Genomic DNA, 115,343 nt, shown 5'->3' on the forward strand with positions numbered 1-115,343 from the left:
TAATATTAAATAAGCTTGTTGATAGAAAATAATAGTTATTTGAAATTTCGTCCTTTATGAAAAGGCTCATTTTGCCAGTGTTTTCGCTTGATATCAACAGGAGCAGGCGAGGTAGTTTCGTCGCTGCGCGATAGAGTGATGACAGGTACGTTTTCGTCATTAAGTGTCGTCATCTTACTTAAAAGCTTGTTCAGATTAAAGCAGCGTTTTACGATAACATGGATTACTTTACCTTCAATTTGTACCTTGCCTTCCACCATTAACAGGCGCGATTGCACAATTTCCTTACGAAAAGTGTCGAAGGCTTTTTCCCAAACTACCAGGTTAGAGAAACCGGTTTCGTCTTCAATAGTAATAAATACAATGCCCTTTGCTGTACCCGGGCGTTGGCGCACGGTGATGAGCCCGGCTAATTTTACCACATCGCCATCTTTTAAATTAGGGAGCTGGCCGTTAGGCGTCACACGCAACGCGTCCAACTCGGGGCGCACAAAACTAACCGGGTGCGCTTTTAATGACAGGCCGGTTGCGGCATAGTCTTGCACCACATGCTCGGCCTGCGACATAAACGGCAGACTGATCTGCCCCTCACTTGCGCTTTCCGAAGCCTGCCCTTTAAACAGCCCAATAGGTTTATCATTCAACGCCGGCACTTCCCACAGAGCCTCGCGCCGATCGAGATTCATAGACCGGAAAGCATCGGCATCGGTTAGTTTTTCGATGGCAGCTTGCGGCACACCTGCATTGCTAAGCTGATGGATATCGGTATAACCTGCTCCGCGCGCGGCAATCAACAATTCCATATCATCCTGATTCAAACCCTTTACCTGCCTGAAACCGAGGCGCAGGGTGCAATATTTGCCGTCTTTTTCCTCCAAAGTATTATCCCACACAGAATAATTAACATCTACCGGGCGCATTACAACGCCATGTTTTTCGGCATCGATGACAATTTGAGCGGGCTGATAAAAGCCCATCGGCTGGCTATTTAATAACGATGCAGCAAAAACATCAGGATAAAAACATTTGAGCCATGAAGAGATATAAACCAAATGCGCAAAACTGGCCGCATGGCTTTCGGGGAATCCGTAGCTACCAAAGCCTTCCAATTGTTTAAAGATACGTTGGGCATAGTCCAGTTCATAGCCACGGGCTACCATTTTACCCACTAATTTGTCTCTGAACTTTTTTACCTCGCCTATTTTGGCTTTAAAAGTTGCCATGCTGCGGCGCAGTTGGTCGGCCTCGGCGGCTGTAAATTCGGCTGCAACCATGGAAATCTCCATGGCCTGCTCCTGGAATAAAGGCACCCCCTTGGTTCTGCTTAAAACCGGCCTTAATTCTTCGTTAGGATATTCTTCAAGTTCAATGTTGTCGCGCCTGCGCAAATAAGGATGCACCATATCGCCCTGGATAGGGCCTGGGCGCACAATGGCCACTTCAATCACCAGGTCATAAAACTCACGCGGTTTTAGCCGCGGTAGCATAGACATCTGCGCGCGGCTTTCGATCTGAAAAACCCCCAGCGTATCAGCATCGCAGATCATATCATAAACCTCTGGAATATCCTGCGGGACGTTATCGAGTGTAAAAGTCTGGCCATAATGCAATTTAATGAGATCAAAGGCCTTGCGGATACAGGTGAGCATACCCAGCGCCAAAACATCTACTTTTAAAATGCCGAGGGCTTCCAAATCGTCCTTGTCCCATTCTAATTGGGTGCGGTTCTCCATACGGGCGTTCATCACCGGGCAAATGTCTGATAGCTTGCATTGGGTAATCACAAAGCCACCGCTATGCTGCCCCAATTGCCGTGGAAAGCCCATCATTTGCTCAGTAAGCTGCAGTACTTTATACAGATGCGGGTCATCAGGATTTAACCCCTGACCTAAAATCCGTTCACGATCAAAACCCTCCTCGGAAAAACTCCAAATGGTACCGCCCAGACGTTTGATGGTATCTTCAGATAATCCCATGGCTTTACCCACATCGCGGATAGCACCTTTGTGGCGTTCCTGCGTTACGGTAGCTACTATGGCGGCATGGTCTCGCCCATAAGTTTCATAGATCCATTGCATGATCTCTTCTCTGCGCTCGTGCTCAAAATCTACATCCACATCGGGCCATTCATCGCGCGCGTCTGACATAAAACGAGAAAAAAGCAGGTTTGATTTTTCCGGATTCACGGGCGTTATGCCCAAACAATAACAAACCGCACAATTAGCCGCCGAGCCACGTCCCTGGTGCAAAATGCCCAGTTCTGTAGCTTTATTAACGTATTCATAGATCCGCAGAAAATAGGGAGCTAGTTTACGTTTCTTGAAAAAAGCCAGCTCTTCATGAAGCTGCTTGCGCAGCTTATCAGAGATCCCGTGAGGAAAAAATTTTTCTATCCCGGCCCAGGTATGGCCAGCCAAATGTTCGTCAGCAGTGCGGCCGTCCGGGCTTTTCCATTCGGGTTCGAGGTATTTCAGGGTATCTAAAGAAAAAGTACAGGCTTCGGCAATGTCTATGGTTCGATCAATAGCCTCAGGATACTGAATGAATAAGCGCGCCAACTCATCAAGCGGTTTTAAATAACGTTCGGCATTGGCATGTAGCTTAAAGCCTGCTGTGGTAATGGTGCATTTTTCGCGTACGCAGGTTTGTATGTCCTGCAATTCGCGCCGCTTGGCCGAGTGGTAATGCACATCGTTAGTAGCCACCATCGGCACACCTAATTTAGAGAGGCGGTAAAAACGTTTATCGTCACTACCTAAATAAGAGCGGGTGGCGCTTACGTATAATTGATTGCCAAACTGAGCCTGATACTCGCGCAAACAATCCTTAAAATTATCATCAAAATCAAAACGGGCATTCAATTGATTGGGCGCTATCGCGATAAATATAATGCCCTCTTTATGGTCATAAACATCCTGCTTATAAAGTTCGCATTTACCTTTCTCTGTACGTAGATTTCCTTTAGTAAGCAAGGCGCACATGCGCCCCCAGGCTTCTATATTGATGGGATAGGCCAGCAGCCCGGTGCCATCCATCAACTCCAACCGGCAACCAGGAATGATGTTGAATGCTTTTAGTTTTTTAATGGTGGCCTTGTCGGTTTCCTCGGCTATCATTTTTTTTAAGCCGATATGCGCGCGGACCACACCAGCCACACTATTTTGATCTGTAATGGCAATTTTGGTATAACCCAATTCAAAGGCACGCTCCACCAGTTCATGTGGGTGCGAGCCGCCCAGCATAAAGGTAAAATTGGTGGTAACCTGTAATTCTGCGTATCTCATAAGCTAGGCAAAAAATCCGTGAATGTACCATTGTGGCTTTTCTTCTGCCGAGTGATGCCCCGAGCGGAAAAGCCAGTACCGCTGTCCTTTTTCATCCTCTACCACATAATAATCTCGGTGCGGCCCATCAGCCAGCCACCATTCGGGTTCAATGCGCTCGGCATCGTCGGCACGTTTAACGGTGTGGCGCTCGCCTTTGTAAATGAACCACATGGGCGGGTTGTCGGGTGTTAAAAACGCAGCCTCAATGCGCTGGGGGCTAGGTAACAACAACGATGGCCTTGGCCTGTCCATACGCCAGGTGGTGGTGGGTTTGTCTTTTAATGAGGTAGCCAGTTTAATAGAATGCTCGGGCCAGTAACGCTCTTGCGGCAGGTAGCGGCGAATGTTGCCTGCGCCGATCTTATTAGCCAATCTATCCAGTAAATCGGCCAGGCTGTTGTCTTCCAATCCGCAGCTGTCGGCGCTCCATAGGATTTCCTGCTCGGGGTCGGTATCTTCAACCTTTGGCGCATCAAGTGTAAACAGTTCAATGCCGAGTTTAGGTTCGATAGTCGGGATCTTCAACTCAAATAGCTTGAATAAATGCTCGATATGATTTGAGGGGCGATTAGTGCCGATGCCGGTTTGCAGGATCTCGCCATCAACCCGGTAACATTTTAAAATAGCGGTGCGCATACCTTTGCCTTCACCCTCCAGTCGTTTACACATTGCTTCCAGTAAAATTTTTATGGCAATCTCAATCCCCGTAGCGGTGCGGATGGGTTCTAAACAGGGTAGCCGCTCTGAGTAAGGTTCGATGGGTTGCAGCAGTTGCAAAGGCTCATCCTCATTACCCAAAGCCTGATCCAATCGCGTTAAAAACTCCTGCCCGAAACGTCGGCGCAAAACAGATCGCCCCAAACCAATAAAACTTTTGATTTGATAAAAGCCCAATTTTTGCAGCCGCTCTAAAATCATTGCATCTAAACGCAAGGCGGCAGGCGGGAGGGAGAGCAAAGCATTAACCTGCCCGCCCGGCTCAATAATGGGTTTAACTTTGGCAAACCGGGCCACGCCCCAGGCGGTGCCGACGGTATCAGCCATGGCCCCGCGCACGTCATAGCCCTTACCTCGTAAACGCGTGACGATCTCTTTCAGATAGCCCCGCTCGCCATCCCATAAATGTGTACAGCCGGTAACATCCAGCAATAAGCCATCAGGCATATCAATAGCAACCATAGGCGTATAACGAATGCACCACTCGCCCAGGGCTTTCAACAATTTATAATCCTGGCCGGGGATATCGTCAATAACCTCCAGTTCGGGGATGATGGCTTTGGCATCGGCGGCAGCCATGCCTACGGTAATGCCCTGCTGCCCGGCCAGCAGGTTAGCGCCCGTAATGGTATTGCGCCCGCGCACAGGCGTTACCAAAATAAAAGGTACTTCTTTCAGTTCCGGCCGGCGCAGGGTGAGCCAGTCGGTGGTTAAGTGACGAAACCATAAGGAGATAAAGCGCCTTTGCATACCAATTTTGATTTAAAAACTTTCCCAGCCCTCTTTTCCGCTTGCGGAAGAGAGGGCCGACCAGCGAAGCGTAGTCGGGGTGAGTCTTATGCAGACAGGTTAACAAGCCGCCGGGGACTCACCCGGTCGTCGCTACGCTCGACCACCCTCTCTTCGCCTTTGGCGGAAAGAGGGTCAAAAAAGCTTGTCATCTCTACGAGGAACGAGGAGTGATCTGTACACGCGTAATTCTCAGCATGTGTATAGATCTCTCACTACGTTCGAGATGACAAACGTTTTAAAGGAGGTGACGCCCTTTTATTTCAATGATTAGCCAGCCATCCGCTCCGGCTGCATAATCAATTGCTCTTCTCCCTGCTCCACAATCGGTACAAACTTACCTTCAACCCACTCCAACTGCCAGCTGCCGGGGTTACCATTGCGCACCCGCAACAAATCAACCTGCCAGCGGGGGAAACTTACTCCGGGCAAACCTGGCTCAGGCTTACTGGGCAGCGGACTAACCTGCCACCGTGCCACACAGGTGGTACTGCCCAACTTTTTGGGATCATTTCGCAATAAAAAACCAGTCACCTTGCTATCCTCAACGGCCAGCTGCAATCGCCTTGATTGCGCAAAGCTGATCTCGCGCACCTCGGCAACTACGGCTGCCAAGCCTTCGCACTTTAGTGCCTCTTCCATGGCCCAGAGCACGTCGCGGTCGCGCTGCACATCAATAAAAATGATGCGGTCTGGCGTAACGCTAAACGCCTTCAGCGCAGGTGGAAACAGCCTGCGCGAGGTACTGATCCAGATACAGGCGCCGCCTTGCTGCATCAGGGTAGATAGTACGCCACTGATCAAGCCGTCTGTTGCTGCGGTTTGCTCGGGCGTAGGGCAGATCATTTCATGTATGGAACCGGTGGGGAACACGCCATTAGGAAAAGCATCTTCCAGCGGGCCAAGGCCAATACCCTTAACCTGCCCGGCCGGGGGCGGGGTAAAACCCTGCCACAGCAAAATATCTTTTTGCAGTTGGTTGATGATGTCCTTTTTACTGGTTTCCATATTAAAACGATACATTTAATATCGAATAATGAATTTTGAACATCGAATACCGAATTTTACTTCATTATTCGACATTGGTCATTTGGTGTTCGATATTAAAATCACTCAACTCTCTTTAACTTAAGACTTCCTTCCGTACCGCACCTACGGAGCGGATGTTTATTGTTCATGTTTTCTACCGACGTTTAACCCCTACCGGGTTTTAATCATTCTTTATAAGTTGTCTATCATTACCAGACAACGTTAACTCCAAAAACTTCCAGCCCTCTTTCCCGCTTGCGGAAGAGCGGGCCGACGAGCGAAGCGTAGTCGGGGTGAGGCCTATGTAGACAGGTTAACAAACCGCCGGGGACTCACCCGGTCCTCGCTACGCTTGACCACCCTCTCTTCGCCTGCGGCGGAAAGAGGGTCTTTTCCTTTGCCGGTAACTAAAATTTCATTCCTCATTTTAATTAGCTTCCGGACAGGGAAATGCCGCGACAAACAAACTCATATACGCCTGCAGGTGAACAATCATGTGCCGGGCAATGGCATTGCCAACCTCGTTGATCTCTTCCCGGCAAAGCGGGCTTTGGTAATAAGGGTCCCAATTATCCGGTCGGGTATCAAAATAGCGCAGGTATTCTTCCTCATTTAAATGGGTATTGTTATCATACCATTTGCCTTGCTCTAAGCGCAGGGTGAGGGTAACAAACTCCCGGCCATCATGAAACTCGACGATAAACTGGGGCATATAAGGTATGTCCCACTGCTCGGCGGGTACCTCATCAACCTGCAGCCTTACCATGCCGTGGTTTAATTTTACATCTATATAAAACTCTTCCATAAAAATCTATTTACAAACATAATACTAAAAATATTAGTATTTTAATAATGTTTGTAAAAAAATTTAACAAGGGAATAATGATTGAATGCAGGGCGGGAGACGCAAAATGTTGCGTCTCTACAAACGGGACATAAATGTAGAGACGCAATATTTTGCGTCTCCGGACAGTATCTTAACCTAATCATAACCCCAAATTACTTGTCGATTTATAGGCAATAATTAATCTTGTTAACCGAAAAATAATTAGTTTAGATGTTAATGGATAGCAGAAGAGATTTCATCAAAAAAGCCGCCCTTTTAACCGGGACGGCCAGCCTTGCAGGCGCATTGCCCTCATCAATAGCCAAAGCCATGAGCATTAATGCGCCGGAGGGCAGTACCTACCTGGATGCCGAGCACGTAGTAATATTGATGCAGGAGAACCGCTCGTTCGATCATGTGTTTGGTACTTTGCGCGGAGTGCGTGGTTATAACGACCCGCGGGCCATACAACTGGCTGATAAGAACCCGGTATGGCTGCAAACCAATGCCGCCGGCGAAACTTATGCGCCTTTCCATTTAGATATTAAAAATACCAAAGCCACCTGGATGCACTCGCTGCCGCATTCGTGGTCTAACCAGGTGAATGCCCGTAATGATGGCCGCCATGATAAATGGCTGGACGAAAAGCATTCGGGCGATAAAGTTTACCGTAAAATGCCACTTACATTGGGCTATCATAACCGTAATGATGTGCCTTTTTACTATGCCCTGGCTGATGCCTTTACGGTGTGCGATCAGCATTTCTGCTCGTCGCTTACCGGGACCAACCCAAACCGGCTTTACTTTTGGAGCGGCACCATCCGCGATCATAAAGATGAAAGCTCACGGGCTTTGGTTTGGAACGAGGATATGGATTATGGTACGCTGAACTGGCCAACTTTTCCTGAGCGATTAGAAGACGCAGGTATCGACTGGCGATGCTATCAAAATGAAATGAGTATTGATACGGGTTTTGAAGGTGAGGAGGACCCATGGCTATCCAACTACCAGGATAACCCTTTGGAGTTTTTCGGGCAATATAATATCCAACTGCATCCAAGGCATGTGGCGCAAATGAACAAGCGCTTATCGGCTTTAAATACAGAAATAGCCAGCTTACAAAAGCAGGCAGAAACCGATACTGGTATTACCCTAAAAAAGAAACTGGAACAACGCCAAAAAGAGCATAAGCAAGTAAAAGCCGAGCTGGATATCATCAACAGCCGTAAGTTTGACGATTTGACTACCCGCGAGCAAAGCATCCACAAAAAAGCATTTACTGTTAACTATGCCGACCCTGAATTTGGTAAGCTTACCGAGCTAAATTATGATGATAACGGTACCCAACGCACTATGCAGGCGCCAAAAGGCGATGTGCTCCACCAGTTTAGAGCGGATGTGAAGAATGGTAAACTGCCTACAGTTTCATGGTTAACAGCGCCTGAGAACTTCTCGGATCATCCATCGGCGCCATGGTATGGGGCCTGGTATGTGTCGGAGGTGTTGGATATCCTGACCCAAAATCCGGAGGTATGGAAAAAGACCATCTTTATTTTAACGTATGATGAAAACGACGGTTACTTTGACCATGTGCCGCCGTTTACTGCACCACACTCGCATAAACCGGGTACGGGTAAGGTGTCGGCAGGGATAGATACCCGGCCCGATTACGTGACTTTAGAGCAGGAGCAGGCTCGCGAAGGTTTCCCGACTAAATATGACCGTGAATGTTCTATAGGTTTAGGTTTCCGTGTGCCAATGGTGATCGCCTCACCGTGGAGCAAAGGGGGATGGGTAAACTCAGAAGTTTGCGATCATACGTCGACCTTGCAGTTCTTGGAAAAATTCCTGTCGCACAAAACAGGCAAAAAAGTTTTCGAGCCCAATATATCAGACTGGCGACGCACGGTTTGCGGCGATTTGACATCGGCTTTTAGACCTTACGAAACCAAGCAATCGGCACTGCCTGAGTTTTTGGCCCGTAACAATTTTTTGGAAGGAATACACAAAGCCAAATTCAAAGATCTGCCGGCTAACTTTAAAATGCTGACCGCACAGGATGTTGAGCAGGTGAAACTGAACCCGCATACTTCGAATTTATTGCCACAGCAGGAACAAGGCATCAAACATTCAAACGCGTTGCCATATCAGCTTTATGCCGACGGTAAATTGAATGCCGATAAAACTGCTTTTGAACTTAACCTGAATATCGCTACCGAAGTTTGGGGTAGCCAAACCATAGGCACGCCATTTATTGTTTACGCACCTGATAATTATAAATCATTAAAAACCGACGGCTTTGAACCACTTCGCAATTGGAGTTATGCTGTAAAGCCCGGCGATACGTTGGCCGATGCCTGGCCGGTAAATGAGTTTGAAAACAACAATTACCACTTGCGTTTATACGGCCCGAATGGATTTTATCGCGAATTTAAAGGCAACCATGCCGACCCCGAGATTGAAACCCGTTTAGAGTATCAGCGTAATCGCCTCAATAAAAAAGTACTGACCGGCAATGTAACGCTATATGTAAAGAATTTAAGCCAGGGTCAGCACGTGGTTACTTTGACTGACAATGCCTATAAAACCGGCGCTCAGAAAAAAATTGTGCTGGCCAAATCGCAGGCTGCTTTTGCTGTTGACCTGATCAAAAGCATGGGCTGGTATGATTTTACGTTGAAGGTAAGTGGTGCAAATAGTTTCGAGAAGCGATTTGCAGGTAGGGTGGAGACGGGTAAGGCCGGATTTACTGATCCGTTTATGGGGAGGGTGGTGTAGTTATTTCTGAACCATTATGCGGTTATTGCTCAACGTGATAGCTGTGCAATCTTTAAAGTTAGTGAATTGATTGCCGGCGATAGGCGTATACAATATATTGTTGGTAAAGCTGATGTTAGCCGTGCTTTTAGCAGCCAGCGCCTGGTTGCCGTTTAGGGTAAATTTATTGCCGTTGATAGTGATGTTTTGATGAACAGGGCCATCGTTTCGGGTGTTTTCCGGATGGATGCCAATAGCAGGCTCACCACATTTATAAAAGTTATTGTTAATAATGGTAAGGCTCTTCACCATGCCCGACTCATACCAGCCTTCGGCATCATCCTCTACCAACACCCCGGCCGAACCAGTGCGCAGGAAGTTGTTATGCTCAATTACTACCGCCCGGCGTGTGGTAACTAAAATGCCGCGGGTAGGTATGCCGGTAATCGTCGTGTTTTGAATATGTACTTGTGGTGTCCAGGTGGTATTCTCAATCGCGTCATCATTGAGCAGCGCATCAGATACCGGATTTTTCAGGGTGATCAGCACATCTTTATCATTGAGCATTTGAGAGGATACAATCACGTTGTTTGCAAACGATAACAAACTGCTGCCATGGACCAGCTCAATGCTATCGCCAGGCACGTAGGGGTTAAAACCATAAGTCTGCCCATGCATAAAACGTACTTTAAGTTGATTTGACGATACCTTTTCCATAATACGGAGGTGAACACCGTGTACATTCACTGCATCATCATTTGCTCCTGACAGATAGCTATTGCGAATATTGATTAAGCCACGGCAGCTTGAAAAATGCAGGATATCTGCCCAGGCGGCGCAAGTGCGGCCGGTTGCTGTATCAGGCTTAACTACCACCGAATCTATATCTATATTTTGGCAAAACTGGCTCACCACCCCCATGCCGTGCATAAAATAAATGCGGATATTTTTTAAGCTGACGTTTTTACTGCGCTGCATGAAAATGCCGGTGCAGTCGCGGGTTACATCGCGTGTTTGGTAAATAAAGCCTTGTTTAAACCCGGGGTTTGCAGGGAAATAGACCCGGATTTTATTTGGCCCGGTTTCAGCAAAACGGGCTTTGTCTAACGATAAATCTTTGCGGCTGACATAGCTGGTTGCCGGATCATATTCTTGCCAGTACCAACTGGCCTGGTATTGCCAGCCATCGCCCTCAAAATTTAGCAGGCTATCTTTAATGCTGTATTTGGTTTTGATGTTGACGGCCAGATCGGCGTAGTTTTGCTGAAGGCTGGTTACTTTAAATTCGGAGACAGTCGGGGTATTATAGTCATAACTAATCCCTGTAATCGCAACATCCTCGCTATGATCCACGCAGGTTTCAATCATTTTGGCATGCAACATCAATTTGGCGCCTTTAGCCCGGAGTTGTACATGATGCGCGTTTACAATGTATAAAGCAATAGCCTTTAAGCCGTCGGGCACATCGTTGGTATTGGATATAGCCAGTTTGGTTTTATAAGCCCCGGTATCATAAAAATCATATTGCCCTGGTGCGAAAATTACCTGAATGGGTTGTTTGGCTGTGCCGGTGCCAGTTAACACCAACGAATTATGAAAGCTGCCGGGCGATAAAATGATCAACCTGTCGCCTGCGCTAAAATTTATTTTATTTGCCGGCGCAAATGAGCGCCACGGTGCTGTTTTCTGTATGCCTTTGTTATGGTCGTTGCCTTTTATGGGGTCGATGTAATAGTTGATCTCGCCCTGCGATTTTATTCGTTGACCCTGCCCGTAAGACAGCCTGCTGATAAGCAGCACTAACAGGCAACAAAATAATTTCATCAGGCAAGCGACTTTAGACATAACCAAATCAAGTAAATTTTTATAATCCCCCATTGATGCCTATTGGCCAAACATTAAATTATATTGGCATGAAATAGCAGGGTTTATTTCAAATTGCTTTTGGCCCAGTTTAAATTACCCAAAGCAAATTTGTGGTGTGGGTTGATCTTTAAAGCTTTTTGAGCGGCATTGGCACCCAATTGCCATTGCTTCATTTGATTGTAGGCAGCGCTCATGTTACTATAAGCATCGGCATTTTGCGGGTCGAGTTTTAATATTTCAAGGCAGGCAGCAATACATTGATTGTAATAGTGCCCGTTGTAATACGATACGCTCTGGTCCAGATATTGATGAATCTCAAGTTCGCGCGTATGCTGATTTGTGGGGATAGCTGTTGCGGATTGGGGTTTTGCATTTAAGAAACTTAACGCGGTAGCATCATCAGGTATAATAGCCAGCGTTTGGCGGGCGGCTTCGTGCAGCTTATCCGTCATGCCTAAATCATTGTAAGCATCCATCAAAGTATATAAAGCCACGGTAGCATAAGGATTAATTTGCAGAGCCTTTTGAGCCATGGTTATAGCCTTAGTATTATTTTTTATTTGCTGCAGATAGCGGCCGTAAAAAGCATATTCCTCGTAGGTGTTTGGGCTAAGCGATATGGCCCTTTGGAAATTTGTCTCGGCTTCCTGATGATTGCCCATAGCTCCCTTTAAGATCCCAATGTTGATATAGAGTAAATGATATGTAGGTAGTAGCGGTACAGCACTTTCAAAATATCTATCGGCAACGTCATAGTTTCCCTTGGTCATTTGGGTTAAACCATAGTTCATTAGCCCACGGCCGTTGAGCGGGCTTTTTTGGGTAACGTCCAGCCAAAGTGTTTCTTCATTGCGCCATACCTGGTTGCGTTTGGTTATGCCGTAAGCATTCAAACCTAAAACCAATATAATGGCTATTAATACCAGGTTGCGTAGTACCGGACTTGACGCAATTTTAGTTTCGCTCTTTTTAATGAGCAAAGCAATGTAGGTGGTCGCGCTAAGCGCCAGACCTATAAATGGGAAAAACATACGATGATCGTTCGTTACCTCGGCCAGCGGCATTAAGGTGGTGGGTAGCAGAGCAGCGGCAAACCAGATCAATCCGAATGCTATGGGTTTAGTTTCTTTTTTGGCTGACGTTTTAAATATGGTAACTATCAGCGCAATGATGAATAAGATACCGATGATGATCCGCTCGTCAAATACATTTGGTATGATAGTCCAATCGGTATCGGCACTTAAATTAAGCGGCAGGAAGAAAGTGATAAAATAGTGCACCCAGATCCAGGATTGGGTGATTACATAGTCGGAAAAGGAATGGGTAATAAAAAGCGAGGATGAGCTTACTTTGGAGATGATGTAATACTGAATAGCACCAACTACGATCAATAGTGGTAATATTTTAACTATCGCCCTACCAATTTTATGAAGGCTTGTTGGTTTAAATAGATCGGCCAGCGAAAGCTCGTCTTCAAAAATCAAAGTATAGAAAAACACTAAGATCACCAGCACCAACACCGTTTCCTTGGCAAATGCGCCGATAGCCGCCGGGATGAGGTAAAGAAAGGTGTTTCGCTTTCGCGGATAGGCAATATAGATCAAAAATGAGGCGACGATAAAAAAGGTCGATAGTACGTCAGATCGGGAGATGATATAATTAATGGTCTCGGCATTGGCGGTGTTAAGCATATACCAGGCCGTTGCGCCCAGGGCTACATAGGAAGACCATTGCGCTTTAAATGCATTCTTCAATAAATTGCGGAACATGAAAAACAGCATAGCGCCCATCAACACAAACTCAATAAAAGTTGAGGTTTGAAAGTAGCTGGGATACAAGCCGCCGGCAAACCAGCAATCAATAGCCAGCGACGTGGTTACTAATGGCCTGATACTCCAGTGAGCCGGATCGGCACTGAACATGCGTGGATCGGTAAAAAACTGCGGGATATTTTTCAGGCTGCGGATATGCACATTGTCAACCACGGTATGCGTATCATCAAAATGGAACCCGTTATTAAAATGATTGGCATAAACCCCAACCAAAACCAGTAACAAGGCTACGGCAAGAACGGTGATATTTTTATCGGATTTTGACATCGGCCAACTATAGATCTCTTTTACGTATTTGCGATAATTGCTCGGCTATGGCGGCAAAAAACAGGATAATTACCCCAAGCACAATAGCCAGCATTGATCCTACAGATACGCCGCGCCCGGCCAGTAAAATGGGAATACCCCAAACTATACCGCAAATGATACAAAGTAAAGCAACCGGCAAAAAAATACGAATAGGGTTAAACAACACTACCATGTTAAAGACCTCGTACACGGTATGAAAAGCCGTTTTTACGGTAACATTACTTTTGCCCATTTTACGTGGTTCGATATGGATGGGTATTTCAGTAACACGGTGGCGCTTATTGATAAAGGTTAAACAAATTACATCGCTAAAAGCCATGCTGTCGGGGCATATTTTGCAATAGCGTTTGGCTAGATCAGTACGGTACATTTTCATACCCGAGTTGATATCATAAACGGGTAGGGGCATCAGCATTTTAATAATAGAGCGGATAATGCGTTTACCAAAAGAGCGTGCAGTGGTATCGGCTTTTAAACCTTTGCGGCTGCCAACTACCATGTCGGCATCGTCAACAATCAGTTTTTGATATAGGTCGTGGATGTTTTCGGCAACATGTTGCCCGTCGCAATCTATCGTAACCAGGTAATCGGTTTGGCAAGCTTCAATGCCCGATTTGATAGCGCCGCCATAACCCCGGTTAAGTTTGTGGTGGATCACCGTACAGCAGGGATGGTTGATAAAGTCATTTAACAGCGCTTTACTATTATCTGTACTACCGTCATTTACCACAATAAGGTTAAACCCGTTCTGTTCACAAAAAGCAATTACACCGGGTATAACCAGCGGGATATTAGCTGCTTCGTTATAGGCAGGAATGATAACGGTTAGTACTTGCTCTGTCATAGTGCTATAATGACAATAATACTAAAAATTGCCAAGCTGTATCTTAAAAATTAACTATGGGATAATATCAGGCACCCTGCGATGGGGGGGTAATAGCCTTTTGCGACGACACAGCGCCTGTTGCTTTCAGTTTACGCCTGTATAATTTATTTCCGCAGATTACAAACAGCGTATCTAACTTTTCGCCGCCGAACCATAGCGTATTGATTGCACCATCGGGCAGTGATAATATGGCTCTTACCCGGCCGTTTTGATCGCAAACCTGCACACCGATCTCCGTGGCGACATACAGGTTGCCGTTGGTGTCAAAGGCTATGCTGTGCACATCGGTGGTGTCGTTATTACCGGGGTTATGCAGCCAGTATAAGGTTTGTTTATCTGTCAGCTTTCCATCCGGTTGAATGGTGTAATCATACAACCAATGCGAGTGCCTGACGCTAACCACCAACTGCTTTTTATCGGGCGAAACAGCTAAGGCATAGCCCAGGTTTTCATCATGGTCTGCGATAATCTTTTTACCCTTTGTTTTATAATTAAGTATTCCGGCCTGCAAAATATACTGGCTGCCATCTGGAAGCGTGGCGCTGTTAAAAGCCTGTGTGCTGGCTGCCGGCTTTTCGGCTACCGATTGCCAATTTTCATTATAGTCGATAATAGATTTCAACATATCATTGGCCGACCAAGGGCGTTGTACAGGCTGCGGCCAGCCTTTCCATAGCCAGCGCATCGCGTCAGCAAAAATAGCTGTGCCCTGGCTGCCTTCCTGCCCGCCTTCCTGCCACATATTGGTCACTTCATAGCCCGCAAAGTTCAAGGCAGCTTCCATATCGATGTTCGATTTGAACCAATTGCCAAATAAAGGATTCCAGCTGTCATTATTGTTATCCTGCAAATAAACCCGGATAGGCTTTGGTTCGGTTTTTCTTATCAACACCGGGTATTGGTCGCCGCCGCGCATACCAATATAAGTACCGATAGCGCTAAACACCCGGCTAAACAGATCGGGGCGTTCCCACGCAGCGGTAAACGCGCAGATAGCCCCGCTGCTGGCACCGGCAATAGCATGGTCGTTGGCATTTGGCGACAGGTTAATTGCCCTGCCGTCAGCTGCTTTTTGTTTAATTACATCCGGCAAAATTTCGGTTTCGATAAACTTTGCCAAGCGGCCATTCATGTTGTCAAATTCGTTCGTTCTGTTTAAGCGTACTACGGTGCCGTCATTCTGTGTAACCGTGCCCGCCTCAATAAACACGCCGATGGTTACCGGCATTTCTTTTTTGGCGATAAGGTAATCAAACACCGCAGGTGCATTAAATATTATGCCATCCATGCAAACGTACAGGCAGGCCGGTTTTTCGGGCCGGTACGCTTTGGGGATATAGATCCAATAGGAGCGGGTGGTGCCCGGATAAATCTTTGAGTTTTTAAATTTAAACTGTAAGATTTCGCCCTTAGGCACATCGGGCCATGTTTGAGAGGCAGGTTCAACCGGGTAATTTTTGTTGGCGATATCCTGTGCAAAAAGACATGTTTGAGCAGCCATTGCCAATGCAACAATCAGTAATAGAAATTTACGCATGTCAGAGTGTTAAATCAGGCTTATATTGATACTAACATACGCCATATATTCCAAAAACAAAAGATGTTGCCGACGAGGGGCAAAACAATTTAAGCCAGGTGGTAGTTATCTAACCGTTCTACTTTAAGCTTACACCAATTTGGCTACTAAAAAAACATCCATTACCAGGTTATTATTGATACTGGGACTTACCTTACTTCTGGGTGTCGAAGGTTATTTTGGCTACAAACTGCATGTGCTTTCTGCCCGGCAGGAAGAAATCAAAACCGACTATTCTAATGTCAATAATATTACGCTCGGGCTATTTTCGGTAGAGCAGTGGCGCGACAAGGTAGCGGGCATTGTTAACCACCAGGTGCGCCATTTTACGCTTAGCCCCAAACAGAAGCGATCATTGCAAACCGAGGTTGAGCAAGTTATTTATGCGCTCATCAATAAAGCCGAAGCTATAGTAAATAAGCCACAAAAGTCTATCGGTGGTAAACTGAAAAAGCTGGTGGTAAAAACCTTTGTCAAAACCGACAAGATCAAGGCACAGGTACCTGAGTTTGCGAAATCAATACTGGCTAAAGTTGACAATCCTGAGAATAAAGCTCAGCTAGGCAATATGGCTATGAGCAAATTTAATCAAGCGCAACATAGTGGTTCAATTGATAGTACCCTGGATGCCAACCACAAGTTAACTGCGACTTTATATCACAAATATCACGTCGACTCGCCGGATAGCCTTAATCGCAAACTTTCTTCAGTGTTAGAAAGCATGCGCATAGAAACTTATAAATATTGTTTCGGTATGCTGGCTTGTATACTGGTGGTTTTGGCTGTATGGTGGCTGGTAAGAACGCGGGTAGAATTACATGCTACGCTTTTTGTAATGTCGCTGTTTTTTGCGTTCATACTTTTAGCGGTAGGTTTAACCGCTTCAATGATCGAGGTTGATGCCCGCATCCGCTCGCTTGATTTTGTGGTTTTGGGACAGCACGTTTACTTTGAAAACCAGGTGTTGTTTTACCAAAGCAAAAGCATCCTGGATGTGGTTAAGGTGCTGGTTAAGCAACCTGGTATTGATTCAATACTGGTGGGTGCATTGATCCTTTGTTTCAGTATTCTTTTCCCATTAATGAAGCTAAGCTCGACCGGTATCCATTTACTAAGTAAACGAAAACTAGCCGAGAATAGGGTGATCAAATATTTTGCCTTTCAATCTGGCAAATGGAGCATGGCCGATGTGATTGTTATTGCCATATTGATGACCTATATCGGTTTGAACGGTTTGCTGGAGAGCCAATTATCCGCCCTTAATATTCAAAGCGACCAGTTAACTATTCTTACTACCAATAACACAGCCTTACAGCCGGGTTATATTATCTTCATCAGTTTTGTTTTGTATGGACTGATTTTATCTACTATCCTGAAGTTTATTACACCTTATGACGCACATTAATGAGTACTCATCAGCAAAATAAACCACGTAGAAATTTCAAATTCTTCAACGCCATACTATTAGCGGGATTAGCGCTGCTGCTTTGTGGTGAGGCTTATTTTGGTTACAGCGTTTATACGCATTCTATCGATAGGCAGCTGATCAAAAAAGATTTTAGCATGTCGAACAATGTCACATTTGGCCTTTTTTCTATCGATCAATGGCGCGACCGCATTTCGGCAGTGATTAATGGCCAGGTACAAGGCTATCAAATGACTGATAAACAAAAGCATGAGCTCTTAATCGCCGTTGAAAAAGAGTTGCATGGCTTAGTATCTAAAACCGTTGGGGACATTAATAAACCACAAAAGTCAATAGGTGGTAAGCTTAAAAAACTGGCCTTTAACACCATAGTAGATTCTGGCTCGATCCAGGCACAGGTGCGGCCATTCGCCAAAACCATCATCGCTAAAATAAGCAGCCCCGAGAACCAGGACAGATTAAAAAATATAGCCGCCAGCAAAATCAACCAATTAGAAAAGCAAACTTACGATAGTACAAGCGTTGCTAATTATAAAGTAACGCAATACCTGTACCGTAAATACCATGTTTCTAACCCGGTTCAATTTAATAATGTAATTGATAGTCAGTTATCGTTGCTCAAACTGTTAACCTATAAATATGTATTTGCTATGTTGGGCTGCGTAATATTTGCGGTGATTTTATGGTGGCTAATGAGAAAGCAGGTAGAGTTGCAGACGCCGCTATTCATTTTTTCGTTGTTATTTGCTTTTGTAATGCTATTGGTTGGCATTGCTACACCTGTGATTGAAGTAGATGCGAGTATCAAAACGTTTCATTTTATGCTTTTGGGTAAGCAAGTGGAGTTTGCAGACCAGGAGTTATTTTTTCAAAGCAAAAGTATCTTAGGTATTGTTAATACACTGATTGGGCAGCCTAAACCGGATGCAATAGTAGTAGGCTCCTTAATACTTTTGTTTGTTGTGGTTTTGCCTGTTGTAAGGTTGTTTGCCAAAGGTGTCCATATACTAAGCAACCAAAGGTTGGCAAAAAACAAAGCCCTACGCTATCTGGCTTTTGAATCAGGTAAATGGGATATGGCCGACGTAATGATTGTGGGTATGCTCATGACTTATATTGGCTTGAATACTATTGTCAAAAGTCAGCTCTCTGACCTGAACATTCATACCGCTTCTTTAACGGCAGAGACGGCCAATGGAACGTCGTTGCAGCCAGGCTACATTATTTTCGCCGCTTATGTTCTCTTTGCCGCATTGCTATCTTATATTTTTAAGCGCATCACGGCTCCTAAAACTAACTAACATTTTATAACATCATCTTACTGAAAACTGAAATATTGCCGAGTTAGATTGGTTGCCCTGCGAGTCTTTGGTAACGATCATCCAGTAATAGGTGTTGCCTGCCGTTACGGGCACATCATTTAAATAGGGCGTTTTTACATCACTTTTAAATAGTGGCGGGGTGGCGCTGGTTCCCAAATAAACATCGTATCCAACAATATCATTATCCACGTCGCTACCTTTCCAGCTCAAAGTAGTTACCCCTGTAGATACCGTGTTACCGTATAATGGGCCTATCACATCTGCCGGAAAAGGCACATGCGATTCAACGCCGGCGCCGGCATTATAAAATTTCCACACGTCGCTTTTTGATGACACCAAAGACTTTGATGATCTTGAAACGATATACCAGGAGTAAGGTGTGTTTCTGAGCAAATTAACCGTTAGTTGATTAGAGTCGGAATTTTTGCTACTCTCTGTATTGGTAAGTAAATTTTTGACATGCACCTCATAAAATTCAGTATGCTGCGTTGCCGCCCATTTAAATGTAATGGAACTTTCAGCGTCTGATATAATGGTACCTGTAGTGCATATTGAATTTTGATCCGGAAACGACAAAACTGTGATGCCGGGATTAGGAGCGGTGCCATTGTCTTTTTTACAGCCGCATACAACCATCAACGGTAATAAAAGCACCAACAAATGTTTTGTGTTTATAATGCGCCCGGTCATTTTTTTATAATTTTTAATACGGTATCAGTATTGTCGGCAGACAGTTTTAATATATAATCGCCGCTTTGTAATGAGGTCAGATCTAAAGGTATAATGCCAGATTTGTTTGAAAACTGCGTAGTGTACATCACTCTTCCAAAAGATGTATAAACGGTAATTATTCCTGTTTGTATTTTATAAGTGCCAATATCAAGATTTACAATATCCTGAACAGGGTTAGGGTAAGCTATTACCATCTGTGTATTATTGATGATTTTTTGCACTACACCCTGGCATAATCTATCAGTGCTAACAGTTAACTTATTATTGCCTTTTGCTAGTGGTAATGTGATCTCGCTTTTATCGGTGGTATAATTTTGTCCATTTAAATTAATGTTATAGGTTGATGCCCCGTTTAAACCTATAGTAACCTGGTTGTCGGTTTTAATGACATTCGTATAAACAGACAGGTCTTTTGGTTCTGTTATAGTCGCCGTAAAACATTGTTGAAATGTTGGTTGGCCGGCAACTGTTATACAAATGTTGTAGGTGCCCGGGCCTAGGTCTGTTATCTGAGTCGAGGTGTCAAATGGATAGGGTTTATTTAAGCCCCCGCCGGTAATTGTTCCGGTATAATTGAGCTTTTGAGCGGCCTCTATTTTTATAATACCATTGGCAGATCCCTTGCAGGTTACACTGTTTACGGTTAAGCTAAAATTGGTTGGCGGTAAATCAAATACTTCGGTTACTGTAATAGGTGCAGATTGTTGATAGACGCCACTAAAAGTCGTCATCACATAATAGCTGCCACCTTTGGTTGCCTTATAACTAGCTGTGGTGGCACTGTCAATTAATATACCATCTTTATACCATTTGTAAATATAATCAGCGTTATCAGGGCTTGCATGCAGTACTACACTTTTGCCCGATAAAATTGTGGTGGGCGAAGCTGCACTGACGGTAGGTATCGGCACAAATGTAAAGCCCGCATAGGTGGCCGACCCTGTTGCCGTTGTAACGGTTATATCTCCCGAGGAGCCGGTGCCAACCACAACTTGTATGTTCGACGAAGATGTTACTGTGTACGATGCAGCGGGTGTATTGCCAAAACTTACAGATTTAACGTTCACAAAATTTGTTCCGGTAATGTTGATGGTTGATCCGGCAATGCCGGCCAGATTATCAACAGATATCACTGTTGGCAAAGCGCTTATAGAGTTTAACCTCACTAACACGGGGTCGGAAATAGATTTATAGCCTTGATAAATGCATTTTGCAGTATAATGCCCTGTGTCTGTGGCCATATATGAGGTATCTGTAGCACCGGGTATATCTATCCCGTTTTTAGCCCATTGGTATGTGTAAGGAATTATATGCCAATTGGTTACTTGCAGTAAGGTATTTTCGCCCGGATTTACGTTAATAGTACCTGAAGGACGAATGTCAAGTTTAGGCACCGCAGTAAATATACCGGCAGGATTGCTATTTCCTTCTAATGTTTCTACAGTTACAGGTTGCGGGCCATTAGTTGCCATATTGTTAAGTACAAGCGTTATTGAAGTTGCGGTGACTTGTTTAAAGTTACTTGTACCGGTATTACCAAAAACTATCGTCTTAACATCACTGAAATTTGAGCCTGTAATGATAACAGTTGTACCTTCAGTACCTATTGCTGGTGTAACAGACGTGACCACCGGCAATGGATTTTCGGTATATTGAAATACACCACCACCTGTTGCTGAAGTGGCTGTTTGTACCGCTACGTTGCCTGTTTCTCCTTTACCAACGATAGCAACGATAGTGTTGTCTGATAATACCGAGAAACTCTGCGCCGATATTTGGCCAAAGTATACCGCAGTTGTGCCGGTAAAATGCGAGCCGGTAATAGTAACTACTGTGCCTATCCCTCCTGATTTTGGTGTGAAGGAGGTAATCGATAACGCCGTGCCACCATTGTTTTGATAAGTAAAACCGGCAAGTGTACCGGAGCCATTTGCGTTTGTTACCACAACGCTGCCATTTGCAGCATTACCAACAATTGCTGTAATCTCGGTGTCTGAAATTATAGTGAATGAGCTTGCCGCAATGCCACCAATTTTAACACCGGTAACATTCGTGAAGTTTGCCCCGTTAATGGTAATAGTTTGGCCTGCACTTGCAGTTAAAGGCAAAAAAGACGTGATATTTGGTGGTTCTGTATAAACAAAACCACTGCTGGTATTGGTCCCACCAGGTGTGGTGACAGACACCAATCCACTGGCACCGGAGGCAACTATCGCGGTAATGCTGGTGGCAGAATTTACAATAAACGACTTAGCGGGGGTACCGCCGAATGTTACAGCTGTAGCATTGGTAAAATTAGTACCTGTAATGCTTATACTTGTACCTGCACCACCGCTTTTAGGTGTAAATGCGCTAATTACGGGGGTTTGAATATAGGTAAACCCCGTTAACGTGGCTGTCCCGCTAGGTGTTATCACCGATATACTTCCGTTACTTGTATTGTTGGCCACTTGTGCGTTTATAACAGTTGCCGAGACAACTGTAAACGACTTAGCTGCCGCCCCGCCGATGGTTACTGCAGTGGTTCCTGTGAAATTACCGCCATTAATAACAATGGTTTGACCGGTACCGGCAGCAGGTGGAGTAAATGACGTGATTACCACATTCGAATTGCCTGTACTTATATATGTAAAACCAGACAAACTTGCGTTGCCACCAGCGCTGTTTACTGTTACCATACCGCTTGCGTTGTTACCTATTACTGCTGTTATTTGGGTTGATGAATTAATAACAAATGAAGCAACCGAACTACCACCGATTTTTACATCAGTTACGCCATTGAAATTCAATCCTTTGATAGCTATGGTTTGGCCCATTGCAGCCGTTGTTGGCGAAAATGAAGAAATAGATGGCTCAGATAAAAACGTGAAACCAGCCAGTGAAGCTGTACCCCCTGAAGTAGTTACTGATACATTACCACTAACAGCATAGTTTAAGGTTGCTGTGATTTGAGTTGCAGAGTCCACCACAAACGACGAAGCTGCGTAACCCCCAAAACGTACTTCTGTAGCAGTTGAAAGGTTAGAACCCTTAATTACTACTTTCTGTAGCCTGGCGGCAGATGTAGGTGAAAATGACTTAATAACGGGAGGTGAGTCAAGTGTAACAAAACTTAGAATACTACCTGTATTTGCACCCGCCGAATTGACGCCGTTTATACGATAATAATAGGTAGTATTAGGCGTCAAACCAGTTAACTTGGCGCTAAATGTTTTGGTTGCTGAGGCTGCTGTAACCACGTTTGAGGTCCCCGACAGCGTGGCGTTGATTGAGGCTGACAAATCAGGTTTGATACCATAATCCATGCTTACCGTACAATCGCTCCCGTTACTGTTTACTGTACCAGATATTGTAGCACTTGTTGTTGTAATATTATTCGGATACTCGTAGGTATACAGATCTGCTAACTTTTGCCAAGTATATTCCCAGAATATACCGCCTCGTACGTTGCCCACCACAGCATAGCTTGCGTCAGATGTCATACCGACGGCATAGCCCTGCCAGTCTTCGCCTACAGCATTAAATGCGGCAGTATTTTTCTTTATATCACTCCATGTATTTCCGTTACGCTTTAATATCCACGTTGCGCCGGTTTCACTTGCGCCGTCTCGGGGAGCGCCTATTAATACTGTCGAGCCGTCAGCACTTATTGCTAAAGCAGAGTTATCACCCGCTCCCTTGTCCCCAACCTCATTATGAAGCGCTATGCCGCTGCCTTGCTGTGTCCATATGCCGTTGGTTCGCATGAACACCCAAAATTTGGGTTGATTAGGGTAATAATTGTCGATATCAGACCCGACTATCAAAATATTGCCGTCAGCATTTATAGCTGCCGAATTGCCAAAAAAGGTTTGATTATCAGGATTTGTGCCGCTTAAATACCCACCCTGTTGAACCCAGGTTGTGCCGTTACGTGCATAAATAACGGCGGCAGCCGTTCCATCAGGATAACGGAGGCCGTCACCTGTACCCGATTGCACTAAAGTGTTTCCATCAGCGCTTAATGCAACCGCATCATTTTGCCCGGGAGCACCGTTAAGTTTTGCTTGTAGAACCCACGTTTGGCCGTTCTTTACAAAAATTGAAGTTGTCTTTTTTCCACCTACAGCCACTGTGTTTGCATCGGCGCTTAATAAGGTGAATCTTATAGGTTCTCCTATAGTCAGTTTATCTCCTTTTTTTGCCCATATGCCATTATTGCGGGTGTAAACCCAACTTGCATCATTGCCCGCATTTTGTCCGGCAAAAGTTAATAGAGTATTACCATCAGCACTTATAGCTCCGCTGTTAAAGTTAATATAGCCAGCTTCCGGCGCAGTAAGTTTACCACCTTGTTGTACCCATTCATTGCCATTACGAACAAATATCCATACCCCGCCAGTGTAGTTAGGGTCACTTGATCCTGCTATAGCCAGTGTATTTCCATCCGCACTTAAGTTTAAACTGCTTCCTATGGCCGAATAGCCCGCTTCCGTAGGTAAAATTATTCCAGTACCTTTTTGCGTTGCCGGTTCAGGTGTAGTCGTAATGGTGAACGTATTACTTGCATTTGCAACGCCATTTGATGTGGTAACTGATAAATTGCCGGTTATAGCTCCAGGCATCACCATGCCAATAACCTTATTGCCTGCATGAGATATCACGATGCCATTTACACCACCTATTTTTAGCGAAGTGATATTGTCTAAATTACTTCCGTTTATAGTTATAATAGCGCCTATGGCACCTGATGTAGGCGAGAAAGAAGATATAACTTGCCCGTAAACGTAGCTGGAAATAAATAAAAAGAAGCAAAAAGTAAGTAAATTTTTCACCATAAGCTAACCAATGTGCAATCAAAAAAAGTTTAGGTAACAACCCTGATCCGTATCAATAAACGGTGCCGGGGCTACTGAGATGCTCGCAAAGCTAATAAATTGCAATCAACTCAATATTAATTATTTGTAATTTATAAATTAGAATGTTTAACACAAAAGTCATAAACAAAAAAAGAGCCTCTTGAAAAAGAGGCTCTTACTTTAAACGTACTACGAACTCTGGTATTCTGTCCGCTTCTGTGATCCCGCTGGGATTCGAACCCAGGACCCCAACATTAAAAGTGTTATGCTCTACCAGCTGAGCTACGGAATCATTTCCAATTCCGTTTAAAGTGGTGCAAATATAGGGTTATCTGGGTATCTGTGCAAGGCTTATTTTAATTTATTTTCATCTTTTTTTAAGCGCTTCATTTACAGTAATCTATAGTTTTAATAGCCCAATTTTCCCACTATCGCCCGCTAAAATAACCAAGTTTCCGTGTTTTGCTTTGCGACAGACGTTATAGCTTTGATCATCAAGTTTTGTCCAGTTGTTACCGCCATCAACGCTGATATTGGTGCCCGATGTACCCGTGGAAAGAAAAGTATCGGCTTTGATATATTCCACACATGATTGATAACCAGTCGGAAAGCCTTTTGCCAAATGCCAGGTCAATCCTTTATCAATAGAATAACATGCCGTTGAGTCTCTTTTTTTTTTGTTTTGGTAATCGCCACCAACAACCACCCATGTTTTTTTGCCAGAAGCTACAGAAAAAGCCCCCTGACTACTTTGACCATGCAATAGGGGTAACAATTGTTTTACCCAGCCCGTTTCGTTTCTAATAAGAAATTCGGCATCACTGCCGCCGGTAACTATTGTCAATAAGTCTTTGCTAATGATGCAAGTGCCACTTGCCGCGAACGCCGCCTGGCTTTTTATTGCTGGAGGGCCTGCAATAGTCTTCCAATTACCGCCGCCGTCATTGGTTTCTATCAGTATAAATTTATCATTTATTGGGTCGCCCAGGATGAATCCATGTTTAGGTGTATCAAAATCCATAGCATCAAGGAAGTAAGCAGAATCATCTTTGCGATAGTTTACTTTCCAAGTGTGACCGCCATCCGTAGTTTTTAAAGTTAAAGCCGGAGTTCCAGAGCTCATAACAACAGCTTCTTTGTCAGAAAACGCTTCGATATCTCTGAAATCAGACTTTTCGAAACCTTTTATTTGCTGCCAGTCCCATGATCGGCCACCATCAATCGAAAGGGCTACATGGCCTTTGCTGCTGCTTATCCAAGCCACTTTATCATCAACTACTGATAAGCCACGGATACTAACCACTTGATTTTGCTTTATCAATTCAATATGTTGTGCAATCACGCTAAACGGAAATAATAATAATATTAAGTTTGTGTAGATAATTGCTTTCAGGTATTTCATGTTTTTTCTCATTGAAAAGTAGTTCGCCTACTAAGGTATCTGTATGATATTTTTTTTGCAACAGACTTACACTTTAATACGTAAATTAAATAGAGAAAATTTATATTTGCACCCTGCTTACAGGCCCGGATGGCGAAATTGGTAAACGTTGCGGTCTCAGAAGCCGTTGAGAATTGTCTCTTGAGAGTTCGAGTCTCTCTTCGGGCACATCCAAAATAAAAAAGCCTTGAGTCTGCTGAGTTGAAAGATATTCAATTCAGCAAACTTAAGGCTTTTCATTTCATTAGCCCGGGTGGCGAAATTGGTAGACGCACCATCTTGAGGGGGTGGCATTCGTAAGGATGTACGAGTTCGAATCTCGTTCCGGGCACATTAATCAAATAAGCTTTTTCTTTACTATTATATAGTAAATAACCGTCACGAGGATAAGCAGAACTACACTCCAGATAATCACGGATTTTATACTGCTGATACTTGAACTTGAATCACGATGATCAATTAAGTGATTGTAAGTGGAGTCCTGTGCTGATTCTGATTTTTTACCAACGCGAGATTGCGATTTTTCAGACTGTGCTATGTTATTTTGAGTTGTTGTTTGTTTGTGATACCGGGCATTAACGATCTTACTTTTTGGAGTTGCTTTAAAGAAGATATTGAGACCTGGTTTATCTCGAGTAAAATCGATACTTAGATCATTATTTTCGTAATGCTTCACTAAATCATCTGAATCTAACACGCCAGTTAGTGTATTGCCTGATTAAAATCGATAAATCGGTTGATTCCTTGTCTATTGGTAATCGCGTTGATTTTACTTATACTATCCCCAAAAATCCGAAAGGCGATGCATTGAAAAAGCAATTAACAATTATCAAAACCTTAAATAAAGGCGATGTGGTTACTGTTTCTGGAGCTTTGACACATTTTGACGACAATGGCAAAATTAATTTTGCATCTTTTTACGATTCATATGGTCCATGGAATATTGACCTTTTACTAAGTGATATTAAAAAGAGCACAACCGATAGTTACAAATTTTTACATAAAATAGACTACTAATTTTCAACCCAACTTCACCAACTCAACCTTAGTGGGTTGCCCTTTGCGCCAACTGTCAATTTTATTGATGTAATAATAGGCGCTGTCTTGCTCCAGGTAAATAGGTATGAGCAAATCAATTTCCAGGATATCGCGCGGGGTTAATAAAAAGTAGCGTACCACCTTTTTGGTTTGCTTTAATACTTTCTCCAGCTCGGGGTAGTACTTTGTTCTTGATCCCTGCAGTTTGGAGGTTTGCCCGGCTGCGGGCATGTCGCCAAAACAAAGATTATACTGGCCATCGGGTTTGTAAAAATAAGGCGTACTAATAATATCATTTACCACCCTGATGGAGCTGCCATCGGTAAATGTTACTGTTTTTTGCAGGCTGTTGATATTGAGTTTCTGATCAACCAAAATACGCGGCGATACCCCGATACTGAAATCAGTACTGTCACTATCAGTATCTATCATTTTGATCTGGGCAATAGTGCCGCCGATGTAGGACCGGTTAAGTGTTGGCGCAAACTGGCTTTCAAATAAATCTACAGTAGCTTGTAAAGTGGTATCGTTAACTTTAATTACGTCATCGGCAAAAGCTACAGGTGTTATCGCATCATCAGATTTATATTTTAAATTATTGGCCTGCGCATAATTACCTAACTGAAAGCTGATGGTTTTTCCCTGGTCCAAACACCTGGCCGACCAATTTTTTGCCGCCGGTATATTGTCTACAATATCTTTCAATGTGTTGAATGATATGGTTTTAGCGGCATTATTTGTCTGGCACATTATGCCAAACCGCTGAAACACGTCTTTCAACAGGTCTTTTTGCGAAATGTCCGGAAAAATCCGTTCGCATTGTACCGGCTGGGTATACTTAACTATGTTGTTTTGCGACAGTACGTTAAAAGTACACCCCGCCGGGATAGAGAAATAAGAAGGGTTATCGCCTTTCCAGGTGTAATTAACCTCAATGCTTTGCCCAATGGCCAACTCCAACTCGCACGAAATGGTTTGCTTAGGGATGCTTAAATGGCCTGTTATACTGCCGCCGCTGGTTCCCGGGTCGCGCACCCAGGTACCCATGTCCCAGTTAAAGTCTAATGATGTTGCTTCAACATCCGGCTCGCCGGGTGTATGTACGGTTATGGCCACGTGCAAATAGGTGGGATGGCTGCCGGTAATTTTCCCGCTTAAATAGGCGCTGGGGAAATTAACATTTACCTGGTAGTCGCCGCGTTGTGCGGCGGTAAAAAGCCCGTCGACCAATTGGTTTGAAGGATCTGATATCGGGCTAAACACCAGCCGGCCTGCGGGGTCGCGGTCATTAGGGTGGTTAAGTATAATTGCGCTGCCATTTGTAGCCGAGCAGCTAAAAACTGCCGGCTGATTCTGGTAGTCAGTGCCATGCTCCCAATCGCCGTTACTAAACTGCGCTATCAATAAAGGATAGAGCGGATCAGCCAATAACGAACCGGTGGCTTTATACCCCGTGCTCTTCACCAAAATATCCACTGCCGATTTAATAAAAAAACCAGGGCGCAAAGTAGTTACATTGATAGTTTGATTAACGTCCTCGGTAAAGTTGCCATAATCTACCACCGGATAGATCCAGCCGTCAGTTTTAGTTTGGGAAGTGGCTACGTTGTCGAGTGTCCAGGCATGGTCGTAGTTTTTCCAAAGTGGGCTGTACCAAATGCTGGTGCTATCGCCCATTTCATAAAGCTGCCCGTCAAGAGCATCAAAAAAGTCGACATTGCCCGATAGAACGGTGATGTTGGCGGCATCCTGGTCTATGCTGTTCATTTCGGCAATTGCATAGGGGATGATCTCCAATCCGTCTTGCACTAATTTAGCTTGATATTGAGTGTAGGGCAAGTTGTTACAAAACGCAACGTCGTCCGGAAAACCAAGGATGCGGCGGTTGGTTTGGGTAAGTGGTAGTTTAAACTGGTTAGAAGTATTACCCTGCTGGTTTTTAACCTCGGCCAGGTCATTTATCTGGAAGGTGAGGGCAATAGGGCTATCGTCGCTCAGATCAACCAATTCATCATTTATATAAAGCTGAAGATCATTCATTTTGATATACTATTGTGTTTGTATGTTGATGCTTGGCATGTTAAACGTTACGCTGAAAGGTGCCTGGCCATTAATGGTTTCGTATTCGCTAAAAGTGGCAGTGTTAAGCACTACGGTTTGCCATTTAACCGGGTTTTTGTTAACCAGCATTTGCACCTTGGGCGAGTATTTGATGGATTGTAAGCCTTTTATATCGGTTACCGAAAGATCTTCGGCCATTACTTTCATTTTTTGACCTGCAGTTTTACTAATCACCTCTTCAATACCTTGCTGGTTCTCCCAATCGCTCACAAAGTTTTTGATGATGGTGGCGTTTTGCACATCTAACGACACTTCCTGATTATAAACAAAGCGGTAATAGTTCCAAGACCCCGAAAGCCCTATCCAACGCAGATAAACAGATTGTTCGTCCACCGCGTCATCAATGCGGATGGTTTGCGTTTGGGTGATGGCTAAAGTATCAGTGCCGTTAGTATATTTTATAACGACGTTAAAGTACCTGGCATCCGCCGGGAAATCGTAGTCGATAAGCAGTCTGTTCAATCCCAATTGCTGAAGCAGGGTGGTGCCGGTGGGGTTTTGCCGGGATATTAATAGTTTGCTACCATCCTGGTTAAGCAGCCAGGAGCCATCCTCGTTCAATAAATTATGATTCTGCAGGCCACCGGGCAAAGGGTTTCTGTTGATGTCGAGCATCGTCAACTCGCAAAATATATTTAAACCGACGATCTCGTCGCTATAAATAAAACCGATATCAAACTGATAACCAATGGAATAGGCCGGTTCGGCAAAATCAGTAACCCACTTAGCTGGTGGTTGTCCATTGGCAAACGGTACATAAGCCGCCAGATTGCCGCCGTAGCGCTCGCCTAATTGTTTGGCGGCGTAAACTATGTAATAAGGCTCGGCAATAGTTACCCAATTAGAGGTATGCACGCCGTTTACGTCGTTAGCTGTAACGGACGTAGCCGGGTCTATATCCCATTGCTCGGCATAGGCAATCTGGTAACTGGCGCTTAGGTTGGTGTCTCTGAAATTGGCTTGCGTATAATCGCTGTCGTCTTGTATGGTCAATAGCGATTGCAGGAAGTTGGACAAATCAGCTTTGATTAGTCCGGTGTTATCCGGCCTGTTAATTGATTGAATGGTTTGGGTAGTGCCCGTTTTTACATCCTGATAAGTGATTTGCGTAACCAGCCGGTAATAGGGCTTCAATTTATTTGAGTTGGCAAAGCCCGTTGATGCAGACACCGTAAAAGGCGCGTTGATGGTAAAGGCGTTTTGTGCCAACGGATTACAATTAAAAACGCCTTGGTATGGGCCTGCGTTAACATAAATCTGGTCGCCGTTTACCAGGCTAGTCAGATTGGCGTTTACGGTTACTATGGGTAAGCTCGAAGAGGAGTCTTGAACAACACTTACCACTTCACAATCTTTACGTTGGTAGGTAAATACGACAGGATTGAAGGCGGCACTCCAGCGGCTGATGTTGCCGTTGATAGTTACTGATGGGTCTTTGATCAACAATCTATCTAATATAGGCATGTTAACCGGCATAGTCTCCACGCAGCCAAAAGTATTGGCATCCATCACTGTAACGGTTTTTGCGCCACCTGTTAAGCCGATAAATATATTAGACGATTGAAAGTTGGTACCATCTATACTGTATTGAAGCGGCAAATAACTTGATGAAGAACTAACGGATATCTGCCCATCGGCAGCGCCGGGTGCAGATTCTGGTTTATCAACGCTGATGCTGTTAATTACCAGGTCGCAGTTGTTAACCGGCGGTGAGGTAGTTATTAAAGTAAGCACCGTTGCCAAACCGAAAGTTTTGGTGTAATAGACGGTATAGTTGCCACCGCCTGCATCGCTGGCTTTTTCAATGATACCGTCAAATAATAAAACACTCTGACCCATAGCAACTGTAGTTGCACGGGTTACCGTTCCGTTGTCGTCTACGCTATATTTTACGAGCGAACCATTGCCGTTGGCCGGTTGGCCGTCGCTGTCAATTATATCTGCATAAACTTTGGCTGTAGCTATCTTGTCGGTGCCACTCAAGGTGTAGACTTTGTCTACAATTACGATATTACAATTTAATCCCATACGGTGATTGAGTTAAAGATTTTAATAAGGATTGATTATTGAAAACTGTCGAAATACATAGTAGCCAACGTAATGGTTAAGCTAACGCCGGTGGTATTTACATCAAACTTGTTGTATACCGGTACGCATTTGGCTTTGTCGCCGGCTTTAATTTTAAAGTAGCGGCCATCGCCCTGGCGGTAGGTTGCCGCCTTAGCTATAAACTGGTTAGCCATGAATAAAGCCTGGCTTATGTAGGTTTCGTTATCGCTGGTATATTGATCAAACTCTGTTTTAAACAGAAAATCGAGTGTAATGGCAAAGGTATTATCTACCGATCCGTTGATTTGTGGCGACAAGTTAATGGCTTGTGGGGGATATAAAAACACACAGGGAAACGTGGCATCGTCTGCCAGGGTATTTAGTTCGTTAGCTGTGCCATAAAGAAATGCAGGGCTATTGGTTAAGCTTTGCACCACGGCTTCTATTTGATTGCGTATAGGCATTGGTTTGATGATTAATGATTAATAAATTTTAGCGTTGGGCCTGCAACAGTTCTGCATATTTGTGTTGATATGCTGCTTCGATTTTATTGAGTAGTAGTTTGGTGAGCACCCGTTCATAGGGCATATTTAATATTTCGCCCCATTTGGTGATGTCGCCGCCGGCTAATGAATTGACGGTGTTGATGTATTTAAATTTCTCGAAGGCCTGTACGCCGGCTTTCTTTTCCAAAATTGTCGTAGCCGATGCGAGTAGCCTGCTTTCGGTTTCGATAAGTTTGGATAGCTCATAAAAAAATGTTTAGCTATGGGCAGTGCCTCCGTTACCCTAAGTGTTTTAATGATTTCGGTAAAGGCTTCGGCCTGGTAATCATTATAAATATTGGCGGTAGCGCGGCAATAAAAATATTGCGCTAATACCTGGCAACAAGCTTTTAATGATGGATTGAAGTTTTCCTGCCAATTTTCCTCGCCGTGTTTTTTAATGTGATTACTAATCTCCTCGGCAATAATATCGCGCGATGCCATAAAAGCGCCGGCAGGCTCCATAGATAGGTTCCTGATCACTTTAACCTTTACCTGTTTATCTTCGATATTGAAGTTTATTGTTTCGGGTATAGCATCGCTGTTATAGAGGTATTTGATCTCGTTAGATAAGGTCAATACAGCCTCGCCAAACACATCAAACTCACTAAAATGAACTACGTTTTTAAGCTTATCAATGGTAATGCCTGATAATATGCTAATGGCATCCAAGTCACTCAGATCTTCTTTTTCCTGCAACTGCATCATTTGGCTCATGGTAAGCTCGTCAAGCCGCGAAGGGATCTTGACGTTTAGTTTGCCTGTTAAGGTTTTTACTGTTCTTTCTATCATATCTTAAATAAATCATTAAGGTTTGGAGCATAAGTTTGCTTGTAAGGCAGTTTAGATTTGGTAGCCGATGTTGGCGTTATTTTTAGCTTATTGAGGGCAACGTAGCGCAACGGATCTATCAAATGATTCATGGTATCTACCGGCTGATTCAGGGGTTTGCCGGCCCTGTCTACCCGCCATTTGTAGCGCTCCAGCTCTTTACGCAGGTTTACGCTACGGCGGGTTACATTTAGCTTATAGCGCCTTAAAATGTCTATAGAATTATTCACGCTATCCTTACCTTTTTTTGCTGGCGACACATACCAGCCCATTCGTTTTAGCTCCTCAATGGTTTTTGGCTCGGCATCGTCAGCGATAATTTCATTAGTTTTTTTGACGCCTGTTGCAGCTAATTTTTTAGAAAGATCTGTATTGGTTAAACCGGTTTCATAAAATAACTCGTCAATCCATAGCTCACCATTTTGTAAATACACTTCCAGGCAGCCAGACTCATCATTACTGTAACCAAAATCTAAACCCACGCCAATTAATTTGGCATCTTCAGGAATTTTATCAACCACAAACCAATTGGTAAACACCAGGCCGGTAATCCTGCCGGTAAGTCCCCGCGCATAAACTTTCCATCTTTCCGTATCGGTTTCTTTAATACCTTCAATTTTATCAACCGTTGGCTGGTCTATAAAAGGGTTATGCCGGTAGTCGGAGATAATTAATTCTACGCCGGGCCTGCCAATTAAATGTTCATGAACCCAAAATTCATGATTGGGGTTATAATCAATAAATACCCTCGTCCGCGTACGCAGTGCCAGTTCGGTATAAATATTCCAGTCAATACCATTAGCCTCATTAATGAAAAGATAATCGCGCTTGCCAGACTTGGCGTCCTGCGCGTCGGCGTAACTTTTAAATTCAATAATAGATCCATTGTGAAACTCAAATACGCGGTCGGTTTTGTTAAAATTTTTGATCAGGCTTTTTAGCTGATCAGATAAGCTGCAGAGGTTCAAAGCATCGCGCAAAGCGCCGGCCTTAAGGTTAGGAATATCCTGCCCAACAACGGTTATCACCTGCCTGTCTTTTTCGGCTGCCAGGCAAAACAGCACTTGCTCTATGGCATAAGTCTTGCCGGCGCTGCTGCCGCCCTGGTTAATTACTACCTGCGCCTGCGAGGCATAGTTACACCTGAACAATACCGAGGCTTCGTAATCATTTGCATTTATCATATTGGTTGTTTATTCGGTGCTTTTAAAGCGTCACTTCTTTTTCGCTGGCGGCCGGTTGCGGGCCGGTTTCAATTAATTTTACTTTTAATGAGGTGGGCTTTTTGGCTGATTTTGACAGTTTTGGCTTTTCGGTCCAGCCCATGCATTTTAAAGCGTACATGGCCCCGGTAGGGGCAGGGTAATGTAACCTGCTTTCGTAATAAGCCATCACCTTAAAACAAGCCCGCTTAATGGTCCAGGCGTATCTGCCACTTTGTAAGTAATTGTCAAACTGATCTTTACTATAAAAGCCAAGGTACAATGCAAGGCCGGTAACCGTAATAGGTTCGGCTGTTTTATCTGTATCGTTTTTTGAACATTCAAAATACTCGTCAATCAGTCTGTTTAATGATGCATGATTGTAAAATGCAAACTTAATTCTGCCCATAAGTTTATTCAGTTTTTTTGGAGTTCGCTGTGCCGCTGTTCATTTTGCGTTAAAAGGCCTTTGTGGAGCAACTGGCACGGTTTTAAAAGTTAAATTGTGTTAAATGATTGGTAGCACAACCGTTTGCGTTTTATATTCGTATAATAGTTATCTAAGCTTGCATAGGCCTATATGAAACTTTTAAAATTTACCTTAATCGCTTTGCTTTTTTCGGCTGTGATAGCATCCTGCCAGAAAGATGCGCAGTCTACCGACGGCTCTTTGACAAAGACCGGTATCAAGGCTGATACCAGCGATAATTCGGGTAATTTTTTTGCAAGTAAAGGGACCCTCACCATCGAGGTTGACGACTCAACTTATACTTTTGATGCTGCTAAAGATTCAATTGCCTTTATTAATGTTAATATCGATAGTAATAAATACTATGGTTTAACGGCTATTAACAAAGCGCATACGGTAAGCTTTGGTATTAGCTCGCTCGGATTTGCCAGCCCTGATTTAAAAAATACCATTGCAGGCGGCCAGCTTTTGGTTACTGCCGATGGTAAGAATACCAGGCAATACGCGCTTTCTACCGAGGCCGGTAACAATCCCTCGAATGCTATTTACCTGGAACAATATATGCAAGACAGTGTGCTTACCAAAGGTACGTTCACTACATTAATGTCTAAAAAGGGTACGCAGGCTGCACAGGTGGTCACCGGCAGTTTTAATCTTCAACGCAAATAGGTTTTTAGTCTTTCGTCCTTTAATCACCGGACCATACAAAGATAAGTAATAATTATGATATATATGCTATTTGGCATAGTATTTTACCGGATTTTTTCTTCGGCTACCTCGTTTTCTACTAATTGTGTTAATATAGTTTTCACTACGGCTTCGCGCGCCCATTGTTGTTCGGTTAATGAGGCGTCTTCCTGGTACCATCTAATCGGCTCATTTATCTCAATACGGGTTTTGTAAATAAAGTTTTTCTTTGGATGCATTTTGGTGCCTTCGTAACTATTTAGTCCCTCGGCTCTGATTACCGTGGCGAATTGTTTGGTTTTAAGATCTACCTGTAAGCATTCTTCGAGCGAGTTTTTAAAATCGTGCTTGTCTTCCAGCCATAGGGTCAGGGTTTCGCCGTTCAACTCATGGTCGGCTACCGAAATGCGGCTATAGTCATAATCAACAGAAATGATCATCCACCATAGTTTGTCTTTTAGTTTTTGTGCAATCTTTATCATTTTTTTTCAATAAGAGGTTAGGCCGTCATTTGCTGACAGCAGAATTTATTTGTTGGTTTTTATTAATCCCGGTTTAGACAGCCGGGTAGGGTGGTACCCATCCGGGCAGGTATTTTTGTATAGCGGTAATTTCTTTGCTGTACTTATTGCAAACCGTGTAATAAGCTTTAAAGCGGATGCTTAGCTGGTTGTTGTCGGTAGTGTTGCCTTGGGTTGGGCGTGACTTATTATCTTTTAATTTGGTGTAGGCTATGTGCATCGGTCGGTTTATTAGGCAATTAATTTTATAGGTGTCGGCAATTATTTTCTGTGTCTGACTATGGATAAGGGCGTTCCCTGTATTTTAAAACGAGTTTCCGTATTTCTGTATTCATTTTTCTGTATATTCTTTAATATTATTTGGATTGTATATTATAATGTGTTAGTTTAGTGGCTGATTAACGATACAAATATAAAGAAAAATCTTTATTTAAAATCAAGAAAAAATAAAAATTAGTTTTCAACAGCCCATGGAATCGCCAGAAAAAACCAGCAAAATAAAGACTGTACGCCCTGAAACACTGGAGTTTATCATTTTATATAATCAACTTAAAGGGAAGGCTTTTAGCGGTAATGGACAATTAGCCGAGGCCTTGGGTTTCAACTCGGCCAGTTCTATTACAGAGATCATCAAGAGCCGTCAAAACATTGATCCTGAAAAATTCAGGATTTTTAAAGAGAAATATAAAGATTTTATTGAAGGAGTTGCTTACGCGCCTGCTGCGCAGGTTTCAAAGGTGGCTGAAGGTATACCTATGTACGAGATTACTGCAACAGCGTCGGGCGTTGAAGTGTATAATGATATTAATGATACACAGCCGGTTGGCCGTATGAATTTCCCAGGCATTGAGGACTGCGATTTCGCTTTGCCGGTTTGGGGGCATTCTATGTATCCATATTTAGAGAATGGTTGCTGGGTGGCGCTAAAGGTTATCCACGATAAAAAAATCTTACCTGGCGAGGTGTATTATATAGAGTGGGGAGATTACCGCATGTACAAGCGCTTACTATTAAGTGATAAAGAAGATGAGGTGATTGCACACTCTGATAATACTACGGAGATGGTGGGCGCCCAACTGAAATATGCGCCGTTCCCTATTAAGATAGCAGATATTAAAAAATTGTGCCTGGTTAAGGATATCCATAAAAAGCATAATCACTAATGGAAACAACGGTTTATACTTACAGCAGAAAGAACAGCATAGTTACTATTGTGATGATGCTGATATTGGGCGGGCTTTTCATATCTAACGTTTATCGGGCATACTATACTAATGACCGGTTTAACTTAGTGTTGTTTGCCGCACTGGTAATGGTGCTGGCTGCGCTATTGGTATTATTAGTATTTAAGAGATTGATTCCGGCATTTAAGAATGAACCTATACTGGAACTAAATCAAACAGAGTTAATAGATTATCTTAAAAACATCACCATCGGCTGGCAGGATATAGAAAGCATCCGCGTCAGGCGTACGCGCAGCACATCGCTATTGGTCATCCGGCTTAAGTGGGAATCTGACCACGGGCGTGATATTGTTATTTCATTGCGATGGGTGGCAGGTGGCGATGGCGAAATTTGTAGCAAGGTCATGGCGTATTTTGATCAATTTGGCCCGGGAGCCGAAAATAATGGGGAATAGTTTATAGCTACGGATTGTAAACGCAACTTGTTTATACAACCAGGCGAAAATATTTTAACTATAAATGTTTTATTTATATTTTTAACCTAATTTAAACTGGTTAAACTCATGGACGTAAACATTTACATAGCTTTGGGCGCGGTAGTTATCGTTGCCATTATCGTACTTAATCATCAAAAACAAAAAAACAAGATGAAAACCATGCTGGGCGAGGCTGGGGGTACGCAGCTTATTTTTCTGACAAAGGCAGTCGAGAAAAAAAACAAAGCTTTAGCAGACATCTTGTACGATGGTGGTATAAAACCTTCAGCTGCCAATACCGGCACCACACACAAAGACATGCTGATCAAGCAACTTGAAAAGCTGGAAAAAGAGTTTGCCGCCAAAAAAATATCCCTCAGAACTTACGACGAGCAATTATTTGATTTGTTAGAGAAAGCTAACAAATTAGTTGTGGTGGCTTAAAGAACCAGAAAGTTCGCTATTTTTAATTAAGCACTTGCTTATATTCCTTGTTTGCTTATAATTGCATTGTATGGCAGACGATGGTATAGTTAAACGCATTAAGATAATTGTTAAAGATTACGGCGGCCAATTGGCCCTTGCCGGCGCTATTGGTGTAGACCAGGGCTTTATCAGCAAAGTCATCAACAAAAAGCAGGAGGTAAGCTATTATCTGATTAGTAAGCTTTGTTTTCAATTAAAATACTCGCCAGAGTGGTTGATACTGGGAACCGGCGATAAGAAGATCAATAAAGCCGAATCGCCCAAGCTAATTACCGAGATTCAAATGATGCGTACTGAGCTGGATATTTTACATGCCCGTATGCGTGCCTTCGAGATGGAGATGAAAGAAATAAAGGAGAGAGCCGGCCAGCACCAAAAGGCGGGTTAGTTAATTCTGCCGGTTAATTAAAATAGCTTCTAAAGCATCGCCTGTATTTTTGCAGCGATTCATGGTGTTTTCTAATGACGACAGGATCTCGCGGTACTTGATCAGGTTTATCGCATCGGTTTCGTTGGCAAACAACTCCGCCACTGCATGATAATATATTTGATCAGATTGCCGCTCCAAAGCCTTAATGCGTTTGCAAGCCTCATCGGTAGCAGTTCTGCTATTAGATACACTTAATAAATTCACCACTTTCTGAATTTCTACGCCGGCTTGCTGTATCAACAATGCTATTTCTTTTATCGCTACAACAAACTCATTTATATTATATAGGTACATTCTGTTGCTTGCTTCATTAATGGTGTCGGCAACATCATCTATACATGACGCCAGCGTATGTATATCGCCACGATTTATTGGAGTAAACACAACCTGATCAAGCGCCAGGTAAATTTTATGGGTTAAATCGTCGCCGTTATGCTCTAAAGTGTCAATTTTTTTAAAGATAATCTCTCTATCTTCAAAATTACCGGTGTTTACCACTGTTACCAGTAATTCTGCCATATCTACCACATTTTTAGCGGCCTCATCAAATAAATTATAAAATAACGTTCTGTTTGATAGATAGTTACGAAACAACCTGCGCATTAGTATTAGTATTTTAAGAAAATCTAAATTAACAGCGGAATGTTAAACCAATATTAAATGAATATGATGATATGTTAAGTATTTGTTATGGATGAATTAAAAATGTATTTTATATAAATACCTAATAATCAAATACTTAATATGTAATATTAATTAAAAATATACTCCCTGAACCTAATTCAACTATGAAATAATGTTTAAATAACATTATCAAATGTTAATCATTGCTTAACATCTAGGTAATGCTGCGTCCGCACTTTTGGATCAAAATTTATTTAACCCTCGTTTCAATTATGAAAAAAATGTTTACAAAAGTTTTTAGTGCAGTGTTAGTGTCAGCCACCGTGTTGGCTGTAACAGCTAAGGCTCAGCAAACAGTGCTTGCATCGGCAACCACATTAAACACAAAATCTGAAGTAAAAGCAGATTCAACAGTTACTACTACCACTACTACTGCAAAACCTGCAGCTAAAGCAGATCCTGCTGCATGGGTGCCTGTAAGAAGATTATGGGGTTATGCATTCGGCGATCTTTATTTTAACCAACACCAAGATGCTGGAAACAGAGGTGCAGAAACTATGTACAATGGCGTTCCGGCAAACAGAAATGCTTTTCAATTCCGTCGTATTTATTTAGGATACGATTATGACATCAACGAAAAATTCACCGCAACCGTATTATTGGCATCAGAGCCAAATGCAAACACAGGTGTTAACGGTACTACTTCTATCCAGAACGGAGACAACCTTGTTGACGGTAAAATGGGTTTCTTTATCAAAAACTTCAACTTACGTTACAAAAACATCTGGACCGGTACTGATATCGTAGTAGGTGAAATGTCGACCCCTGGTTTCGCTTTAAATGATGGAGGCAATGCTCCAAATTCATTGTCGGAAGCAACATGGGGTAATCGTTTTATCGAAAAAACCATTACTGACTTCCACAAAAATAACTCGTACGATGTAGGTGCTTCATTACAAGGTACATTTGACCCTAATACTAAAAACTACGGTTACGTATTAATGGTTGGTAACAACAGTACAGCTAGCTTATTATCGGCAGCTAATGCTAACACTGGTTTCTATAAAATATTTTATGGTGATCTATGGGCTAAATTCTTAGACAAACACCTATATGTAGATATCTATGGTGACTACGCTCCAACTGCTCCGGGTACTATAACTATTGGTCAGCAAAACCATAGCATGCAAAAAATATTTGCTGCTTATGTTGATCCAAAATTCTCTGTTGGTGTAGAAGCATACATGCAACAATTTAAAAATGGTGTAAACAACACAACTACTAAAGCTGTTGAAGATTCAAGAGCAACTGGTTTATCTGTATGGGTAAAAGGTGCTATCATCAAAGACAAAATGAGCTTCTTCGCTCGTCGTGATGGTTACAATCCAGACACTAAATATGTTGACGCTGACGCTTACACAGTTAATACTAACTACGGAAGCTACAACCCAACTGTTAAAGAAACTTTCTACACAGGTGGTTTAGATTTTACACCGGCTCCAAAAATTCACTTCTCTCCAAACGTTTGGTTTATCCAGTATAAAGATCAAAGACCAGTTGGTACTACAGGTTACGTAGGTGATGGCCATAACTTAGTGTACAGAGCTACTTTCTATTACACTTTTGGTAAATAATTAAGTAAACCCTGATTAATAATATAAATTAAAAAACGTTATGAATTTTTCAAAAAGTTTAAAGTTAGCAGTTGTAGCATTTGCAGCATCTTGCTTATCATTAGCAGCTTCGGCTCAAGACAACACTCTTTTAGGCGCTGGTAGTACTTTCGTATATCCACTGTTCTCAAAAATGTTTTCTCAGTATACAGCTTCTAAAGTTAACTACCAATCAATTGGTTCTGGTGGTGGTATATTGCAGTTAACTAACAAAACTGTAGATTTTGGTGATTCTGATGCGCCGTTAAATGACGATCAAACCAAAAAAATGAGCGCTGCTGTTCTGCACATCCCAATGACTTCTGGTGCTGTTGTAGTTACTTATAACATCCCAGGTGTTACTGCTGCTTTAAACTTAAGCGGTAAAATCGTTGGCGACATTTACTTAGGTAAAATTACTAACTGGAATAGCGCTGAAATCAAAGCTACTAACAAAGGGGTTAACTTGCCAGATCTTCCTATAGCAGTTGTTCACCGTTCAGACGGTAGCGGTACTTCATTTATCTTTACCGATTTCTTAACTAAAGTAAACCCTGAGTGGGCTACTAAAGTAGGTAAAGCAAGTGCTGTTAACTGGCCAGCTGGTTTAGGTGGTAAAGGCAGCGAAGGTGTTGCCGGTTTGGTTAAACAAACTCCGGGCGCTATAGGTTATGTTGAGTTAGCTTACGCTTTCGAAAACAAAATGCCTTATGCTAACATCCAAAACAAAAGCGGTAAATTTATCAAACCAACAATCGAAGCTACTACTTTAGCCAGCAATGTAACTATCCCTGCTGACTCAAAAGTTTCAATTACTAATACTGATAATGCTGCAGGTTACCCAATTGCCAGCTTTACCTGGGCTTTGATTTACAAAGAACAAAACTATAACGGTCGTTCAAAAGCAAGAGCTACAGAGCTTGTTAAATTATTATGGTGGAACATTCACCAAGGCCAGGCTTTTTGCGCTGCTTTGAACTATGCACCTCTTTCAAAATCAGCTGTTAAAGTTGCTGAATCAATTTTGAAGTCAGCTACTTTCGACGGTAAATCTATCTTATAAGCAAACGCTTAAACGATAATAGCTAAAGCAGAAAACTAAAAGCGAGGGCAGCACAAATTAAAGTGCGCTTTTGCTTTTAGCTTTCTGCTTTTGGTACAATACACAACAAAACCTCAAAAATTTGTGGAAAATAAAAGATTACAATTATCCGATAGCCAGTTAAAGTGGGAAACCATTTTTAAGAAGCTGTTGATAGTTATGAGCATAATCCTGGTGCTTATAATATTAGGCGTGTTAACCACCCTGATCATAGAGTCCATGCCATCAATCAAGGCGTTAGGGATAGGTTATTTATGGGGAAAGGTATGGGACCCGGTTCAGAATATTTATGGTGCTTATCCCTTTTTGATAGGTACTTTATTGACTTCGTTTATCGCGCTCATCATCTCCATACCATTTTCATACGCGATAGCAATTTACCTGGGTGAGTATAATCCTAAAGGCTGGTTGTCAGATCTGTTGAAAAACACGGTCGAACTGATAGCTGCCGTACCGTCAATCATCTACGGTTTCTGGGGACTGTTTGTATTGGTACCCCTGGTGCGCGAATTTGAAGGTAAAATACATGTGCTGCCTTATGGTATTGGTATTTTTACAGCTTCGATAATTTTGGCTGTAATGATCATTCCATATGGTGCATCATTAGGTATAACTTTAATTAGAATGGTACCTTCTCCTTTAAAAGAAGGCGCTTACGCTTTAGGTGCAACCCGCTTTGAGGTTATCCGTAATGTGATTATGCCTTATACCCGTTCTGGTTTGTTTGCAGGTATTTTATTGTCATTAGGCCGCGCATTGGGCGAGACTATGGCGGTAACCATGCTTATAGGTAATACCAGCGCGGTGCCAACCAGCATTTTTGCACCGGGCAACACTATGGCCAGCGTTATTGCTAACGAGTTTACCGAAGCCGATCATACAGAATATCTTTCGGCGCTTATTGAGCTTGGTTTAGTGCTTTTCCTGGTAACGGTTGTAATAAACCTTATTGGCAGAAGAATAATTACCCGATTTACTAATAACTAATCTTATGGAAGCAAAAATCGGATTCAGAAATACCAAGAGCATTATTTTTAAGGGCATTGTAGTGTTTTTTGCCTTTTTAATAACCCTACCTTTAATTATCATTTTGCTTTATATAATTAAGCAGGGCGCGAGTCAGGTTAACTGGCATTTTTTAACTAACGTACCTGCGCCGGTAGGCGAGACCGGTGGTGGTATATTAAATGCCCTTTGGGGTAGTTTTTTAATGGTTTTAATGGCATCGGTTGTTGCTATACCTGTAGGTATGCTGGCCGGTATTTATTTAAGCGAAAATCCACGCACCAAATTGGCTAAATACAGCGGTTTATGTGTGGATATTTTGCAGGGTGTGCCATCAATTGTAGTAGGTATTGTAGTTTACTTTTGGATTGTTAAGCCATTAGGAACTTTCTCTGCCATGTCTGGTAGTATAGCTTTAGCCATGATGATGTTGCCAATAGTTATCCGCTCTACAGAGCAGACTTTACTATTACTGCCAGAGTCGCTTAAAGAGGCCGCTTTATCATTAGGGGTGCCTTATCACCGTGTTATTATTAAGGTAGTTATACCTTGTGGTTTTGCGGGTATTTTGTCTGGTATTACATTGTCAATAGCCCGTGTAATAGGCGAGACTGCACCATTGCTGTTTACCGCGTTTGGTAACCCTTATTTATCATCGGCAGTAACTAAACCAATGGAAAGCTTACCACACCTTATATTTACTTATGCCACAAGCCCGTACGACGAATGGCATAACCTGGCGTGGGGCGCATCATTTATACTTCTAATGTTTGTTTTAATATTAAATATAGTCACAAAAGTGCTAACAAGAAAATGGAAAATACAATTGTAAAGGCCGAAAATTATAACGCTTACTTTGGCGATAATCACGTTGTTAAAGATGTAAATATCAGCATTAACAAAAACGAGGTTATAGCGGTAATGGGTCCGTCAGGCTGTGGTAAAACTACATTTTTGCGTGGCATTAACCGCATGCATGAATTGATACCTAATGCAACTGCAAAAGGTAAAATATTGCTTGAAGGCGAAAACGTATACGATATGAATGCCATATATGTACGTGCTAAAATTGGTATGGTGTTTCAACGCCCTAACCCGTTCCCAAATTTGAGTATTTATGAAAACGTTGTTGCAGGTTATTTACTTAACGGCATCAAGGTTTCAAAAGCCGATAAAGATGTTATTGTTGAGCGCTCATTAACCAGCGCCGCTTTATGGAAAGAAGTTAAAGACTCATTGCATAAAAAAGGTACTTTCTTATCTGGCGGCCAGCAGCAGCGTTTGTGTATTGCACGCGCAATTGCTATGCAACCCGAGTTGATTTTGTTTGATGAGCCAACCTCCGCGCTCGATCCGATATCGACTTCAAGTGTTGAGGCGTTGTTTCACGAGTTGAAAGAAAATTATACTTTGATTATTGTTACGCATAACATGCAGCAAGCTGCGCGTGTGAGCGACAGAACAGCGTTCTTTTATATGGGAGAACTGGTGGAGTTTGACGATACCAAACAAATGTTTACCAACCCGGCAGATCAGCGCACGCAAAACTATATAACCGGCAGATTTAGCTAAACCAGAGGACTTAGACTTTAACAAGAAAAATATGACACCATTAGAAAATGAAATAACCGCGCTAAAAAAAGAGCTGGTTAGCATGTGGATATTAGTTCAATCACAGCTGAATAAATCAAGAGAGGCTATGATTCAATTTGATAAGGACCTTGCCCGCGAAGTCTTGATCAAAGAAAAAAGAGTAAACTCTTACGAACTTAAAATAGACCGCGATTGCGAAAATATATTTGCATTGCATTGCCCGGTAGCGGTTGATCTGCGTTTTTTGCTGGCTACCCTAAAGATCAATACTAATTTGGAGCGTATCGGTGATATTGCTGCAGGTATTGCGCTATACGTGGTTGAGTCGACAGTGAATTTTGACACTGACGCTATGGAAAGAACTTCATTGATCCGTATGTATGACGAGGCTATCAATATATTGATGGATACCCGCACTGCGTTTGAAAAAGAAGATACCATACTTGCCCGCAGTATATTTAAGCGCGATGATGTACTTGACGATATCAATATGGCAGCGCCTGCTACTGTCGGCGAATTGATTAAAGCCGACATAAAATCGTTGCCAGAGGCATTATACATCCTGTCGGTGATCCGTAAATTGGAAAGAGTAGGCGACCAGGCTAAGAACATAGCCGAAGAGATCATCTTTTACGTAGAGGCTAAAATACTAAAGCACTTCGAGAGCAGCCAGGCCGAAGATTAATGATTGATAAATAGTAATTGTGATTTGAACGAGGTGGATAGCGATATCCGCCTTTTTTTATGATAATAGGTGGAGAAAATGAATTATCTGTTATTCCTGCTGACATAGGGCTGTCACTAGCCGGTGGTTTCTTTGTATCAACAAACACTAAAACCACAACATTATGTCAATCATCAAAAAGTTGTTAAAGGAAATTGAGCAGGAAGCTCAAACCACCCGCAAGTTCTTAAACATTATACCGGCCGATAAATTCGACTGGCAGCCGCATCCCAAAAGCATGACTATAGGGCAGCTAACTAATCATATTGCCGAACTACCGGCATGGGTAAGCCTGGCTATCACTACCGATGGACTGGACTTTCAAGCTAACCCATACGAGTCAACCCATGCAGCTAATGTTGCCGATTTGCTGGAGATCTTCGAGAATGCCTATGCCGACGGTCGCGCTCATTTAGAAGGCGTTAAAGAAGAGGACCTGGATAAACCCTGGATACTCCGCAGCGGCGACATGATTTTGGGCAATATGAATAAATACGAGACTGTGCGTATCTCTATCGCTCAAACCATTCACCATCGTGCGCAGTTGGGCGTGTACCTGCGTCTGTTGAATGTACCTATCCCAGGCAGCTATGGCCCGAGTGCCGACGAATTGGAAGCCATGCAAGCTTATGCCTAACCTGTTTTGTTTCACGCGGATGTATAACACATGAAACAAGTGAAACAATATTTTAAGTCAAAATATTGATAATGAATTAATTGTAAAATATGAGTGAAACAAAATGAAACAACAAAAAAGACCTATAAGTATTTTTTTGTTTCATCGCCTAGGCCATCTCCACCAAAACAGGGATAGCAAATACCACTGAAACAAGAAAGGCTCAAACAAACGTTTGAGCCTTTCTATACAATATAAAGCAACTAATTACTGATAACTTACAGTTAAAGTAATTGGTACGCTCAAAGCTTTCGATATAATGCAATTTGCTTTAGCACCTTCGGCTATTTCTTTGAATTGATCTTCAGATACACCGTCAATAGCAGAACCTTTTAACTCCAGGTGGATACCTACGATAACCAGCGCCTGCATATCCAGGTCAAGAATGGCATCGGTAGTTAAATCGCCTGGCGTAAAGCCTGCTTGCGTTAAAGCCGCGCCAACTGCCATGGTAAAACAACCTGCATGAGCAGCTGCGATTAGCTCCTCCGGGTTAGTGCCAACACCATCCGCAAAGCGGGTTTTGAATGAATATTGGGTGTTATTTAATGTGGTGCTTTGGGTTGAAATTTCGCCTTTACCTTCTTGTAAGGTGCCATTCCAGTGAGCATGTGCGGTACGTTTCATAGTTTAATTTTTTTATTGTTGTGTATATAAATATATAAGTTTTTAATTTCAAACAGATCAAGCAAAGATTAACAAATCCTTAAAACATAAATCTTAAAAGCTGTTTCCCACTAATGACTAATGACTAATGACTAATGACTAATGACTAATGACTAATGACCTACTTAGTCCACTTAGCCCGTTCATATTGTACCGGCCATTTAACACTATCGTCTCCCAATTCATGTGCCGCGCGGAGCGGAAAATTCGGATCGCGCAAAAACTCACGGGCAATGATCACCAGATCGGCTTCACCATTTTTGATAATGTCATCGGCTTGTTTTGCATCGGTAATTAAACCTACTGCGCCGGTTAATATTCCGGTTTTGCGCAAGGCATCGGCAAACTCAACCTGGTACCCCGGTTTCAATGGGATATGCGCCAAAACGTTACCGCCCGATGAACAATCAACCAGGTCAACACCTTTATCCTTCAATATTTTTGCTAACGCGATGGAATCATCAGCAGTCCAGCCCCCCTCGGTCCAGTCGGTTGACGAAATGCGCACAAACAACGGTTTTGACGCCGGCCAGGCTTCCTGTATGCTTTCAATAATCTCTAATAATAAGCGGATACGATTCTCGAATGAGCCGCCATATTCATCGGTACGTTTATTACTCAATGGCGAGTAAAACTCATGCACCAAATAACCATGTGCACCATGAATTTCTATCACATCAAAACCAGCCTCTAGGGTACGCTTTGCAGCAGCCTTAAAATCGGCTTTAATTTTTTCTATGCCTGCTCTGTCCAGCTCCAGGGGAGCCTCTTCTTTGTCGCTAAAAGCAATGGCACTTGGCCCTACAGCTTTCCAACCATTAGGCTGATCTGAAGGAATTTGAGCATTGCCTTTCCATGGCACTTCATGGCTGGCTTTGCGGCCGGCATGCGCCAATTGGGTGCCTGCAAATGCGCCTTGCTCATGTATAAAATCAGTGATTTCTTTTAGTTTGTCAATGTGCTCGTCTTTATAAACACCCAAATCGCCATAACTGATCCGGCCCTCGGGCGATACTGCAATTGCTTCGGTGATGATCAATGCTGCTCCGCCTACGGCGCGACTACCCAAATGTACCAGGTGCCAGTTATTGGCAAAACCATCCTCGCTGCTATATTCGCACATAGGCGATACCACAATGCGGTTTTTTAATTCGATGTCCTTTATTTTTAAAGGAGAAAAAAGGTGTGACATAGATCAATGTTTTTGCCAAATATGGATGTTAACAACGGCACTCATCTCATGGTTTTGTAAGAATGTGCCGATGTGTTATTTAAATGATAAACTATTCCACTTTCTCCTCACGCTTCACCAGCAAAATGTCGTCGCCCTCTAAAGGCAGGTAGCCATACTCATAGCAAAAATGGTAGGTCTTGCCGTTCTGCGTATCGTATTTATTGGTAAGGTATTTAAAATCGAAACCCTTAGCCGTCATTTTTGCTTTGGTGGTTTTGGTTTTGCCTGTTGGATTTAACTCTTCCAAAATACGGCGGTTGCGCTTCAGAATATTATTGATGTTGCGCACCATATTATAGCTGTTGCTGTTGAGCTTGTTGTTATAATTGTTGCGGCACAGATCGTTACAAAACTTTTTGTCGGCGCGCCCATGTAGGGTAGTGCCGCAGTCCAGGCATACTTTTTCGGTTTCCATAAAGCTAAGATAATGAATATAATATCCGTCTGCAAGCGTTTGCAAACGGATATTGTCGTTTATAAGTAATTAATATCCGACTAATGTTTTCGTTACCCTGCACCTTTGTATCATCAAACAGAAACGAAGTATAAACGATAAACTTAAAATCATGAACTCATTAAAAAACAGCGTACGCTTAGTAGGTAACCTGGGTATGGACCCTGAAGTAAAAGTATTTGACACCAATAAAAAGCTGACCAAGCTGTCATTAGCTACCAGCGAAAGCTACAAGAACGAAAAAGGCGAGCGCATAACAGACACCCAATGGCATAATCTGGTGATTTGGGGCGCCCAGGCACAAATAGCCGGCGATTTGCTTAAAAAGGGCGATGAGATAGCAATCGAGGGCCGGCTAAATAATCGCAGCTATATTGATAAAGATGGCAATAAAAAATACACCTCAGAAATTGTCGTGAATGAATTTTTGAAAACCAGCAGCCGCAATTAAAAACCCAAGTGGCATTAATGAATGGGGATGAGCATATTTCGATAACGTCATCGTGAGCGTAGCGTGACGATCTCTTGCCGACGTGTTAAAAGCGGCTTATCCGGAGATCGTTACGCTCGTACCTCGCTCACGATGACGGATTTGGGAGATAATAGTTTTGAACTTGTCTGCTATTCGTCTATTCAAATGCCCGGCTTATCTCGCTGTTGCTCACTATGACAAAACATTTTTAATTATCAATCACTCAAAATATCCTATCCTAAACCTTTATTACCAATAACCTAACCTTATCACATTTCCTAAACCTTATCACTATATTTGTTATGTACTTAGAAGCAAAAGAAACCGCCCGGCTATATCAGTTGTTATCAGACAAATTGGGTAACGACACCACCGAGGCCATGTTCAAATACATCGATAACAAAACCGAACGAGCTGTGGAGTCAACTATTCAAACATTAGCTACAAAAGGAGATATAGCATCTTTGAAAACCGATTTGCTTATTATTAAAAATGAGCTGGGTACTGCAAAACACGAACATGCCAAAGACATAAGTGAATCCAAAGCAGAAATGATTAAATGGATGTTTATTTTCTGGGTGGGTCAGGTAGGTGCCACTTTAGCGATAATAGCCCTGTTTATGAAAAAGTAGTATGATTAACGGATTAGATAAAATTGCTACTAAAGATTGCTTGATTGATCTGAAAAAAGATATCAATAACGCAAAAGTAGCTATGATTAGATGGATGCTTTTTTCGCAATTAGCCAGATTGTAGCTACCTGGTTAATCTTCTTTATTCTGTTTAACAAATAGAAATTAAAACCTAAAAGAAAACCCGTTTACATTGTAAACGGGTTTTCTTTTTATAGGTGGAGTTATATCTGATCTTTTATCCAGTTCGAAAAATCAGCAATTGATGTAAACAAATACTCCGGTTCAAGCTTTTTTAATTCGCTTTCATCAGCCGTACTTGCCCAGGCTGCTGCTGCTATGGGTACGCCTATTTCTTTGCAATATTTAACATCGCTTGGTGCATCGCCAACATACAAACTTTCAGCTTTAGAGGTGCCTAATTTCTCGAGCACCGTGCGGATGCCGTTAACTTTATTTGGTCCTTCGGGCGAGCCGGTTTCTAATGTTTCAAAGTATGATTCCAGGCCGAATTGCTTTAAAGAAATACGGGTGCTGTGTTTACCTTTGCCGGTTACCATAGCCAGCAAAACGCCTTTGTTTTTTAAAAGGTCCAGTAACTCCCTCACGCCGGCAAATGCAGCTGGGCAGGTATGGTGCAATGCTTCATAGTATTTTAAATAAGCGGTCACGCCTGCGTCTTCATGACCTGGAATAAGTTTGCGGATAGTACCTTCTTCTGATGGCCCGAAGGTGGCGATGATTTCTTCTTCGCTAATGCTTTTGCCCAGCAAAGGTTCAACACTTTGTTTAAAAGCGGCTATGCAAAGCGGCAGCGTATCGGCAATGGTGCCGTCCAGATCGAATATTACGGCTTTTATTTTTTGGGTAGATGTCATCTTATTTTAACTCAGGTGGTCTTACTAGTTGTCATTGCGAGCGAAGCGTGGCAATCGCGAATATTGCATCCTTGCGATTGCCACGCTACGCTCGCAATGACAACATTATAAGTTTTTTACGGCGTTACCGTAGCCACCGGCAAGATCTTGCCGTTAAAAAACTTATGCCCGGTTAAAGCAAAGTCGGCTATGTATTTACCCATTTCGAAAGCCATCACCGGCGACTGATAGCCCGGGAATGCTTTCTCCAGCATCTCTGTTTGCGCCGAACCCAGGGCAAGGCAATTTACCCTGATATCTTTCTCCGCGAATTCTTGCGCCAGGCACTCTGTAAGCGTGTGTAAAGCGGCTTTGCTGGCCGAGTAAGCTGATAGCCCCGGAAACTTGACGCTGCCCTGGTAGCCACCCATGCTGCCGATATTAAGGATGTGCGAACCCGCGGGCATGAACTGGTGCAGGCTTTGTATCATACGTACATGACCAATGAAATTGCTTTGCAGCATTTCTACAAAGTCGCTTTCGCCAAGCTCGGTAAATGGTTTGTTGATGAGTACACCGGCATTATTGATCAGGATATCCACTTTGCTATCAAAATGGCTGTTGATAAATTGTTCCAGACCGTCATAATCGTCATGCACAATATCAAAAGCGATAGGGTATAGAACACCTTCAGGGTTAAGTCCGAGTGCGATCTCTGCCAACCGGGTTAATTTATCTTGCGAGCGCGCCAGGGCAATAACCTGATGTTTTCCGGCGGATATCAGTTCGATAACCGCTTCAAATCCTACGCCGCTGCTGGCACCCGTGATAACGATATTCATACACTATTAATCTTTCTGATCTTCGTTGATACCGTGCAGGCCTTCTTCTAAACGCTTAGGTCGCAATACGTAGTAAACGCCAAGCAGGGCTACAAGAATCGAGATCAGGTAAAATCCAAAACTAAGGTAAACGGCCATATCCTCAGGCAAAGAAAATCCTTGCGCTACTCTAAGTAATAACGCATCCCTGATACCGCCGCCGCCTAAACTAAACGGTATAACGGCAGCGAGCGATGAGAATAGGAAAGACAGCAGATACGGAGCAAATTTTCCGCTAAAATTCTGTGCCATTAACAGGCAAACAATACACAACAATTGCATAGTTTGTACGCAAATAGCTTTAGCATGGCCCTGGAAAAACTTATGGGTATATTCTTTGAAAAATTTACGGGCAACAATATAATAGATAACCGACCCGATAGAAACAATAGTTAAAGGGTAAGCCAAATGATAAGGAAAATTTGGGATCAGAATAATCAGCCCAACTACTATAGCGCCAATGGCCCAAAAACCGCTTAGCCTGTCAAATAATATCGCCCAAAAAACCTTTTTAGTAGGCAGGTTATAGCGTTTGTGCAGCAGGTAAATTTTGTAGCCATCGCCACCAATACCTCCGGGTAACAATACATTGTAGCATAGGCCCAAAAAGTACAAACGCAGGTTAAAGCGCCAGTCTAACTTTAAACCTATCGACTTAAAGAAGCTCAGTAATCGCCATGAAGAGAATATCATAGAGCCTACATAGCATAAAATAGCGGCTGCCAGCCAGGCGCGGTTAGCGTGAGTTAGCCTGAATTTAATTTTAGCAAACGGTACCTTGCTAAATACATAATACAGCAGCCCGCCGGTTACTGCTATGATCAATATTATTTTAACAACGCTCCAGAGCTTGCCCTTCCAGGTTTTATGCTCGGTGCCTTCGTCTACAACTTCTTCAATTTCTGTCATTGCGTGCAAAGGTAGCTTTTTTAGAGATTAATGGTTAGTGATTGGTGATTAGAGGTTGGTTAATTAGTGATTAGGTAACAGTTGCTAAACTTAAAACTAATATACACCCGCTATGATTGTAAAAGATTAAAAATAACTAATATCTAATCATCGATCACTAATCAATGGTTTCAATTATTAGATACCGGTGACTAATAATTTTGAAATAAAAACCTCTAATCACCAATCACTAATCTCTAATTACTATTTTTGCCCCAAAATTAACAGGATGAGCAAAGTACAGGTAGGCATAGTGCAAATGAGCTGCACTGCCAACAAGCACGAGAATTTACAGAAAGCCATTGCAAGAGTAAAAGATGCTGCCGCCAAAGGCGCGCAGATAGTTTGCTTGCAGGAGCTTTTTACATCGCTTTATTTTTGCGATGTTGAAGATCATGATAATTTTTTACTGGCCGAGGCTATCCCTGGTCCATCAACTGATGAATTATCAAAGGTTGCTGCCGGGCTGGGTGTGGTGATCATTGCGTCGTTGTTTGAGAAACGCGCGCAGGGCCTTTACCACAATACTACCGCGGTTATTGATGCCGATGGTGCTTACCTTGGCAAGTATCGCAAAATGCATATTCCGGATGATCCGGGTTTTTACGAGAAATTCTATTTTACCCCGGGCGACCTGGGTTATAAGGTATTCCAAACCAAATTTGCTAAAATCGGCGTACTCATCTGCTGGGATCAATGGTATCCTGAAGCAGCACGTATCACCGCTTTAATGGGTGCAGAGATATTATTTTACCCAACAGCTATTGGCTGGGCAACTACCCAAGACGAGGCTACCAACGTAGAGCAGTACAACGCCTGGCAAACCATTCAGCGCTCGCATGCTGTGGCTAATGGCGTGCATGTGGTAAGCGTTAATCGGGTAGGCGAGGAAGCCGGTGTTAAATTCTGGGGCGGCTCGTTCTTTGCTAATCCATTTGGGACTGTAATTCACCAAACTACGCACGATCAGGAAGAAGTGATAGTACAAGAACTGGATCTGAATAAAACGGATTACTACCGTACCCACTGGCCGTTTTTGCGCGACAGGAGAATTGATTCTTATCAACCGATTACGAAACGCCTTTTAGACGACGAATAGAAATCTTGTCATTGCGAGCGGAGCGCGGCAATCGCGAACTTTGCAGCGTGCGATTGCTTCGTACCTCGCAATGACAAATGCAACATATCAACCATGAATTATCCAAAACAAAAAGGCTTATACTTCCCGGCAGAATGGCATCCGCACAAAGCTACCTGGTTAAGCTGGCCGCATAAAGAAGAATCATGGCCGGGCAAGATCATGACCGTTTATCCGCAATATTGCGAGTTTATCAAAGCCTTAACCGCCGGCGAACTGGTGCGCATTATTGTGAAGGATGAACCGATGGCCGCTTTTGCTAAAGAGCAATTAATGTCGGTTGGTGCTGATCTGCACAAAATTGAATTCTTTGAGTTTGGTACCAATGACGCCTGGTGCCGAGATCATGGTCCGGCGTTTTTGATTAATGGGGCGACTAAAGAAAAAGCTATCGTAGATTGGGGCTACAACGCCTGGGGCGGCAAATATCCGCCGTTTGATCTGGATGATGTGATCCCGACTAAAATAGGCCAGCATTATGGATTGGATGTTTATCATCCGGGTATTGTGATGGAGGGCGGCTCGGTTGATTTTAACGGTAAAGGCACTATCTTAACTACGACGGCATGCTTGTTAAATCCAAATCGTAACCCGCAATTAAATCAGCAGCAAATAGAAGAATACTTGTACAATTACTACGGTGCCGAGCAAATTTTATGGTTGGGCGATGGCATAGTTGGCGATGATACCGATGGCCACATCGACGACATTACCCGTTTTGTGAATGAAGATACCGTGGTAACCGTAGTCGAAGAAAATAAAAACGACGACAACTATCACTTACTACAAGAAAACCTGCAAAGCCTGAAAACTATGCGTCTGTTAAACGGCAAACAACTTGACATCGTCGAACTGCCAATGCCCGATGCAGTGATTTATGACGATCAGCGCTTGCCGGCATCATACGCTAATTTTTACATCGGCAATGCCGCGGTGGTGGTACCAACTTACCGTTGCGATAAAGACGATAAAGCGCTGCAAATATTGCAAGACTGTTTCCCTGATCGTAAGGTTATCGGTATAGATTCGACAGATATTATCTGGGGATTAGGTAGTTTCCATTGCCTGAGCCAGCAGGAGCCGGAAGTCTAGCTCTTTTTAACTACAAACCAGGGGATATGCAATAAGCCTGGTTTAAGATCTATTTTAACACTGTCGCCAATTTGGGTGCTGTAATACATTTTACTGCCCACATCGACTTGTTTATTTTCATGGCATGGCCCCCAAGTGCTTAGGTACAGGTAATAAGCAGTGCTTTTACCATGACTTATATGGTGGCCCAATACTGAAGCTTTATAGATTTGATCGGGCGAATTATCGAATCCGCAATTGATTTGCCCCACAGCGCCAAAAGCATAAAATAGCGACAAACACAACATCAAAATTCCCTGGCTTACTATACCGTTGCTTAGTGATTCATTAACTCCAACTTTAAACAACAACCCGCCAACAACCACGCCTATACCAATAAAGGGCAACCAAAAGCTGTCATAATTATAAAAATGATAAGCAGCTAATGATTTGGCAAATAATGCTACTGTGGGTGCTATAAATCCAAATATTACGTAAGGATATACGCTGTTTTTACCGTTGGATAAAAATTTGATCAATCCGTTGCTGGTAATGATGATCGGGATGGCCAACAAAGGGCAGATCAAAGCTAAAATGGTAAATATGGGCTGACGCAAAGCTATGGTAGCTATAGCCACGGCAATACCTGCAACGGTATAGGTTATTGCTATTTTTTTAGCGTTATCTAACTTTGACTGACGCTCCTCCGGCGTAAAACCCAGGTTAGGGTCTTGTAACAGATTTTTCTTTTCGTCTTCCAACTCATTGGCATCCAGGTCGGAGAAAGTTCCTGTCAGGTAGTTGGTTAATTCGTTATTGTTATTCAGGTCATTATAATTTCTGATAACAATATTCGGTGTGCCGGGCGTATTCGATACAATCACTAATACCTTCCTGTCAATTTTTACTCCCTTCACATCGTCAACAGCAATATCCAGCGTTTTAAAAACAGTAGTAAAGGTTATAGTGCCGTTTTCAATAGTTACTTTTCTACGGATGGCATTGATAATGACGAACAGTCCCATAGCTGCCATAAACAAGGGCACAAAGTAAATAACCGCTCCGCCGTTATTGGGCTTGTTAAATAGAAAGATGCCGAAGCTGATCATGGCTGCGCCCAATATAAAGTTTACTATTTTTAGAAAGGTTGATACTGTAAATTCGCGTTGCATGGTGGTTTAATTGTGATGATACAAGGTAAGTAATTAGGTGGTTTATTTTGCTATTTGACTATGTTGTCACTGCTTTGTTTCATTAAGATTAGAGATTTTTAATCACCGGCAAATCCAGGCCTGCTTTTCTACCGAGAAAATTACCGCATTCACCGAGTTCTTGTCCATCAGTCGCCAATTTTAGTTTTGGCTGCCTATATTAGTGCCTTACTTTTGAGGTAATAATTTAAAACTAAGAAAATGAACAACGATATAAATAATACAAACCCACCCGTGCGGAATAACGGAAAGGCGGTGGCCGGCATTGTTTTGCTGGTAGTGGGTGCATGCCTGCTTTTTAAACAATTTGATATATTTTCTCCGCCGCACTGGTTAATAAGTTTCCCGATGGCGATGATAGTGGTTGGCTTATATATAGGCGCCAGAACTAACTTTAAGAATATAGCCTGGATCATTGTAACCATAGTGGGCTTCGCAAGTTTATTAGACGATATTTTTCCGCATGTTAATGTGAGCGATTTCTTCTGGCCTGCCGCTATGATAGGTTTTGGCGTATACCTCATATTACGTAAACGTAATAGCAACGATTGGGATAAAAAAGACTGGAAAGCAAAATGGGAGCGAAGTAAATATAACTTTGGTACTCATAACCCAACCGAACCCGTGGTTGATTATACTGTAAAACCCGAAACCGATGACGCCCAGACGCCTCCTCCAAATACCGGCAGTGCTACCGGTTCAAGCAGCAACACATTTACCGGCGACGAGCACCTGGACGCTGTATCAGTTTTTGGTAGTGTTAAAAAGACTATATTTTCTAAGAACTTTCAAGGCGGCGAAATCGTAAACGTGATGGGTGGCACCGAACTGGACTTTACCCAGGCTAACATCAATGGCCGTGTTTATGTAGACATTACTCAGATATTTGGTGGTACCAAAATTATTGTACCATCGCACTGGATGGTGGTATCAGACATGGCAGCCGTGTTTGCCGGGGTAGATGATAAACGGATTAAAACCAACGCCCCGCCGGATAGCAGTAAAGTACTGGTACTAAAAGGCGTGTCGATATTTGCCGGAGTAGACATCCGTAGTTATTAATCGCATTCAACCTTAAAACTTATAATAAGCACGTTTTGGCTGTAGTACAATCACTTATTTTTCAGAAACTGCGTTTAGCATTTGTGGCTTGCGGACTTGCCTGGGCAGGCCTGCAAGCCTACATTATTCACAGTTTCGGGTTTGAGTGGTATACCGCTTTAACAGATAGCCTGGTAAGCTCTGTATTGCTTACCGCAGCGTGTTGGCTCATTAATAATAACCTGCGCTATTATCAGCCGGGGAAGGGGAGCTATATCAATATTTTGATCTGGATAGTTACCCTGGCCGCCGCCGGTACTGCAGGTGCCCGTTATATTTTGCCGTTTATTAACCACGGCCCTATATATGCCAACTTTATGTCGCAATCTACGGTAATACGTTTTTTTACCAATTTTTTGGCGATAGGGTGGATGGCCATGATCAGCATGATCTGGTATTCGCAAATTGATCAGAAAGAGAATGAGCGCCGCAAAGCCGAAGCTGAGCAACTGGCCCGCGACGCGGAACTATACAACTTGCGCCAGCAATTACAACCGCATTTTTTATTCAATAGCTTAAACTCTATTAACGCACTCATTGGCTTTAAACCTGATGAGGCCCGTAAAATGATCCACCAGCTATCAGACTTTTTGCGGGGCACCTTAAAAAAAGACGACCAGCTACAAGTAACTTTAAACGAAGAGCTGCAACATCTCGCTTTATACCTTGAGATTGAAAAAGTACGCTTCGGTCATCGCCTTAAAACAGAAATAAGCTGCGATGCGCAATGCGGCGAGAGCATCATGCCAGCCATGCTGCTACAGCCTTTGGTTGAAAACGCTATAAAATTTGGATTGTATGATACTACCGAAGAAGTGGTGGTAAGCATTCGCGGCGAAGTAGAGGGTAGTTACCTGGAACTGACCGTGCAAAATCCATATGACCCAAAAACCTCACGTCCCCGCCAGGGAACCGGTTTTGGTTTGAGTGGTGTGCAACGCCGTCTATATTTGCTGTATGCGCGTAATGATTTGATGGAAACTCACGCAAATGATAATATATTTACAACCATAATAAAAATACCACAGTAAATGATACGTGCTATATTGATTGACGACGAGCCTTTGGCCCGCATGGTTGTGAGAGAATATTTGTTAGCCTACCCGCAGATAGAGGTTTTGCAGGAATGCGGCGATGGTTTTGAAGGCCTTAAAGCTATACAACAACATCAGCCCGATTTGATATTTTTGGACGTGCAAATGCCTAAAATAAATGGCTTTGAAATGCTGGAATTGGTTGACGAGCAGCCTGCCGTAATATTTACCACCGCGTTTGACGAATACGCCATAAAAGCCTTCGAAGCTCACGCGACAGATTACCTGCTAAAACCATTCAGCATGGAACGTTTTGCCAAGGCTGTAGATAAGTTTTTAGCACAAGCTCCAAGTACTGGTAACACCGTTGCTAAAAAAGAAGAATTACTGGAGACGGCCTCACACTCGCCGGCGCAACATGAGCGTATTGTTGTAAAAACCGGTACTAAGGTTAAGATCATCCCCGTGGCTGATGTGCAATACCTGCAAGCCGATGATGACTATGTAAGCATCATTACACCTGAAGGTTCATTCCTGAAAAATAAAACCATGAGTTTTTTCGAGCAAACGCTGGATGCCCGCCAATTTGTGCGTGTACACCGTAGCTATATAGTAAGTGTGCAGGAGATAACGCGTATTGACCCTTATGAGAAAGACAGCCATCTGGCTATTCTAAAATCGGGCGCTAAAATACCGGTGAGTAAAACCGGTTACGTGAAGTTAAAGCAGGTACTGGGAATATAATATCGTTGATCATTTTACAACCTAACCGACACGTCATCGCGAGCGTAGCGTGGCGATCTCTATCAAAGCAATATTATTTGTGATGTCTAAAGAGTGGTTGCATTACGTATTATTAAGCGTTTAGAGATCGTTACGCTCGTACCTCGCTCACGATGACGCAGCGGGATATTAATATTAAACCAGGCTCATTTCTTCTAATTACAATTTCAGCTAATCAGCTTTGTTGCCCAGAGGAAGCATAAAACATAATTCAGTACCTGTACCCAACACGCTCCTGGCCCATATTTTACCGCCCTGGTTTTGAATCAGATCTTTACAAAATAACAAACCCATGCCGGTGCCTACTTCATTTTCTGTGCCTGCAGAACTGTTTACCTGACTTTTAAATAAGGTATTCAGATATTCGGCACTCATGCCTACACCATGATCTTTCAGGCAGAAAGCTATCCCCTCGTTTTCTATCCAGGATGATATTTCAATTGTGCCATCGCGGTTTGAGAATTTAATGGCATTGGTTAAAAAGTTATGAATAACAATACGCACCGAGTTAGGGTCGGCCAGTGCAATAGCATCCTGCGGAATATCTTGCTGTATAGTGAGATTTTTTTGCTGGATTTTATCTTCCAGGTGTTGTATTTCGCGACTGGTCAAGTCGGCCAATGAAAAGTTGACAGCTTTATTGTTGGTCCCATCAACCTGGCTGTTTATCCAGAACAACAGCGTATCCAAAAAGTCAGACGTGTTTTCCAACCTGTTGAACACTTTAGGCGTCATCTCTATAAATTCTTCGCCGCTGATGCTCGCATCGGTCATCAGCGTAAATAAACCGCGCAATGTGCTAATAGGAGCCCGCAGATCATGCGCCAACACGCCAATCAACCTGTCTTTTAATATATTAAGCTCATTTAGCTTTGCGGCCTGCGAATTTAGGTCTTCCTGCTGCTGGGTAATTTCTTGGTTCTTGCCTGCAAGCAATTTATTAATGCGTTGTTGCTTGATCTTGGCGTTATAGTAAATCAGAACAATAATAATCAGCACCAAAATGATTATCGCTGATATAAGGTTCTCATTGCTTTGGTTGGCAATACGCGCTTTGTAAACTTCCTCTTTTTTATGCTGTCGATCCATCAACTCGTTTTGCTTTTTGGCAAATTCAAGCTCCAGGTTGTAAAATATGGCTTTATGAATGCTTTCGCTGTGTTTCAGATCGCTTCGCAAACCAGAAAACGCAACATGCTCTTTATAGGCTTCTTCAAAGCGCTTTAAACCGGCCAGCGCCATGCTGAGTTGCTGTGAGGCGTCAGTTTTTAAGATGAGGTTATTTAATTTAATGCCGGTATCTTCCGCCTTCACCGCATAATTATAAGCTAACTGATATTTTTTATCCCAGTTATACACAACCGCAAGGCCTTGATAGGCATATGCCCTTACATAACTTGAGTTGCTTTGCTTCCCTAATTTCAAAGATTCCTGCAAATAGTATATAGCGCTATCAGGACGTTTGATATAGTACTTATAAAGGCCCATATCGTAATAGACTAATGCAAGGCCTTCTTTATCCTTCATATGGCGGAATATGCCGTGCGCCCGGTCGAGATAAGGCTTAGCACGCTTGTAATCTTTTTGCGTGATGTACAGATCACCAATATCCTGGCAAGCGGTACTAATACCCTGCTGATCTTCTTTTTTCTCCCAGATAACCAGTGCGCGGTTATAGTAGCTAAGTGCTTTCTGGTACATTTCCAGCTCCTGCATGATCACGCCAATATTGCTGTATTTGTTGGCAGCGGCATCCTGATCGTTATGTTTAATGTTGATGAGCAGGGCCTTGAAATAATAGTCAAGCGCTTTGGAGAAATCGCCTTTATTGTCGTAAGTGATACCCAATAGGTTGTATACTTCGCCTTCGTCAGCTTCGTCGGGTGTAATTACACACCAGGCCAGTGCTTTTTGGTAATAGGCAATAGCAATATCATAATTACCCATAAAATCTTCTACACGGCCCAAACCGTTATAGCTATCGCTAATGCCTTTTTTGTTGTTTTGTTGCTGGTAGATCTTTAATGCAGCATTATAATTTTTAATAGACTCCGGGTAGTTGCCGTTAAAAGTATTAACCGAGGCTATTTGCAAAGTGCCGTTAGCTATACCATTGGGATAGTTGATTTTTTTAGAAAGATTGATTTCCAGTTTGCCGTAATATAAGGTGCTGTCCGGGTGCGATCCATAATAGCTGGCGGCAAGCTTGTTTATCTGTTTGATAGTGAACGTATCAGGCTTGCTGCCGGTTTTTTGGAGCGATGACATGACCAATTTCTTCAAACTGTCAGTGCCATGATCTTGTGGTTTGGCTGATAGATTTAGGCCGTATAAATTAAAAAAAATAAATAGAAAGAAATAAGGGCGCAAGCTTATATTATTAATAGTTAATAACAGACATAAATGTATAACTTATTATTTACTTCTATAAGCTATAAGAAAAGAAAAGCCCGATTAATTGCTTAACCAGGCTTTGTACGTATTAGTTAAAAAGGTGTTACTCTTTTTTAATAAATTTTACTTGATGTGCTTTTTAAATTGCTAAACGTGCTCCAATTCACGAGCAAGTGTTAAATCGTATGTAGTTTGCAAACCTATCCAGTACTCAGCACTTATATCTAATATTTTCTCTAACCTCACCGCCAGGCGGGCGTTTATGTGGCGCTTGCCTCTAAATAATTCACTTAAATTACCGGGTAATAAACCAAGACCTTTTGCCAGTTCTGTTTTTTTTAATCCCCGCTCTTCAACTTCTTCCAATAAAAATTCACCCGGGTGAAAAGCTACTGGTGTTCTTAATGATACTCCGTTTTTATCAACTATGTTCCCCATAACCTTGATGTAAGCTATTTATCTCCATAATGCCCTATTGCAGAAACTACGGTAACTGTTATGGTATTATTTTCTATTAGATAAACTAACCTATCTTTTTTATTGATGCGTCTTGACCAATAGCCGGCTAATTCAAATTTTAATCTTTCGGGTTTACCTGTGCCGGTTTCGGGATGTGTGTATAATTCGTCAATAATCTGCTCTACTTTTTTAATAGAAGCTTTATCGCCTGATTTCTGTATTGCTGATAAATCTTTCTGAGCATTTGGAGCGATAACTACTTTATATTCTCCCATATAGATTTGGAAGGATCAAGGGTAATAAAATTGCCATCGTCGACCTGCTTTTTACTGGCTTTTATCTTTTTTACAAAATCAGGGTTGTAAGGACTTTTAGTAGTTTCAAACTCAACCTTCAATGCTTTTGCAAAAGCCTTCAATGCCGAAAGTTGTTCATTGTTTTTAGGATGCATTATCACGGTTTCCATATAACAAATTTAAACAAAAACTCCCGAACTTTTAGTTCAGGAGTTTTATCTGTTATTTCAACAAATTTTTCCAACTTACCAAATCGCCAATGATCTTGTCGAGATCGTCGGCAGCAACGCGTTCTTGTTTCATGCTATCGCGATGACGGATGGTAACGGTATTATCTTCCAGCGTCTGATGGTCTACAGTAATACAGAACGGCGTACCAATAGCATCCTGACGACGATAGCGTTTACCTATAGCGTCTTTCTCTTCATATTGCAGGTTAAAATCAAGTTTCAACTTATCCATGATCTCGCGTGCTTTTTCGGGCAGACCGTCTTTTTTAATCAGCGGGAAAATAGCAGCCTTAACCGGAGCCAGGCAAGGGTGCAGGCGCAACACGGTACGGCTGTCTTGTTTCTCTTCGGTGCTCAAATCTTCTTCCTCGTAAGCGTTGATCATCGTCAGCAGAAACATACGGTCCAGACCGATTGATGTCTCTATAACATAAGGGATATAGTTACCGTAAGGTTTCTCCGTCGCTGGGTCAACCTCCGGATCAAAATATTGCATTTTTTTACCCGAGAACTGCTGATGCTGGCTCAAGTCAAAATCGGTACGGCTATGGATACCTTCAACCTCCTTAAAGCCAAACGGAAATTCAAACTCAATATCATAAGCAGCGTCGGCATAATGGGCCAGCTTGGTATGTTCATGGTAACGATATTTAGCGGCATCGGTACCTAAAGCCAGGTGCCATTTTAAGCGCGCTGCTTTCCATTTTTCAAACCATTCTTTTTGCGTGCCGGGGCGTACAAAATATTGCATTTCCATTTGCTCAAACTCGCGCATACGGATAATGAATTGGCGGGCAATAACCTCATTGCGGAAAGCCTTACCAATTTGCGCAATACCAAACGGAATTTTCATCCTGCCTGATTTTTGCACGTTCAGGTAGTTTACAAAAATACCCTGCGCGGTTTCGGGGCGAAGGTATACTACATCAGCATCGTCAGCTACAGCGCCCATTTGTGTGCTAAACATCAGGTTAAACTGGCGTACTTCGGTCCAGTTAGCGGTGCCGCTTAGCGGGCATTTAATATTATGTTCAATGATTAATTCGCGCAGGCGTGGCAGGTTCTCGGCTTTAAGAGCATTGTCCATTTCCACTTGCAACTCCTCTGCCTCATTGGTTTTACCTTCTTCGTCGTATTTGGCTATTTTATCTTCCAACAACTGATCTGCACGATAACGTTTTTTTGAATCTTTATTGTCAATCATCGGGTCGCTAAAGCCGTCAACGTGGCCGCTTGCTTTCCAGATCTTAGGGTGCATAAAAATAGCCGAATCAATACCAACAATGTTGTCATGCAATTGCACCATTGATTTCCACCAATAAGTTTTAAGGTTGTTTTTTAACTCGGCGCCAAATTGGCCGTAGTCGTAAACAGCGCTAAGGCCATCATAGATCTCGCTTGACGGGAACACAAAGCCATACTCTTTGGCGTGGGCTATAACATTTTTAAACAATTCGTCGGTATTTTTGCTCATAATAGCGGCAAATATATAATTTTTGATTTTGGATAGGGAATAATTGTAGCAGTGTGGTTTTTACTTTCTTAACTCTCTTAAAGCATCGCCTGCAATCCACTTTGCCGCTTTATTATTTTGCAACAAAATCCGTTCAGCGCATTGTATAGCCAAAGGCTTGAGCGCGTCATTTCTTTTACCGATTTGGCGCAATGCCCAGTTCACCGCTTTCTTTACAAAGTTTCGGTCATCCCAGGCTTCGCGCTCTATAATAGGGAAGAAGCTAATAAAAACATCGTCTGCTGCTTTCTTGCCATGCACCGCATATTCGGCCATTAAAACAAAGCCGGCGCGTTTGATAAATTCTTCTTTATGCGCACTAAACTCTATCGCCTTGTCAACCACATAAGATGTACGATCAAACAAGTTACCGCAAACCTGGTCGCATACATCCCAGGTGGCAAAATCTTTGGTCCAGCTATCAATTTGCTGAGGCGTAACCAGTGCCGGATCATCAATCATCGAAGCCAGGATGCGCGCCTCATGGATATCGGTATCCCATAAAGCCTGCGCCAGCTCGTGGTCCTTTTTGATCAATTTGGCGATCTTTCTTACCTCCGGAATTTTCACACCCAGCGCCTTTTCATTACTTACACCAAAACGCAACATACCGGCGTGATGTTTGGCATCGGCTTTATCTTTGAGCAGGGTTATAACTTCTTGTACCTTCATGTTGATATGTAGTGTGATAGAAAATTACCAAAATAAATGAACTTTACGTTAATAATCATGTTTACTGAAAAGAATCACACCATTTATTATGATCAAAACTTTATTTACTTTTTTGCCGATACTCGTGGCAACAACAACCTATGCACAGTCTGCAGCCGATACGGGTAAACATTCTCCGGTACGTACCTTAACTTATCAGCAATACGAGGGTTTGCTAAAAGGCGAGGCCGACGAAGATATGGCCCGCGTTGCCGAAATGAATCATTACCCGCTGCCCGAAAAGGTGCTGAAATACAAATATGAAATTGATTTGAGCCCCATCCAGGTTAAGAAGCTAACCGAAGCTAAAGATTATCTGCATCGTCGCAGGTTACAGATTGGTGGCTCAATTATTGACACAGAACATCAGTTGGATAGCATGTTCAGGTATAACCATGTGCAAGACGGTAACTTGATTTTTTACGCCAACCGTTACGGTTTATACCAGGGAGAGTTAAAAAATGCTTTTCTACAAGCTTGTTTATCAACCCGGAAGCTACTGTCAGACCAGCAAATGGCCAAGTTTGAGAGCCTGCAAAAACGTAATTGATGGATATGCCGTTTGATTTATTTAATTTAGCGGCCTCAATATTAAGATATGAAGATTACTTTCGATTTTGAAAAACCCCTTGCCGACCTGATGAGCCAGATAGAAAAGGTGAAGCAGGTTGAGGACAAAAATAAGTTAGACATGTCTGCAACGGTGGCCGAGTTGGAAAGCAAATTGGAAAGCACCAAAAAAGAGATATACGGTAACCTTACCGGCTGGCAAAAAGTTCAAATTTCACGTCACCCGGAAAGACCATATACTTTACAATATTTAGAGTTGATGTGCGACGATTTTATCGAGCTGCACGGCGACCGTACTGTTGGTGACGATAAAGCTATTATTGGCGGGTTTGGAACCTTAAATGGCGAAACCGTAATGTTTATTGGTCATCAAAAAGGCCGTAACACTAAAGATCGTCAGTACCGTAACTTCGGTATGGCTAATCCAGAGGGTTACCGTAAAGCTTTAAGACTGATGAGGCTGGCCGAAAAATTTGGCAAACCTGTGGTTACTTTAATTGACACCCCGGGAGCTTTCCCAGGTTTAGAAGCCGAAGAGCGTGGGCAAGGCGAAGCTATCGCCCGCAATCTTTTAGAAATGGCTGTTTTAAAAGTACCTATAATTTGTGTGGTGATAGGCGAGGGCGCGTCGGGCGGTGCTTTGGGCATTGGTATTGGCGATAAAGTAATGATGCTGGATAACTCCTGGTATTCGGTTATATCGCCAGAGAATTGCTCGACCATCCTGTTTAAAACCTGGGAGCAAAAAGAGCGTGCGGCAGAGATGCTGAAGCTTACATCGACCGAGATGTATAAAAACAAGCTGATTGACGGCGTAATTAAAGAACCGCTTGGCGGCGCACATCAAGACCCGGTAGCTATGGCGTCTATCTTAAAAAAACAATTATTAAAAGATCTGAAAGTGCTAAAAGAGCGCGATGTTAACGAGTTGGTAACAGAGCGTATAGATAAATTCTGCTCAATGGGCGTAGTGCTTGAGAGCGAATAATCGACCTTGATTTTTAGGATTTAAGGATAACCCTGATACCAAATAAAAAAGGCTGCTATTTTTTATAGCAGCCTTTTTTATTTGGTATCACCACCAGCCTATTGCCGCATGGTTACGCCAAACTCTTTAACGTAATTGTCCAGTTTCGCTTTGTATTGACTGCTTAGTGCTGTGCGGCCATTAGCTTTGGTTAAGCCTACCAGGCCATTGGTTAACGATATGCCAAATTGCACCTCGTTTTGCGCCATTGGTTGATTATCTTTAAGCAAGCTGTAGTTATAATCAAGCGAGTTTGATAGGTAATCTTCAATTTGAACTACCATTTTATCAGCAAGTACGGTTTGCCCTAAACTGTAAGCCAACTGGGCCATGTAATATTTACGCACCGCAGTTTCCTGTACAGGGATAATATCCGGCATTACATCATTGTATTTATTCAAAATGTTTTTAGCCAGATCAGGGTGGCCTTCTTTTTGCAGGTTGCCTGCCAAATCCAAACAAATGCGGCCAATCATCGGGAAGAACTGGGTTAACGATTCATGATCTAAATAACTTGCGGTTTTAAAATTACCCCATTTAAACTTGTTCATGATGTTGTTGTACATTAACAAGCTGTTGGTTGCTTGAGATGAGCCGCTTTGCTCGCTTTCTGCTGCTATAGCAGTGTCGGGTTTTAATGGCAACAAGCGGTAGGCAAAGCCTTCGTTATACATATACTTGGTCATACCCAACATATTGCTAGGCGGCGATGTTATAGTAAAGTAGATAGGACGCTTCCAGTTATTGTGCGCAATAACATCCATCATGGCCAGGTTATCCTTGGTGATCATATCATTCGGATAAGTAAATTCCATATCCGTAGTAATCTGACTTTTTTGAGCTGCAGGCAGCGTGCCGGTGCTAATCACAACGTCAGGGTTTACCGTCAATTTAAAGTTTTTTGTTGGCAGATAATTGATTGAACTACCGTCTTGCATTGTAGCCAGCGCATCTTTATTGTCCGAAGTGATAAATTCAAATACATCTTTCAACTCTAATGGTCCCGGTATTTTGGCATCATTATAAGGGATCATGTCGCGCGTGCCCAGCTTGTATTTACTGTCGTCCATGGTGAGTGGTAATGGTGCCGACTCATTCATTTTTTGCTTCATTTGTTTGATGTACCAGTCTGTACCCAACAAGCTAAGATTCACAATACGCACATCCGGACGCACATTTTCTACCTCTTGTATGTACCAGAGCGGGTAAGTGTCATTGTCGCCATAAGTAAATAAAATGGCGTCTTTGGCGCATGAGTTTAAATAGTTATAGGCCATATCATGCGGTGTCATTTTAGTCGAGCGATCATGATCATCCCATTCCTGGTTAGCCATTAAGATTGGCCCAACACTTAAACAAACTACGGTTGACAGGATGGCCGCATTAACCGCTTTCTCTTTTTTAGAAAGCAGATCAGCAACGCAAAGCACCGCCAAGCCTATCCAAATGGCAAAGGCATAGAAGGAGCCAGCGTAGGCATAATCACGTTCGCGCGGTTGCAGTGGGTCCTGATTAAGGTAGAGCAGGATAGCGATACCGGTGAAGAAAAATAACACGGCAACCACACCGGCATCTTTCTGGTTCTTTTTAAAATGGAAGTAAAAGCCCAGCAAGCCTAATATCAGCGGTAAAAAATACAGGCGGTTATAGGTTTTGCTTTTAGTTACCGAGTAGGGTAGTGTTTTCTTAAAGTTCCAGCCGCTTATCCAGTCGCCGTCAACACCTTTAAGCTGGCCGTCCATTTCGTTGGCGCGGCCCACAAAGTTCCACAAAAAATAACGGGTATACATCTGATTAACCTGCCACGACAAAAAGAACGAAATATCATCGCCAAACGTAGGGCTGTCGTTTGGTCCTAAATGTTGCCAGTCGCGATAAAACTGTGCATGCCCCGGTTTGTCGCTAAACATACGCGGGAAAATGGTATTGCGGTCGTAAATAACGGTTTGCTTTTTACCAGTGATCTCATATTTAGTATCGCCTTTGCGGTACATGTTGGCGCCGTCGGTTTGGTCAATCGGTTTTGAATCAAAGAATTGCCCGTACAACAATGGCGTATCGCCATACTGGTCGCGGTTAAGATAACCGTTTAACGAAAACGCGTCCTGCGGATTGCTATTATTTAAATTAGTGCCGGCTTTAGCGCGGATGACAATCATCACGAAAGAGCTGTAGCCAAATAAAATAAAGGCGGTACAGACCAAAAAGCTGTTTAGCGCAAAGCGCTTTTCGCGGATCTTGACAACGTATTCTAATAAAGCGACGATAGCTGCACCGGCTATAAATCCCGCTATGCCGCCGCTGATAGTCAGTGTCAATACAAAGCAAATTGCCGCCGCTATGATGATGCTTTTTGCAGGTTTAATAGTATAAATAATACCCAATACGATGGTGCCGAACAGCAACAGGAAGAAGGCGATAGCGCCACTACCAAAACCCAAACCGAAGGTATTTACAAATAATAAGTCTGAAAATGCAGCGCCTTTTACAGTGTATTGAATAATACCCCATAACACAGCTGCCAATACCACTACACCTGTTAAAAATGCTTTAATGGTACCCCAGGCGCTAACTTTGTTTGATTTACGGAAGTATATAACCAATGCAATAGCCGGAATAACCAGCAAGTTTAGCAGGTGGATACCTATAGAAAGCCCCATTACATAGGCAATGAAAATTATCCAGCGGTCGGCATGGGGTTCGTCGGCATGGGCATCCCATTTTAATATCGCCCAAAAAACAATGGCGGTACACAAAGATGATTGCGCGTAAACTTCCGACTCGACAGCCGAGAACCAAAACGTATCAGACCAGGCATACGCTAACGCCCCCACTAAACCCGAGCCAATGATAAGGATGATGTTGGTTAGATGCAGATCTTCTTCTTTTTTAACTAAAATCTTTTTGGCTAGGGCGGTGATGGTCCAGAACAGCAGCATGATGGTGGCGCCGCTGGCCAATGCCGATGCAACGTTGGTCCAGTAAGCTACTTTGGTAACGTTACCAAATGATAGGAGCGAGAACACTTTACCTATCATGGTAAATAATGGGGCACCTGGTTGGTGGGCCACCTGCAGGCGGTAGATACAAGCAATGAATTCGCCGCAATCCCAGAAACTTGCAGATTGCTCGAGCGTTAAAATGTAGGTTAGCGACGCGATAATAAATGCCAGCCAGCCAAATAAATTATTGATTTTATTGTATTTCATATCAGAAGATATAAACGGTTTGGTTTAAAACAAGGTCCGAAAATAGCAAAACTAAGCGCAATGTTGTATTGCAGGCGCCATGATTTAGCATATTTTAACATTCCACCCCCTCTGTATCTCCCCCAAAGGGGGAGACTTTTTGCCAGTTTGTTATTAAAAAAGTGAAATTTTCTGCCTGATTTTCAAGTCCTCCCCCTCGGGGAGGGTTTGGTGGGGTATTTTTTTGAAATTTTGGTTTTGAAGTTGGAATTTTCGTCTTATATTTGCATTCCTTTTCGGGACGTATGTTTCGAAGGAGCGGATTGCCTGATAGTATAATGGTAGTACGACGGTTTTTGGTACCGTTTGTCTAGGTTCGAATCCTGGTCGGGCAACATAAAAATTTCGGATTTGGGATTTTCGATTTCGGATTTATTCCGGAGGAAATTCAAATCCGAATTTTTTTATAAACATACTGATCTGGATTTTGAGGCCGGCGTTAATTCCGAAACCGAAAATCCGAAATCCGATATCAAACGATGCCATTACAGTTTAACACGGTTAAGTTATTTGCAGGGTCCGGTTCACCAGAACTGGCGCAAAAAATTGCTGATGCTTATGGTCAGCCGTTAGGCGAGTCTGGTTTATCGCGTTTTAGTGACGGTGAGTTTCAACCGCATTTCAACGAGTCTGTACGTGGTTGCGATGTTTTCCTGATCCAGTCTACCCATCAGCCTACCGATAATTTAATGGAGTTATTAATGCTGACAGATGCCGCCCGCCGTGCTTCTGCTCACCACGTTAACGCTGTTATACCATATTTTGGGTTGGCCAGGCAGGATAGAAAAGACCGTCCTCGTGTTGCTATTGGCGCTAAGCTGGTTGCTAATTTATTGGTTGCGGCTGGTATTGACCGCATCATGACCATGGATTTGCATGCAGCGCAGATACAAGGATTTTTTGATATCCCGGTAGATCACCTGGATGGGTCGATCATCTTTGTACCTTATATTAAAAGCCTGGGTTTAAAAAGCCTGACCATTGCTTCGCCAGATATGGGCGGATCATACAGGGCCCGTGGTTTTGCCAAGTTCTTTAATGCCGAGGTGGTTATTTGCGATAAACGCCGTAAACGTGCTAATGAGATTGAATCAATGACGCTGATAGGTGACGTAACCGGTCAGGACATTGTATTGATAGATGATATTTGCGACACTGCCCGTACACTGGCTAAAGCAGCCGAGTTAATTATGGAGCGTGGCGCACGTAGTGTAAGAGCGGTTTGTACGCACCCGGTATTGTCTGGCGATGCTTACGAAACGATTGAAAACTCTGCCCTGGCCGAGTTGATTGTTACCGATACTATACCGTTGAAACGCCAGAGCCCTAAAATAACCGTATTGTCAACAGGCGAGTTGTTTGCAAAGGCTATCATCAACGTAAACGAGCATGGCTCAATAAGCCAGCTGTTTAAGGTGGAGTAGGGCTGAGAATTCCATAGACGATGGTCGATAGTCCATGGTCTGATTTAAGTTGGTCCATAGGCGATAGTCCATGGTCCATAGTTTTTTGAAATAATTGAATTACATCCGTGGTCATAAACCATAGATATATAAAATAAATCCATGGACTATCGACCATGGACTAATTAACAATAAAAACAAATAAATAATTAAAAATGAAATCAATTGCTATTAGCGGTTCTCTAAGAGAGAACGTAGGGAAAAGAGACGCGAAAGAGCTGCGTTACCAGGCTTTGGTACCGGCAGTGCTTTACGGTGGTGCTACACAGACCCACTTTTCAGTGTCCGCAGCTGATTTGAAACCCGTAGTTTATACTCCGGTTGTTCATTTCATCGACCTTGACATTGCTGGTGTTAAATCACAAGCTATTATTAAAGATCTACAGTTCCATCCATTAACTGAGCAGATCATTCACGTAGATTTCTTGTTGTTAGACGAGAAAAAACCTATCACTATCCAGATCCCTGTACGTTTAACAGGTACTTCTCCGGGTGTTAAAGTAGGTGGTAAACTGGTACAAAAGTTACGTAAACTGAGCATCAAAGCTTTACCTAAAGATCATTTAGATTTTATCGACGTAAGCATCGAAGCTTTAGAAGTAGGTAAATCTGTAAAGGTTAACGAAATAAGCGTTCCTAAATTGACTATCCTGAACAGCAAAGAAGATACTATTGTATCTGTAACCACGTCACGTGCGTTACGTCAGGCTGAACAAGAAGCCGGTAAAAAATAAGACCCTTACCCCCTAAAAGGGGAATAAGAGGAGAAATTAAAAGCGATAGGTTTATACCTGTCGCTTTTTTGTTTTTTAATATATTCGCAACTTAACATTCCCCCTTTAGGGGGTTAAGGGGCTATGCCATATTTTAGTAAGTATTTTAAAAAAGCGGCACCAGCCAAAAAGCCGGCAGTGGCTCCGGTTAATACAGTTGATAACAATATGAAGTATCTGATAGTAGGTTTAGGTAACATTGGCCCGGAATATGCCGACACGCGGCATAACATTGGTTTTATGATTTTGGATGAGCTGGCCAAGCAAGAAGGGGCGAAGTTTAATAACATGCGCCTGGCTTACTACACCGAAGTATCACACAAAAGCCGTACGCTGCACCTGATCAAACCTACCACTTACATGAACCTGAGTGGTAAAGCGCTGAACCATTGGATGAAAGAGCTGAAAATCCCTGTAGAAAATGTTTTGGTATTGGTAGATGACATAGCCCTGCCTTTAGGTACGCTGCGTTTAAAACCCAAAGGCAGCGCGGCCGGCCATAATGGGCTAAAACATATCGAAGCTACCTTAGGTAATAATGAATACGCCCGTTTGCGTTTTGGTGTTGGCGATAACTACCCAAAAGGCCGCCAGGTAGATTATGTATTAAGCGGTTTTGATGCCGACGAACAACCCGAATTGCCTGCCCTGATAGACAGATCAATAGAAATGATAAAAAGCTTTGCGACGATAGGGACGGAATTAACGATGACGAAGTTTAATAAATAACCACATGAAAGTTTACGGCATTACCAATTGCAATACAGTTAAAAAAGCGCTCGACTGGTTTAAAGAAAACCAGGTGGCCTACGAGTTTCAGGATTTTAAAAAATTAGGTGTAAGTACTGAAAAATTACAGGAGTGGGATAGCAAAGCCGGCTACGAAAAGTTCATGAACAAGCAGGGCCTTACCTGGAAACAATTAGATCCGGCTGTTAAGGATGCTGTGAAAACTAAAGAAGATGCGCTGCAACTATTACAGCAAAAAACCAGCATGATCAAGCGCCCGGTTATTGAAGACGGCGGTTTTCTGTTCTTTGGGTTTGATGAGAACGCTTACAAAGAACATTTTAAGAAATAAATGATCACTGTAGAGGCGCAATATTTTGCGTCTCTTTTAATTAACAGGAGACATACGTATTTTAGCTCCACGTCCTTGCCAATTGAAATTCTAAACGAGTTTCTTCCGCAACCATTTCCTAACCGGCTCATCATACCATTTCAATGCAGCGTAGGCCAAAACTACCGCGCCTGTTAAAATCAGTAACGCATATGGCCACGCCTGTACAATTGTAATGCCCTTATGGTTGCTGACCCAGGCAACGTAAAAATAAACCAGTGGATAATGCACCATGTAAAGTGGATAGGAGATAGCACCCAGGAATTTGCATATCCTGTTTTCTGTCTGCGTTTTTATCACACCGCTGGCACCTACGTATACAATAAGCGGGAAAACGATGATGATGCATACAGATTCATAGATTCCGTTCATCCAAAGATGCCCGGCGCCGCCAATGCGTGGCATATATAGTATGATAATTATTAAAAGGCTGCACCATAAAAAGGCATTTTTAATTTGACCAGGTTTTACTACGCGTGACAGTAACAAACCGGCAAAGAAGGGATATATGGTGCGGGTTAGCCCAATGCGCACCTGTTCTACATTCAGTGTCCAGCCGCCACTAACATCGCCGTTTGTAATAGCCAGTTGTGCAAGCGCGATGGCAGCAATGCTTACCAGGATTATTAACGCCGTTTTAGAAAATTTCCTGATCCATACAGCATAAAGAATGTTGGCAATGTATTCAAAAAATAATGACCACCCCACGCTATTGAGCGGGTGCATCTCTTCCCAGCCCCGTATATCAAGCGATAAGGGTACAGGCAGGATAGTATAACCAATCAGCATCACCAGCAGCATCTTCCAGGCGGGGACGGTATGAATAAGCGGCCATAGCGTAGAATCCGTAAAATAGAATCCAAGAGCGCCCAGCGTCATCCCCAAAACCACCATAGGCTGTAGACGTTCGATCCGGCGCTTGAAGAAACTGCCCACCGTCATTTTATTCCATCTGTCGTCATAAGCATAGCCGACCACGAAACCTGATAATAAAAAGAAAAAGTCGACAGCCAGGTAGCCGTGGTTAACCAATTTATCTAAATTTCCGGTGGCTAATGGCTCGCACAAGTGGAAGGTTACAACAATGATGGCAGCCACACCACGAAGGCCATCTAATATGGGGTAGTGTGGCTTGGTGGCCAACTGATTATTATTCATTAATAAAATGGGATATACAAACTATGCATTGAAACTGTCGCAAATTATAAAAAAAATGGTTCGTGCCGGGACATGACATTGATGATATAGCCCTTTTTTATTTAAAATTGCTGATCCAAAACAAACCTAAAAGTCAGGAAAAGTGATCCAACTATTAAAGTAGTTTAATTATAACGAATTAATTTTCAATGTATTAAATTTTCATGGCGATCCAACTGATCCAAACTGATCCACTTTCTCAGGTGGATCACCTGCGACGCTAATTGCTGTAATGATTTTCTTACATAATTTGCCCGGCTATTTTTATATTTTTACCATTCAAACTAAATATTAGCTGATGAAATTAAACATTACTGCCGGTTTAGCGCTGGCTTTCTGCGCCGCTTTGAGCACCGCTAATGCTCAAACTACACCCGCTACGGGCAAGGGCCAACAAATAAGCGTTGGTCGCGCGGTGGAGGTTACAGATCCAAACGCTCCGCCAACCAAGTACGATTATCACGACACTTTCAAGCCTTTCTTTTACACCAAAAACGGTAGCGAGTTTCGTGCGGCAGATGGACAGCCGGGCCCGAAATACTGGCAAAACCGCGCCGACTACCAATTGAACGCAACTTTGCATGAAGATGCCAACGAAATTGTTGGTACCGAGGTATTAACCTACACCAATAACAGCCCGCAAAAATTAGGCTTTATCTGGATGCAGCTTGATCAGAACTTGTTCAAGCAAGACTCGCGCGGTATTGCGCAGGTGCCGCTTGATGCAAATGGCAATCCAAAAAGCCGTAACTGGGGCCAGGGCCAGGTATTTGATGCCGGCTTCAAGATCAAATCAATCAAAGTTATAAGCGCCATTAAAGGCGCTAAAGGAACCAACGAGATAGACGTTAAATACCTCATTAATGATACCCGTATGCAGGTATTCTTGCCTAAGCAGCTTGCTGCAGACGGTGGCCAACTGAAATTGAAAATAGAATACTCATTTGTATCGCCCGATTATGGGTCTGACCGTATGGGTATCATCAATACAGATCAATCTAAAAACGGTAAGATCTTCCAGGTGGCGCAATGGTACCCACGTATGTGTGTGTACGATGAGGTGCAAGGCTGGAATACTTTGCCTTATACCGGCGAAAGTGAGTTCTACTTAGAATACGGCGATTTTGATATCAACATTACCGCACCGGCTAAAGACATTGTGGTATGCTCTGGCGAACTATTAAACCCTGCCGAAGTATATACGCCTCAACAACAAAAACGTTGGGCAGAGGCGGCGCAAAGCGATAAGCCGGTCATGATTCGTACCGCCGATGAGGTAACCAGTACCTCGTCACGCCCTGCGGGAAAACAAGAGCTAACCTGGCACTTTAAGATCAATAGCGCGCGCGACGCTTCATGGGGAGCGTCATCAGCATTTATAGTTGATGCGGCTAAAATTAACTTGCCAAGCGGTAAAAAATGTCTGGCTATATCTGCTTATCCGGTAGAAAGCAGCGCCGCATACGGCAAGGGCCAGTGGAGCCGTGGCACCGAGTTTATCAAAGCTTCTATCGAGTACAATTCAAAGAAATGGTTTGAGTTCCCTTATCCTAATGCAACCGGTGTTGCCGGTAAAGCCGGTGGTATGGAGTACCCGGGCCTGGTATTTTGTAGCTTAAACGGTGGCTGGGGTGTAACCGACCACGAGTTTGGCCATACCTGGTTCCCGATGATTGTTGGCTCGAACGAGCGCTTATATGGTTGGATGGACGAAGGTTTTAATACTTTTATCAATACCTTATCTACCCAAAACTCATTAGGTGGCGAGTTCTACAAACCGGCTACTGCCGAAGGACTGCTACGTAACTGGAAATCATGGACCCGTCCGGGATTGGAGCCAATCCTGAGCAATCCGGATAACCTGAAGGAGATAAACAATGGTACACTATTGTACAGCAAACCAAGCGCAGGCCTGGTGATGCTGCGCGAGCAGATTTTGGGCCCCGAGCGTTTTGACTTCGCGTTTAAAACTTACATTAACCGCTGGGCATTTAAACACCCTACACCCGATGACTTTTTCCGCACCATGGAAAATGCTGCCGGCGAGAGCCTGCAATGGTTTTGGAGAGGCTGGTTCGAAAACAACTGGCGCCTGGATGTTGCCGTACGCGATGTGAAATACATTAACAGCGACGCTAAACAAGGCGCTATTATCACTATAGATAATCTAGAGAAAATGGCTATGCCAGTTGTATTAGAGATCAAAACTGTTAGCGGCAAGACCGAGCGTGTAAACTTTACAGGCGAGATCTGGGAACGTAACGTAAGCTGGTCATTCAGATATCCGTCAAACGAAGAAATTGAATCTGTGACTTACAACCCCGACTCAACTCTACCAGACTATAATCCATCCAACAACGTTTGGAAGAAACAATAAACACCAACCCGGCCCACAAGGCCGGGTTTTTTGTTTGCTACTAATTTGTCAAATAAGTAATAAAGTCAACTATTGGTATTATAATTGATTTACTTTATGCTGATAACACATAAACCTATGAAACGCTATTTGATATTTGCCGGTCTGTTGCTTGCTGCGTGTGCCGCCAACGCGCAAGACTATTTAAAAGGTACTGTTAACGAAGTCGGTACTAATCAAAGATTGAGCAATGTCTTTATCAAAGATGTCAACAATAAAAAAATAACACTGGTTGACAAAGACGGTAAGTTTGAGATCCAGTCGACTTTAGGGCACACATTAATTTTTGATTCGCCCGGTTATGTGTCTGACACGCTATTTATTGTAGATAACAGGCCGTTAAAAGTAGAAATGCGCCCATTGGGTATAATTTTGAAAGATGTAACCATCACTTCAACAAGGTCGCCAACTTTTAATCCACGCGAGGAATATCCCGAGGTTTACACTAAGAGTAAGGTCGCAATATTTTCGCCAAGTACCTGGTTCTCCAGAGAGGGAAAGAATGCCCGCCGACTTAAGAAATTCTTCACCACCGAGGAGCGGGAGCGGTATATAGATCAGGTTTATACCAGAACCTATGTGTCTAGCCTGGTGCCATTAAAAGGCGCCGATCTGCAAGTTTTTATGGCGATGTACCGGCCAAGCTATGAATACGTGAGAAGTAATACCGGCCCATCATTAGCAGTTTATATTAATGACTCTTATCAGAAATATAAAGCATTGCCGCCAGATCAAAGAAAAATGCCGAGTTTGACGAGTAATTAAAGGTAGTTGTCATTGCGAGCGTAGCGCGGCAATCGCAAGGAGAAAAGCCCTAGTGCGTGCGATTGCCACGCTACGCTCGCAATGACAAAAAGATTTATTAAACCAAATACTCAAACAAAGTCTGTTCCTTATTCAATTCAATAACCTCGAAACGAAGTTCTGCTAATCGCGACAGCAAGCCCTTATAATCTTCTTTATTAGTTAATTCAATGCCTACCAAAGCCGGACCTTGTTCTTTTTCGGTCTTCTTAATAAACTCGAAGCGGGTAATATCGTCATGCGGCCCCAAAACATTATTCACGAATAACTTCAAAGCCCCCGGGCGTTGCGGGAAACGGATAATGAAATAGTGTTTTAATCCTTCATATAATAAAGATTTCTCTTTGATTTCCTGCATACGGGCAATGTCGTTATTGCCACCGCTAATTACACACACCACTTTTTTGCCTTTGATCTCCTCCCGGCATTCGTCCAAAACCGCTACAGACAAAGCACCCGCAGGCTCTACAACTATCGCTTCTTCATTGTAAAGTTTTAAGATCGTGGTACATACTTTACCCTCAGCTACCAACTTTACATTATCAAGTGTGTTAACACAAAGGTTGTAAGTTAAACTGCCTACGCGTTTTACAGATGCACCGTCAACAAAACGGTCGATCTCTTGCAAAGTAACTGGTCCGCCATGTTTGAAGGCTTCCAGCATGGATGGTGCACCAAGCGGCTCAACGCCAATTAATTTTATCTGCGGATTCTTCTGTTTGAGATAAGTGCCGGCACCCGCTGATAAGCCGCCACCACCAATCGGCATGATCACGATATCGGTATCAGGCAAATCCTGCAAGATCTCGACACCTACCGTACCTTGTCCTTCAATAATACTGTAATTATCAAAAGGGGGGATAAAAGTCATGTGGTGTTTTTCGGTATAAGCCAGGGCCTCTTTCAAGCAATCGTCAAAAGTATCGCCCACTAAAATCAATTCGACGCTGCCATTACCAAACATCTCTGTTTGTTGCACTTTTTGTTTTGGCGTGATTTCAGGCATAAAGATTACGCCTTTGGTTCCCAATTTATCGCAGGAATAAGCGACACCCTGCGCATGATTACCCGCACTGGCGCAAACCACACCGCGACTCAATTCATCTGCAGACAGTTGGCTGATCATGTTATAAGCGCCCCGCAATTTGTACGAGCGCACAACTTGCAGGTCCTCGCGCTTTAAATAGATCTCGCAATCATATTTTTCAGACAACCGCGGGTTATAAATCAGTGGCGTATGTTTTACAACATTGGCTAATCGAGCGGCGGCGGCTTCAAAATCTAATTCAGTATTCATGGGCGTGGGTATTAAAAAGTAAAACCGTTATTTATTGTAAATAACGGTTTTACGTTGGGTGCAAAGTTAAAACAAATATGATGCAGTTAGAGCGCAATCTAACCCATTTTGTCATTGCGAGGAGGGACGACGAAGCAATCGCGAACTTTGCTTTTCTCCTTGCGATTGCCACGCTTCGCTCGCAATGACAGTAGTGTTAGGATAATTTAAATATTCGCCGCCAACCAATCGCCAATTTCGCTGGTTTTGTAGGCTTTGTTTTTACCGGCTAAATCCTCAGATACAATACCTTCGGCCAATGATTTATTAACCACGGTACGAATAGCTTCGGCTTCTTCTTTCAAACCAAAAGCATCCTCAAACATCATAGCTGCCGATAAAACAGTTGCTAACGGATTAGCAATATCTTTACCTGCTGCCTGCGGGTAAGAACCGTGTATAGGCTCAAATAAAGACGTATGAACGCCGATTGACGAAGAAGGCATTAATCCCATCGAACCGGAAATAACTGATGCCTCATCGGTTAATATGTCGCCAAATAAGTTTTCGGTAATCAATACGTCATAGCTGCTTGGCCATTGTACCAGACGCATAGCAACCGCGTCAACAAACTCATAGCTTACCGTAACTTCAGGATAGTCTTTTTCCATGCCTTGCACGGTTTGTCTCCAAAGGCGTGAGGTTTCCAATACATTGGCTTTGTCTACGCAGCATAATTTTTTGCTGCGTTGCATAGCCATTTCGAAACCCAGTTTAGCTAAACGCACCACTTCGTCTTTAGTATAAGTACAGGTATCAAAAGCGGTATTCCCATCTTCTGAACGGCCGCGTTCGCCAAAATAGATACCACCGGTCAATTCGCGCAAAATGATCAGATCTGTACCTTCAATTCGCTCTCTTTTTAAAGGCGAATTGTCAATTAATGATGGGAAAGTAAACGTAGGGCGTACGTTAGCATACAAGCCTAGTGCCTTACGCATTTTTAGTAAACCTTGTTCAGGACGTACTTTAGCAGTTGGGTCATTATCAAAACGGGGGTGACCGATAGCGCCAAAAAGCACCGCGTCAGCAGCCATACAAACTTCGTGGGTCGAGTCGGGATAAGGCTCGCCAACAGCGTCAATAGCTGCAGCGCCGGTTAATGCCGCAGTCCAGGCAATTTCATGGTTAAATTTCTTTGCAATAGCATTTGATACTTTAACGGCCTGGTCAATTACTTCCGGACCGATTCCGTCTCCTGCCAAAAGGGCGATATTTAGTTTCATTTTATGTTTTATTGTGTGATTATAAATTGTATCCATTTTACCACCTCGTCATCGTGAGCGTAGCGTGACGATCTCTGAACTTTTCAGGTTGGAATGTCCTGTGTAGAGATTGCCACGCTCGTTCCTCGCTCGCAATGATGCGTTTGGGGGCGATTTAAATAATATTCAGCATCTTCTGCGTAGCCTTAATTGCGCAAACCGTTTGGTCTGAATCCAAACCGCGGGTTAAAAATTTCTTTTCGGGCGTTTCCCAGGTGATGATGGTTTCGCAAAGCGCATCAGAGCTGCTGCCCGGCGCAATGCGCACAGCGTAGTCGATCAGTTTTGGTAAGGTCCGTTTTTTCTTGTTGTAGACTTTGGTCAGCGCGTTCATAAAAGCATCAAACTGGCCATCGCCTTGTGCATTCTCTTCGAACTTTTCGCCGTCGATACTCATAGAAATAGTAGCCGATGGGCGCAGGCCCATGGCATTCATCAACACGTACGAGTCGACAATTACCTTTTGGTCGTACGAGTTACTGTCCAGTACGTCAGATATGATATAAGGAAGATCCTCTTTAGTTACCGTTTCTTTCTTGTCGCCTAACTCAATAACGCGTTGGGTAACTCTTTTCAGATCGGCATCATTGAGTTTAAGGCCCAGTTCCTGCAGGTTCTTTTCGATATTGGCTTTGCCCGACGTTTTACCCAGCGCATATTCGCGCTTGCGGCCAAAACGCTCAGGCAGCAGGTCATTAAAATAAAGGTTATTCTTATTGTCGCCGTCGGCATGGATACCGGCAGTTTGGGTAAACACATTATCACCAACAATAGGTTTGTTGCTCGGTATGCGTACGCCAGAAAAGGTCTCGACCAACTTACTTACTTTGTAAATCGATGATTCTTTTAGTCTGATTTGAACTTCGGGCGCAAAGTCGTTAATGACAGCAACCGCACTGGCTAAGGCGGCATTTCCTGCCCGCTCGCCCATTCCATTGATGGTTAAATGCAAGCCACTTACGCCTGCTTTTACTGCTTCCAGTACGTTGGCAGTGCCCAGGTCATAATCATTATGCGCGTGGAAATCAAAGTGCGTATTTGGATATTTTGCCAGCAATTCTGTTAAAAATGTAGCGGTTTCCGTCGGAGTTAATACGCCTAATGTATCAGGCAATAAAATCCTTTTTACCGGTTGTTGGGTGATGAAATCAAGATACTGATAAACATACTCCGGCGAGTTACGCATGCCATTGCTCCAATCCTCTAAATAAACATTGGTAGCGATACCATTTTCGGCAGCCAGTTTGATAACGTGCTTAATCTCATCGAAGTGTTGTTCGGGTGTTTTTTTAAGCTGATGGGTGAGGTGATTCAACGAGCCTTTGGTAAGCAGGTTCTGCACTTTCACACCGGCATTAACCATCCAATCGATAGAAACGCCATTATCCACGAAAGACAGTACTTCAATACGCTCGGTATATTGATGCTCATCAGCCCATTTCATAATGGATTTTACCGCCTGAAATTCACCCTCAGAAACACGTGCCGAAGCGATCTCCACACGATCTACCTGAAGCTCTTCAAGCAGTAACTGCGTAATGGTCAATTTTTCAGATATGGAAAACGACACTCCCGACGTTTGTTCGCCATCGCGAAGGGTGGTATCCATGATCTCTATTTTCCTGCGTTCCATTTGGTTGGGTTCGGCTAGTAATAATACTGGCGATAAAAATCGTCAGCCATAAAAAAGCCGTCATTGCGAGGAACGAAGCAATCTCTGCGCGCCCGGCGGATAACTTGTATTGCCGCCCAGCATGTGTAGAGATTGCTTCGTTCCTCGCAATGACGAAGTGGGTTAAAACGGAAGCTGCTCTGCAAATTCCTTGATCTCGCCTTTTATACTTTGCAGATAATCAATATCGTCAAAGCCGTTAAGCATATTATTCTTTTTGTAGGAGTTGATTTCGAATTTCTCGCTTTCGCCTGTTGACAGCAAAGTGATAGTCTGCTGAGGCAGGTTCACTTCAATTTCTGTCTTAGGGTCTGCAAAAATTGCGGCGAAGATCTTCTCTGAAAACTCAGGGCTAACCTGTACCGGCAATACACCAATATTTAAACAGTTACCTCTAAAAATATCAGCAAAGAAACTAGACACCACGCAACGAAAACCATAATCGTATACAGACCAGGCAGCGTGCTCGCGCGATGAGCCTGAACCAAAGTTTTTACCGCCAACCAGTATTTTACCGGTATAAGTAGGGTCGTTCAATACAAAGTCTTTCTTTGGGGTATTATCCGGATTGTAACGCCAATCGCGGAATAAGTTGTCACCAAAACCAACACGTTCTGTCGCTTTTAAAAAGCGGGCAGGTATTAATTGGTCGGTATCCACATTCTCAATAGGTAGTGGCACCGCGGTGCTTGTTAGTATGTTAAATTTATCGTAAGCCATAATGTTTTAAGTCGATGGTCAATGGCCCATAGTCGATAGATAGTTTTTGCTATGGACTATCGACTATGGTCTATGGACTGATTATACTAATTCTTCAATTAAAGTTCTCGGATCTGTTACTACACCGGTAACTGCTGCTGCTGCTGCAACCAGCGGACTAGCCAGCATGGTGCGTGAGCCTGGTCCCTGACGGCCTTCAAAGTTTCTGTTTGAGGTACTTACCGCGTATTTGCCGGTAGGTACTTTATCATCGTTCATTGCTAAACAAGCCGAGCAACCCGGTTGGCGCAATTCAAAGCCGGCTTCGTGCAGAATATCCAGCAAGCCTTCTTCTTTAATTTGTGCTTCCACAATGTGCGATCCGGGTACTAACCAGGCCGTAACATTATCAGCCTTGTGTTTGCCTTTAATTAGTGAGGTAAAAGCTCTGAAATCTTCTATCCGGCCATTGGTACAGCTGCCTACAAATACAAAGTCGACAGGTTTGCCTATCATACTTTGGCCTTCGCTAAAGCCCATGTAGCCTAATGATTTCTCGTAAGTTGCCGCACCGCCTTCAACCTGGTCAGCGTCGGGGATGTTGTGCGATATACCCATACCCATACCCGGGTTGGTTCCGTAAGTGATCATCGGCTCGATCGACGCGCCATCGAAACTTAATTCTTTATCAAAGGTTGCGCCTTCGTCAGTTTTTAAAGTTTTATAATAAGCTAAGGCTTTGTCCCAGGCCTCGCCTTTTGGTGTAAACTCGCGGCCTTTCACGTAGTTAATGGTAGTCTCGTCAGGAGCGATCATGCCGCCACGTGCACCCATTTCAATGCTCAGGTTACAAACGGTCATCCGGCCTTCCATGGTCATCTTCTCAAAAACATCGCCGGCATACTCTACAAAATAACCTGTAGCGCCAGAGGTAGTTAACTGAGAGATGATGAATAAAGCCACATCTTTTGGCGTAACACCTTTACCTAATTTGCCATTAACGTTAATGCGCATTTTTTTAGGCTTTGGCTGCATAATACATTGGGTAGCCAGTACCATCTCAACTTCAGACGTACCTATACCAAAAGCAATAGCGCCAAATGCACCGTGTGTTGAGGTGTGCGAATCGCCGCAAACAATGGTAGCGCCCGGTTGGGTAATGCCATACTCAGGGCCTACAACGTGTACGATACCATTTTTCTGGTGACCTAAGCCCCAGTGGCTAATGCCGTATTCGGCCGAGTTGGCCTCCAACATTTGTAATTGGTTGGCCGAAAGCGGATCTGCAACCGGCTGATCCTGATGAATGGTTGGTGTATTATGATCGGCAGTAGCAAATGTACGGTTAGGGTACAAAACAGTTGTGCCGCGGCTCTTTAAGCCTAAAAAGGCTACAGGGCTGGTAACTTCGTGAATAAGATGACGATCGATAAAAAGCACATCGGGTCCGCCTTCAATCTTACGTACTACGTGTGCATCCCACACCTTATCAAATAATGTATTGCTCATTTTTATGGTAATTTATTACAGATCGGTTTACAAAAGTATAGTTTAAGCGGTCTTTTTATCGCCTACTAATGTTAACAGATCCTCATCATTTATATCTAATTTACTATCAGCCAAAGTCAGGAAGCGGTGGTAAGCATCTGCCAGCTCATCTTTGTTCAGGTTAATACCTAAGCGCTCCAGGTGGAACTTCAGCGCATGGCGACCGCTGCGTGCAGTCAACACAATACTTGCGCTTGGGAAACCAACGTCTTCTGGTCTGATAATTTCGTAGTTTTCTCTGTTTTTCAGGAAACCATCCTGGTGGATGCCTGAGCTGTGTGCAAAAGCGTTGCTGCCAACAATTGCCTTGTTGGGCTGTACCGGCATACGCATCTGCGAGCTTACCATACGGCTTAGCTCATAAAAATTCTTAGCATTAATTTCGGTATGCAAACCCAAAACCTGGTGTGTTTTCAATACCATCACAACTTCTTCAATAGAAGTATTGCCGGCACGTTCACCAATACCATTAATAGTACCCTCAATTTGGCGGGCACCGTTTTGCAAGCCTGCGATAGCGTTAGCCGTAGCTAAACCTAAATCGTTGTGGCAATGCACAGATATAATGGCCTTATCTATATTCTTAACGTTTTCTTTTAAGAACTTAATTTTCGATCCGTATTGGTCGGGCAGGCAGTAGCCATTAGTATCGGGGATGTTTACCACAGTAGCGCCGGCTGCAATTACAGCTTCGATCATCTGGGCCAGGTACACCACGTCGGCGCGGCCTGCATCCTCTGCATAAAATTCAATATCCTCAACAAATTTCTTGGCATATTTTACAGCATCAACAGCACGCACCAAAATCTCTTCGCGGGTACTGTTAAATTTGTTCTTAATATGCATATCAGACGAGCCAATACCAGTGTGTATACGTGGGTGTTTGGCATATTTGAGCGATTCGACAGCAGCATCTATATCGCCTTTGTTGGCACGGGTTAGTGCGCAAACGGTAGGATTTTTTACAGCCTTTGATATTTCTACCACACTCTGGAAATCGCCGGGGCTTGAAATAGGGAAGCCCGCTTCGATTATGTCAACACCTAATGCCTCCAGTTCGCGGGCAATCTCAATTTTTTCGGGGGTAGTTAACTGGCAGCCCGGTACCTGTTCGCCATCGCGAAGCGTGGTATCGAAAACGTAGACTCGGTTGGGATCGTGTAACATGTTTTGATTTTTTAATTATTCAAATATTAAAATATGTCATTGCGAGCGGCAGCGCGGCAATCGCAAGGATGTTACTCGCGATTGCTTCGTCGTACCTCCTCGCAATGACAATTAGCTTTTGGCTTTCGCCTTTCAGCTTTTATCTCTAATTATGCTTCTACAGCCTGGTTTTCCGGACGTAAGCTACGTACGGTTTTACCTGCTTGCCATAATTCGCTGTCGCGTAACTCTGCTAATTCAGCATCCAATTTTACGCGGTAATCTTCTTTACTGTTTGAATCGATAGAACGTTGTGACTCAACGCCGGTAGCAACGCTTTTGTATAGATCTTCAAATACCGGTTTAGTAGCATCACGGAATTTTTTCCACCAGTCTAATGCACCGCGTTGTGCAGTGGTTGAGCAGTTAGCATACATCCAGTCCATACCATTTTCTGCAACTAAAGGCATTAATGATTGCGTTAGCTCTTCAACAGTTTCGTTGAACGACTCAGATGGAGAGTGACCGTTGCTGCGTAACACTTCGTATTGTGCAGCAAAAATACCCTGGATACAACCCATCAGCGTTCCACGCTCGCCGGTTAAATCGCTATAAACTTCTTTACGGAAATCTGTTTCGAACAGGTAACCGCTACCTACAGCAATACCTAAAGCGATAACGCGATCAAATGCTTTGCCTGTAGCGTCCTGGAAGATAGCGTAGCTTGAGTTTAAGCCGCGACCTTGCAAGAACATACGACGCAATGAAGTACCTGAACCTTTAGGAGCAACCAAAAATACGTCAACATCAGCAGGAGGAATGATGCCGGTTTGCTCGTTGAAAGTGATACCAAAACCGTGAGAGAAATATAATGCTTTGCCCGGAGTTAAGTGTTTTTTAACAGTTGGCCATAAAGCAATCTGTGCAGCATCGCTTAATAAATAACAAATTACAGTGCCTCTTTCTAAAGCTTCTTCGATCTCAAAAAGAGTTTCGCCCGGTACAAAACCATCGCTGATAGCTTTATCCCAGGTTTTTGAATTTTTACGCTGACCAACAATTACGTTGATACCGTTGTCTTTTTGATTAAGCGCCTGGCCCGGGCCTTGCACGCCATAACCGATAACAGCTACTACTTCGTTTTTTAAAATGTCTTGTGCCTTTGATAAAGGGAACTCCTCGCGGGTTACTACATTTTCTTCAGTAGTGCCGAAAATTAATTTTGCCATGATTTTGTTTTTTTATTGATTTTGATTTCACCGATGCTTTTTGATTCACCGATTGTTTTATGTGGTTACTAATTTAATACTTTCTTTTTTGTCATTGCGAGGAGGAACGACGAAGCAATCGCGAAATTTTCTCCGTGCGATTGCCGCGCTTCGCTCGCAATGACAGATTTACTACATGGTAAACACCTTGCTGCCTCTGTTTAAATATTCGTTTTCTACAACCTCTTCGCCCGGTTCCAGTCTTTCAAATTCGCGTAGTTTGGCGTTAAACCCTTCGCTGTCTTTGATGATTGCTATACGTGCGCTGCGAACAAATTCTATGAGTCCGTAAGGCTGTAAAATGCTGATCAGGTTGTCAGTTTCTTCGCGATGGCCTGTTGTTTCAAAGATGGTATAATCCTTACGAATCACCACAGCACGTGCGCCATTTTCGCGCAGCAAACGTTCAACACTTACTTTCTCGGCAATAACGTCTGTCGATACTTTGTACAGCGCCAGCTCCTGCCAAACCACGTCCTCATTGGTATGGTAGTATACTTTCAAAACTTCCACCTGTTTTTCAATCTGACGGGTAAGTTTACGTACCACTTCTTCAGATTCTGTAATAACGATGTTGAAACGGTGAATACTCTCAATCTCGGAAGGAGAGGTGTTTAAACTATCTATATTTATTTTACGACGGGTGAATATGATCGCTATCCTGTTCAGTAAACCAACCTGGTTTTCGGTATAGATAGTGATGTTATATTCCTGTCTGTCGTTTATATCTTGATTGCTCATTGTCTTAATTAATTAGTCATTGGTCATTTCGCTTCGCTGTCATTAGGTCATTAACCTTTCAGCTTTGAGCTTTTACCTTATTTAAGTCTGATCTCACTAACGCTGCAGCCCTGAGGCACCATCGGGAACACGTTGTTCTCTTTGGTAACCATCACTTCTAACAGGAATGAACCCTTAGTATCTAACATTAATTTTAAAGCACCTTGCAAGTCTTCGCGGTCGCTGATCACTTTGCCGGGAATGCGATAAGCCGCAGCCAGCGCAACAAAGTCGGGACTTTGAATGTCTACAAATGAATATCTGCGATCATTAAACAGTTCCTGCCATTGGCGCACCATACCTAGGAAACGATTGTTCAGGATGATGATCTTTACATCAACACCGCTTTGCATAATAGTGCCTAACTCCTGGCAGGTCATCTGGAAACCGCCATCGCCTATAATGGCTACTACGGTGCGATCCTGAGCACCATATTTAGCGCCGATAGCTGCCGGCAGGGCAAAACCCATAGTGCCTAAACCACCGCTGGTAACGTTACTGCGCGTGTTATTAAACTGCGCATAACGGCAAGCCACCATCTGGTGCTGCCCAACGTCAGTAACAATCACAGCTTCGCCTTTGGTTAGCTCGTTTAATTGTTTGATCACTTCACCCATGGTCATTTCGCCACTGGTTGGGTTTAGTTCTTTTTCTATAACGGCTTCAACCTCTTTGCGGGTATAATCATTAAATAAATTCACCCACTCGGTATGTTGCTTTTCCTCAATCAGGGCAGTTAGCATTGGCAAAGTTTCCTTGCAATCGCCCCAAACAGGTACCGTAGTTTTAACGTTTTTGTCAATCTCGGCAGGGTCAATATCCAGATGGATAACTTTTGCTTGCTTAGCGTATTTGTCTAAGCGACCGGTCACCCGGTCATCAAAACGCATACCTATGGCAATCAGTACGTCACATTCGTTAGTTAATACGTTTGGTCCGTAGTTGCCGTGCATGCCCAGCATACCCACGTTCAATGGGTGATCTGTAGGAATTGCGCCGACACCCAAAATGGTCCACGCTGCCGGAATACCGCTCTTTTCAACAAAAGCTTTAAACTCTTGCTCGGCGCTACCTAATAAAATGCCCTGGCCAAATAAGATAAAAGGTTTTTTAGCCTGATTGATCAATGCGGCCGCCTGCTCGATATATTGCGTACGAACAATTGGTTTTGGCCGATAGCTGCGGATATGCTCGCATTTGGTATAACCTTTATAATCGAATAACTGGATCTGTGCGTTTTTGGTAATATCAATTAAAACCGGACCTGGACGACCGCTTTTAGCAATGTAGAATGCTTTAGCAATAACTTCAGGGATTTCGTTAGCATCAGTTACCTGGTAGTTCCATTTGGTAACCGGGGTAGTAATATTGATTACATCGGTTTCCTGGAAAGCATCGGTACCTAACAGGTGCGCAAACACCTGGCCGGTGATGCAAACCAAAGGTGTGCTGTCTATCTGCGCATCGGCCAAACCTGTTACCAGGTTAGTAGCACCGGGGCCGCTGGTAGCAAATACAACACCTACTTTACCTGAGGTGCGTGCATAACCCTGGCCGGCATGTGTGCCGCCTTGCTCATGCCTAACCAACACATGGTTAAGCTTATCATTATAATCGTATAAAGCATCATAAATAGGCATAATGGCACCACCCGGATAACCAAAGATGGTATCAACGCCCTCTGCAATTAATGCTTCTAATAAAGCCACCGAGCCAGAAACGTTCTTGGTTTCTATCGGAGCAGCTTGTGCTAGTATTTCTTGTTGTGCAACTTCCATACCTTATATTTTGTTATACGTGGTACGTTATACGTAATACGTTTTTGTTGTGTTGGACGTAGTACGTTTTACGTTATACGTTTTGTTTTTATTATTATTAATTGGCCTACGTACAACGTTTAACGTCCCACGTACAACCTTTTACATCTCGTCTGTTACGCAACCTTCGGCAGCGTTTGATACAGTTTTTGCATATTTATATAATAAGCCTTTGGTTACTTTTAACGCGGGTTGTTGCCATGCGGCTTTACGCGCGGCCAGTTCTTCGGCAGATATTTTTAGGTTGATGCTGTTTGTAGTGGCATCAATTTCAATAATATCTTCATCCTTAACCAAGCCTATTGCGCCCCCGTCAAAAGCTTCAGGGGTGATATGGCCCACCACAAAACCATGGGTACCGCCACTAAAACGCCCGTCGGTTATCAGTGCGACCGATGCGCCTAAACCTGCGCCAAAAATAGCTGATGTTGGCTTAAGCATTTCGGGCATACCCGGCGCGCCTTTAGGACCCACGTTACGGATAACTACCACATCACCGGCTCTGACTCGGCCGCTTTGAATGCCCTCAATTAACTCAAATTCACCATCAAACGTACGGGCAGGGCCTGTAAAACGCTCGCCTTCTTTACCGCTAATTTTAGCTACACTGCCACCTTCGGCAATGTTTCCGTAAAGTATCTGTAGGTGACCGGTGGCCTTAACTGGTTTTTCAACCGGCCAGATGACGCTCTGTTTTTCGAAATCCAGTTCAGGAACATCCGCCAGATTCTCGGCCAGTGTCTTACCGGTAACGGTCATACAGTCGCCATGCAGCCAGCCTTGCTGATACAGGTATTTCATTACCGCAGGTATACCACCAACATTGTGCAAGTCGGTCATCATGTATTTACCACTTGGCTTCATATCTGCCAATACCGGTATCCTATCACTGATTGTTTGGAAATCGTCTTGGGTTAGTTTAACATCAACGCTTTTTGCCATAGCTATCATGTGCAATACTGCGTTGGTACTACCACCTAATACCATAATTACCACCATTGCATTTTCAAATGCTTTGCGGGTCATGATATCACTTGGTTTAATATCTTTCTCTAATAATATCTTGATGGCTTTACCTGCAGCTAAACACTCAGCACGTTTTTCGTCGCTCAATGCCGGGTTTGACGATGAGTAAGGTAGGCTCATGCCCAATGCCTCAATAGCTGCAGCCATGGTATTGGCTGTATAAACACCACCGCAGGCACCTGCGCTGGGGCACGCATTTTTTATAACACCTAGAAAATCTTCGGGGCTTATCGTGCCGGCAATCTTTTTACCTAGAGCCTCAAATGCCGATACGATGTTCAGGTCTTCACCTTTCCAATGACCCGGATGAATGGTACCACCGTACACCATAATAGAAGGGCGATTTAAGCGTCCCATGGCCATGATAGATCCCGGCATGTTTTTATCGCAGCCTGGCAGGGTAATTAAACCATCATAATATTGTGCGGCGGTAACTGCCTCAATTGAATCTGCAATAACATCGCGACTGATCAATGAGTAACGCATACCCGGGGTACCGTTGCCCATACCATCACTAACACCAATAGTGTGAAAAATAAGTCCGACCAGATCCTCGTTCCAAATACCTTCTTTAACCAATTTAGCCAGGTCATTTAGGTGCATGTTGCAAGTGTTGCCGTCATAGCCCATGCTTGCTACACCAACCTGTGCTTTTTTCATGTCGTCGTCTGTCAAACCAATGCCGTAAAGCATGGCCTGTGCGGCGGGTTGGGTAGGGTCCTGCGTAAAAGTTTTGCTGTACTTGTTTAACTCTACGCCGGTGGTGCTGTTAGATGAACTCATTTTTTAGTCTGTTTTTATATTGTAGGACCTTAGGTTTCCTATCTGGTGTTTTTTGTTACCCTTAAGATAAGTAAGACCTTAAGAACTGGCAATAGTGTATACTTAATTTTTCAATTAAGTATTATATTCTTAAATATACAACTAATTAGTGTATTATATTTTGTTTTAATTATAAATATTAATATTTAATTTGTATCATACTATACCAAAGTTCAAAACGGTATTCGGTATGGTTTTTATGCATGCATAGTAAATGGCCATTTTTCTGCCTGAAATGCCTGCCGGGAATAAAAAAGTGATGAAATAATGTCCATAAAAAAAGGACGATCGCGTCGTCCTTTTCATGTTATTACAAATTCAATTCGCGGACATAAAAATCCTTGATGTCGACGGTAGTATGCTTTGGTCCGCGGGCCAGTTGAAAGCCTATGTTGCCATCCAGGAATGCGCCTTCGTAATCAGAGTCGATTGTTTTAACGCCGTTTAACCAGGCCTCAATGTGATGGCCGCGTGCTTTGATATAGTAATGGTTATATTCATTAGCCTTTACCAGCCTTGATGCGGCACGGCCGGGGTAACGTTGCAGCATACCCGCACGGCCCTCTTCTGAAAGTGAACCCCAATAACCCTTGCCCATATCTATGCGGTATCCGGCAGCTTTATCAAAATTATCCGGATGCACGCGCAGGAAAACGCCTGAATTGGCATCATCATCGCCACTGATCTTTACCAGGATGTTGGCTTCGAAATCGCTATAGATCCGCTTACTGTAGCTATAATGGTTTTGTGAGGGATCATTACAATCTCCATGCAACGTGCCGTTAGCTATTTTCCAATATTCAGGTTGCAGGTTCAGCTTTTGGGCGTCAAGCATGTTGGTCCAGCCCTGGCCAATGGGTTTGTCGTCAATTAGTTTGCCATCAGCAGGGAGGGTGACGTTTTGGGCAGTGGTGTCGCGTTGGGCAAACGCAGTGTTTGCCCTAAAGGTAATAGCTACGAAGGCGCAAGCCAAAACAATGGCCGACCGCTTGCAAATAAGGTGCATGAAATGGTAATAATTGGTTACCACTAATTTAGAAAAATATCGGCATTGACAAAAAAATGTTTAAAGGTTAGTAAGCTGATTAGCGCTGTTATTAAGGTAATGGTGATCCACGCGGGAATGTGGATCAGTTTGGATCAATTGGATCACCATAAAATTGCAACTATCTGTAAATTAATAAATTAAATGAAAACTGGTTTAATAGTTGGATCACTTTTTATGACTTTTAAGTCTTTTTTGGATCACCTAAATTAATGTTAGAAAATGATTAGATATTTTTTTCATTCTAAAATCAGGAAAGTAAGAGTCATTAAATAACGATATCTTTAACTAATGAAAAAGTATCTCTACTGGTTTGCGGGTTTAATGGTTAGCGTAATATTATTACTTGCTATTACTAACCCGTCAATGCGGGATTTTAAAAGATTTGTAAAATCCAAGGGTTTTTTGCACACAGTTAAAATTGAAAGAAAAGGATATGTATTTTTTTCTATTTATGAGGCTTACACCGGCGATGGTTTTGATGAATGGGGTAGTAAATACGTAGGTGTTTTTGACATGTTCATAGAATATTCAACCTGGACTGCATAAACAAAAAAGGCCCGGATTTATCCGGGCCTTTAAAAGATATCTTAAAAGAGATTAGTGTTGCTCAATGCCTTCAGCAAGAACGGTAACTACGTTATTCAGCGCCTCAACAACACCACCTTTAATGTAGAAAACTTCTTCTTTACCGCCGCCGCGTACGGTTAACTTACCGTCTTGCAGGGTTGAGATAATAGGAGCGTGGTGGTTCAAGATCTCGAAAGAACCCAATGTGCCCGGAAGACTCACTGAAGTAGCTTCGCCTTCGTATATTTTTTTATCGGGAGTAAGGATTTCTAATGTCATGTTTTTGTGAGAGTTAAGAGTCAAGAACCAAGATACAAGATTTTACTGTCTTGATTCTTGACTCTTGTCTCTTGATTCTAATTAAGAATTTGCTTCTTCTAATAATTTTTTACCTTTTTCAATAGCATCTTCAATGCTGCCTACCAGGTTAAATGCTGCTTCAGGATATTGATCTACTTCGCCATCCATGATCATGTTAAAGCCTTTAATGGTTTCTTTAATATCAACCAATACACCTTTTAAGCCGGTAAACTGCTCTGCTACGTGGAAAGGCTGAGATAAGAAACGTTGTACACGGCGTGCACGTGACACCACCAATTTATCTTCTTCAGATAATTCATCCATACCTAAGATGGCGATGATATCCTGTAACTCTTTGTAACGTTGTAAAGTTTCTTTAACGCGTTGAGCAGTGTTATAATGCTCGTCGCCCAAAATAGACGGGCTTAAGATACGTGAAGTCGAATCCAATGGATCCACCGCAGGGTAGATACCTAACTCAGCAATTTTACGGGATAATACCGTAGTAGCATCTAAGTGAGCGAAGGTTGTGGCCGGCGCAGGGTCGGTCAAGTCATCCGCAGGTACATATACCGCTTGTACTGATGTAATAGAACCACGTTTGGTTGAAGTAATACGCTCCTGCATGGTACCCATCTCTGTTGCCAGAGTTGGCTGGTAACCTACCGCTGAAGGCATACGACCTAATAACGCTGATACTTCAGATCCGGCTTGTGTAAAACGGAAGATGTTATCAACGAAGAATAATATATCACGGCCCTTGCCTTCTGCATCACCATCGCGGAAATACTCAGCAACAGTTAAACCAGAAAGCGCCACACGTGCACGTGCACCAGGAGGCTCATTCATTTGTCCGAATACGAAGGTTGCTTTTGAGTCTTTTAAAGCCTCCGGGTCGATCTTAGAAAGATCCCAGCCACCTTGTTCCATTGAATGCATAAATGCATCGCCATATTTAATAATGCCTGATTCCAACATCTCACGTAAAAGGTCATTACCTTCACGTGTACGCTCACCCACACCGGCAAATACCGATAAACCATCATATGCTTTCGCGATATTGTTGATCAGTTCCTGGATCAATACAGTTTTACCTACACCGGCACCACCAAACAATCCAATTTTACCACCCTTTACATAAGGCTCTAATAAGTCAATCACTTTAATACCGGTAAATAATACCTCAGCCTCTGTTGCCAGATCCTCAAAACGCGGAGGAGCAGCGTGGATAGGCCTGCCATTGGTTTTATCTAAGTTAGCAATACCGTCAATAGCATCACCTACTACGTTAAACACACGGCCTTTTACGTTGTCGCCTACAGGCATTTTAATTGCCGACTCTAAATCAAGAACTGGCATGCCACGTAATAAACCATCTGTCGAATCCATCGCAACCGCACGTACGCGGTCCTCGCCTAAGTGCTGCTGCACCTCTAAAATAACCTTTTGGCCATTTTCTTTGGTGATCTCAAGCGCACTGTAAATTTTAGGAAGATGTGCATTCTCTGCAAAGCTAACGTCTACTACCGGACCGATGATCCGTGATATTTTTCCAATGTTTGGCATATATAACCGGGTAATTTTTTAAATATACGTTGTTAAAATAGTTTGAAACCTTTTCGCGCTATTTCAGGGCGCAAAGTTAAGATTTATAATAGAATATTAAAATACTTAAAGCAAGATTTTTTTGCCCTTATCATTATTAAAACCGGCGTATACTATGAGTTATCCAGGATTATTTTTGAAAAAGCCGACGATTGTTTATAAGTAATTAATATATAGCTGTTTAAGAATATAACGTTACGCATCAAAACGCAACACTATTTTGCCGGTATGCTCACTGCTTTCCATCAGTGCATGGGCGTCGGTAGCCTGGTGTGCTGCGAACACCGCGTTAACCACCGGTTTGATATTCCCGGAAGCTATTAATGGCCAGATATTTTTTTCGAGCGATGCGGCAACAGCGGCCTTAAACTCCACGCTTCTTGATCTGAGCATGGAGCCGGTTATGTTGATCCGTTTGCGCATCACAATGGATAGATCAATCTGTACATCTTTGCCTTGCATGGTATTGATCAAAACCAACCTGCCTTCTTCGGCCAAAACTTTCAGATTGCGCGGCGTATAGTCTCCACCAACCATATCTAATATTACATCGACGCCTTTTTTGTCGGTGATACGATTCAGTTCAGTAACAAAGTCCTGAGTTCGATAATTGATCGCTTCATCGGCCCCTAGTGATTTACAAAACGCACATTTCTCATCGCTGCCTGCTGTCACATAAACTTTGCTGTCTAGCGCCTTTGCCATTTGGATAGCGGTAGCGCCGATACCACTTGAACCGCCATGAATAAGTAAGCTTTCGCCCGGCTGTAACTTACCACGATCAAACACATTACTCCAAACGGTGAAAAAGGTTTCGGGTAAAGATGCCGCTTCAATCAAACTCAAGTCATCAGGTATCGGCAGACACTGACCTTCGGGCACATTGCAATATTCTGCATAGCCACCCCCAATAACCAGCGCACAAACTTTATCGCCAACTTTCCATCGCTTAACATTGTCACCGACCTCAGTAACGGTTCCGGCTATTTCCAAACCGGGGATGTCCTGCGGCGCATTGGGCGGTGGCGGATAGTTGCCTTTACGCTGGGCCACATCGGGCCGGTTCACGCCTGCGGCTGCTACTTTTACCAATACCTCATCAGGGCTATAAGCAGGGATGGGTCTTTCGATAATCTGCAAAACTTCGGGTGCACCGGGTTTGGTGATGACGATGGCTTTCATGCTGTTATAACTAGCCGGTATTTAGATTGTTTGATTGTTTATTGTATAGCTAACGCTTCTTCCAGTTGTTTAATCAATACCTCGCGATTCATCGGATAACCGGCTTTTGAAAGCTCGTAAGTGCCGTCTTTTTTTATAATGAAATAAGTTGGATAACTATTGCTTTTAACTTTAGCCATAATGTCGTCGGTTAACTTTTCTGCAGCTAAAATATGCGTGCCCTCCATATGAAAGTAGGCTATCAGTTTTTTCCAGTTTTCTTCGTTGCCTAAGTCGTCGTTTGCCACATAAAAATAGTTGAGTCCCTTGTCCTTAAAGTGCTCCTTAATAGCCGCCGAGTTTTTCTCGATCTCTTGACGGCAGGGGCCGCACCAGGTACCCCACATATCAACTAAAACAGTTTTGCCTTTAGCTAGCGCCAATATTTCATCCAGATTCTGAATTTTTGTTCCATTGTTGGGCGTAAAAATCATTTTGTCGGTTAACGGTAATGAATCCTTTTTAATAATGTTGGCAACAAATGGCTCATATTGACTAATGAATTTGCTCTGTGGATATTGCTCTTTAAATCGATGAAATATTGCCGGTATATTTTTAGGGTCGCTTTCGTCTTTAGCTTGATTAAGTAAAACGGCATACAAAAATTCGGCTGTTTGACCAGTAAAATAAGCTTTAATTATTTTTTCTTTAAGCAAATTTTGCCTGTCATCTTCAAATAATTTCTTGCCATTTTTGGCATCTGTATCATACCATTTCCTGTAAAATTTGTCGGGGTTGTTTTCAAATTTATCCCATAAGCTTTCTTTAATTCTTAATAAAGCAATACGCATAAGTAACTGGTAATTGCCGGCTATCAGTACATCGTCATTGTTCAAGCTTTTAATTGCAAATTCTTCCCGCTCATCAGGGTCGTTAGTTTTAATAGCAGGCTTGCTAATTTTGCCTGTTAACTTATTTGCCTGGATACCGGCAGTAATAAATAAACTGTCTTGCAGCGCCTGCCACAAGGGTTTTGTATGCTTGTAGGCTTTCTGTATACTGTATTTGTTATTCTCCTTAAAGCTATAGTAGTTTAAAGCTGCAAAGTATATCGCCTCGTATTGCTGCTTTTTAATAAAATCGGCCGATGGCTTGTATTTGGCAATGTAGGCTTGAAGTTGTTTTTTATTAACAGCAGCCGTTTGGTTTACCAACTCTATGATACGATTAGGCACCGTATCTCCATAAATTTTTTCGTCATCAATATCGCCAATGCTTTCCAGAAACTGATTATTTGCACTGCCTTTGCCCGTTACTGTAACAATGTCCCTGGGTTTTTGTAAGTCGGCTTTTAAGGTGACATTATCGCCGGGCGAAATATACAGGTTATAGCTTTTATATTTCGATCTGTCATTGTCCGTATTATAGTAGAGTGTAAATGCAAGCGGTTGCTTTAATGTAAATTCGATAGTTGCATTTCTTACCTGGGTTTTCTCATCTATCAAATAGTTTTTATCAAAATATTGCGGAACGGGTAAGGTCTGGGTAACATAAATGTAGTTTTTACTGGTACCATTGTACGTAACAATATTAACTTTTGCATTTTGTCCGCTGCTACTGCTAATGGCGGCCAACAGCAAAGCAAAAGCGGGAATGAGTTTCTTTATCATTAGATTAAGGTTTAAATCGAATTAAATATAGCGAAAATGTTAATTATTACAGGCCGGTTGCAGTTGATGTGCTTAAATATTATTTCTTTGTACTAATTAAAAAACATTCCACCATGTCATTAACAATAGGCCAACCGGCACCACAGTTTACTCTATATTCATCAGCATTAAAAGAAGTTTCATTGGCCGATTTCAAAGGTCGAAAAGTAGTTATCCATTTCTTCCCCATGGCTTTTACCGGTACCTGTACCACGCAATTGTGTACCATGCGCGATAGTTTTGGTTATTATGAAGGCTTGAACGCTACTATACTGGGTATTTCTGTCGACTCGCCTTTTACGCTGGCTAAGTTTAAAGAAGAGAATAATTACCAGTTTGATCTGCTTTCTGATTTTAACAAAGAGGTATCCACAGCTTATGGTGCTATTTACGCCGAATTTGTATTCGGATTAAAGGGGGTATCTAAACGCGCGGCCTTTGTTATCGACGAAAACCAGCAAATTATTTATGCCGAGGTATTGGAATCTGCAGGCGATTTGCCTGATTTTGCGGCCATTGCGGAGATAGTAAAGTAAATTTGAAAATATTTTAAGGACTTTTAAAAAGAAATCCTATTTTTGCAGTCCATTAAAAAACGCATTTGTAGCTCAATTGGATAGAGCATCTCACTACGGATGAGAAGGTTTGGGGTTCGAATCCCTACAAGTGCACCAGTAAGTTAAGCCTTTCAGTATACAAACCGGAAGGCTTTTAATTTTAAAACGCACATGCTTAACTTAGTGTTATTTGGCCCGCCCGGAGCTGGGAAAGGTACTCAATCACAAAAACTTATCGAACATTACGGCTTGATCCACTTGTCGACCGGTGATTTGCTTCGCGGCGAAATTAGCCAGGGGACAGAACTTGGTCTTGAAGCAAAAAAACTGATGGATGAGGGATTATTGGTGCCCGATGCCGTTGTTATAGGTATGATCAGCAATAAACTGGATGCCAATAAAAATGCTAAAGGCTTTATTTTCGATGGCTTTCCGCGTACGGTAGCACAAGCTTCTGCGCTGGATGATTTACTGAAGAGCAAAAAATCTGCTATATCAGGCATGATAGCTTTAGAGGTAAATGATGACGAGTTAGAGCACCGGTTATTATTGAGAGGTAAAGATTCTGGCCGCTCTGATGACGCTAACCCGGAAGTTATCCGTAAAAGAATTAAAGAATACAATGAAAAAACTGCACCGGTTGCAGGTTTCTATAAAGATCAAAACAAGTTTAAAAGCATTAACGGCATAGGTACTATCGATGAGATCTCGGCCGGCATTGACGCTGTTGTAACTTCATATTAATAGTCCGCAAGTCGGAAAGTCAGAAAGTCCGTACGTTTGTTATCGTTCAAGATATATTACTTACGGACTTTCCGACTTTCGGACTAAAAACCCAAAGAAAAATGTCAGGTTCAAATTTTGTTGATTATGTGAAGATATGCTGCCGCTCTGGTAAGGGAGGGGCTGGTTCGGCACATTTGCACCGCGATAAACATACCTCGATGGGTGGGCCAGATGGTGGCGATGGCGGTCGTGGCGGCCATGTCATTGTTCAGGGTAATGCCCAATTGTGGACCTTACTTCACTTAAAATTCCGTAAACACGTTATAGCCGGCGATGGCGATTCTGGCGGTAGTTCATTAAGCTCGGGCAAAACCGGCCGTGATGAAATACTGGAAGTTCCGCTGGGTACAATAGCCCGCGATGCAGAAACAGGCGAGATTCTGTTCGAGATTAATACTGATGGCGAAACCCGCATTTTAACCAACGGCGGCCGCGGTGGCTTAGGTAACGCTAACTTTAAAAGCGCAACCCGCCAAACGCCGCGCTTTGCCCAACCAGGCGAGGAAGGCGAAGAGGTTTGGAATATATTAGAGTTAAAGATCCTGGCCGATGTTGGTTTGGTAGGTTTCCCTAACGCGGGTAAATCAACCTTGCTTTCGGTGGTATCTGCAGCTAAGCCTGAGATTGCTGACTATGCCTTTACTACCTTGGTGCCTAACCTGGGTATAGTGGCCTACAGAAATAATAAATCTTTTGTGATGGCTGATATCCCGGGAATTATCGAAGGAGCATCAAAAGGGAAGGGACTGGGTATCCGTTTTCTGAAACATATAGAGCGTAACGCAGTATTGTTATTTATGGTGCCTGCCGATACGGCCCGCACTATTCAGCAGGAGTATGATATCCTTTTAAAAGAGCTCAACGAATACAATCCTGAACTAATGCACAAGCCGCGTGTTTTGGCTGTGACCAAGTCTGATATGCTGGATGATGAGTTAATTGCCGAAATGAAAGCACAAGTACCTAAGGATATCCCCTCGGTATTCATTTCATCAGTGGCTCAGAAAAATATTGATGTGTTGAAGGATTTGCTTTGGCACGAGATCATAGCCAATAACTAACCAATTACGCGGTCGCGTATCTTCACGGCGGGATTGCCTTGATAAATGCTATGTGGTTCCAGGTTTTTTGTGGCGATGGAGCCGGTGGTCAATACCGTGTGCGATCCTACAGTAATCCCTTGGTTTACTACTGCCTTGGCACCTATCCACACCCCATCCTCAAAGATAACCGATCCGGTTATCAGGTTAAACGAAGTCTTTTTATAATTGTGGCTGCCGGTTAATATAGTCGCCCCTTGCGACAGGCAAACATTAGCGCCAATAGTTACCATCACCAGGTTGTCTATCCAAACCTGCTCGCCAATCCAAACTTCATCGCCAATAGTGAGTAACCATGGATATTTAATGTTGACGTTAGGTTTGATCTGGACATTGGCACCCACCTTTGCTCCAAACAAACGTAACAGGGCCGCCTTAATACCGTATACCGGGAATAAGCTGGTTTTAAATACAAAGCCATTTACATAATGCCATAGCAATCTTTTAATCATACCACCACCGGGATGATAGGGGTGATTGTTATAAAATTTGAGATCAGTTTTTGACATGATTTGTTTTGTGGCCAGCATCGGCCGTTACCCAAAAATACAAGCTTATGCCAATGATTATGTAAATCAATACATTAAAAATAGTATGGTGATCAACTATATGGTTACTTTTCTTATCCCAAAATATGGCTAGTACTACAAACCTCAGAATATTCAAAAACTGAATACCCAAAATCCCTGCCACTAAAAAAATGAGTCTGGCCCCGATTGGTTTAGGGTAAGCAATAACAAATGCACCAAAAAAACTCAATACACCCAAGCCCAGGCAAGTATAAACCAAGGTAATTTCACCGTGACCAGCCAGTAGTAAGCTGTTGTCATTAGTTATCACCGCGAAACCAAAACATTTTAAAATTGCTGCACTGCACCAAAGTAAAAAACTGCGTAAAACTGCTATATAGTTCAAATGGTTTGCAAGAAAAGGGCTGTAAACTTTACCCGGGCTGGTAATACCAAAAAAGCCAATGTTAAAATAATAAAACGCCAAAAACAGGCCTATAAAAAGAATTGCGAAACGTAAAGGGCTATTGTGGCTGGCCATTATTTTTTTGTTGTTTTAATAATTCGTCAATTTTTATGTCGACAATTAATCTGAACCAAAAACCTTGCAAAAAATGGAAAATTACGCCGGTACGACCATCTAAAATACCCAACTGCAAAGTCATACGTTGCGTAAAATAAAGCGCTGGGCGCACATACCTGGGCAATTTGAACCATATTTTTTTAAACCAGGCCTTACGTTCATTTGGCGAACCCCAAAATGCAGGTCGCTCTGTTTGCGTCAAACCTGATTGCATACGCTCTACTTCTTGTTGTGCCACTAAATCGCTGTAACGGTTGTGCTTTTCAATCCAAAAGCTGATTTGGTTTTCCTTTAAATTCTCTTCCAATATATGCCCGTTTTTCCATACCTCGGTCTTGCCGGTTACTACAAAGCGGTGGTCCATTTTTTCGGTAATGTCAGAGTAGCCAACACCAAACCTGAACATCTTTAATAAATAGAACGGATAATAGCCGCCATGCTTTATCCAGCGGCCTTTAAAAAAGTTTTTACGGTTAAAGTAAATGCCGTTGATGCCCGCAAAATCATCGTCTTTGAAATTTAATAAGCGCTTCTTTAATTCGGATGTGACTATCTGATCTGCATCCAGGCAAATTACCCATGGAGTTTGTACAGGACAATTGTTCAAAGCAAAATCCCATTGCATGGGGTGATTTTGGAACGGGTTATAAAACACCTGTGCGCCATACGCTGCGGCAATACTTAAGGTAGCATCTGTACTGCCCGAGTCGATAACAAAAACCGGTGCTTCTAAACCGGCTATCGACTTTAAGAAACGCGGCAAATGCAGCTCTTCGTTATAAGTTAAAACTATAAATGAGTAAGGTGCGCTCAAATTGACGTAATTGAATGTTTGTAAAGGTAATCAATTGAAAAATCACCTTTGTTTTGATGTTTTATTGATAACTTGTTGATACATATTAATATAGCGCTGAGCTAATTTGTCATCATCAAAATCTGCGTGGATAATGGCAGGGGCATCGGTGCTTATTTGTTGTAGTTTTTGCCGGTCATCAGCAATTTGATTGATCGTACCGGCTATGGATTCGGGGTTTGTCTGGCAGATCCAGCCGAGTTGTTTGTTTAACACATAATCGGCCAGGCCCACCTCATTGCTTATCAATACCGGCGTGCCGGCGCTCAGGCTTTCTATTACTACATTACCAAAGTTTTCGTTGTGCGAAGGCAGAACCATTAAATCATGATCTGCCAGGACGTTGAATTTTTTTTCGTGCTGGAAGCCAATCCAGTTAACTTTTTTTTCGGTGCCGTTATAATGCGTTATTTTTTTTAAAACGTCTATATAACTTTCATCGCCGTTGCCGGCAATGGTTAAATGGTAGGGTTTTGTGATATGCGGCAGCGCATGCAACAAAATATCCAGCCCTTTTTTCTCGTCTATCCTTGAAAAGAACAGCAGTTTTAAAACTGTCCCATCATCAGCTTTTTGCTTTACCGATGGAGCCAGGCTCACAAAGTTGGGTATATCAAAAAAAGCTTTTGGTTTGGTGATCTTTGCCAGCGAATGCTGCTCGGCAGGAGAGGTGGCGTGAATATATGAGCTGTTTAACAATGGTTTGCCCAGTATGCTATGCAATAGCTTTTTAAGGCCGCTATTCTTATAATCAAATGAGTAAGCACTTAAAGTGCCCCGCGGCGATATAATAACAGGCACCCTTTTAACAAATGCTATTAGCGCCGACAACACAGATACCAGGTTCCACCAGGCATGGATATGTATTACATCATATTGTTTAGCATTGCGCCATAATGCGCTTAATAACGCGGGGGATAGGTGCGTATGATCTTTAGTAATGCGTTTAAAGTAAGTTACTTTAACGCCCTCAAGCATGGCAGATTGATTAAGTGCAAGCGGTAACTCTGTAGCGCCATTGGCTGTGGTAGTAAACACCTCCACATCGACACCTGCTTTAACCAGCTCTTCTGACAGCTTGCCAACCGACATAGTGGGGCCGCCATAAATGAAGGCGGGTTTATAAGAAGCGTTTATTTGTAGTATTTTCAAGAAATTCTTTGAAATGGTACCTTGAAATGCAAACCTATATCGTGTCGACGAAAGTTTTCTCGACGCGGTTAAAAATGAAGGTACCCAATAAAAACAGCATAATAGTCATGCTGCAACTGTAGCCCAGCAGCTCCCAGCTAAAGCTGCCTTTGCCGAAAAAACCATATCTGAAGGTTTCTAATATACCGGTAATGGGGTTGTATTTGATGATGCCGGCATATTTAGGATATTTAGCTAAAGCAACTGAAAGCGGGTAGATAACCGGTGTTGCATACATTAATAAGGGTACGCCAAAAGTTACCACAAAGGCCAGGTCGCGGTATTTGGTGGTTACCGCCGATACGATCATGCCCAAGCCCAGGCCCTGGATGGCAACCATTAATATTAAAAGCGGAAAAAGCAGTGCCGATAAGTTAGGGGTAATAGACAAGCCTTTAAAATCATAATAAATTAATACCAAAACAAACAAAATAAACTGCACGCCAAAACGCACTAGGTTTGACAATACCACACTTAAAGGCATAATTAACCGTGGGAAATATACCTTGCCAAACATGGCCGAATTATCTTTAAATACGGTTGAAGTTTTGGTAATACAATCAGAAAAGTAATTCCATAAAGTTATACCCGCAAGGTAAAATAACGGCGCCGGCACGCCATCAGTAGGTATGCCTGCCAAATTGCTGAAAACAAGTGTATACGTCACCGTAGTGATGATAGGCTGGATAAAAAACCAAAGCGGCCCCAAAATAGTTTGTTTATAAAAGGCCACAAAATCCCTGCGTACCAAAAGCAACAGCAAATCGCGGTATTGCCATACGTCCTTTAACTTCAGGCTGAAAATTTCGTTTTTAGCCGAAATTTCAATATCCCAATGATCTTCAGTAAACTGGCTCATCTATTAATAATTGATTCAGCTTATGGGTATATAGGTCCTGATTAAAATATTGCAAGCATTGTTCTTGCAGATCTTGCCTGGCAGCTGCAGTTAATGGTTTCTTTAAGTATTGTTCCAAAATATCTTCCAATTCATCCAAATCGTCCGGATTGATGGCTTTTCCTAATTCGCCATTACGGATGGCATCCATGCTACCATCAACTTTACCGCAAACAACCGGCAATCCGCATGACATTGCTTCGATAAACACAATGCCAAAGCCTTCTTTTTTACTTGGTAAAACAAATAAATCGGCCAGCAAAAAATGGTCGGCCAGTTCTGTTTCATCTACAAACCCGGTTAAAATCACCATATCCTCAACGTGGTATTGCCTTAGCATTTGTTTAATGCGTGCCTCTTCTGTATCATCATACTGGCCAGACAATATATATTTTAAAGAAGGGATCTTAGCTTTTAAGTTGCCTAAAATCTTAATTACCTGCTCATAACCTTTATATTGTTCGCTGGCAGCCAATCGCGTTAGCGTAAATAATACAATATCGTCATCGTCAAGATGATATTTTTGTTGCAGCTGTTTAGGCTTATCAAAGCTGGTAGGCGGTATCATAAATGAGTCGACAGCGTTATTAAGTACTACGCATTTATCCGGGTCTATACCGTGCCACCTAATCATTTCTTGCTTGGTAAAATTACTTACGCAGACGATCTTGTCGCATTTTTTTAAAAACATCTTTCGTGCTCTCGATAGTGGCCGCCACACTTCTATACCATGTGCAATTAACCAAAGCTCGCATTTAGGATTTATAAATTTGGTAATAAGGCCTATTACCGCCATGTTAACGTGGCTTATAATAACTACATCAGCATTGTTAACAACCTTAGTGGCCTTAAATACAAACGCATTACGTTTTACATTAAAGCCCTTAAATCTTTTTGATGACAGGTATCGTGGCATTAAATCCTGATCCTTATCATATACAGACCATAGCTTGAAATCCCAATTGTGCAATGCCGCTACACTCTGTAGTGAGTTGGCCAAAGTGCGCGTCATTTTTTGAATACCACCGGTGGTACTAAAAGTCTGCAAGGTAAAAAGTACTATGCGTTTAGACATGACGTTGTATCTGGTAAAGCGCAAACGCTTTTGACCAGTGAATTTTGTTTTTATTAAATAGGGTTATAATACTTTTACCTTTATTGCTGTTGTATAAGTTTAAATCGGTAATAGCCGGGTGATTTCTCATCCATTGTTGTAATGGAAAACTAAACCCCATTTTAGGCCGGTCCCACACTGCTTTAGGCAAAATATTCCTAAAGGTAGTAATTAAAATCTTTTTGGGTTGATTTTTAGCAAATCTCAGTTGTGGCGCAATGCTGTTGACGGTTTGCTGAAAATCTTCGTCTAAAAACGGAACCCTCACTTCCAATCCGTGATTCATGCTCATAATATCTGTATCGCGCAGCAGTTGGTTTTGCATGTACAAATTGGTTTCAAACCATGAGGCCGTTTCTTGATTGTAGCACTCAATGTTTAATTTGTCCTCGTCGCTAAACAAAGCTTGATAAACCTGGCTTTCGTCGCAATTTAATAGGGCGGCTATATCCGGCGGTGTAAATAAACCTCTCAGAAAGAGATAATCGGCTATGGCATGTTTTTGAGTTAAAAACATTGCCCTTTTGTACCGGTCGGGAGCAACGTTAGTAAACGTTTTAATAAGCGTGTTAGGCAGGCTCCGTAAATACTTGATATAAGCTATCCGGTTAAACGAAGGGTAGCCACCAAAAAGCTCGTCGGCACCAATGCCAGACAATACAGCTTTTAAACCATCCTGATGGGCGTATTTACTGATAAACCAACTGTTAATACCATCTGTAGTTGGCATATCCATAGCGTCAAGCGCATCCGGAAAAAACTGATTAAAATCTTGCTGGCGCACCAGGTGCGTAAATTTTTCGCCGCCTATTTGTTCAAAAACTTTTTGCTGAAAGGCACGTTCATCATAAGCATCTTCATCAAAGAAAATAGATACGGTTTTTAAATCCTGATGTTTTTGCTCTTCGGCCAGCAGTGTGATCAGACTCGAGTCGATACCGCCACTTAAAAAAACACCAATTGGCGCATCGGCTATCAATTGGCGCTTTACGGCTGTTTTTAAGCTATGCTCAATGGCTGCATGTGCATCAGCCAGATTGGTAATTGCCGTGCCTCGGGCCGTTGTGCCATATGCGCTAATAACGGCGCTACTGTTTTGATGGTTCCAGCATAGCATCTCGCCCTTAACCAGGCTGTATACATTGTTTAGCGTTGTATAGGGTTCGGGTATATGCCCATAGGCCAAAAATTTAATGGCCCATTGTGGGTTTTCCTGCATTGTTATGCCTGCAGCTTTTATAGCTTTAACTTCCGAGGCGAAACTAAGCTGACCGCCATCAATATGGTAATATAATGGTTTAATCCCGGTGGTATCGCGCACCAGGTAGGTTAGGGCTTTGCCCGCATCGTACAAAGCAAAAGCAAACATGCCCCGCAGCATTGAAAATGCTTTGGTACCCCAATATAAATAGGCCTGAACAATTACTTCGGTATCGGTATCAGAATGAAATGTGGCGCCCTCTTTGATAAGTTGACTGCGCAGTTCGGGGTAATTATAAATTTCGCCATTGTAAGTTATCCAGGCTTTTCGGTTAACATCTGTCATGGGCTGATGTCCGTTGGTCGTCAAATCAATAATAGATAACCGCCGGTGGCCAAATGTTAGATTAACGTCATCAGCCGAATATATACCTTCGTCGTCAGGGCCACCATGCTTAAGCGCATCGCACATTAACGATACCATATTGTGCCGTTGGTCATGGCTCAACTTATTAGAAATTATCCCCGCAATTCTACACATATTCTGGACTCTGGTTATAGCTTCGCCCCGTAAGTTACATGGGCGTTTAAACTTATTAGTTAAAGGTGTTTGTTAAAAACACCACGGCATAAAATGTCAGGCATGCACAGGCAGGCCTAACCTACAATGAGCTATAATAGCTAAAATCTGTCAATTAACTCTGCAGCTATGTTAACTATTACAGAATACCCCAGGTTTTCGAGTTTTAAAATCAATTGTTTTTGTGTACGATGAGAAATTATTTCGCCAATCATACCCTTAAGTGGTCCGGCTTTAATCAGGATCTTTTCGCCGGGCTGCAAATTTTCTTCGGTTACCGTTAGTTCATACGCACTCGCCATCAGCAGCTTCAAATCATTGATCTGTTTATCGGGCATTGATGCTATCCTGTCAGAAAAATAAAGAAACCGTGCAATACCTTTGGTCATTAAAACCTCTGTTCGCTGCAAATCTGTGATATAAACAAATATATAAGATTTGATCAACGGCTCCTCAACCCACTTTTTCCGGTCGCTCCATTGCTTGAGTTGTTTTTGCAGGGGTAAGTAAGCTTCGATGCCTTTACTCAGTAAAGCCTGGTGTGCTTTTTTCTCGGCCCTTGCGTTAGTATAGACCGGATACCACCGGTAAGTGCCCGGATTTTTTATTTGATCCATAAGTTACCAGCGTACCTTACTTTTTAAACCTGCGCCAAAATTGCCACCATTTACGCTCGTTTTCGTTATCTAAATAATAGCCTGAACTTTCATAACCGGTATAATCAGAATAATAGTAGTACTTACCATTAGTGTCGCCGGTTGCCTTGGTGGTATAATATCTTGAATGAAGCAAATCTTGTGCGAAGGCATTTAACACAATAACTGTGTTATTTAAATTGTATTCTTGCGCTATACGCTGGGGCACAGTTGCGGCATAAAATTTTGATTTACCAGAGCGGATCACAAAAAGATTGATATCGCTTATCCTGATTAATGGTACTGAATCTGATACTAATCCGATAGGAGCGGTGTCTATCATAATCACATCATACTTTGCAGACAGGGTGGCAATTAATTCTTTCATCTTATCAGAATACAGTAATTCTGATGGATTTGGCGGTACGGGACCGGACGGAATAAAATCAAGGTTGCTTTGGTTGGAATGATTGATAATGTCGTCCAAAACACACTGGTTTGCAAGATAACTGCTCAGCCCCAAATCGTTAGGTACATGAAACGTTTTATGGAGTTTTGATCGTCTTAAATCTGCACCAATTAAAATAACTTTTTTATCAATGAGTGCCAGTGTGCTTGAAAGGTTAACCGCTACAAATGATTTACCCTCGCCTGCTACCTCTGAGGTAATGCAAATTACTTTACTCTTTTTCTCGGATGCCAGGAAGTTTAAGTTAGTACGAACTGATCTTACTGATTCGGCAAATATCGACTTAGGCTTGCTCAAAGCAAGGATTTGGGTGCTAAATTCGTCTATCTCGTCAGGGTATTTCCGTATAACACCGATAATTGGGATATTGGTGAGGCTTTCAACCGTTTCTTTATCATAAATGTAAGGGTTTAAGATCCTTATTAATACAATAGCGCCTAAGCCTATAGCCAAACCGAGTATAAATGCTTTTTGATGGGTGCCGTGCTCATCCGGCGAGATAGGCGAAAAATTAGCCTGTGCCTCATCAACAATAGTAGCACCTGGTAAAATACCTGCTCTGAATATTTCCTGATCGATCTTTTTCTCAGAGAGAAAGGAATAAACTTTATCGTTAACATCAAAATCGCGCTTTAAACCAACCAAATCACGTTCGGCAGCAGGTAGTTGCGCTATTTGTTTATTTACGGGGCTTAGCTGATCTTGTAAAAATTTAATTTTATTTTGGATAAGCCGCTGCGACAGGTTAATACTGTTAACTACATTGTTTTTTACATCTAATATTTGCTTATCAATATCCTGTATTACCTGCGATGTGGTGTTATACGTTTTTAAGTAGTTGGTTTTTGATAATAAAAGATTGTTTAAGCTGTTAACGTAGTTGCCTAACTGTGCATCAACGGTGCCACCGCCGATAACCAGGTTCAGGTTTACGTTATCCTTCCCTCTTATAATATCCTGCTTTAACTGATCAATTGACAATAGGTCAATCTTCAATAAATTTATTTGAGATTCAATATCTTTCGCTTTGCTGATAACCTGTTCTGACGCCGAACTTACGTCCATCATCTTGTTACTCTGCTTATATTCTTTTATAGAATTCTCCGAGCCTTTTACATCATTTGATAGTATTTCTAGCTGGCTGTCAATAAATCTAATCATCTGCGATGCTGACTTTGATCGTTGATCGCGGTCAAAGCTCAGGTATTCATTGGTAACCGCATTAAGTGCATCGGCAGCAAACTGAGGGTTCATGTCCGTTTCGCGTAGCGCCAGCATATTTGAGTTTTTGGCAAGTTCGTTAGTTTGTAAACCGCTACGTATTCGGTTTACCAGATCCTCGGGCGCATTTATCTTAAACAATATCTGTGAGTTTCCAGACAAATTGCCGGGGTAATTTATACTAAACGCCGTTGCTCCAATTACAAAAGGGTTATTATAGGCGTACGTTTTTTGTACCTCTCTGTCGCCTTCTTTATAGCTGATTTTGAACGAGTTTCTGTTTAGTGGCCTAAACGTTATAATGTCCCGATAAAAATTAGTAGAGTCAAGTTTTAAGATCTTGATATCCAATGGTTTGTTTGGATACAATTCTGATGTTCTGTTAAGTACCCGGCCCACTACGTAAAAACTTATACGATAATCAAGCTGCTTAATGGCGTTCAACAAAAGGGGCGTACTGGTTATTACAAAGGTCTCGGTTTGCACTCTTGAAGCACTTGCCCGATCAGATGTAGCGGGCATGCCTACTAAATCACCTATTTCTGATTTCTTGTCCTCAAATTTCATAATAGCCGAGGTAGAATATATTTTCGGCGTATACCAGAGATATAAGTTAGAAGCCAATACACAAACTACTATAGAACCCACAATCCAATACCATCGGCTTAACAGTATTTTACCTATTTTATAATAGTCAAATTCCTGGTGGGGTAGTTTTTGATTTGTTTGAGTTTTGGCAAGCTCTTCCATTTATCTGCGCAAGAGTGTGAAAATTATTAATGTAGTATTGATCAACAGCAAAAAAGGTTGAGCATTGGTGAAAAAGTTTTGAATATTGGCATTTTTTATTGCTTTGCGATTTTGGGCAACGTACACAATATCATTGTTTTGCACCATTATCCGCGGATCGCCCAATATTTTCAGGTCGCTCAGGTCCAATACGTCCACTTTAGCATTTTGGTCTGTACGGATAATTTTTACCGTTTTCTCGTCAGATTTTTCTGTCAATCCACCCGCCTGGCCCAGTACATCAATTAGGGTAGTATGGTCCTTTATTAGAGGTACAACGCCTGGTGCTTTCACCTCGCCGGTTATGTTAACTTTAAGGTTGATGATCTTTACTTCTAACAATGGTTGTTTTAATTCTTTGGCGTATAGTTCTTCTATGTGTTTTCTGGCCTCTATACGGGTTAAACCAGCAACCTGCACGCGGCCCAATCCGGCCAGGGCGATAGTGCCGTCATCATCAACAGTATAGGTGTTTCCAACTTCTATTGAAGCCTGACTACTTAGTGTCGCCGGCGCGCTCACTGCAGTACCGGCGGATACATCAACGATGCTTTTGTTGTTGTTCATGTTGGTGATCTGCAAAATATCCTCCGCCCTGATATGATAATTAGCTATATTTGCCTTGTCAATTGGTTTAATATCAGTAGTCTGACCCTTTTGCTCAAACAAAGATTGATCTTGCTTATAAGAACATGATGTTAAAAGGATTCCGGCAAACAAGTATATAACTGCTAAATAGCGCATAACATTTAATAAAAATCGGCTTTGGTAATGCCATACTATCGGCAATATCCCAAAACTACATAATTTGTCCTTATAACCGGCGTATTTTTTCAGAAGTGCAGCAGCTAAAAATTTCTTTAATTACAGTAACCCGTAATGCTCAAAATACAATTGGCCGCTGTATTGAATCTGTTATTGCACAAAATTATGACAACCTTGAATACATTGTAATTGATGGTGCATCAACCGATAATACAGTACAAATAATAAGCCAATACGCCGCTAACATTACCCATTTTATATCAGAACCAGACAATGGAATTTATGATGCCATGAACAAAGGCATCCAAATGGCCGCCGGCAACGTAATAGGGATATTGAATGCGGATGATTTTTTTGCTGCCGATGATATATTGAATCTGGTGGCAACGGCTTTTATCAATAAGAATACGGACGTTGTTTTTGGAGATTTAAACTATTTGAAACCTAACGGAGCAGTTTTACGTAAATGGACCTCTGGTAGTTATAAGTATGGAATGTTTAATTGGGGCTGGATGCCGCCCCATCCAACGTTTTACTGTAAGCGCGCTGTTTTTGAGAAATTAGGGGGTTACGATTTAGGGTACGGCACTGCAGCAGATTATGAATTGATGCTTAGATTTTTGCATTTCAACAAGCTAGATGCTCATTACCTTAGTAAAACAATGGTTAATATGACCACAGGTGGTGCTAGTAACAAAAATTATTTCTCCAGACTAAAAGCCTGGAAAAATGATTACAAAGCGATGAGGAAAAATGGGGTCATCTTGCCACTATTGGGCATTGTTTTTAAACCATTAAGAAAGGTTTTTCAGTATGTTTAAAGAAAAGGCTGAATAATTGTTAATAAGTTAAAAATATATTTATCGTAATACATTCACTATTAATACATTTGGTCGTTGACTTATATGTTTCAACTTAACTACTACATGCCGGAGATATTTGCTCATTATCAGATACTGTATTATTTGTGTGTCATTATTTTTGCTGCCTTACTTTCAATAATTGCCATTCCTTCTATTTTACACGTTGCCCGTTCCAGGCATTTATATGACGATATAGGTCATTTCCGTAAACAACATGATCATGGTATACCTCGTTTGGGTGGTGTAGCCATTTTTGTTAGTTATAGTGTTACTGCGTTGGTTTTCACTATTATAGATAGAGATTTCCCTGTTGGATACTTACTTACCGCAAGTATAATCTTGTTTATAATGGGGCTTAAAGACGATCTTTCCGGTGTCAACTCCAGCACTAAATTCATGGTTCAGTTTGTAGTAGCATTAATTTTAGTAGTGTTGGGCGATATCCGTTTAACCAGCATGTATGGCGTCTTCGGAATATACGAGTTGCCTTTTGTAATTAGTTCTGCTTTATCGGTGTTGGTAATTATCATGGTAATAAATGCTTTTAATTTAATTGATGGCATTGACGGTTTAGCAGGCATAACCGGCATTTTAGCTAACCTGGCGTTTGCAGCCTTGTTTTTTTACATTCACCAATATGAATATGCCGTGATATCTTTAATATTGGTAGGGGCCATTTTAGGTTTCCTGAGATATAATATCACCCCGGCTCAAATTTTTATGGGCGATACCGGATCGTTATTTATTGGTTTAATATCTGTAGTTATGGCTATTAAATTAATTGAATTGACTAAGTTAACTATGTCTGGTGCGCCTCATCTCAACTCAACCCCGGCTTTAACGGTAGCTATATTGGTAGTGCCTATTTTTGATACCATTCGTATTTTCTTTGTCCGTATCATGAAGGGTATATCGCCTTTTGCTGCAGATCGTAACCATATCCATCACCGCATTTTAAGGTTGGGTTACACCCATTTTCAAACTACCATGATTCTGTCGGGTTATAACCTTGTTTGTATAGCGCTGGCACTTTTGCTGGGTAGTATTGGCAACTTTGCTTTAATTACAATTATCTTCATTATCTCTATGTTATTTAACTGGAGCATTACCTTCATCCTTAGATCTAAAGAACGCGAAACGGTGGCTGTGCGTAACCTTTTTATCTAATTTCAGCAATTCTAATTATAACCTTTATGTCTGTTTACGTGTTAATTTTAGGCGCGGTAAACTGTTTTGGTTAATTTTGCGTTATCTACTATTATCACCCTATGAAAATTGCGATAAACGGTTTCGGCAGGATAGGCCGTATTTTTTTGCGGCGTATTTTAACCAAACCCGGTATTGAGGTTGTGGCTATTAACGATCTAACTGATACCGGCACGCTGGCTCATCTGTTTAAGTATGACTCTGTGCACCGCGGTTTTGGCGGCGAAGTGTCTTTTGACGACGAGTATCTCATCGTCGGTAATCATAAAATCAAAATTCTGGCTGAGCGCGATCCTTTAAAACTACCCTGGAAAGATTTAGGCATTGACCTGGTGATTGAAGCGACAGGCAAATTTACCTCGCGGGCCGGAGCAGAATTGCATTTGGCAGCCGGGGCAAAAAAAGTGATCATATCCGCTCCATCGACAGATAAAAATGTCCCGACAGTTGTTTTAGGGGTTAACGATGACGAGATAAACCTTAATGCCAATATTTTATCCAACGCCTCATGTACCACCAACAATGTGGCTGCCATGGTTAAAATACTGGATGAGAACTGGGGAATTATAGACGGCTACATCACCACGGTACATTCTATGACCGGCGACCAAAGCCTGCACGATACACCACACAAAGACCTGCGCAGAGCACGTGCAGCATCGGCATCCATTATTCCTACCACTACAGGCGCGGCCAAAGCAATAACCTCTATTTTTCCGCATCTGGAAGGAAAGCTGGGTGGAGCAGGAATACGCGTACCTGTATTAAATGGTTCACTGACAGATTTTACCTGTATCCTTAAATCGCAGCCAACTGTAGCAGAAATTAATCTTGCTTTTAAGAATGCTGCACAAGGCAAGCTGAAAGGCATATTAGAATATACTGAAGACCCTATAGTATCTGCCGATATTGTAGGTAATACCCATAGTTGCGTGTTTGATGCCCAACTAACATCCATAGTAGGCGGCCTGGTAAAAGTTGTGGGCTGGTATGATAATGAAATGGGCTACTCGAGCCGTTTGGCCGACCTTGTTGAAAAAATACATTTACTTACATGATCAAATTTATATCCGTAGAAGAACTGTTGGCGCTTAGAAATACCGTATTGCGCGAAGGCAGGTTAACACCCAATGAATGCCGTTTCCCCACTGATAAACTGGATGGCAATTTCCATTTAGGTTATTTTATTAAAGGCGAATTGGCCAGCATTGCCTCATTTCATCCGCAAAGCTACGCACAGTTTAAAGGCGAAGGCTATCAGGTGCGCGGTATGGCAACATCTGAAAAGTTTAGAGGGCAGGGTATAGGCACCAAATTATTGAACTTTGGATTGGTTTATCTGGGCGAACAAAGAGCTAACTACCTGTGGTGCCATGCACGCAAAAAAGCTTTAAGGTTTTATCAGAATATAGGGTTTGAGATTGTATCGCCCGAATTTGATATACCAGGCATTGGTCCGCACCATGCTATGTATGTTAAGATAATGTAAACGGTATAAGTATTTACTTACTTAAAGTGTCTTTTTTTAATTTTCGGTTTCGATTTCAGAATTAAATGTTCAATTTGGCGGACTTTTAATTGAGACTGAAAAGCATGAAAACTATAGATCAAATTAAGTTTACCGGCAAAAAGGCGCTTATCCGCGTGGATTTTAATGTTCCGTTGGATGAGCATAATAATGTTACTGACGATAACCGTTTAACAGCAGCTATTCCAACCATCAAGAAAATTTTAACTGATGGTGGCGCAGTGATCCTGATGTCGCACCTGGGCAGACCAAAAAATGGCCCCAATGAGAAAGATTCTTTAAAACACGTAATACCTAATTTGTCTGATCTGTTGGGCCAGCAAGTTGAATTTGCTGACGATTGTATTGGCGAACAAGCTGTAGCGAAGGCTAAAGCGCTTTCAAGCGGCGAGGTATTGTTGTTAGAGAACCTTCGTTTTTACAAAGAAGAAGAAAAAGGCGACGTTGAGTTTGCCAAAAAACTGGCAGCTTTGGGCGATGTTTATGTAAACGATGCTTTTGGTACTGCACACCGTGCACATGCTTCTACCTCTATCATAGCCCAGTTTTTCCCTGATGCCAAATACTTTGGTTATGTAATGGCAAGCGAACTGGCAAATGCCGAAAAAATATTAAATCATGCCGAAAAACCATTCACCGCTATTATGGGTGGTTCAAAGGTGTCTGACAAAATTCAACTGATAGAGCGTCTTTTAGATAAAGTTGACAACCTGATTATTGGTGGTGGCATGGCTTATACCTTTGCCAAGGCCCGTGGTGGTAACATTGGTACCTCATTAGTTGAATTGGATAAACAGGAGCTGGCTTTGAGCCTTATCCAGAAAGCCAAAGATAAAGGCGTAAACCTGCTGTTGCCTGTAGATAATGTAATTGCAGACGACTTCTCGCCAACCGCTAATACTAACGTTGCTAAAACAGGCGAAATCCCCGATAACTGGATGGGCTTAGACATTGGCCCTGAAACTGCTAAGCTTTTCAGTGAAGTAGTCGAAAAATCAAGCACTATTCTTTGGAACGGCCCTATGGGGGTTTTCGAAATGGACAAGTTTGCAGTAGGCACTAAAGCAATAGCCGATGCGGTTGTTAAAGCAACCCAAAACGGCGCATTTTCACTAATAGGCGGTGGCGACTCTGCTGCTGCGGTTTCCAAATTTGGTTATACCAAACAAGTAAGCTATGTATCAACAGGCGGTGGCGCTTTGTTAGAGTACATGGAAGGCAAAGAATTACCAGGTGTTAAAGCAATAAACGACTAGTCGTAGACTGCCTTTCTTGAAGGAAAGGTGGATAAAAATATCAAAGGCTCCGGGCAACCGGGGCCTTTTTTTGTCTGTAATATTTCCAACTACAGGTTTTATACTGATGTACCTGCATATTTTGAAATATTGGTAGCCAATGTTTTAAAAAAGGAATATGGCAGGCTTAGATATTAGAAAATTCTAATCCACATTAGAGAATTCTAATGTACTAAATTGGTTAAATACCTGTTGTAGCATAATATAAATCCACCCTAAGATTTAGACCAATTGCGACGCCAATTATAGCCGGCCCCCACCGCCTGTTTATATACACGTATATCAACTTTTTACTTTAAATCATTATCAAATGAAAAAAACAATTTTACTTGCTAAGTACGCTGTGGCAATAGCTTTTATTGCCGCAATATTTCAAACCGGTTGTAAGCCCGAGAAAGGTGATTACAACTCCACACCTGTGGTAAATACGTCTAATTTGACCACTTACGATTATTTGAAAAGTAAAACCGGGGTTTACGACTCATTAACAATGCTTGTAGATAAGTTTCCCGGAATGAAAACAATTTTGGTTGACAGCTCAGTTACGTTGTTTGCACCGTCAAATGCAAGTTTCCAACTGGCGGTTTCAAATTTAAATACGTTGCTTAAATCCAAGGGGCAGCCCCCGCTTTATTTAAGCCAGATAGTCGCCGGATCTGTAGGGCTTACCAATGCTAGTGATATTGATAAGGCCAGACGAGATAGCATGGCTTTGGATACGTTGGTATCTAAGTATATTATCAGAGGCTTATATGTAGCTAATGATTTTGCAGTAGGCGATGGCCTGACTATCAATTCTGTACGCGGCGGTTACCCAATGCACGGTCAGCGCGTTTTTGCTAACGCAGAAGGTTTTGAGAATGGAGGCGTTGAAACTATCAATTTTGCCGACACAAAAAGAAGCTTATTTACAGCCTTTTGGTCAATAGCGCAAACTACCTCGGTTAATATCAAAACCAAGAATGGTTATGTGCATTTGTTAGGAAATGACCATGTATTTGGGTTTGATGATTATGTTGCAGACATGACCTACATACCACCGCCACCGGTTGTTTTTGACCTTGCACATGATGTGTTGTTTCCATATTGGCCTACGGCTTCAGGATATTATGATGGCCAGATTTCTGCAGGAGAGACTTTTGCCAAAATCCTGGATGGCTCGGTTTTAACTAAGATGACGTCGTATGTCGATGCTACTAACAATTATTATCCGTCATTATACTGGTGTCCGGCTAAGCCAACTGTATCAAACGCATATACTATGATATCTGCCAATGACTCTAAGCTTTATCAGGATCGTGACCCGCGCGATTTTAAACTGGAAGCTACGCTTGATCCAAATCCATATATTACAACAACCGGCCCTAATGGCCCTATAAAAGCGCCAAATCCAGATGCGGTTTGGGTGCAGTTGGATGTTCGTGAGGATCAGGATTGGACAACCAATTATCAGCAAAAAGAATTTGACTTTGTAAATACAACTGCTTATACCGGTTATAGATTGGTAATATTACAAGTAGGTACAGGTAGTTCAAGTCAATCGTTATTCCAGATCTCTGAATGGGCAATGAGGGAGAAAACTAACTAACCCCTGTTAAAAGTTTAAAGCAAAAAGCTCCGGGCAACCGGGGCTTTTTTTGTT

At 42.6% G+C, this 115,343-nt stretch carries 101 protein-coding genes and 5 tRNA genes; 45 read left to right on the forward strand and 61 right to left on the reverse strand.

Annotated features, from left to right (window positions below; all coding sequences use genetic code 11):
• Positions 1–35: 35 nt before the first annotated feature.
• The 4 genes from HB679_RS12865 to HB679_RS12880 all read right to left on the reverse strand — a co-directional run bounded on the left by HB679_RS12865 (position 36) and on the right by HB679_RS12880 (position 6,666).
• Positions 36–3,284 (reverse strand): error-prone DNA polymerase, encoded by a 3,249-nt coding sequence (locus HB679_RS12865; protein ID WP_214072386.1) that lies wholly within the window; start codon positions 3,282–3,284, stop codon positions 36–38.
• 3 nt (positions 3,285–3,287) lie between these two features.
• Positions 3,288–4,793, reverse strand: a complete 1,506-nt coding sequence (locus HB679_RS12870) for a DNA polymerase Y family protein (RefSeq protein WP_214072387.1) — start codon at positions 4,791–4,793, stop codon at positions 3,288–3,290.
• A gap of 309 nt (positions 4,794–5,102) precedes the next feature.
• A complete protein-coding gene (locus HB679_RS12875) occupies positions 5,103–5,840 on the reverse strand; it encodes an Error-prone repair protein ImuA (RefSeq protein ID WP_214072388.1) in 738 nt (245 codons plus the stop codon).
• A 448-nt stretch (positions 5,841–6,288) separates the two neighbouring features.
• Positions 6,289–6,666 carry a hypothetical protein gene (locus HB679_RS12880; RefSeq protein WP_214072389.1) on the reverse strand — a complete coding sequence of 126 codons (378 nt, stop codon included), beginning with the start codon at positions 6,664–6,666 and terminating at the stop codon, positions 6,289–6,291.
• A 258-nt stretch (positions 6,667–6,924) separates the two neighbouring features.
• On the opposite strand from HB679_RS12880, the gene HB679_RS12885 reads away from it, so the two are divergent.
• On the forward strand, positions 6,925–9,465 hold the full coding sequence (locus HB679_RS12885; protein ID WP_214072390.1) for a phospholipase C, phosphocholine-specific: 2,541 nt from the start codon (positions 6,925–6,927) through the stop codon (positions 9,463–9,465).
• On the opposite strand, the gene HB679_RS12890 is transcribed toward HB679_RS12885, so the two are convergent.
• The 4 genes from HB679_RS12890 to HB679_RS12905 all read right to left on the reverse strand — a co-directional run bounded on the left by HB679_RS12890 (position 9,466) and on the right by HB679_RS12905 (position 15,874).
• The gene (locus HB679_RS12890) at positions 9,466–11,268 is read right to left on the reverse strand and encodes a right-handed parallel beta-helix repeat-containing protein (protein ID WP_214072391.1); all 1,803 of its coding nucleotides are present in this window, start codon (positions 11,266–11,268) and stop codon (positions 9,466–9,468) included.
• A 104-nt stretch (positions 11,269–11,372) separates the two neighbouring features.
• Complete coding sequence (locus HB679_RS12895; protein WP_214072392.1) at positions 11,373–13,409, reverse strand: hypothetical protein; 2,037 nt, start codon at positions 13,407–13,409, stop codon at positions 11,373–11,375.
• Between the two features lie 7 nt (positions 13,410–13,416).
• Positions 13,417–14,295, reverse strand: coding sequence for a glycosyltransferase family 2 protein (locus HB679_RS12900; RefSeq protein WP_214072393.1), 879 nt, complete (start codon positions 14,293–14,295; stop codon positions 13,417–13,419).
• Between the two features lie 67 nt (positions 14,296–14,362).
• Complete coding sequence (locus HB679_RS12905) at positions 14,363–15,874, reverse strand: alpha/beta hydrolase-fold protein (protein ID WP_214072394.1); 1,512 nt, start codon at positions 15,872–15,874, stop codon at positions 14,363–14,365.
• 139 nt (positions 15,875–16,013) lie between these two features.
• Here HB679_RS12905 and HB679_RS12910 point away from each other — a divergent pair, with 139 nt between their 5' ends.
• Together HB679_RS12910 and HB679_RS12915 are read left to right on the forward strand one after the other, a co-directional pair.
• The gene (locus HB679_RS12910; protein ID WP_255547601.1) at positions 16,014–17,318 is read left to right on the forward strand and encodes a paraquat-inducible protein A; all 1,305 of its coding nucleotides are present in this window, start codon (positions 16,014–16,016) and stop codon (positions 17,316–17,318) included.
• The gene (locus HB679_RS12915; RefSeq protein ID WP_214072395.1) at positions 17,318–18,640 is read left to right on the forward strand and encodes a paraquat-inducible protein A; all 1,323 of its coding nucleotides are present in this window, start codon (positions 17,318–17,320) and stop codon (positions 18,638–18,640) included. The genes HB679_RS12910 and HB679_RS12915 overlap by 1 nt, the downstream gene beginning before the upstream one ends.
• Before the next feature lie 12 nt (positions 18,641–18,652).
• On the opposite strand, the gene HB679_RS12920 is transcribed toward HB679_RS12915, so the two are convergent.
• The 4 genes from HB679_RS12920 to HB679_RS12935 form a co-directional block, all read right to left on the reverse strand.
• Positions 18,653–19,351 carry a hypothetical protein gene (locus HB679_RS12920; protein ID WP_214072396.1) on the reverse strand — a complete coding sequence of 233 codons (699 nt, stop codon included), beginning with the start codon at positions 19,349–19,351 and terminating at the stop codon, positions 18,653–18,655.
• Entirely contained in the window at positions 19,348–24,210 is a 4,863-nt protein-coding gene (locus HB679_RS12925) for an IPT/TIG domain-containing protein (protein ID WP_214072397.1), read from the reverse strand. Before HB679_RS12925 ends, HB679_RS12920 begins: the two co-directional genes overlap by 4 nt.
• 240 nt (positions 24,211–24,450) lie before the next feature.
• Positions 24,451–24,523: transfer RNA gene (locus tag HB679_RS12930), tRNA-Lys, on the reverse strand.
• Between the two features lie 108 nt (positions 24,524–24,631).
• The gene (locus tag HB679_RS12935) at positions 24,632–25,633 is read right to left on the reverse strand and encodes a YCF48-related protein (protein ID WP_214072398.1); all 1,002 of its coding nucleotides are present in this window, start codon (positions 25,631–25,633) and stop codon (positions 24,632–24,634) included.
• Positions 25,634–25,756: 123 nt separating this feature from the next.
• On the opposite strand from HB679_RS12935, the gene HB679_RS12940 reads away from it, so the two are divergent.
• The 3 genes from HB679_RS12940 to HB679_RS12950 all read left to right on the forward strand — a co-directional run bounded on the left by HB679_RS12940 (position 25,757) and on the right by HB679_RS12950 (position 26,689).
• Positions 25,757–25,840 (forward strand) — tRNA-Leu (locus tag HB679_RS12940).
• Between the two features lie 79 nt (positions 25,841–25,919).
• A tRNA-Leu gene (locus tag HB679_RS12945) sits at positions 25,920–26,003 on the forward strand.
• Between the two features lie 413 nt (positions 26,004–26,416).
• Positions 26,417–26,689, forward strand: a complete 273-nt coding sequence (locus tag HB679_RS12950; protein ID WP_214072399.1) for a hypothetical protein — start codon at positions 26,417–26,419, stop codon at positions 26,687–26,689.
• Positions 26,690–26,692: 3 nt separating this feature from the next.
• On the opposite strand, the gene HB679_RS12955 is transcribed toward HB679_RS12950, so the two are convergent.
• The 6 genes from HB679_RS12955 to HB679_RS12980 form a co-directional block, all read right to left on the reverse strand.
• Positions 26,693–28,750, reverse strand: coding sequence for a hypothetical protein (locus HB679_RS12955; protein WP_214072400.1), 2,058 nt, complete (start codon positions 28,748–28,750; stop codon positions 26,693–26,695).
• 9 nt (positions 28,751–28,759) lie between these two features.
• Complete coding sequence (locus HB679_RS12960; RefSeq protein ID WP_214072401.1) at positions 28,760–30,859, reverse strand: hypothetical protein; 2,100 nt, start codon at positions 30,857–30,859, stop codon at positions 28,760–28,762.
• Positions 30,860–30,894: 35 nt separating this feature from the next.
• The gene (locus tag HB679_RS12965; RefSeq protein WP_214072402.1) at positions 30,895–31,344 is read right to left on the reverse strand and encodes a hypothetical protein; all 450 of its coding nucleotides are present in this window, start codon (positions 31,342–31,344) and stop codon (positions 30,895–30,897) included.
• 162 nt (positions 31,345–31,506) lie between these two features.
• Positions 31,507–32,217, reverse strand: coding sequence for a hypothetical protein (locus HB679_RS12970; protein ID WP_214072403.1), 711 nt, complete (start codon positions 32,215–32,217; stop codon positions 31,507–31,509).
• Complete coding sequence (locus HB679_RS12975) at positions 32,214–33,440, reverse strand: terminase large subunit (protein ID WP_214072404.1); 1,227 nt, start codon at positions 33,438–33,440, stop codon at positions 32,214–32,216. The genes HB679_RS12970 and HB679_RS12975 overlap by 4 nt, the downstream gene beginning before the upstream one ends.
• A 22-nt stretch (positions 33,441–33,462) precedes the next feature.
• A complete protein-coding gene (locus HB679_RS12980) occupies positions 33,463–33,867 on the reverse strand; it encodes a terminase small subunit (protein ID WP_214072405.1) in 405 nt (134 codons plus the stop codon).
• Between the two features lie 171 nt (positions 33,868–34,038).
• Between HB679_RS12980 and HB679_RS12985 the strand changes: the two genes are divergently transcribed.
• Positions 34,039–34,596 carry a hypothetical protein gene (locus HB679_RS12985; protein WP_214072406.1) on the forward strand — a complete coding sequence of 186 codons (558 nt, stop codon included), beginning with the start codon at positions 34,039–34,041 and terminating at the stop codon, positions 34,594–34,596.
• Positions 34,597–34,679: 83 nt separating this feature from the next.
• On the opposite strand, the gene HB679_RS12990 is transcribed toward HB679_RS12985, so the two are convergent.
• Entirely contained in the window at positions 34,680–35,096 is a 417-nt protein-coding gene (locus HB679_RS12990) for a hypothetical protein (protein ID WP_214072407.1), read from the reverse strand.
• Positions 35,097–35,169: 73 nt separating this feature from the next.
• Positions 35,170–35,355, reverse strand: a complete 186-nt coding sequence (locus HB679_RS12995) for a hypothetical protein (protein WP_214072408.1) — start codon at positions 35,353–35,355, stop codon at positions 35,170–35,172.
• Positions 35,356–35,605: 250 nt separating this feature from the next.
• On the opposite strand from HB679_RS12995, the gene HB679_RS13000 reads away from it, so the two are divergent.
• The 4 genes from HB679_RS13000 to HB679_RS13015 all read left to right on the forward strand — a co-directional run bounded on the left by HB679_RS13000 (position 35,606) and on the right by HB679_RS13015 (position 37,669).
• Positions 35,606–36,298, forward strand: coding sequence for a S24 family peptidase (locus tag HB679_RS13000; RefSeq protein WP_214072409.1), 693 nt, complete (start codon positions 35,606–35,608; stop codon positions 36,296–36,298).
• Positions 36,298–36,774 carry a hypothetical protein gene (locus HB679_RS13005; RefSeq protein WP_214072410.1) on the forward strand — a complete coding sequence of 159 codons (477 nt, stop codon included), beginning with the start codon at positions 36,298–36,300 and terminating at the stop codon, positions 36,772–36,774. Before HB679_RS13000 ends, HB679_RS13005 begins: the two co-directional genes overlap by 1 nt.
• Positions 36,775–36,882: 108 nt before the next feature.
• On the forward strand, positions 36,883–37,239 hold the full coding sequence (locus HB679_RS13010) for a hypothetical protein (RefSeq protein WP_214072411.1): 357 nt from the start codon (positions 36,883–36,885) through the stop codon (positions 37,237–37,239).
• Positions 37,240–37,309: 70 nt separating this feature from the next.
• Positions 37,310–37,669 (forward strand): helix-turn-helix domain-containing protein, encoded by a 360-nt coding sequence (locus HB679_RS13015; RefSeq protein WP_214072412.1) that lies wholly within the window; start codon positions 37,310–37,312, stop codon positions 37,667–37,669.
• On the opposite strand, the gene HB679_RS13020 is transcribed toward HB679_RS13015, so the two are convergent.
• The gene (locus HB679_RS13020; RefSeq protein ID WP_214072413.1) at positions 37,670–38,314 is read right to left on the reverse strand and encodes a DUF47 family protein; all 645 of its coding nucleotides are present in this window, start codon (positions 38,312–38,314) and stop codon (positions 37,670–37,672) included.
• A gap of 293 nt (positions 38,315–38,607) precedes the next feature.
• Between HB679_RS13020 and HB679_RS13025 the strand changes: the two genes are divergently transcribed.
• The 7 genes from HB679_RS13025 to HB679_RS13055 all read left to right on the forward strand — a co-directional run bounded on the left by HB679_RS13025 (position 38,608) and on the right by HB679_RS13055 (position 45,048).
• On the forward strand, positions 38,608–39,969 hold the full coding sequence (locus HB679_RS13025) for a hypothetical protein (protein WP_214072414.1): 1,362 nt from the start codon (positions 38,608–38,610) through the stop codon (positions 39,967–39,969).
• Positions 39,970–40,009: 40 nt separating this feature from the next.
• Positions 40,010–41,050, forward strand: a complete 1,041-nt coding sequence (gene pstS / locus HB679_RS13030; protein ID WP_214072415.1) for a phosphate ABC transporter substrate-binding protein PstS — start codon at positions 40,010–40,012, stop codon at positions 41,048–41,050.
• A 123-nt stretch (positions 41,051–41,173) separates the two neighbouring features.
• Positions 41,174–42,076: a phosphate ABC transporter permease subunit PstC gene (gene pstC, locus HB679_RS13035; RefSeq protein WP_214072416.1), complete on the forward strand. Its 903-nt coding sequence runs from the start codon at positions 41,174–41,176 to the stop codon at positions 42,074–42,076.
• A 4-nt stretch (positions 42,077–42,080) separates the two neighbouring features.
• Positions 42,081–42,926, forward strand: coding sequence for a phosphate ABC transporter permease PstA (pstA, locus tag HB679_RS13040; protein WP_214072417.1), 846 nt, complete (start codon positions 42,081–42,083; stop codon positions 42,924–42,926).
• Complete coding sequence (gene pstB, locus HB679_RS13045) at positions 42,908–43,666, forward strand: phosphate ABC transporter ATP-binding protein PstB (RefSeq protein ID WP_214072418.1); 759 nt, start codon at positions 42,908–42,910, stop codon at positions 43,664–43,666. Before pstA ends, pstB begins: the two co-directional genes overlap by 19 nt.
• Positions 43,667–43,697: 31 nt before the next feature.
• Positions 43,698–44,372 (forward strand): phosphate signaling complex protein PhoU, encoded by a 675-nt coding sequence (gene phoU, locus HB679_RS13050; protein ID WP_214072419.1) that lies wholly within the window; start codon positions 43,698–43,700, stop codon positions 44,370–44,372.
• Between the two features lie 163 nt (positions 44,373–44,535).
• Entirely contained in the window at positions 44,536–45,048 is a 513-nt protein-coding gene (locus HB679_RS13055; RefSeq protein ID WP_214072420.1) for a DinB family protein, read from the forward strand.
• Positions 45,049–45,294: 246 nt separating this feature from the next.
• Here the strand turns inward: HB679_RS13055 and HB679_RS13060 are convergent, their stop codons facing one another.
• From HB679_RS13060 to HB679_RS13070, 3 genes are all read right to left on the reverse strand, one after another.
• Positions 45,295–45,714, reverse strand: coding sequence for an OsmC family protein (locus HB679_RS13060; protein ID WP_214072421.1), 420 nt, complete (start codon positions 45,712–45,714; stop codon positions 45,295–45,297).
• A 160-nt stretch (positions 45,715–45,874) separates the two neighbouring features.
• Entirely contained in the window at positions 45,875–46,945 is a 1,071-nt protein-coding gene (gene namA, locus HB679_RS13065; RefSeq protein ID WP_214072422.1) for an NADPH dehydrogenase NamA, read from the reverse strand.
• Positions 46,946–47,036: 91 nt separating this feature from the next.
• Positions 47,037–47,402: a hypothetical protein gene (locus HB679_RS13070; protein ID WP_214072423.1), complete on the reverse strand. Its 366-nt coding sequence runs from the start codon at positions 47,400–47,402 to the stop codon at positions 47,037–47,039.
• 151 nt (positions 47,403–47,553) lie between these two features.
• Between HB679_RS13070 and ssb the strand changes: the two genes are divergently transcribed.
• Together ssb and HB679_RS13080 are read left to right on the forward strand one after the other, a co-directional pair.
• Positions 47,554–47,892, forward strand: coding sequence for a single-stranded DNA-binding protein (gene ssb, locus HB679_RS13075; RefSeq protein ID WP_214072424.1), 339 nt, complete (start codon positions 47,554–47,556; stop codon positions 47,890–47,892).
• Between the two features lie 323 nt (positions 47,893–48,215).
• Positions 48,216–48,545, forward strand: a complete 330-nt coding sequence (locus HB679_RS13080) for a hypothetical protein (protein WP_214072425.1) — start codon at positions 48,216–48,218, stop codon at positions 48,543–48,545.
• Positions 48,546–48,769: 224 nt separating this feature from the next.
• On the opposite strand, the gene HB679_RS13085 is transcribed toward HB679_RS13080, so the two are convergent.
• The 3 genes from HB679_RS13085 to HB679_RS13095 form a co-directional block, all read right to left on the reverse strand.
• Entirely contained in the window at positions 48,770–49,423 is a 654-nt protein-coding gene (locus tag HB679_RS13085) for an HAD family hydrolase (RefSeq protein WP_214072426.1), read from the reverse strand.
• A 116-nt stretch (positions 49,424–49,539) separates the two neighbouring features.
• Positions 49,540–50,244 carry an SDR family oxidoreductase gene (locus HB679_RS13090; protein ID WP_214072427.1) on the reverse strand — a complete coding sequence of 235 codons (705 nt, stop codon included), beginning with the start codon at positions 50,242–50,244 and terminating at the stop codon, positions 49,540–49,542.
• Positions 50,245–50,250: 6 nt separating this feature from the next.
• Entirely contained in the window at positions 50,251–51,192 is a 942-nt protein-coding gene (locus HB679_RS13095) for a lysylphosphatidylglycerol synthase transmembrane domain-containing protein (RefSeq protein WP_214072428.1), read from the reverse strand.
• A gap of 268 nt (positions 51,193–51,460) precedes the next feature.
• On the opposite strand from HB679_RS13095, the gene HB679_RS13100 reads away from it, so the two are divergent.
• Positions 51,461–52,330: a carbon-nitrogen hydrolase gene (locus HB679_RS13100; protein ID WP_214072429.1), complete on the forward strand. Its 870-nt coding sequence runs from the start codon at positions 51,461–51,463 to the stop codon at positions 52,328–52,330.
• Positions 52,331–52,423: 93 nt separating this feature from the next.
• On the forward strand, positions 52,424–53,461 hold the full coding sequence (locus tag HB679_RS13105) for an agmatine deiminase family protein (protein ID WP_214072430.1): 1,038 nt from the start codon (positions 52,424–52,426) through the stop codon (positions 53,459–53,461).
• Here HB679_RS13105 and HB679_RS13110 read toward each other — a convergent pair.
• On the reverse strand, positions 53,458–54,612 hold the full coding sequence (locus tag HB679_RS13110; protein WP_214072431.1) for a hypothetical protein: 1,155 nt from the start codon (positions 54,610–54,612) through the stop codon (positions 53,458–53,460). The two genes, HB679_RS13105 and HB679_RS13110, sit on opposite strands and share 4 nt — an antisense overlap.
• A 240-nt stretch (positions 54,613–54,852) precedes the next feature.
• On the opposite strand from HB679_RS13110, the gene HB679_RS13115 reads away from it, so the two are divergent.
• From HB679_RS13115 to HB679_RS13125, 3 genes are read left to right on the forward strand one after another with little or no spacing between them, the layout of a single operon-like run.
• Positions 54,853–55,713, forward strand: coding sequence for a DUF5668 domain-containing protein (locus HB679_RS13115; protein WP_214072432.1), 861 nt, complete (start codon positions 54,853–54,855; stop codon positions 55,711–55,713).
• A gap of 35 nt (positions 55,714–55,748) precedes the next feature.
• On the forward strand, positions 55,749–56,783 hold the full coding sequence (locus HB679_RS13120) for a histidine kinase (protein ID WP_255547603.1): 1,035 nt from the start codon (positions 55,749–55,751) through the stop codon (positions 56,781–56,783).
• Entirely contained in the window at positions 56,784–57,530 is a 747-nt protein-coding gene (locus HB679_RS13125; protein ID WP_214072433.1) for a LytTR family transcriptional regulator DNA-binding domain-containing protein, read from the forward strand.
• Between the two features lie 210 nt (positions 57,531–57,740).
• On the opposite strand, the gene HB679_RS13130 is transcribed toward HB679_RS13125, so the two are convergent.
• The 6 genes from HB679_RS13130 to HB679_RS13155 form a co-directional block, all read right to left on the reverse strand.
• On the reverse strand, positions 57,741–59,837 hold the full coding sequence (locus tag HB679_RS13130) for a tetratricopeptide repeat protein (protein ID WP_214072434.1): 2,097 nt from the start codon (positions 59,835–59,837) through the stop codon (positions 57,741–57,743).
• 273 nt (positions 59,838–60,110) lie between these two features.
• Positions 60,111–60,401: a HigA family addiction module antitoxin gene (locus HB679_RS13135; RefSeq protein WP_214072435.1), complete on the reverse strand. Its 291-nt coding sequence runs from the start codon at positions 60,399–60,401 to the stop codon at positions 60,111–60,113.
• A gap of 14 nt (positions 60,402–60,415) precedes the next feature.
• The gene (locus tag HB679_RS13140; RefSeq protein WP_214072436.1) at positions 60,416–60,697 is read right to left on the reverse strand and encodes a Txe/YoeB family addiction module toxin; all 282 of its coding nucleotides are present in this window, start codon (positions 60,695–60,697) and stop codon (positions 60,416–60,418) included.
• Positions 60,679–60,888, reverse strand: coding sequence for a DUF2683 family protein (locus HB679_RS13145; RefSeq protein ID WP_214072437.1), 210 nt, complete (start codon positions 60,886–60,888; stop codon positions 60,679–60,681). Before HB679_RS13145 ends, HB679_RS13140 begins: the two co-directional genes overlap by 19 nt.
• A 52-nt stretch (positions 60,889–60,940) precedes the next feature.
• A complete protein-coding gene (locus HB679_RS13150; RefSeq protein WP_214072438.1) occupies positions 60,941–62,422 on the reverse strand; it encodes a glycine--tRNA ligase in 1,482 nt (493 codons plus the stop codon).
• Positions 62,423–62,482: 60 nt separating this feature from the next.
• Positions 62,483–63,133 (reverse strand): DNA alkylation repair protein, encoded by a 651-nt coding sequence (locus HB679_RS13155; RefSeq protein WP_214072439.1) that lies wholly within the window; start codon positions 63,131–63,133, stop codon positions 62,483–62,485.
• Positions 63,134–63,221: 88 nt separating this feature from the next.
• On the opposite strand from HB679_RS13155, the gene HB679_RS13160 reads away from it, so the two are divergent.
• Both HB679_RS13160 and HB679_RS13165 read left to right on the forward strand, forming a co-directional pair.
• Positions 63,222–63,722, forward strand: a complete 501-nt coding sequence (locus HB679_RS13160; RefSeq protein WP_214072440.1) for a hypothetical protein — start codon at positions 63,222–63,224, stop codon at positions 63,720–63,722.
• Between the two features lie 48 nt (positions 63,723–63,770).
• Positions 63,771–64,730, forward strand: a complete 960-nt coding sequence (locus tag HB679_RS13165) for an acetyl-CoA carboxylase carboxyltransferase subunit alpha (protein WP_214072441.1) — start codon at positions 63,771–63,773, stop codon at positions 64,728–64,730.
• Positions 64,731–64,828: 98 nt separating this feature from the next.
• Here HB679_RS13165 and HB679_RS13170 read toward each other — a convergent pair whose 3' ends face one another.
• Positions 64,829–67,978, reverse strand: coding sequence for a DUF2723 domain-containing protein (locus tag HB679_RS13170; protein ID WP_214072442.1), 3,150 nt, complete (start codon positions 67,976–67,978; stop codon positions 64,829–64,831).
• A 303-nt stretch (positions 67,979–68,281) separates the two neighbouring features.
• Here HB679_RS13170 and HB679_RS13175 point away from each other — a divergent pair.
• The 5 genes from HB679_RS13175 (at position 68,282) to HB679_RS13195 (ending at position 71,334) form a co-directional block, all read left to right on the forward strand.
• Positions 68,282–68,352: transfer RNA gene (locus tag HB679_RS13175), tRNA-Gln, on the forward strand.
• Between the two features lie 144 nt (positions 68,353–68,496).
• Positions 68,497–69,441 (forward strand): ribose-phosphate pyrophosphokinase, encoded by a 945-nt coding sequence (locus HB679_RS13180; RefSeq protein ID WP_214072443.1) that lies wholly within the window; start codon positions 68,497–68,499, stop codon positions 69,439–69,441.
• A gap of 194 nt (positions 69,442–69,635) precedes the next feature.
• Positions 69,636–70,214, forward strand: coding sequence for a 50S ribosomal protein L25/general stress protein Ctc (locus tag HB679_RS13185; RefSeq protein ID WP_214072444.1), 579 nt, complete (start codon positions 69,636–69,638; stop codon positions 70,212–70,214).
• Between the two features lie 207 nt (positions 70,215–70,421).
• The gene (gene pth / locus HB679_RS13190) at positions 70,422–70,982 is read left to right on the forward strand and encodes an aminoacyl-tRNA hydrolase (RefSeq protein ID WP_214072445.1); all 561 of its coding nucleotides are present in this window, start codon (positions 70,422–70,424) and stop codon (positions 70,980–70,982) included.
• A gap of 4 nt (positions 70,983–70,986) precedes the next feature.
• Positions 70,987–71,334: a Spx/MgsR family RNA polymerase-binding regulatory protein gene (locus HB679_RS13195; RefSeq protein WP_214072446.1), complete on the forward strand. Its 348-nt coding sequence runs from the start codon at positions 70,987–70,989 to the stop codon at positions 71,332–71,334.
• 90 nt (positions 71,335–71,424) lie between these two features.
• On the opposite strand, the gene HB679_RS13200 is transcribed toward HB679_RS13195, so the two are convergent.
• Positions 71,425–72,531 (reverse strand): acyltransferase, encoded by a 1,107-nt coding sequence (locus HB679_RS13200; RefSeq protein ID WP_214072447.1) that lies wholly within the window; start codon positions 72,529–72,531, stop codon positions 71,425–71,427.
• A 337-nt stretch (positions 72,532–72,868) separates the two neighbouring features.
• Between HB679_RS13200 and HB679_RS13205 the strand changes: the two genes are divergently transcribed.
• Both HB679_RS13205 and HB679_RS13210 read left to right on the forward strand, forming a co-directional pair.
• Positions 72,869–74,947, forward strand: coding sequence for a M1 family metallopeptidase (locus HB679_RS13205; RefSeq protein WP_214072448.1), 2,079 nt, complete (start codon positions 72,869–72,871; stop codon positions 74,945–74,947).
• Positions 74,948–75,064: 117 nt separating this feature from the next.
• A complete protein-coding gene (locus tag HB679_RS13210; protein ID WP_214072449.1) occupies positions 75,065–75,751 on the forward strand; it encodes a hypothetical protein in 687 nt (228 codons plus the stop codon).
• A 97-nt stretch (positions 75,752–75,848) separates the two neighbouring features.
• Here the strand turns inward: HB679_RS13210 and ilvA are convergent, their stop codons facing one another.
• The 11 genes from ilvA to HB679_RS13265 all read right to left on the reverse strand — a co-directional run bounded on the left by ilvA (position 75,849) and on the right by HB679_RS13265 (position 90,175).
• Positions 75,849–77,087, reverse strand: coding sequence for a threonine ammonia-lyase IlvA (gene ilvA / locus HB679_RS13215; RefSeq protein ID WP_214072450.1), 1,239 nt, complete (start codon positions 77,085–77,087; stop codon positions 75,849–75,851).
• 206 nt (positions 77,088–77,293) lie between these two features.
• On the reverse strand, positions 77,294–78,352 hold the full coding sequence (gene leuB / locus HB679_RS13220; protein ID WP_214072451.1) for a 3-isopropylmalate dehydrogenase: 1,059 nt from the start codon (positions 78,350–78,352) through the stop codon (positions 77,294–77,296).
• Between the two features lie 154 nt (positions 78,353–78,506).
• Positions 78,507–80,024: an alpha-isopropylmalate synthase regulatory domain-containing protein gene (locus HB679_RS13225; RefSeq protein ID WP_214072452.1), complete on the reverse strand. Its 1,518-nt coding sequence runs from the start codon at positions 80,022–80,024 to the stop codon at positions 78,507–78,509.
• A 162-nt stretch (positions 80,025–80,186) separates the two neighbouring features.
• Positions 80,187–80,783: a 3-isopropylmalate dehydratase small subunit gene (gene leuD, locus HB679_RS13230; protein WP_214072453.1), complete on the reverse strand. Its 597-nt coding sequence runs from the start codon at positions 80,781–80,783 to the stop codon at positions 80,187–80,189.
• Positions 80,784–80,864: 81 nt separating this feature from the next.
• Complete coding sequence (gene leuC, locus HB679_RS13235; RefSeq protein WP_214072454.1) at positions 80,865–82,271, reverse strand: 3-isopropylmalate dehydratase large subunit; 1,407 nt, start codon at positions 82,269–82,271, stop codon at positions 80,865–80,867.
• Between the two features lie 42 nt (positions 82,272–82,313).
• Entirely contained in the window at positions 82,314–83,477 is a 1,164-nt protein-coding gene (locus HB679_RS13240) for a 2-isopropylmalate synthase (RefSeq protein WP_214072455.1), read from the reverse strand.
• 149 nt (positions 83,478–83,626) lie between these two features.
• The gene (ilvC, locus tag HB679_RS13245) at positions 83,627–84,685 is read right to left on the reverse strand and encodes a ketol-acid reductoisomerase (RefSeq protein ID WP_214072456.1); all 1,059 of its coding nucleotides are present in this window, start codon (positions 84,683–84,685) and stop codon (positions 83,627–83,629) included.
• A gap of 171 nt (positions 84,686–84,856) precedes the next feature.
• Entirely contained in the window at positions 84,857–85,465 is a 609-nt protein-coding gene (ilvN, locus tag HB679_RS13250) for an acetolactate synthase small subunit (protein ID WP_214072457.1), read from the reverse strand.
• Between the two features lie 77 nt (positions 85,466–85,542).
• Positions 85,543–87,282: a biosynthetic-type acetolactate synthase large subunit gene (gene ilvB / locus HB679_RS13255; RefSeq protein ID WP_214072458.1), complete on the reverse strand. Its 1,740-nt coding sequence runs from the start codon at positions 87,280–87,282 to the stop codon at positions 85,543–85,545.
• A gap of 141 nt (positions 87,283–87,423) precedes the next feature.
• A complete protein-coding gene (gene ilvD / locus HB679_RS13260) occupies positions 87,424–89,130 on the reverse strand; it encodes a dihydroxy-acid dehydratase (protein WP_214072459.1) in 1,707 nt (568 codons plus the stop codon).
• 349 nt (positions 89,131–89,479) lie between these two features.
• On the reverse strand, positions 89,480–90,175 hold the full coding sequence (locus tag HB679_RS13265) for a DUF1080 domain-containing protein (protein ID WP_214072460.1): 696 nt from the start codon (positions 90,173–90,175) through the stop codon (positions 89,480–89,482).
• Between the two features lie 330 nt (positions 90,176–90,505).
• Here HB679_RS13265 and HB679_RS13270 point away from each other — a divergent pair, with 330 nt between their 5' ends.
• Complete coding sequence (locus HB679_RS13270; RefSeq protein ID WP_214072461.1) at positions 90,506–90,763, forward strand: hypothetical protein; 258 nt, start codon at positions 90,506–90,508, stop codon at positions 90,761–90,763.
• Positions 90,764–90,814: 51 nt separating this feature from the next.
• Here the strand turns inward: HB679_RS13270 and atpC are convergent, their stop codons facing one another.
• The 4 genes from atpC to HB679_RS13290 form a co-directional block, all read right to left on the reverse strand.
• A complete protein-coding gene (gene atpC, locus HB679_RS13275) occupies positions 90,815–91,063 on the reverse strand; it encodes an ATP synthase F1 subunit epsilon (protein WP_214072462.1) in 249 nt (82 codons plus the stop codon).
• Positions 91,064–91,144: 81 nt separating this feature from the next.
• Complete coding sequence (gene atpD / locus HB679_RS13280; protein ID WP_214072463.1) at positions 91,145–92,650, reverse strand: F0F1 ATP synthase subunit beta; 1,506 nt, start codon at positions 92,648–92,650, stop codon at positions 91,145–91,147.
• Between the two features lie 234 nt (positions 92,651–92,884).
• Positions 92,885–93,871 (reverse strand): NAD(P)H-quinone oxidoreductase, encoded by a 987-nt coding sequence (locus tag HB679_RS13285; protein ID WP_214072464.1) that lies wholly within the window; start codon positions 93,869–93,871, stop codon positions 92,885–92,887.
• A gap of 38 nt (positions 93,872–93,909) precedes the next feature.
• Positions 93,910–95,520 carry a TlpA disulfide reductase family protein gene (locus HB679_RS13290; RefSeq protein WP_214072465.1) on the reverse strand — a complete coding sequence of 537 codons (1,611 nt, stop codon included), beginning with the start codon at positions 95,518–95,520 and terminating at the stop codon, positions 93,910–93,912.
• Between the two features lie 113 nt (positions 95,521–95,633).
• Between HB679_RS13290 and HB679_RS13295 the strand changes: the two genes are divergently transcribed.
• From HB679_RS13295 to obgE, 4 genes are all read left to right on the forward strand, one after another.
• Positions 95,634–96,095 (forward strand): peroxiredoxin, encoded by a 462-nt coding sequence (locus HB679_RS13295; RefSeq protein WP_214072466.1) that lies wholly within the window; start codon positions 95,634–95,636, stop codon positions 96,093–96,095.
• A 61-nt stretch (positions 96,096–96,156) separates the two neighbouring features.
• Positions 96,157–96,233, forward strand: a tRNA-Arg gene (locus HB679_RS13300).
• Positions 96,234–96,287: 54 nt separating this feature from the next.
• A complete protein-coding gene (locus HB679_RS13305) occupies positions 96,288–96,860 on the forward strand; it encodes an adenylate kinase (RefSeq protein WP_214072467.1) in 573 nt (190 codons plus the stop codon).
• A 101-nt stretch (positions 96,861–96,961) separates the two neighbouring features.
• The gene (gene obgE, locus HB679_RS13310) at positions 96,962–97,963 is read left to right on the forward strand and encodes a GTPase ObgE (RefSeq protein ID WP_214072468.1); all 1,002 of its coding nucleotides are present in this window, start codon (positions 96,962–96,964) and stop codon (positions 97,961–97,963) included.
• On the opposite strand, the gene HB679_RS13315 is transcribed toward obgE, so the two are convergent.
• The 10 genes from HB679_RS13315 to HB679_RS13360 all read right to left on the reverse strand — a co-directional run bounded on the left by HB679_RS13315 (position 97,960) and on the right by HB679_RS13360 (position 108,788).
• Positions 97,960–98,511, reverse strand: coding sequence for a WcaF family extracellular polysaccharide biosynthesis acetyltransferase (locus tag HB679_RS13315; protein ID WP_214072469.1), 552 nt, complete (start codon positions 98,509–98,511; stop codon positions 97,960–97,962). The genes obgE and HB679_RS13315 overlap by 4 nt on opposite strands.
• Positions 98,498–99,052 carry an archaeosortase/exosortase family protein gene (locus tag HB679_RS13320; protein WP_214072470.1) on the reverse strand — a complete coding sequence of 185 codons (555 nt, stop codon included), beginning with the start codon at positions 99,050–99,052 and terminating at the stop codon, positions 98,498–98,500. The genes HB679_RS13315 and HB679_RS13320 overlap by 14 nt, the downstream gene beginning before the upstream one ends.
• Entirely contained in the window at positions 99,036–99,908 is an 873-nt protein-coding gene (locus HB679_RS13325) for a glycosyltransferase family 2 protein (RefSeq protein WP_214072471.1), read from the reverse strand. Before HB679_RS13325 ends, HB679_RS13320 begins: the two co-directional genes overlap by 17 nt.
• Before the next feature lie 42 nt (positions 99,909–99,950).
• Positions 99,951–101,099: a glycosyltransferase gene (locus HB679_RS13330; protein WP_214072472.1), complete on the reverse strand. Its 1,149-nt coding sequence runs from the start codon at positions 101,097–101,099 to the stop codon at positions 99,951–99,953.
• 34 nt (positions 101,100–101,133) lie between these two features.
• Positions 101,134–101,997: an ABC transporter permease gene (locus tag HB679_RS13335; RefSeq protein WP_214072473.1), complete on the reverse strand. Its 864-nt coding sequence runs from the start codon at positions 101,995–101,997 to the stop codon at positions 101,134–101,136.
• Positions 101,981–103,111 (reverse strand): glycosyltransferase family 4 protein, encoded by a 1,131-nt coding sequence (locus tag HB679_RS13340; protein ID WP_214072474.1) that lies wholly within the window; start codon positions 103,109–103,111, stop codon positions 101,981–101,983. Before HB679_RS13340 ends, HB679_RS13335 begins: the two co-directional genes overlap by 17 nt.
• Positions 103,104–104,891 (reverse strand): asparagine synthase (glutamine-hydrolyzing), encoded by a 1,788-nt coding sequence (gene asnB / locus HB679_RS13345; RefSeq protein ID WP_255547604.1) that lies wholly within the window; start codon positions 104,889–104,891, stop codon positions 103,104–103,106. The genes HB679_RS13340 and asnB overlap by 8 nt, the downstream gene beginning before the upstream one ends.
• A 140-nt stretch (positions 104,892–105,031) precedes the next feature.
• Positions 105,032–105,547: a UpxY family transcription antiterminator gene (locus HB679_RS13350; RefSeq protein ID WP_214072476.1), complete on the reverse strand. Its 516-nt coding sequence runs from the start codon at positions 105,545–105,547 to the stop codon at positions 105,032–105,034.
• Positions 105,548–105,563: 16 nt separating this feature from the next.
• Positions 105,564–108,005, reverse strand: coding sequence for a tyrosine-protein kinase family protein (locus HB679_RS13355; protein ID WP_214072477.1), 2,442 nt, complete (start codon positions 108,003–108,005; stop codon positions 105,564–105,566).
• The gene (locus tag HB679_RS13360) at positions 108,006–108,788 is read right to left on the reverse strand and encodes a polysaccharide biosynthesis/export family protein (protein WP_214072478.1); all 783 of its coding nucleotides are present in this window, start codon (positions 108,786–108,788) and stop codon (positions 108,006–108,008) included. It abuts the gene before it with no gap.
• Between the two features lie 95 nt (positions 108,789–108,883).
• On the opposite strand from HB679_RS13360, the gene HB679_RS13365 reads away from it, so the two are divergent.
• From HB679_RS13365 to HB679_RS13390, 6 genes are all read left to right on the forward strand, one after another.
• A complete protein-coding gene (locus tag HB679_RS13365; protein WP_214072479.1) occupies positions 108,884–109,630 on the forward strand; it encodes a glycosyltransferase in 747 nt (248 codons plus the stop codon).
• 105 nt (positions 109,631–109,735) lie between these two features.
• Positions 109,736–110,839: an MraY family glycosyltransferase gene (locus HB679_RS13370; protein WP_214072480.1), complete on the forward strand. Its 1,104-nt coding sequence runs from the start codon at positions 109,736–109,738 to the stop codon at positions 110,837–110,839.
• Positions 110,840–110,940: 101 nt separating this feature from the next.
• Positions 110,941–111,936, forward strand: coding sequence for a type I glyceraldehyde-3-phosphate dehydrogenase (gene gap / locus HB679_RS13375; RefSeq protein WP_214072481.1), 996 nt, complete (start codon positions 110,941–110,943; stop codon positions 111,934–111,936).
• On the forward strand, positions 111,933–112,367 hold the full coding sequence (locus HB679_RS13380) for a GNAT family N-acetyltransferase (RefSeq protein ID WP_214072482.1): 435 nt from the start codon (positions 111,933–111,935) through the stop codon (positions 112,365–112,367). Before gap ends, HB679_RS13380 begins: the two co-directional genes overlap by 4 nt.
• Positions 112,368–112,471: 104 nt before the next feature.
• Positions 112,472–113,662 (forward strand): phosphoglycerate kinase, encoded by a 1,191-nt coding sequence (locus HB679_RS13385; RefSeq protein ID WP_214072483.1) that lies wholly within the window; start codon positions 112,472–112,474, stop codon positions 113,660–113,662.
• A gap of 349 nt (positions 113,663–114,011) precedes the next feature.
• A complete protein-coding gene (locus HB679_RS13390; RefSeq protein ID WP_214072484.1) occupies positions 114,012–115,289 on the forward strand; it encodes a hypothetical protein in 1,278 nt (425 codons plus the stop codon).
• Positions 115,290–115,343: the final 54 nt, after the last annotated feature.

This window comes from Mucilaginibacter sp. dw_454 (genome assembly GCF_018449775.1).
Classification (GTDB): Bacteria; Bacteroidota; Bacteroidia; order Sphingobacteriales; family Sphingobacteriaceae; genus Mucilaginibacter.

Coding starts and splice junctions, on each gene's coding strand:
- namA (WP_214072422.1), bottom strand. CDS start 46,945: ATGTCACACCTTTTTTCTCCTTTAAAAATAAAGGACATCGAATTAAAA.
- HB679_RS13020 (WP_214072413.1), bottom strand. CDS start 38,314: ATGCGCAGGTTGTTTCGTAACTATCTATCAAACAGAACGTTATTTTAT.
- HB679_RS12965 (WP_214072402.1), bottom strand. CDS start 31,344: ATGCCTATACGCAATCAAATAGAAGCCGTGGTGCAAAGCTTAACCAAT.
- HB679_RS12935 (WP_214072398.1), bottom strand. CDS start 25,633: ATGAAATACCTGAAAGCAATTATCTACACAAACTTAATATTATTATTA.
- HB679_RS12885 (WP_214072390.1), top strand. CDS start 6,925: ATGGATAGCAGAAGAGATTTCATCAAAAAAGCCGCCCTTTTAACCGGG.
- HB679_RS13340 (WP_214072474.1), bottom strand. CDS start 103,111: ATGTCTAAACGCATAGTACTTTTTACCTTGCAGACTTTTAGTACCACC.
- HB679_RS13200 (WP_214072447.1), bottom strand. CDS start 72,531: ATGAATAATAATCAGTTGGCCACCAAGCCACACTACCCCATATTAGAT.
- pstA (WP_214072417.1), top strand. CDS start 42,081: ATGGAAGCAAAAATCGGATTCAGAAATACCAAGAGCATTATTTTTAAG.
- HB679_RS13135 (WP_214072435.1), bottom strand. CDS start 60,401: ATGGGGAACATAGTTGATAAAAACGGAGTATCATTAAGAACACCAGTA.
- HB679_RS13170 (WP_214072442.1), bottom strand. CDS start 67,978: ATGAAATACAATAAAATCAATAATTTATTTGGCTGGCTGGCATTTATT.
- HB679_RS13015 (WP_214072412.1), top strand. CDS start 37,310: ATGGCAGACGATGGTATAGTTAAACGCATTAAGATAATTGTTAAAGAT.
- HB679_RS13010 (WP_214072411.1), top strand. CDS start 36,883: ATGGACGTAAACATTTACATAGCTTTGGGCGCGGTAGTTATCGTTGCC.
- HB679_RS13140 (WP_214072436.1), bottom strand. CDS start 60,697: ATGGGAGAATATAAAGTAGTTATCGCTCCAAATGCTCAGAAAGATTTA.
- HB679_RS12920 (WP_214072396.1), bottom strand. CDS start 19,351: ATGACCGGGCGCATTATAAACACAAAACATTTGTTGGTGCTTTTATTA.
- HB679_RS13385 (WP_214072483.1), top strand. CDS start 112,472: ATGAAAACTATAGATCAAATTAAGTTTACCGGCAAAAAGGCGCTTATC.
- HB679_RS13085 (WP_214072426.1), bottom strand. CDS start 49,423: ATGACATCTACCCAAAAAATAAAAGCCGTAATATTCGATCTGGACGGC.
- HB679_RS13315 (WP_214072469.1), bottom strand. CDS start 98,511: ATGTCAAAAACTGATCTCAAATTTTATAACAATCACCCCTATCATCCC.
- HB679_RS13155 (WP_214072439.1), bottom strand. CDS start 63,133: ATGAAGGTACAAGAAGTTATAACCCTGCTCAAAGATAAAGCCGATGCC.
- HB679_RS13270 (WP_214072461.1), top strand. CDS start 90,506: ATGAAAAAGTATCTCTACTGGTTTGCGGGTTTAATGGTTAGCGTAATA.
- HB679_RS13055 (WP_214072420.1), top strand. CDS start 44,536: ATGTCAATCATCAAAAAGTTGTTAAAGGAAATTGAGCAGGAAGCTCAA.
- HB679_RS13180 (WP_214072443.1), top strand. CDS start 68,497: ATGCCATTACAGTTTAACACGGTTAAGTTATTTGCAGGGTCCGGTTCA.
- pstB (WP_214072418.1), top strand. CDS start 42,908: ATGGAAAATACAATTGTAAAGGCCGAAAATTATAACGCTTACTTTGGC.
- HB679_RS13105 (WP_214072430.1), top strand. CDS start 52,424: ATGAATTATCCAAAACAAAAAGGCTTATACTTCCCGGCAGAATGGCAT.
- HB679_RS13080 (WP_214072425.1), top strand. CDS start 48,216: ATGTACTTAGAAGCAAAAGAAACCGCCCGGCTATATCAGTTGTTATCA.
- ilvA (WP_214072450.1), bottom strand. CDS start 77,087: ATGAATACTGAATTAGATTTTGAAGCCGCCGCCGCTCGATTAGCCAAT.
- HB679_RS12960 (WP_214072401.1), bottom strand. CDS start 30,859: ATGGGATTAAATTGTAATATCGTAATTGTAGACAAAGTCTACACCTTG.
- HB679_RS13335 (WP_214072473.1), bottom strand. CDS start 101,997: ATGAGCCAGTTTACTGAAGATCATTGGGATATTGAAATTTCGGCTAAA.
- phoU (WP_214072419.1), top strand. CDS start 43,698: ATGACACCATTAGAAAATGAAATAACCGCGCTAAAAAAAGAGCTGGTT.
- HB679_RS13005 (WP_214072410.1), top strand. CDS start 36,298: ATGGAAACAACGGTTTATACTTACAGCAGAAAGAACAGCATAGTTACT.
- HB679_RS13060 (WP_214072421.1), bottom strand. CDS start 45,714: ATGAAACGTACCGCACATGCTCACTGGAATGGCACCTTACAAGAAGGT.
- HB679_RS13100 (WP_214072429.1), top strand. CDS start 51,461: ATGAGCAAAGTACAGGTAGGCATAGTGCAAATGAGCTGCACTGCCAAC.
- pstS (WP_214072415.1), top strand. CDS start 40,010: ATGAATTTTTCAAAAAGTTTAAAGTTAGCAGTTGTAGCATTTGCAGCA.
- obgE (WP_214072468.1), top strand. CDS start 96,962: ATGTCAGGTTCAAATTTTGTTGATTATGTGAAGATATGCTGCCGCTCT.
- HB679_RS13110 (WP_214072431.1), bottom strand. CDS start 54,612: ATGCAACGCGAATTTACAGTATCAACCTTTCTAAAAATAGTAAACTTT.
- HB679_RS13370 (WP_214072480.1), top strand. CDS start 109,736: ATGCCGGAGATATTTGCTCATTATCAGATACTGTATTATTTGTGTGTC.
- HB679_RS12905 (WP_214072394.1), bottom strand. CDS start 15,874: ATGCGTAAATTTCTATTACTGATTGTTGCATTGGCAATGGCTGCTCAA.
- gap (WP_214072481.1), top strand. CDS start 110,941: ATGAAAATTGCGATAAACGGTTTCGGCAGGATAGGCCGTATTTTTTTG.
- pth (WP_214072445.1), top strand. CDS start 70,422: ATGAAGTATCTGATAGTAGGTTTAGGTAACATTGGCCCGGAATATGCC.
- HB679_RS13295 (WP_214072466.1), top strand. CDS start 95,634: ATGTCATTAACAATAGGCCAACCGGCACCACAGTTTACTCTATATTCA.
- HB679_RS12865 (WP_214072386.1), bottom strand. CDS start 3,284: ATGAGATACGCAGAATTACAGGTTACCACCAATTTTACCTTTATGCTG.
- HB679_RS12970 (WP_214072403.1), bottom strand. CDS start 32,217: ATGATAGAAAGAACAGTAAAAACCTTAACAGGCAAACTAAACGTCAAG.
- leuD (WP_214072453.1), bottom strand. CDS start 80,783: ATGGCTTACGATAAATTTAACATACTAACAAGCACCGCGGTGCCACTA.
- HB679_RS13095 (WP_214072428.1), bottom strand. CDS start 51,192: ATGACAGAAATTGAAGAAGTTGTAGACGAAGGCACCGAGCATAAAACC.
- HB679_RS13240 (WP_214072455.1), bottom strand. CDS start 83,477: ATGTTACACGATCCCAACCGAGTCTACGTTTTCGATACCACGCTTCGC.
- HB679_RS13285 (WP_214072464.1), bottom strand. CDS start 93,871: ATGAAAGCCATCGTCATCACCAAACCCGGTGCACCCGAAGTTTTGCAG.
- HB679_RS12980 (WP_214072405.1), bottom strand. CDS start 33,867: ATGGGCAGAATTAAGTTTGCATTTTACAATCATGCATCATTAAACAGA.
- HB679_RS13070 (WP_214072423.1), bottom strand. CDS start 47,402: ATGGAAACCGAAAAAGTATGCCTGGACTGCGGCACTACCCTACATGGG.
- HB679_RS13290 (WP_214072465.1), bottom strand. CDS start 95,520: ATGATAAAGAAACTCATTCCCGCTTTTGCTTTGCTGTTGGCCGCCATT.
- HB679_RS13210 (WP_214072449.1), top strand. CDS start 75,065: ATGAAACGCTATTTGATATTTGCCGGTCTGTTGCTTGCTGCGTGTGCC.
- HB679_RS13205 (WP_214072448.1), top strand. CDS start 72,869: ATGAAATTAAACATTACTGCCGGTTTAGCGCTGGCTTTCTGCGCCGCT.
- HB679_RS13000 (WP_214072409.1), top strand. CDS start 35,606: ATGGAATCGCCAGAAAAAACCAGCAAAATAAAGACTGTACGCCCTGAA.
- atpC (WP_214072462.1), bottom strand. CDS start 91,063: ATGACATTAGAAATCCTTACTCCCGATAAAAAAATATACGAAGGCGAA.
- HB679_RS13090 (WP_214072427.1), bottom strand. CDS start 50,244: ATGAATATCGTTATCACGGGTGCCAGCAGCGGCGTAGGATTTGAAGCG.
- HB679_RS13305 (WP_214072467.1), top strand. CDS start 96,288: ATGCTTAACTTAGTGTTATTTGGCCCGCCCGGAGCTGGGAAAGGTACT.
- leuB (WP_214072451.1), bottom strand. CDS start 78,352: ATGAAACTAAATATCGCCCTTTTGGCAGGAGACGGAATCGGTCCGGAA.
- ilvN (WP_214072457.1), bottom strand. CDS start 85,465: ATGAGCAATCAAGATATAAACGACAGACAGGAATATAACATCACTATC.
- HB679_RS12900 (WP_214072393.1), bottom strand. CDS start 14,295: ATGACAGAGCAAGTACTAACCGTTATCATTCCTGCCTATAACGAAGCA.
- HB679_RS13350 (WP_214072476.1), bottom strand. CDS start 105,547: ATGGATCAAATAAAAAATCCGGGCACTTACCGGTGGTATCCGGTCTAT.
- HB679_RS12975 (WP_214072404.1), bottom strand. CDS start 33,440: ATGATAAATGCAAATGATTACGAAGCCTCGGTATTGTTCAGGTGTAAC.
- HB679_RS13160 (WP_214072440.1), top strand. CDS start 63,222: ATGATCAAAACTTTATTTACTTTTTTGCCGATACTCGTGGCAACAACA.
- HB679_RS13355 (WP_214072477.1), bottom strand. CDS start 108,005: ATGGAAGAGCTTGCCAAAACTCAAACAAATCAAAAACTACCCCACCAG.
- HB679_RS12915 (WP_214072395.1), top strand. CDS start 17,318: ATGAGTACTCATCAGCAAAATAAACCACGTAGAAATTTCAAATTCTTC.
- HB679_RS13225 (WP_214072452.1), bottom strand. CDS start 80,024: ATGGAACGCAGGAAAATAGAGATCATGGATACCACCCTTCGCGATGGC.
- HB679_RS12895 (WP_214072392.1), bottom strand. CDS start 13,409: ATGTCAAAATCCGATAAAAATATCACCGTTCTTGCCGTAGCCTTGTTA.
- HB679_RS12995 (WP_214072408.1), bottom strand. CDS start 35,355: ATGCACATAGCCTACACCAAATTAAAAGATAATAAGTCACGCCCAACC.
- HB679_RS13150 (WP_214072438.1), bottom strand. CDS start 62,422: ATGAGCAAAAATACCGACGAATTGTTTAAAAATGTTATAGCCCACGCC.
- asnB (WP_255547604.1), bottom strand. CDS start 104,891: ATGTGTAGAATTGCGGGGATAATTTCTAATAAGTTGAGCCATGACCAA.
- HB679_RS13360 (WP_214072478.1), bottom strand. CDS start 108,788: ATGCGCTATTTAGCAGTTATATACTTGTTTGCCGGAATCCTTTTAACA.
- HB679_RS12990 (WP_214072407.1), bottom strand. CDS start 35,096: ATGATAAAGATTGCACAAAAACTAAAAGACAAACTATGGTGGATGATC.
- HB679_RS13320 (WP_214072470.1), bottom strand. CDS start 99,052: ATGGCCAGCCACAATAGCCCTTTACGTTTCGCAATTCTTTTTATAGGC.
- HB679_RS13185 (WP_214072444.1), top strand. CDS start 69,636: ATGAAATCAATTGCTATTAGCGGTTCTCTAAGAGAGAACGTAGGGAAA.
- HB679_RS13115 (WP_214072432.1), top strand. CDS start 54,853: ATGAACAACGATATAAATAATACAAACCCACCCGTGCGGAATAACGGA.
- HB679_RS12985 (WP_214072406.1), top strand. CDS start 34,039: ATGAAACTTTTAAAATTTACCTTAATCGCTTTGCTTTTTTCGGCTGTG.
- HB679_RS13265 (WP_214072460.1), bottom strand. CDS start 90,175: ATGCACCTTATTTGCAAGCGGTCGGCCATTGTTTTGGCTTGCGCCTTC.
- HB679_RS13125 (WP_214072433.1), top strand. CDS start 56,784: ATGATACGTGCTATATTGATTGACGACGAGCCTTTGGCCCGCATGGTT.
- atpD (WP_214072463.1), bottom strand. CDS start 92,650: ATGCCAAACATTGGAAAAATATCACGGATCATCGGTCCGGTAGTAGAC.
- HB679_RS12870 (WP_214072387.1), bottom strand. CDS start 4,793: ATGCAAAGGCGCTTTATCTCCTTATGGTTTCGTCACTTAACCACCGAC.
- HB679_RS13380 (WP_214072482.1), top strand. CDS start 111,933: ATGATCAAATTTATATCCGTAGAAGAACTGTTGGCGCTTAGAAATACC.
- HB679_RS13165 (WP_214072441.1), top strand. CDS start 63,771: ATGAAGATTACTTTCGATTTTGAAAAACCCCTTGCCGACCTGATGAGC.
- HB679_RS13145 (WP_214072437.1), bottom strand. CDS start 60,888: ATGGAAACCGTGATAATGCATCCTAAAAACAATGAACAACTTTCGGCA.
- HB679_RS13390 (WP_214072484.1), top strand. CDS start 114,012: ATGAAAAAAACAATTTTACTTGCTAAGTACGCTGTGGCAATAGCTTTT.
- ilvB (WP_214072458.1), bottom strand. CDS start 87,282: ATGGAAGTTGCACAACAAGAAATACTAGCACAAGCTGCTCCGATAGAA.
- HB679_RS12890 (WP_214072391.1), bottom strand. CDS start 11,268: ATGAAATTATTTTGTTGCCTGTTAGTGCTGCTTATCAGCAGGCTGTCT.
- HB679_RS12925 (WP_214072397.1), bottom strand. CDS start 24,210: ATGGTGAAAAATTTACTTACTTTTTGCTTCTTTTTATTTATTTCCAGC.
- HB679_RS13025 (WP_214072414.1), top strand. CDS start 38,608: ATGAAAAAAATGTTTACAAAAGTTTTTAGTGCAGTGTTAGTGTCAGCC.
- HB679_RS13195 (WP_214072446.1), top strand. CDS start 70,987: ATGAAAGTTTACGGCATTACCAATTGCAATACAGTTAAAAAAGCGCTC.
- ssb (WP_214072424.1), top strand. CDS start 47,554: ATGAACTCATTAAAAAACAGCGTACGCTTAGTAGGTAACCTGGGTATG.
- HB679_RS13130 (WP_214072434.1), bottom strand. CDS start 59,837: ATGTCATCGCTCCAAAAAACCGGCAGCAAGCCTGATACGTTCACTATC.
- ilvD (WP_214072459.1), bottom strand. CDS start 89,130: ATGAGTTCATCTAACAGCACCACCGGCGTAGAGTTAAACAAGTACAGC.
- HB679_RS12880 (WP_214072389.1), bottom strand. CDS start 6,666: ATGGAAGAGTTTTATATAGATGTAAAATTAAACCACGGCATGGTAAGG.
- HB679_RS12955 (WP_214072400.1), bottom strand. CDS start 28,750: ATGAATGATCTTCAGCTTTATATAAATGATGAATTGGTTGATCTGAGC.
- HB679_RS12875 (WP_214072388.1), bottom strand. CDS start 5,840: ATGGAAACCAGTAAAAAGGACATCATCAACCAACTGCAAAAAGATATT.
- leuC (WP_214072454.1), bottom strand. CDS start 82,271: ATGAGCAATACATTATTTGATAAGGTGTGGGATGCACACGTAGTACGT.
- ilvC (WP_214072456.1), bottom strand. CDS start 84,685: ATGGCAAAATTAATTTTCGGCACTACTGAAGAAAATGTAGTAACCCGC.